The sequence below is a fragment of the Stieleria varia genome, assembly GCF_038443385.1.
Taxonomy (GTDB): Bacteria; Planctomycetota; Planctomycetia; order Pirellulales; family Pirellulaceae; genus Stieleria; species Stieleria varia.
Window position 1 is genome coordinate 5,939,855 of sequence record NZ_CP151726.1, and the last position, 115,343, is coordinate 6,055,197.

Genomic DNA, 115,343 nt, shown 5'->3' on the forward strand with positions numbered 1-115,343 from the left:
CAACCTGTTAGGGATTGGCTACACCCAGTACAGACTGCAAGTCGATGGGCTGACCATCGACGAGCAAATTGGTGACGCCGGAAACCTGAAATAGCTCCGTTGCAACACCGGATTTGACCTCTCCGGAAATGGCATCTTGATAGGTCACCGACTTTCCAAGCAAGCTCGTACCCTGAGTCATCTCTTGCAGTTTCAGGATGTCGGCAAAAGAAGTGTTGAGATCTTCGATACCCTCAAGAATCGAAAACTGTGTCAAGTCATTGACCAATCCCTGTTGATCAACAGGGTCAATCGGATCCTGATTCTTGAGTTGTACGGTCAGCAACTGCAGGTAATCGACTGTTGCGACTTGTGATGAGATTCCGTTCATGCTTTTCTCCTACGCGATGATGTTGAGTCCAGCGGACACTGGAAGTGAGTCGGGCGGCGGAGTGCCGACCGTTCTTTTTGTGGCTCTGTGTGTGGAGCCATTGGATTGGGGCCTGCCGTCCTGGCCTGCTCGCTCTCCCTGGCCATGTGAAATGTCGACGTTTACGTCCTCGAAACCCAGTCCCGACAACGTCTCCAACAACAAATCACGCTGGCTCATCAATAGCTCACTTGACGCTATTTCACTGGCAATGATGTGTGTCGAGATCACGTCTCCGTGCTGTTCGACTCGGATTGTTAAATGACCGAGTTCCTCAGGGTTCAATTCCAGCGATACGCTCTGTGGTCCGTCTTGCTGGGCACTCTCGGCGAGTCCTCCCACGACAGCAATCACCTGATTGGTCAAGTGAGTCGAATGCGCCGGCGAGGGTGAGTCCTGGACGGCATAGTAAGTGTTGGGGCGAGCAATGACATCGACCTTTGTTGCCAATGACTGCCCATCACCCAAACGGACATCCAAATCAGCCTTCGACCAAGAGTCCTCGGTAGGAACGATGTCTAGCTCACCTTGCGCGCCCCGAATGTTCTGAGATTCTCCCGAGGGATGATGAATCTGGGCGGAGGCAGAACCGTTCTGATTGCTGACGACGGTCTCGTCCCCTGGCTGAACGTCGCCTGCTTCACGGTCCTTTACGTCGAAACGGGTTCGCTCCGACTCCACACTTTCCGCATCGGCATTCTCTGATTCATCCTCGTTCGTGCTGCTCGGGTTTGAATTATCTGCCTCGAACTCGGTCGAACTTTGGACAACCAAGTTTGCGTCATACGAACTTAACTCATGTGAAATCGGTTCATGCAAACTCGAGTCACTCGAGTTCGCATCATTTCCGCTTGCGTCATTCGCCTCGCCGATGTTCAACTCGGACTCTGCGTTTTGAATTTCAGTCGATTCCAGATCGATCGTTGAACCATCGCGATGACTACCATTGGAAGCGGTCGCCGTGATGTTTTCCGTACCGACAACTGCGTCTGCCGTGAGAGCGGAGGAACCCGTAGTCATTGTTGTTGCATGCAGTTCGTTGGCGACCAAGAAATCGGACTGCCCCGTGACTGCCGGGCTTGAAATTGCCGGCCCAGTGGCTGCCGCGACACTTTGATCGTCATTTGACTGACGCTCACTATGCAGCGATTGGGTTTTCAGAGGCTGAGGTTGAAACGACTCTCGAATCAACGGCTGGGACGGTGACTTAGCTGATACTTCAGTTGATTGAGAGCGTGGTTTTGTAACCGATGAATCGTTTGCCAGAACGTTCTCTCGCTCTGTCATCGGCTGGATCGATTCGCCAGTTCCTTGCTCTTCCGGCAACGTGATTTGATTCTGCTGCTGAGCAACTTGAGGTATCAAGTGACTCTCAATGCCTTTGTCTTCAAGGCCTCTGTCTCTTGGCGGTCCAGGGCTGCTAGGAGAAACAACCTCTGTTGCGATCTCTGGATTCACAGAGGTGTCGGTCCCCGCTGTCTGCTGACCAACCCGAGGCGGTCCTGTTTCAGAAGATTCCTGTGAGTTCGATCCTTGGACAACGTCTATTGATGTTCCAGCGTAGTTCAGTGATTCCGTCCAACCCACATCTGGTGATGACTTAAGCAGGTCAGCAGTTCCAACGCTAGGCGACGTGAGAGTTGCATCAACCAACCCCACCGCTTCATACACGTCCGTCTCTGCATCTGTTGCAATCTCGCCCTCCTGTGTCGAAACGATCTGGTTCGAAACACTTGCCAATAAATCCGCAAACGAAGTGAGCGTTTCCTCCTCACTCTTTGCAGTGGGAGTTGCGTCAGTGGTTGAGCGAAGCAGCGACAGTAGGGATGAAACGTTCGGCACAATTTTCCTCGGAGATCGGATGATCTCATAAGAGGCAAAGCCCATGCCAAACCAAGGGCCGCGACTTCGAATGAACGCTGTCCCTCATCACACGGCATGTATAGTCTTTGGTACCGATACGATCGTTACAACTTCCAACCGAGCGAGCAGCAACCTAGGTGTCGGTCACAAACAGGCGTGAAAGAAATTCCGCTATCAAAAGGCACGGAAGAAGAAACTGCGCCACGATACAGAGCACCGCGTAGGCCATTCCAGCATGCCCATGTCGCTCAAGCAGCGTCGGTCGTCTGTTGACCGAGCAGTCGGTACTGCCGCACTTTATTGGACAATGTGCGTGGGGAGACCCCCAGCTTTTTTGCGACGACGTTACGGTTTCCGTATTTGTCGATGGCTGCAAGGATGATTTCGCGTTCGACTTCTGCGAGCTCGGATTCGAGCCAGTGCTCAGGCAGCTCCCTCCCAGTCGCAGAGTGATGTCGAGACGAACTTGCATGATTCGATGGTTCGTTTGTAGACAGATCGTCGCCTGTGATCTGCAGATCGGACACATCGATGAGCTCGGAGTCGCAAAGAATGCAAGCGCGATGAACGAGGTTCCGCAATTCCCGAACGTTTCCAGGCCATTGGTGTCTTGCCAGTCGCCGCATAGCATCTTTGGTAAATCCCTTGACCGAGGCTTCGCCTTCATGCTTATAGCGGGCAACAAAATGCATGGCTAATGCCGGAATATCTTCGGGACGTTGCCGGAGGGGAGGAATGTTGATGGGAATGACATTCAACCGATGAAACAGGTCCAGTCGGAACATCCCGTTATCGACTTCTTGGGCAAGATCTTTATTCGTCGAAGCGATGATGCGGACGTCATGCCGAACCGAGTCACTGCTGCCCACAGATTCGTATTCCTGACTTTCCAGCACTCTCAGTAGCTTTGCTTGCGTGGCGGTGGGAACCTCGGTCACTTCGTCCAGCAGCAGTGTTCCCCGATGTGCCAGCTCAAATCGCCCCACTCGGTCCGAAACCGCATCCGTGAACGCACCGCGTTTGTGGCCAAAGAGTTCACTTTCAATCAATTGGCTCGACAATGCCGCACAGTTGACACGGACAAAATTCGCTTCGCATCGTGGACTCGATTGGTGGATCAACTGAGCGAACAATTCTTTCCCCGTACCGCTTTCCCCAATCAGCAATACAGGTGCGGAAGACCTCGCCGCACGTTTGGCGAGGCGAATCAGATCTCTTATCTTGATGGATTGACTTATGATCACTATTTTTCAGACCTGTAACGGCCAAGAAACCTTGAGAACGATGAACGGTGACGAAGTCGCGAACCGACCAAATCGCAATCGGTGCACCATCATGTGAGACGCCGATTTCAGCGAGAGCTGCTCCTGGAGCCATACGCACGTTGCATTTGCACGGCTCTGACGCTTTCTTGAATTTTGGGAAACAGTCGGTTCGCTGCCTCCACGGTCGACTTCTCAAGCTGCGCTAGTTTTGGCAGCAGGTTCTTAACCAGTTCAATCGTTTCATCAGTTGGGTCTCGTATCACGCTCGGCGCAACACTGTTGCTTGCTCGAAAATCGTCTCGAAGTGGAGCCAGTCTCGATTCAAGTTCTTTGATTCCCTTAATTCTTTCACTCAACTGATCCACCGTGAAGTGAGATTCCTGGAGCATTTGATCGACGATCTCATTCAGCTCTTGGTACTGATTTCTGAGTTGGCAAGTTAATTCAATCAAAGCATCATCGATTTGCGTTGACATATTTGTTTGTCCTTTCGATCAAGGGTTCAATCGTCTCTGCGAGATCGTTGGCAAGCTGTCGACTGCCATCGGTCCTCTCACCCTGAGAGAGCCACCATCGAGCGACGGGAATCGGATAGTCGTTCGAGTTCGCATTGGAAATCTCACGCAGAGTCGCGTTTGCCGTGTCTAGGTTCCCGAGTCTTCGATGGCACAACGCCGTTAGCAACTCTAGCCAAGTCTGATCGGCCTGTGTTAGCTTTGTAACGTCGACTGACTGGAAGGCTTTGAGTGCGGCCGCGTAGTTTTTCGTTTGATACAAGCTCTGCCCCAAGTCCAACGCGTTGATCGCACTGGGCAAGACCTGAGTTGCTTGAATGGGAGGAGCAGGATCCGTTTGAACCTCCGGAGTCTCTGCTTGAACATCGATGCTTTGATCGATCTTTCTGAGAGTAGGTTCCGTGGTCGCCGGAGAAAGCGTCCCCTGTGCGGAAGGCATCTCTGTTGAGGGTTCTGCGCGGTATGGGGGTCGAGATTCAGTTGGCGTAACCCGGAGATCAGGCGCGGATGGCGTCGATTTCATTCTGCGAATCAATCGAATCCTCTGGCGTATGTCGTCTGCTTGACTCTTCGCGCTGCTGGCGATGTCAGCATCATTCCGGCTAGCAGTGTCAGGGATGATGGGCTCTAACTTTGGCAGACTTGTGGCCGGGCTTCGGAGGCGATCTCGCACTCGATCAGCCGTTTCCATCAGCTCCTCAATGGTTGCGTCAATGTCTTGCTGGCTCGAAAGCGACTGTGCCTCAGATTCGCCTGACAAACATCCCAGCACCAAAACGGTCGCAATCAGCGCATGCGATTGTAAAAAGCAGAATCGCGAGATGATTCGCACGAATGAATCCTTGAAAGCGTTTATGTTCATGGTTGGTCCGATGGGGCGGAGGCAGCTGTTTGTTCTTTCGATTCCGGCATCAGTCCGGCAAAGCACAATGCCGCGGAATAGTGTTGATCCGTTTGGCGGTAGCATCGCCCCATCAGATTCAACGCAAATTTTTTGGTTTCATCATCGATTGGCAAGTTCAGCAATGACTTGCACACCTGGATACATCCGTCCCAGTGATGCAACTCGTTCTCAACGGTAGCGGTCATTTTCAACTTTTTGATTTGCAGCTGTTCATCGGCATCGGAAGATACTGTCGCAAGGGTGGTCTGCGCTGATTCGTACTCGCCGTTGGAGATCAACATCTCTGCCAACTCCAGCGGAATGCGATTGGACCAGAACGGTCCTTTGACCAACTGGGACGCGACACTCAGATGCTCGATCGCCTTGCTCGTAAATCCAACCGAGTGAAACGCTCTCGAAACAACCAAATGGTCGATGAAGGACTTCGCGTCCGAAGATTTCAGAGTTGCCAAGGCCAATACCAATCGCTCACCTTCATTCTGAAGTCCCCGTGTCGGCTTTGTAATTTGAAAACGAGCGAAGGCGGACAGCACACTAGACAGACGCTTCGTGGCATCATCCGTGATCAACGCTTCGTGTGTGTGCAAAACGCGATTTGCTGAGAGTGGATCCGATTGCAACAGGTACGCTTTGACCAGCGTCAGAAAGCTATTGCGTGTGACTTCTGGATCATTTCCGATGCGCAGCCCCCGCGACGCTGCGATCACGGCGTTCTCCGGCTGGCCGAGTTGCAGTTCCAGATCGGCGATCATTCCATATGACAGGGTCTGCATCCGCGGAACGAGGGTCTGATCGAGTGACTGATAAAAACGGTCCAGCGCGGCAGAGAGATCGTTTTGCTGAACAAGCAGATTCGCTTGATTGTAGTAGAGCTTGGCACTGAGTTCTCCACTGGGTGTCAATTCCCGAGCAGCATCGTATTTGATTCTGGCTTGATCCAAGTCGGACTGCAACAAAGCGTTATTCCCTTCACTCATCAGCAGGATGGATCGATCGCGATCGGTCCCAAGGCCAAACTGCAACTGCTGGCTTGCCCGTCGAATTCGATCAAACTCGAACGCATCACGCTGTTTCGCCGTCAACTCGTCCATGCTGGCAATCTCGACCAGTTTGTCAGACTGCAGCCAGGCCAGTTCCAGCGGTCCGATCAACTGATCCAGCAGTGCCGCTGCTGAAATCGCGTTTGCGTTGATGCGAAAGGAACGGCCTGCGAGTCGCGATCTGGCTTTGGAGCTGACGGAAAATTCAATGCCGGTCGACTGCTGTAGTTCAGAAATCAACGTCAGATTGGATAAGGAAAAATACTTAGCGTTAAGCAGAATAAGAGACAGATCGCCGACTGGATTCTGAATCACGTTGATCGCAGAGTCGCCTTGAGCCATGAAGACTGTTTCATCGATGCTGATGTTCTCGACCAACATCGGCTCAATCGGAGTCATGGACCATTCGTACTCCAAGTCAGAGACTCGCGATGGAGGCAGATTGCGAAGCTTCCGTTTTTGCAGACATTCGGCGAGCCGCTGTGAGATCCCGACACGAATATCCTCTGGGAGTTCCGAGAACGCATAGATGAGGAACAGCTCACTAAGCAAACAGATACTGTCCTCGTATCGTTCTTGACGTTCCCAAACGCGAGCGATGCCCATCAAGCCACGGAGTTTGTGGACAGCGGTTGACGACTCCGATTGGATCGCCGACAGAAAATGATCCTGAGCGGAGTCGAGAAATCCCGCGTGTTCGGCAGCCAGGCCCAGTCGAATCAAGAGCGATCCACCTATCGCATCGTCCAGGCGAGCCAGTTGCTGATACTGCTGGTAGGCACCGACATAGTTGCCACCGACCAGATATCGGTCGCCGGTCTGCAACGCATCCAAATCCAGGTTCTTGTCCGTACGATTCTCGTTGAGCTTGTCGGCGATGAGGGACAACCCTCGCGACGGAAGTTCTCGTTCGGTCTGCTCTGACGTTTGATTGAGCTCACCCACATGCAACGGAGAATCGACTCGGCTAGGCCAATTGTATGCCAGCGCACCGACCACCCCGGCGGTTAATAGTGCGGCGATCCACAATGCCTCAGGTCGAAACACGACGCAATTCCTAATCTTCGCTTACTGTGGATCACCCGATGTCGGTGATCCCTCAGCTCAATTGTTCGATACGTTAGATCAGGCACGGACAGCCTAATCGGTACAAGGTTTTCGACGGAAAAAGCTTACGCTCTCCAAGTTTTCTAGCAAGTTGCCCGCTGACCCTTCGACAACGTTCTTTGTCCAAACATTCTTTGGAGTACGAACCATGCGAATAGAAAACAGCGGCAGCCCGATTGCACCTCAGCAAAATGCTGGGAAAGCGAGTCAAGCCGCATCAACAAATCAATCCGCTGCCAGTGTAGGCAGTTCATTAACGTCCATTGATGTGAAGTCGATCGAGAGCATCTTGGCTCTTGTCGCAGACACATCCAGCATTCGAGACACGGTCGTCGCGGACGTTAAAGCAAGAATACAAACGGGAGAATACTTAACCAAGCAGTCTGCGGTTGAGACTGCCAACGCGATTCTCAATTTGTAGCCCGGCGTGAGGCTTGTCTCATTCCGAACCCGACGGACGACTTCCTGACGCATGATGCCCTTCACTTTCTGATAACCCTCCCAAAGGTACTGATCCATGAGTTTCAAAATTGCCAATAACGTCGGTGCTCTGAACGCCCGCAACAACCTGACACGCTCGTCGAGCGCGTTGAACAAGTCGATCGAGCGACTGTCGTCCGGTTTCAAGATCAATCGTGGTGCAGACGGCCCTGCGGCTTTGGTCATTTCGGAGAAACAGCGGGCACAGGTTGCTGGTCTACGAACCGCCATCGACAACACCGAGAAAGCCGTTTCCGTTGTTCAAACGGCCGAAGGTGCACTGAACGAAATCAACAGCATCTTGGTCAAGGTCCGCTCGCTCGCGTTGGACAGCGCCAATGCCGGTGTCAATGACAACGATGCGTTTGCAGCCAACCAAGCTGAAATCGAGAACGCCCTCGACACGATCAATCGAATCTCCAAGAACACGCAATTCGGCGAGAAACGATTATTGGACGGTTCCGCCGGAATCACCGGCACACCAGACGACGATGACGTAACGTTCTTGCGTGCCAGTGGTGCAACCAGTGCTGGTTCCTACACGGTCGAAGTCACCACGGAAGCCGAGCGTGCGAACATTACCGCTGGTGCCTCCCAGACCGGAAACCTCGCGGCAGACGAAGTTCTGACGGTTAATGGAACGAGCATCCAGCTCAATGCCGGTTTGAGCCAAGCCGGTGTGATTTCGCGAATCAACGAGTTCACCAGTCAAACGGGTGTTGTGGCCGAAGACGATCCCAACAACGCTGGCCAGACTCGATTGCGATCCATCGAGTTCGGTGCAAGCGCTAAGATTTCCGTCATCTCCGACACGGCTGCGGGTGCGGCTGGCACCACGTCAGGATTCGGCAATTCACAACTCTCAGACATTGGTCGAAACATCGAAGGCGAAATCGACGGGGTTGCTGCCAACGGTAGCGGCAACACATTGACCAGTGTTTCCGGTGCGTCAACAGGCCTGACTGTTCGACTCGCTGCGGATGCGACCGACGAAGCGTTGAGCGTCACAGGTGCTCAAGGAAACGTGTCTGTTCAAAACAACTCGCTCGTTTTCCAAATTGGTGCCAACCAAAACCAAACGGCTTCCATCGCCATCAACTCCGTTGCCGCAGACGGGCTTGGATTGGCAGTCACCGGCAGCCGCTTCTCGAGCTTGAATGAAATCGACATCACCTCGGCTGAAAAGGCTCAGGAGGCCCTCGCTGTCATCGACGCGTCGATCGACAACATCTCGAACATTCGAGGAGAATTGGGAGCTTTCCAAGCCAACACGCTGGAGTCAATCGCAAACAACATGCGAGCCACTTTGGAGAACACTGTGAATGCCGAGTCGGTCATCCGTGACACTGACTTTGCAGAAGAAATCTCGCGATTCACGAACAACCAAGTCTTGGTTCAGGCCGGCACCTCGGTGCTTTCCAACGCGAACCAAACGACTCAGTCGATTCTGTCGCTGCTGCAGTAATCTCAGAGATCAACACTCGCTTGATTTCATCAGGCGGGTGGTCCGGACGATTGGCGAGGGGTGAACAGCCCCTCGCCAATTCCCTTTTTTAACTCCATCAGCCTGTTAGCTGACAAAGCCTCCCAAAAAAACAATCCATCATGTTCTCCATTGACGGCATCGTATCGGGTTTCGATTCCACTGGAATCATCGACAGCCTGCTCGGCTTTCAGCAAAGCCAGATCGATACCTTCAATACACGCAAGGCGGATATCGCGACCGAGCAAAGTGCTTTCAAAGGAATCGAAGCGCAGCTGTTGACGCTTCGTTCGTCGCTGTCACAACTGAACCGAACCCAGTCGTCCGTCTTTGATGTCAAGTCAGCAATCTCCAGCCACGAAGACATCCTCAACGTCGTCGCCGATAGCGGGGCCAATGAGGGCGTTTATCAACTGACGGTGGAATCTCTGGCGACCGCGCATCAAATCGGCTCACAGGGATTCTCCGCCAGCACCGAACAAATCGCACAGGGAACAGTGACCTTTAAAGTCGGTGACCGAGCAGCCACGACCATCACGATCGACCAAGGAAACAACTCACTGCAGTCGTTCGTTGCTGCCGTCAATGATCAAGTCAGCGATGTGAATGCCGGAATCATCTACGACCAAGGCACTGATTCGTACCGTGTCTTGTTGACGAGTAAAGAGACAGGAGCGTCCAATGAGATTGTCGTCACGTCAGATCAGAACGGTGCAACCGGAGCGATCGTCGACTTCTCAGGTCCTGCGGTTCAAGAAGCGACCGATGCTGTTGTTCGACTTGGCTCAGGTCCCGGCGCAATCTCCGCCAGCTTTGCGTCCAATCAGATCGACAATCTGATCGAAGACGTCACGATCGACTTACTGTCCGCAAAGCCAGATACGACCGTTACGATTCGATTGGAAGCCGACACGAGTAAATCTCAAGAGGCGATCGAGTCCTTCGTCGCCGACTACAACTCCGTCATTGACTTCATCGAGTCTCAGACGAGATTCGTTCCAGAGACCAATCAGTCAAGTCCTCTGCTGGGTAATCGCTCGGTCAGCACCATCAAGAATCAATTGTTTGCTGCCGTTACCGATACGATCACATCCAATGCGAGTGTCCGACGTCTCAGCCAAATCGGAATCGATGTCAACACCAAAGGTCGATTGGTCGTCGATTCCGGAAAACTCTCGCAAGCACTGCGAGGGGATATCGATGGTGTGGAGCCGAAAGACATCCGAAAGCTTTTTGGACTCAATGCTGAGTCCACTAACTCCGGAATTGAGTTTCTCGCCGGCGGAAACAGAACCGTCGATTCCAAGACTCCCTATCAAGTCGACATCACGCAAGCTGCCGAACAGGCGACCGTCACGGCCACGAACTCGCTTGCATCGAGTGTTGTGATCGATGAAACCAACAATGAGTTCACGGTGACGCTGGACGGAATTGTCAGCGAAACACTCACGCTAGCCAGTGGCACTTACACCCAAAGCGAGATCGCGGCGCACTTTCAGAATACCATCAACGGATCGGAAACGCTGGGCGTCCATCAAGTCGCCGTCAGCGTCGACACGGGCGGAAACCTTGTTGTGACGTCAGAAGCCTATGGGTCAGCATCGAAACTCTCCAGCGTTTCCGGTTCAGCAGCCTCCGTACTCGGATTCACTGGTTCGGAGAGCGATGTCGGACAGGATGTTGCTGGAAAATTCATTATCAACGGTGTGGAAGAAATCGCGAAGGGTTCCGGTCGACTGTTGATTGGAGATTCCGAAAACGAGAACACAGCCGATTTGCAGCTCTTGATCACCATGACGAGCGATCAGGTTGTTGCAGGAGTCGATGCGGACATTCAGGTATCCAGAGGTGTCTCCGGTCGTTTGGATCAATTCATCGGCAAGCTGCTTGATCCCGACACGGGATTACTCAAGACCGTTGAAGACGACTTTGACGCGAGAATCGAGTCCATCGACAAATCGATTGAACGTGTCGAAGAAATCACTGCCGCAAAGAGAGAATCACTGCTCGCTGAGTTCACCGCTTTGGAAAGCATCATCAGTGAGCTTCAAAACACCGGTTCGTTCATTACCAATCAACTGGCGTCCATCGGACCGATCGGCTCCAACAAGAAATAGTCGATGTAGAACACCCCGTCGAATCAGCATCACTCCTCCATCTAAGTGAAAATTCAGGGATCGAAAATGAGTCAGCTAGGGATTTATCGAAAACAAAGTTTGAGCGGCGGCTGGACACGCATCGAGATGCTCGTCCAAATCTACGATCGCGCCATCGCGTCTCTGGACATCTGTTGCGACGCATTGGCCAACGGCGACAACAGCTTGTTTTCTCGGCACTTGATCATTAGCCAAAAGGCGATTGTCGCCTTGCACGCCGGACTGAAACCGGAGGAAGACGAGGTTGCCTACAACGTCGCGAGACTTCTGCATTTTGTGGTCGTATCGATCGGCGAAGGTCGCTTTGCAGACGCCAGCAGGATCCTGAAGCAATTGCGATCTGGATTTGCCGCCATCATCGAAGAGGCGAACCAACTGGAGCGAGAGGGAAAGATTCCAGCCATGGCGTCACACGACTCCTACCAGTCGACCGCATGAGGGAAAACCGCCGCGGCATTCCGGGTCAAATCGTCTGTGACGGTTAACTCGATCGCACTTCTTTTCTGAGCCTTGCCGATACTCCACATTGCCCAGACAGAACCCTGCGTCTTGGGCCTCCCCTAATGTCTGTTCGCCCTCACCGTTTCAAGACACTCGCTCAGGATGTGGCATCGCCGCTATGCTCGACCACTTTGCCAACTCACATCGTTCCAGCCAAGCCAGATCGCTGAAGCAAAGAATCATGGCTCGGCGAGCCGCTTGGTGTGTTCTGATTCTCGGCGTTGCAGTATCCGCAGTTGCTTGGACAGTTTGGCAAACGCACAGACCTGTCGGGTCACTCGATGGGGATCAGCTCTTTGCCTTGCGTGCTCCCATCGGCGGGCAATTGCAGACGATTTGTCGGGTCAGCGACGTGAAAAAGGGAGACATCCTGGCAAAATTCTCTGTCCCCCGAGTCGACGATGCGATCGAGAGCTACAAGGAGAAATCCCGACGGCTACAGAGCAGCAAGCAGATCCTCGGACTAAAACCCTTGGAACTCGATACTGGCCTCTTGGCGGCGCAACGCGTTGTTCAATCAGATCTGCGCGTGCTGCGTAACAGCTTGCAAGAATGGTTGTCCGAGCGTGAGGAACTCAGTGGAATGATTGTGATGGAACCCATGCGAGCGTCCATTCAAAAGCAAGTCCAGGCATTAGAAATGACAATCGCAGAGGTTCGTCGCGAAATCGCGGCGGCAGAAATCGAGTCCGCCAGGCTCAGTCGAGAAGTTGAGCGGGATCATGAGCGTGCCGAACATCTGCGGGCTGCGGAGTTGGATGATTTAGATCAACAACTGACAGAACTCCGTCAGCGGATCGAGCGTGCCGAGAGTTCTGTGGCGGTCCGAGCTCCTCGTGATGGGCGCATCATTTACCAGAGTTCTTCTCCAGAATTTTTAGGCAACGACCAACCACTGCTTGTCCTTGGTCCCAAGTCCGGCTTTCGATTTCGATTGCGGCTGCCGGAATCACAGACCAACTCGCTTTCGCCAGATGAGTCGATGGTGATTATGCTGGATCGTTCACATCAAGTCCGGCGAGTGCGTGCTCGTTTCCACGGCAGTGACCCATTGCCGCTGGAACCGGGCGTCGCATTGGCTGAGTTCGAATGCTTGCTGCCCTACGAAACGGCTAGCCGCTTGGTACGTGGCGAAACGGTGTCTGCGTCACTGGACTTAAAAACACCCTGGGCAACCTTTTGGCCGATTCAGTCCGGCGCCGCATTGATCGCCTTGGGTGCCTGTGGGCTACTCTTCTTGCCAACCGCCCAGAAACGCGTCGCAGACAAGAGCAAAGCGTATCCTCCAGCGGTACAAGCAAAACCAATGATGGTCGATCGACGGATTCACAACGCCGCTACACCTCCGCACTTGCGGCGTCTGGCCGATCGGTTCCAGGCTGCAATCCAGGCCAGGAAGGTGGATTCCGCGTTGATCAGCGACGTGGAGTCCGCCATCGTTCAGGATCAACAACAAGCCGTGGAAGTATTTTGCGATGCAGTGGGTGGTGCGATGGGTGGTGCGATGGGTGATGAACAGTCGATTGTGCATCGAATGGAGTCCAATCTCAGTTCCATCCAATCACTGCTGTCGGAGGGGTCGACGGCGGAGGATCAGCAACGACTGGAGAGACTGTTGCAATCGATCACCGAGAGTTCACCGAGTTCTGCACGACGAGAAAAACCTGCGATGGCCGCCAAGGTTTGAGTTGAATGAACGTCAGTCATGGCTGACTCAGGACGTCACTCAATCGATCAAACCGAACTCTCTGAGAACGTCACATGCCGGATGGCCACCGATGCATTGCACGGCGTGCCAGCCGCGTTGAAGCGCCGCGAGAACGTTCTCCTCGCGGTCATCTAAGAACAGAATTTCGCCCGGTGACACTCGGGCGACTCGATGAGCTTGTGATTCCGCTGCGATGTAGATGCCTGGATCGGGTTTCATCGATCCGACATCGCAACTGAGTATCATCGGGTGAAACCTGCGATCGGTCACAGCCCACCTCTGTCTCGTGATCCAATCCCAGTGGGCGACGCAGGTGTTGGAAAGCAGTCCGAACGGGATATAGCGTGCGAGTAGTCCATCGAATGCATCGCACATTCCGTCGATTGGGACAAACATGTCGCTGATGGCGTCCAGCCAATCGCTGACCGGCCAGCGATTGGGATCCATGGACAATGATTCGGCGAGTCGTTTCGCGTACGACGGGCCGTCGATCCTGCCGTGCTCGAATTCATCCTGCAATCCGCTCGTATAGATCGCTTGCTCGGCTGCCTCGATCGTTACATCAAAACGCTCGGCGACGTTTCGACAGGCGACCTTGGGATCAAACGAAACCAGCACGTTGCCGAGGTCAAAATAGACAAACCTGACATCCGCCATGATGAGCCTACAGTTCCCGGATTCGGATGTTTCGGTACCACGCTTCCAGCGGTTTTCCACTGTGAACTTGGACTGCGATCACACCGTCTTTGGGGATCTTGGGTTCCGTTTCGGTGTAGTCGACGGTCTGCTGTCCGTTCAGAAAGATCTGGATCTTGGGTCCTTTGGCCACGACACGGATCTCATTCCAGTCACCTGGTTTCAACGCAGCGTTTGAAACATCTGGGTTTTCGGCCAAGAATTTACGGCGACGAGATTCGTCGTACAGCGAACCCCAGATCGAGCGGTCTCCCATCATCCCAATATCGGCTTGATAGCCGATGACTTCGTGATGATCGGGAATCCGCTCGGTGCGGAATTGGACACCCGCATTGTTGCCTTGCCCGACCAGCTTGACCTCGACACGCAACTCAAAATCGCCGTATCGCTTTTGGGTCGACAAAAACCAGTTATTGGGGATGTCTTGGTCAAGTTTGCCGGCCACGATCGCCCCGTCCTCGACGCGAAACCACTCGCGGTCTCCTTGCCAACCGGCTAGCGATTTTCCGTCAAAGATCGTCACAAAGGGCGCGTCGGCGGATTTCCCGGCGGTTTGCCCAGTCGATGCCCCGTTCGATGCCCCGTCCGTCTGGGGAGTGTCCTGTGTGTTTGCGTCCTGTGCGTTTGCGTCCTGTGCGATCACGAGGGTGGAGGCAGCAAGCATGACGACGCCGAGCACCGCGACGGAACGAGAAACAGGGGCAAATGTACGTGAATTCTTGGGTAACGGGGCTGAGAAAATCGAAAACATCGCGATACCTCCGAATGGCCCTACGGGGCGTCCTATGGATTTGTGTCTTCGAAGATCATAATCTGTGTCTCAAGATTGGTCTGTGCCTTGACTCGACGATTTGATTTTCGTCCGGTCGGCGACCGCATTTTCTACTGACTCCATCCACACCGACGATTCTGACCGAACATGACCCAGCTGAACAAATATTCCAGCAAAATCACTCAACCGAAAAGCCAGGGAGCATCTCAGGCGATGCTCTACGCGACCGGAATGAGCCGCGAAGACATGGACAAGCCGCAAGTCGGAATCGGCAGTGTTTGGTACGAAGGCAACAGTTGCAACATGCACTTGCTGGACTTGGCCGCGGAAGTCAAAAAAGGAGTGACGGACGCTGGCATGGTCGGAATGCGATTCAATACCATCGGAGTCAGTGACGGAATTTCGATGGGGACCGACGGGATGAGCTTTTCCCTGCAGAGCCGCGACCTGATCGCCGATTCGATCGAAACCATCATGGGCGCGCAGTGGTACGACGCATTGATCGCGTTGCCCGGGTGTGACAAAAACATGCCCGGATGCTTGATCGCCATGGGACGGTTGAACCGACCCGCCATCATGATCTACGGCGGAACGATCAAACCCGGTTTTCGGAACGGCGAGAAACTGGATATCGTCAGCGCGTTTCAGTGCTACGGCCAGTACATCGCCGGCCAAATCAGCGACGATGAACGACAAGAGATCGTTCAAACCAGTTGCCCGGGAGCCGGAGCCTGTGGCGGGATGTACACCGCCAACACAATGGCCACTGCGATCGAAGCTTTGGGAATGTCGTTACCGTACTCGGCCAGCATCCCAGCCGAGAATCAGGAAAAGAAGGACGAATGCCACAAAGCCGGCGCTGCCATCCTGAACCTGCTGGAAAAGGACATCAAACCAAAGGACATCATGACTCGCGCCGCATTTGAGAATGCGATGGTGACTGTGATGGCGTTGGGTGGCAGCACAAACGCTGTGCTACACCTGCTGGCGATGGCTCGTGCCGTTGACGTGCCGTTGACCATTGATGATTTCCAGTCCGTCAGTGACCGCGTTCCCTATCTCGCTGACCTTAAACCCAGCGGACGTTTCGTCCAAGAAGACTTGCATTCGATCGGCGGCACGCCCGCGGTGATGAAGTACTTGTTGGAAAAAGGTTTCATGGACGGGTCATGCATGACCGTCACCGGCAAGACGCTTGCGGAAAACCTGGAGTCATTGCCGGGACTGAAGGAAGGGCAAAAGATTGTCGCACCGGTGGAAAAGCCCATCAAGTCGAGCGGTCATATCCGGATCTTGAGAGGATCACTGGCCCCCGATGGTGCGGTGGCCAAGATCACGGGCAAGGAAGGCCTGCAGTTCACCGGCCCGGCAAAATGTTTTGACAGCGAAGAAGAAATGTTGGCCGCGTTGGAGCAAAAGAAGATCGCCAAAGGTGACGTCGTTGTCATTCGCTACGAAGGTCCACAAGGTGGCCCGGGCATGCCCGAGATGCTGACTCCCACCAGCGCAATCATGGGCGCGGGGCTCGGCTCCGATGTGGCGATGTTGACTGACGGGCGTTTTAGCGGTGGAAGCCACGGGTTCATCGTCGGACACATCACTCCAGAAGCTCAACTGGGCGGCCCGCTGGGACTGTTGCAAGATGGAGATCAGGTCACCATCGACGCCGAAACCAATCGTCTGGACGTAGATGTCTCAGAAGAAGAAATGCAGCGTCGTCGCGATGCATGGGTCGCCCCGCCACTGAAAGCAACCCGAGGGACGTTGTTCAAATACATCAAGTGCGTGAAAACGGCCAGCGAAGGTTGCGTCACTGACGAGTGACGCTCCGCGGCTGTCAACGTGCTTCAGAATCCATTTCATCTACCATTCCAGGAGGACCGCCGTGGCATACCTTTCCCCCGGTGGCGCCAATCGCTCGGCTGCCGATGCACACCGTCTCGCTGAACGCGGAATGCGTCACATCGAAACGGCGTTGAAACGTCAAGACGACTCCTTTACGGGGGAATTGGAAAAGGCGATTGATGCGTTCAAACGATCACTGGCGATTCAACCGGATAACCCAACGGTTTTTTATCACTACGGCTTCGCTTGCTTCATGATGCTGGACGTCGTCGAAGAAACGGGGCAACGCATCGAAATGGCCGATGAAGCGATCCGGCGCTTCAAACAACTGATGGTGATCGAGGAAGACCAGCATCTGATGGATTTGCTCGGGGGCGTGCTGTTTCGACGAGGAACGCTCGCCGATTCGCCAGAAGAACGCCTGAAGTATTTTGAGGACTCGATCGATCACTTGCAGCGGTTGTTAGCTTGTGAGCCAGAGGACGAAGAACTGCGCGGAAAGACGTGGGTTTCCCTGGCGTTGTGCCACGCTCATCGTGCCGTCAACTCGTCACCAGATGCAAAGCGAGCCGGTTTTCTCACCGCGGTGGATTGCTTTGAGAAAGGCATCGAGCTTGATGGCTTGGATCTCTCGATGCGTTACAACTACGCCAACGCCCTGATGGATGTGGGCAAGTGGACGGACGATCCCGGTGAGAAAATGCAGTGGTTTGAGCGGTCCCTCGAGGTGCACCGCGACTCCGTTACGCAACTCGATGTGATCAATGACCCGATGATCGAAGTGGTCTCCGACGAAGTCATGACGGCGATTCAGACGGGGACGGCAGAGGACTTTCGCTACAACTACGCGTGCCTATTGTCCCTGATGGGCCAGCCCGATCGAGCGATCGGGGTGTTGAGAGAAATCATCGCTGAGAATCCGCAGCGTGTAGCCGACGTCATCAACGATCCGGATTTCGAATCGTTGCACGAATCCTCAGACTATCAAGAACTGATAGCTGACGGGACTACATGATCCCGCCGTGCGTCCGAATGGGCGTTAAGTGGCTGGGCTGATCGATCAGCCAAAAACGCTCCCACTCGTCGACAAGCGACCGCATGTCTTCGGAGGTATACAGCAACTGCTGAACACGACGTTCCGGCCGAGGTGAGTAGATCGGAACAAAGCATCCGACCGTGGTGCTCAGGCAAAGGGCCAAGAATGAAAGTTGCATCAGGCGACGCATCGGGCGTTCCTCCGTGAACGATATCGACTCTGGATAGGTTGGGTTTCAGTCCGTGTCCCAACGACCACTGTGATTTGGAGGGGCCGATGAGTCGGGATTATTGGTGCCGCTTGGCTTCGACGGTTTGCTGTCAATGGAGTCAAACGTCTCCAAATCCAGATTCTGGACAATCGATTCCATATACTTTCCTGGCTTGAAAGTCACAACATGCTTTTTCGGCACCGTGACTTCTTCGCCCGTCCGCGGATTGCGTGCCCGTCGGGCAGCCCGCGTCTTTACTTCAAAAACGCCAAAATTCCTCAGCTCGATGCGGCCGTCACGCAAAAGCGTGTCGATAATCGCATCAAAAGTCTTCTGGACAATTTCTTTCGTCTGTTGCTGAGTCAGCCCGACCTCTTCCGAAATCGTTCGTACGATGTCTTTTTTGGTCACCGATGACTCCTCGCCACACGCGATTCTCCACGGTTTCCCGCGTCAAACCCTCGCGTTGCAATCGCTGTAAACCCTTGTGAAATTACGACTTAACGAATTTCAGTCTAGGGCAGCGGTTGAGTGGCGTCAAGCCTCCGGAAGCAACCTGGGGACCCCAGGAGGAACCGATCGAACTGTCTCACAACTTGCTATCGGCACAAACCACCGGGACGCTTGATCTAATCGGCAAAATCCGTCCAAAAGGTACAACCGGGCTGATAAAGCCTTCTTAAACCGATTTTTGCCTGCGGCTGATCTCGATTTCCTCGAGCGTGTACAGGCGACCGTGCCCTGCCCCCGGACAGACCTCGCAGGTTTCCTTCCAATCCTTTTTTTTCTCCAACGTCGAATCCCAAAATGGCCAAGTCCGACATTGGATCGGACGCGACTGGTAGACGAGGCACTTGCGAGTCTTGGGATCCAACAGGATGCAATCCCCATCGGGATACTCGATCAGACTGCGATCACGCCCGACTTGTCGCACGAATTTTCGCTCGAACGCCTCTTCCGTGATTCCGATCTCGGCTGCCATCGCCGCAATTTCAGCGTCGTCGACCCAGACAAATCCGGGTTCGCCGCTGCAGCATGCTCCACACTGCGTGCACTCAAATCGCAATCCGTCTCGATACCAAGGCCCTTTTTCTGCCTTCTTGGCGTCCTTGGCTTTCTCCTTTGCCTTCTTGCCACCGGACTTCTTGCCGCCGGACTTGTTCTCTTTGGATGGCTTAGAATCAGACATGCCTGCAGGTGCGGTAAGGTGCTGTAGTGGACGGCTTGTTCAACGCAGGGGATTGTACTGACCACAGGCCCGGTTGCGAAAGTCGCCCCCATGAAACCATGCACTCGCAGAAGACTCTTGTCGAACGAAACGTCAGCCTTTCCAGGCTGACATACACAGGGGCATGTCAGCCTTTCTAGGCTGACATACACAGGGGCATGTCAGGCTAGAAAGCCTGACGTACGCGGGGCGCGTCAGGCTGGGGAGCCTGACGTACAGGGGGCGATCCAATCTTCGCTGCATCGCAGGATCTTTCGGACCACTTGCACAAGCACTGCTTCCTGAGGGCTGATCACGTGGTCTCCCGATACCGTGTTGGCAATTGCAACGAGCAATTTGTGCTGAAAAGGGGCTGGTGCTGAGGAGACCCCATTCAATGCTTCTTCAAATGCCGCCCAACTCAATTCCTCAGGTGGCAAGCGTTCGGCATCGCCCACTTCCAGCTGGCCCCAACCACGCATGTATTCAAAATCAGTGAGCGCTCCGTCGCCATCGCAACAACACAGCACAGAAAGGATAACTTGCGCGTGATGCACAAGATCACCCTGAACTTTGCGAGGGTCAGCGGGCACAGCAGCTTGCAGTGAGTGCCGGATCATCCACGCCCAGCCCAAACGCTGCCAGTCGGACGAATCGATCAATTGCATGCAGCGATCGACAATCGCCAACGCCGACTGACGCTGCTGGGCGGTGGCGTTGACCGAACTGTCGCAGATCGCGGCCAGCAACGCGTACTTGGCCTGTGGCTCCAGCGATTCAAATACCGGCCACAGTTTGTCGATGTCATCCTGATGGGAATGGTCATCCAAAGTGATCCCCAGCAGAAGCGGCAAGGCGATCGGCAAGGATGCGGGGACGCAGGCGAATTCAATCAATGGCTGAGGAATCGAATCGTAAAAGCCATCGAGCCCCGATGAGAGCTGAGAGACTTGCTCCGTACCTGTTGCCAGAGGCTCTCGAAACGACAAGGGCTGACCACTATCGACGGGGTCGATCTGTTCGCCGAAAAGTTTGCTCATCACTGCCATCGTCTGGGGTGACTCGTGGCGAATTGTTTTGGAAGCCACAGGCGCATAGATAGGTGAGTGCTCACCGTTGGGATCGATCGCCTGCAATCGACTGGCGATCGACGGATGCGTTGAAAGCATTCCTCGTCGAATGAATCGATCCACGAACAACATCGGGGCAACAATGGCAGCTTGTGGATGTCGAATGCGACCATGTTCGCGGTGCCCATCGATTCGTCGCAAAGCGGAGGCGAGCGCGAGCGGGTCGCGAGTCTTGGCAACGGCATTGGCATCGGCGAATCGTTCGCGAGATCGGCCAAACGCCATCGCCAGCAGTTGCGCCGAGATCGCACCCACCAACCCGAAAGGATAAACTGCGGCGCCCGCGATCATGAACAGAATTGCCAGCCCCGTGTGCGAGACCTCGTCGTCCAACAACCGCTTGCCTTCGATGAACAGATTCATGGACACGGATTCGATCCCCGCCAGTCCGTACAGGATCGCAGTCAGCTTGGTTCCATAGTGCGTGTCGCCTGAGGAAAGATGGCTGTATTCGTGAGCGATCACGGCTTGCAGTTCATCTCGCTGCAGATGCTCCAATGCTCCAGCAGTCACACAGAGGATGCTAGAGCGGGGATCAAGTCCTGCTGCGAACACGTTGATCCCCGGTTCGGCTTCCATCACCAAGACAGCGGGCGGCACGCAGTGATAGGCAATCGCCAATTCCTCGACAATGTTGATCAGCCGACGTTGCTCTGCATTGGAGGGCTGGTCGACATGATGACCACCCACGGCCAACCCGATCGCCCAGCCTCCTTCGCGTTCGATCCGGCGCCGCTCGAAACGCGTCGCCAAACCGATTGCCATCCATGTGCCCAAGATCGACAGCAGTGATGTGCACCAAAGCATCTTCGTCGGGTCCACGCATTTTTCGGAGACCGGCACCTCCTGATCAAACGCGTGGACAAACTCGAGGTATGCATCGCGATACTGTCCGGCCGAGTGGACACGATTTGATTGTGACCAGGATTGTGGTTCTTCGGTGCTGTAAACAGCATCCACATTTTCGCTGCGGCGCCGGGCTTCGTCATTTTGAACGACCGCAAACGCGATCGCAGCCACCGTCAAGAACATGAGGATGTATCCCAGAACGATCCCGGTCGTCGTCGCCGTGATCGCTTGGGCGACCAGCACCATCGAATACCAACGAGCCGAGACGCGCGTCTCACGCGTCTTGCGTTTCCAGAAATCAAGCATCACGCTGTCTCATGCTTTGCGACGGTGCCGGAATAGAAATCAAGTCAGAGGCTGTGCCCCGACCCGCCTGAGTCGCCGGGCTCAGACTCCTGCGGCTACCAATTCGACTTTGGGTGCGTGCTGAAGCTCCGCCGAATCATCGAATTGCAACATCGACAGATCTTGGCCGAAACCAACCGACGACGCGACGACGACTGTTGGGAAGCAGCGACGCTGAATGTTAAAATTCGTGGCCAAGTCGTTGTACAACTGACGGGCAAATGAAATGCGGTTTTCGGTGCTGGTCAACTCTTCCATCAAGTTGGCGACCGTTTCATTGGCCTTCAAATCCGGGTACGACTCGATGACCATCGACAAACGTCCCATCGCACCCATCAACGCTCCTTCGCTCGTCGCCAAGCCTTTCATTGCCGTCGCGTCGGTCAAGTTGCCCGATGCGTTGGCCAAATTGCTCGACGCCTGTTGACGTGCTTTGATGACAGCCTCCAGTGTTTCACGCTCATGCCCCAGGAAAGCGCGGGTTGCTTCGACCAGCGAAGGGATCAAGTCGTGGCGTCGCTTTAATTGGACTTCAATCTGGGCAAAGCCGTTGGTGGCTTGTTGGCTGGAGGAGACCAGCAGGTTGTAAATTTTGACGACAAATCCAGCGAGACCGAGTGCAACTCCGGCAACGCAAGCGAGGACGATTCCAGGAACCATGGCGGGATTCTCTTTTCTATTCGAGCAAGAGCAGTTGCGATCGACGTCGCGTGCCTGCTCATCAGGGAGAGGGTTGACAGCACAAGCCTAGGATCGGATCGATGGTTTTCCGGGCGCCGAGGGCAGCAGAAATCCGGCCGGGGGGACGTAAGAGGCATGGAATTCCACGTTTGTGACGTTTGTATCAACCGCAACGGCGATCCAACCGCTGCCAGGTGCTGGTCATCGGTTCGGGAACGTGTACCCTAAAGGCCTACCTTCGCAACTGCGTCGGTATTTCCACCCTCCCGCCTGCCATCCCCCATTCTCTGCTGACGATGAATTCCTCCGCCATTTTTGAACAATTGCTGTCCGCTGGCGACGATCCAGAACGAGTCCTTGATCAAACAGTCGAGTATTTTCGTTCACAGGCACTGCCGATGGAATTGTTCGAGGCGTTGAAGATGCAGATTCGAGCCCGGCTCGGACTGGCTTTGAATCCAACAGACAACGAACCAAGTCGCAGCGAGGACATCGACCGTGCATTGGAGTCAGGGTTGCTCAACGCGTGCCGCGAATCCGGACGCATGCTGATCGATCAAGGACGCGTATTGGAAGGCTGGACCTACCTGCGTCCCATCGGAGACATGGACGAAGCGCGTGAGATGTTCAGCAAGATCGAAATCACAGATGAAAACTACGAGGAGATGATCCAGGTCCTGTTGCATGAAGGTGTCGATATCGGCCGCGGTTTTCAAGCCATCTTGGATCACCAGGGAACCTGCAACAGCATCACCATGTTTGACCAAGCCGTTGGACAAAGGGGGAAAACTGATCAACAGGCCGCCGCTGAGCGACTGCTGCTTCATTTCTACAACGAACTGATCGAACTGGTCCGAGCAGACATCACCGAACGGGACAAAGCACCCGGCCCCGACGAATCCTTGTACGACATGATCTCGACGCGCAAGTGGGTTCTGGAGGAAGGCGGCTACCACTTGGATACAACCCACCTCTCAGCCACCGTCCGCATCGCGTCCGTGTTGAACCAGAGGGAACTGATCGACAAAGCGTGGGAGTTGACGCAGTACGGTAAACGATTGAATCACCAGTTCCAATATCCCGGCGAAGAACCGTTTGTCGATTTCTATCCCGCCTACGCCGCGTTCTACGGAATCCTACGTGGCGAAAACGTTGAGCCGGGCCTGAAACTGTTCCATCGCAAGGCGACTTCGGTCAACGCCGAGCAACACGGCACGGGCGCCATTGAAACCTACGTCGACCTGCTGGATCGGGTCGGACGGCATCAGGAAGCCATCGATGCAGCGATCGAAATGGTGCCGGACGACGTTCCCAGCGCACGAATCGTTCCCCTGTTGCTGGACATCGCGGGACGAGCCAAAAAAGCCGGTGTGGAGAACCCATACGATGCTGTCCTGGCGTACTGCCAAGACCACAACGATGTGTTGGGATACGCCGCCGCCCTGCACGCAAGCAAGTGAGCCGCTAAGAAGTCCCGCTAGGTCATGCTCTGCATGACCTACGAGTCCTGCTTCTGCAACAACAGCTTGTGTTCATCCCGCAAGACGTTTTCCAGTGGCGTGGTGTGTTCTGCCAGGATCTCCTGGTCCGTGACACGACTGTAAAAGTCCAGCGTGATGTCTTTGCAAAGCTGTTGCCAGTGGTGAATCAAATCTGATGCCGGTCGATTGATGGTGACGATACCATTCTGATTCAATTGTGCCGCTGCCGCATTTCGCTCACGCGTCGGCGGGTGTGTGTCGTGCAACTCCTGTTTGCGTTGTTCCGTTTCAGCAGCAATTTGCTGGATCGTTGTTGCAGGTAGTGTCCTGCCGATGTGCAGCATGAATCGCGGAATGTTGTCGACCAACACCCCCGCGTGGAAGAGCTGTTTGAGATTCTCGATCGTGATTTGATAGGCCGCGCCGTAGCGTTCGAAATTGGCAGAGGACTCAATGAAAGCCCTGGTGCCCGCCAAATGGATCGCGTGCCGATCCGCATCGTACTCCATCTCCCTGGAGAGTGACCCAGCCACGGCATGCCCCGCCAGTCCAAAGTACCACATCATGCGGCGTCCTACCCAACCGATCACGTACATGATTCCCAACAAGAAGTTGTTGCTGTGCTCGGAATTTGCGATCAGGTACGAGTTGATTTCAGCACGAACCATGCCCACGTAAGCCGAATGCATGAACCATCCGGTCAGGCTGCGGATTAGGTAACTCGCCTTCATTTCGCGTCCTTGGCGAAAATGCCCGAATTCATGTGCAATATCGACCGCCAATTGCTGGGTCGATTGCACAGCGATCAGAGGAACTCCCAATGTCAACACCAGATCGGGCTTGCCAAAACTCATCCACCCGCGACGAAGTGATGCTGAAGCATTGAATTCACAATCCAGATTGATTCGCGACGGTTTCGGCGCACCGACCTTGTCGCAGATCTGGTCCACGAACTCATACATCACAGGTTGATTTTCCCGGGTGAGCGTCATGGATTGCTCGTCACCGCCGGCTCCATGCAGCATCAGGCGAATCACCGCGATGAACATGTTGAACACCGGCAGCCATGAGGCGAGCACCAAAAAGCAGGCGGCTACGAAGAGCATTCCCAGAGCGGGATGCGGCAGCATGAAGGGTTCGCTGCCCAGCCAGCGAAAGAAAAGCCAGAACAGAATGACGCTCGATGCGATCACGAACAGGGTGAACAAGGCAGGAACAATCAACATCGCCATCGAAACCGTGACGAGCTTGGACCCCATCTCCTTGGTCCTTTCCACCGGCGGCATCTCAGCGGCAAAGGACTGTTGAATCTGGACAACGGTCAACTTTGGAGCGACGGCAGCTCGATTGCGCATCTGTTGAACAGCGACCGCTGACGCAACGGTTTGGTCCAAGCTGCCGAGCACATCGGCAATGTCTCCCGACATGGGGGCTGCAGAGGCAGGTACTGAGATCATTTCTGCTGCAGCATCCTGCACATGAACCGGCACGCGATGAGGGGCGGAGACACCGGGAACCTCCAAGTGCGCGGTCGCATCCAGCGCCGCCGCAGAAAGTGCTTGATCAAAAATCGGATCCGCCGACCGAGGCGCCGCAACCGGCGCAGACAGTTGTTCAAACGCCGGCAGGTTGTCAAACAAACTGCCCTCAAGCTTTGGCGTTGAGGGCGTCCCGCTGTCTTGATTCAACCACGCGTCTTCCTGAGGCTGACTCGCTTGGGATGGCGGTGACTCACCGACAAATCGCTCGGGCTGTTGTGCCGATGGATTTTGCCCCGACGACTGCGTGCGGCCTTGCGCCGATGCGGGCACACCGGGAATCACCAAGATCGTTTGGCATTGCGTACATTTGGTTTTGCGACCCGCGTTCTTTGCGTCAACCTTAAAGACTTTCTCGCATTGACCGCATTTGAACCGAATGAACATCGACGCATCGCTCCGGAAATCTCTTGTACTTCGCTCGACTCGTTCCAAGTCAATTTGTTGGCCGTAAGGTTAGTTTATCAGGTTTGGCAGCAGCACGAGCCAAGTTCAGGTAGGTCATGCTCTGCATGACAAAAAACGTCCATCGCAACCTGACGGCACTGGATGCCACTCGTTTTTCTCGTTCAATTCAGGCTGCCGAACGTGACGAAGGGCGTGCCGTATTTCGTCATGCAGGGGACGTGAAAAGAATTGTTGCTGTCTATGACCGTGAAGCTGTCTCAGACGGTAGCCGGTGATAGAGCGCAGCGATCATCGCCGGTTCATTTTCACGTTCCCAGCAATCCCCTCAGTCGCGGATGCGACGACAGCATACAGCCTGGGGCGCGAGCCCCAGGTGAACACCGCCCGACGCCGCCAACAAGCCGCGGAGCGGCGGCTTCGCCGCGACCCCAGGCTATGTTGTTTAACCACTTCGTGGTCGGTTTGGAGAATAAGTGTCCTCTCTCGTTGCCAAAATCACGCGGAGCGATGATTGCTACGTGGATTTCGCGACACTTATTTTCCGCACGTCCCGAGCATGACCTACGAGTTCTAATCACTGACGTGATGCAGTTGGACTGTCACCGAACGATGGTCCGATCCCATGCGTGGACCGACGCGGTGAGAGGTGCAATGCCAGTCCTCCGTGGTCAGCACGTGGTCCAGGACCAAGCCGAACGGGAAACCGCGAGCTTGATACCACGTCGGCGTGATGTCAAATCCATCGATGGCACGGTGCAAATGATTGGCCTTCGCAAAGTCCCAAAAGACGGGAGACCAGGGAGTCAAATTCAGATCACCCATCAGAATCTTGGAGTTTTTATCCATCGAGTTCTCGTCGGTCTGGCGAACCAGTTTCGTGACTTCCTCCAGATGCCGGTTGCGAGCAGCAAACAAGGACGATCCCATCGGCGGCAACGGATGCGTGGCGATGACAACGCACCCGTGATTCGGTAACTCGGCAACGATCGTTTCGATCTCCGTGTTCTCGTGCAGATAGACTCGTGAGTTGTTCATCGGAATCGATGAGTACAGGCCGATTCCAAAGTTGCCCGTGTTGCTGGGGCGTACTAAGCGATGGGGGTAGTCGGTATGGAACTCACTCTCGAGCCTGCGGGCGAGAGGACCGCTTAATTCCAAGATCGCAAACACAGTGGGATCGGCGTCACGGATGTCGGCGACGATGGCATCATGATTCTGGTTTCGGGTCAACACATTCATGGTCATGACCCGCAGCGGTGGACCGTCTGACAATTCACTGTCGCCGCGTTTGGGAAACGCGAACTGAAACGCTGGCAGGTGGAGGATGCCGATCATTATCGCCAACGCGACGCCACGCCAACGACGCAAGATCAAGCACAGCAAGCCAATCCCGATCGCAGCGATGAGTTGCTGCGTTCTTAAGTTGGCCAGCAGATCAAACAACCAAAAGCTGCGGGCAAAAAACGTGAAGATGCAACTCAGAGCAAGTCCCAACAGCGACACCACAATGAACGCGTCGAGGGTGCCCCTGAAGCCTACTCTGGCTGGTGTCTTTACGTCGTCTACATTTTCCGCGAGGTCGGTCGTGGATTTGCTCACGGTTACCGGCCCAACAGCACTCGATGCATCTCCGAGTCACCCACCAAGAAGGCTTCGGCACCGAAAGGAGCGATTCCGTGCGGACGTTTCATGTTGGATTTTGACGATGTCCCGACCGTTTCAATGGTGTTGGCGGTTAAGTCGATGCGTCGGACCACGTGGTTTTCGGTGTCCACTACCAACACATGTCCTTGGCCGTCGATTGCGATTCCCTTGGGACCGCGAAAGGTCGCGTGCAGCGGTGGGCCGCCATCTCCGGTGTGTCCTTTCTGCCCGGTCCCAGCAACGTGTTCGATTTTCGATGTCTCGCGATCAATTCTCCAAACACTGTTTCCTTCCCGGAGCACGACCCAGATGTATTGATCGTCAACAGCGAGCGAACGGGGGCCGAACAACGGTGTCTCCGAAGCGACGGCACCGTTGGTAGGCAAGGCTGGTTTTCCGGTTCCGGCAAAGGTGGTGACGATTCCGGTTGCCAAGTCGATGCGTCTGACTCGATGATTAATCGTGTCGGCAACCAGCGCACCGCCCGTCCCGTCGAGCACGACGCTGTGCGGCTGACTGAATCTCACGGCGTCACCGGATTTCCCGTCCCCCTGAAAACCCGGTTGTCCGTCGCCCGCAATCGTGCGAATGATTCCGGTCTCTGCATCAATAACCCGAATCACGTGATTGCGTGTATCAGCGATGTAGAGATCGCCGTTCTTGTCCAAGCGGACTTCGTGGGGCCAATTGAACGTCGCCATCGTGGCCGGCCCCCCGTCGCCCGAATATCCTTGCTTGCCATTGCCGGCAACTCGGTGCAGAACGTTGTCTGATTCCTGCCAACGCCAAACGGAGTGATCGTCGATTGTGGTCAAGTAAACCGTGTCCGGGCTCAAGCACTCAATGCCGAACGGGTTACCAAGGGGCGTCGACGTCGGCGGCAAGGCCTCGTGAACTGGATCTTTTTCGGGCAACGCCAGCGGTGACTCTCCGGTGCCGGCCCAGACGCGGTAGCCATCCTGGGCAGTCGCTGAATCTTGAGCGATCCCAGGATGAATCCCTGCGATGACGAATGGAATGCACAGCGAGATTGCGGCAATGAAGCGAATTCTATTCACGCAAGAGACTCCCAAGAATTGAATCGAAAAAGTGACGGTGGTGCAGTTGGCATGATAACCCCATTCTAGGCGAAGGCGAGATCCGATTGGCGAAACAGCACCAGGTGTGACCAGACACGTTGACGATTCTGGTATAACCTCCTGCGTCTCTGGTAGCTCTGTCGATAACAAACACATTGAAAGTCGTCTTGTGAAAATCGCTGTGTTCAGCACCAAGCCGTACGACGAGTCGTTTCTGCGTGCCGCATCAGAAAACCACTCCCATACGCTGACGTTCCTGGAACCGCGTCTCACCGCCAAGACGGCCGCATTGGCCAATGGCTTTGATGCCGTCTGTGCGTTTGTCAACGATCAGTTGGACAGCGACGTGATCCACACTCTGTCCGATCATGGCGTACGAGCGATCGCATTGCGTTGCGCCGGATTCAACAATGTCGATCTCGCTGCGGCGTCTGAGTGTGGCGTCACCGTGGTCCGAGTACCGGCCTACTCACCTCATGCCGTTGCCGAGCACACCGCGGCACTGGTATTGGCCCTGAACCGCAAGATCCATCGAGCGTACACTCGTGTGCGTGACGGCAATTTTGCGTTGGGGGGACTGCTGGGGTTTGATCTCAATGGCCGCCGCGTCGGCGTCGTGGGTACCGGCAAGATCGGGGAGATCTTTGCCAAAATCATGTCAGGATTTGGCTGCAAGCTGCTGGGATTCGATGTCCAGCAGAACCCGGAATGCGAGCGGTTAGGAATGCAATACGTTTCGCTCGACGAGCTGTTCGCCGAGTCCGACGTCATTTCGCTGCACTGCCCTCTGACCCCACAAACTCATCATTTGATCGACGCTGCGGCGATCCAGAAGATGAAACCAGGGGTCATGATTGTGAACACGAGTCGCGGCGCGGTCATCGATACCGGCGCAGTCATCAACGGGCTCAAGAGCGGCAAGATCGGGCACCTGGGAATTGACGTTTACGAAGAAGAAGCCGATTTGTTTTTCGAGGATCTCTCCAGTCAAGTCATTCCCGATGACATGCTGTCGCGACTGCTGACCTTTCCCAACGTCATTGTCACCGGCCACCAAGGATTCTTTACCGAAGAAGCCTTGAGCTGCATTGCCGAAACGACTCTGCAAAACTTGACCGACCTGGAAAGTACCGGCAATTGTCCCAACGCGGTCACGACGACTGGATAGCCGTAGCAGATATTTCGTCGATGGGGATTTGATGACGGTAGAGCCGAGCACTGTTTGCCCGTCAAAGTAATCAATGTCGGCCAAGTGTGACCGACCTACAACCAGATTCGCTTGTTGCCGCTCACTCAGGCCATTGTGAGGGAATCAAAGTGGTGGCAGGTCGGCCTGGTTCTTTCGCCACGCGGACGGAGTCACGTACATGGTCGTGACACGTGATGCACAGCGAGGTCAGTTGCAAATACGTGAACGCTGCCGCTTGGTGATTTTGTTTCTCCGCGAGCTCCTCCAATTGGCGACATTGGCGACGAAATTCGGCGCTGAAATGCTCATAGATGGTGTCACGTGGGCGTGGCCACTCTGCCGCTTCGCTGATGTGTCGCATCTCAACGGCGCCACGTTGGATGGCTCGATAGTCCCTACGCAAGAGGCCCTCCAGGACGCTCTGGGAATACGTGAGCTTTGAACGCATCAACAGACCTTCGGACTCGTTGATGCGAGCCACGGGAGGAGGATCCGCTTGGGTGGCGTTGGTGAGTAAGAAAGCCGAGCCGATCAGTGCGACCGCCGACACAAGAATCAAAAATAGTCTCATTTCATAGCCTCATGCATTGAGATGGGAACGGGGGAGCGTCATTGAAGCAGAAACCACAGGCATCTTTCGAGCCAGATCATGGCTTGGATGACGAAATACGCGATATTTCAGCGAGAGGCATTCGTCAAAAACTGTATGTGTGCGAGGTTGCACAGGATGAGGCAAGGAGAGCTGTGCGAAGACGCTCGCTTTCGGTTTTCGAAGCGTAATAATTCTGGCGAAGCCCATTACGAAGTGCGCCAACAAAGGCATCCTCCTTACCAGACCAGAGGTAGCAATCGATAGGTGCTCTGCTGATAGGAGGAGTACGCCTCGAAATGCTTTCTCAGCATGGCCTCTTCGTGAAGTAGCTTGGCGATCAGCACGCCCAGCAGCACTAACCAAAGCACTGTTCGCCAGACGGAGAGGGGGCTCAACAGCAGTGCTGCGGTGAACAGCAGCAGACCTGTGTACATGGGATGGCGAATCCATCGATAGGGTCCGTGTGTTGTCAGGACGGTTCGCTGGGTGGGCGAAGGCTGGATACGGATTCGACTCCAGCCGATCGCCCACCATGCCGCGATGGCGATCAACGCACCGGGCAGGCTGAGTCCGAGTGCGATCGGGTCAGGATGCCGCCAGTCTGCGGACAACACGATCACCGCAGAAAGAACGAACTGCGCCAGAACGAGCATTCAGCCACCCACGTTCGTATCGCCGGTGACCCGATCCTTGTAGATTGCCAGTCGAGCCAACGCGTCATCCAGGTCCTTTTGGTTCACATCATGAGATTGCATGGCGTCGGCAAAGTGCTCACAGAACCGGGCAAAGTGCCGAGCGGTGATCCCGCGACCGGCGTGCACCTGAGTCAGTTCTGCGCCGGAGTACGCGACGGGGCCGTCGAACGCGGCCGCCAAGAACTGATACTGCATGTGTTTGAGTCGCTCCATCGACGTATCGGCAAAAAACGGCGACAACATGGGGTCGTCCATGATGCGGTCGTAGGCTTCCTGAACGATTTTTGCGACGGCTGCGGTTCCCCCCAGGCGGTCGAAAAGTACTCTCGCGTCGTCGGTCATGTCGATGGATCCCGAATAGCAGTGTTAATTGACTCCCAGCAATAGAGCCATTGATAGCGACCTCAACGTGGGCGTCAATCAGACACACGATTTTTGACGTTCCATGCGATAGGCTTATTGCTCTCTACGGAGCTCTTTTTCGATTTCCAGGACATGAATGGTTGTTGGCAGGACCGCGTCGGGCGTCAAAGAGATGCTGTCGATTCCTTGCCGGACGAGGAATTCAGCAAACTCTGGATAGTCGCTCGGGGCCTGACCGCAGATCCCGATCTTCACCCCTTTTTCCTTCGCAACCTGGATCACTGCGGCGATCGTTCGTTTGACCGCTTCGTTTCGTTCATCGAACACATGGGCGACGATTTCGGACTCGCGATCCACCCCGAGGGTCAGTTGCGTCAGGTCATTGGATCCGATCGAGAAACCATCAAAGATTTCTGCGAACTGATCGGCGAGGATCACGTTGCTGGGAATTTCGCACATGACATAGATCTCCAATCCGTCCACGCCACGAATCAGCCCGTGCTGGGTCATTTCCTCTTGAACCTTTCGTCCCTCCTCGACGGTTCGGCAGAATGGAATCATCACTTTGACGTTCTTGAGTCCCATTTCGTCGCGAACACGTTTCATCGCTCGACACTCTAGGGCAAAAGCCTCGCGATAGCTGGGGTGATAGTAACGCGAGGCGCCACGAAAACCGAGCATCGGGTTTTCTTCTTTGGGTTCAAAATCTTTGCCGCCCAGCAGGTTGGCGTACTCGTTCGTTTTGAAATCACTCAGCCGTACGATGACGTCCTTGGGATAAAACGCCGCGGCAATCATCGCGATACCTTCGGACAGACGATCGACGAAGTATTCCGGTTTGTCATCGTACCCTCGCGTGGCTTCTTCCACCGCAGCCCATGTCGCATCGTCCAGTGAGTCGAATTCCAGCAGCGCTTTGGGATGCACTTTGACGTAATTGGTGATGATGAACTCTTCGCGTGCCAGGCCGACGCCATCGTTGGGGATGAATGAGAGTGCGAGAGCTTCGTCAGGCGTCGCGACATTCATCATGATCTTTGTCTTGGGCCGAGAGAGAGCCCCCAAATCAATCGTCTCCACGTTAAATGACAAAGCACCGTCGTAGACGAACCCGGTTTCTCCTTCTGCGCAACTGACTGTCACCATCTGTCCTGGCGAGAGCATCTGCGTCGCCCGTGACGTTCCAATGATGGCGGGCAACCCTAGTTCACGACTGATGATGGCAGCGTGGCAGGTGCGACCGCCGCGGTTGGTGATGATCGCCGATGCCCGTTTCATCACGGGCTCCCAATCTGGATCCGTGATGTCGGCCACCAAGACCTCACCGTCGCAGAAATCGCTCAATTGGGTAACATCCCGAATCAATCGAACACGCCCCTGAGCGATTTTTGATCCGACGGCTCTGCCGGACAAGATTTTCGTGCCCGATTGGGTCAAGTGGAAACGTTCCAGCGAATTGGTCAATCGGTGCGACTGAACCGTCTCCGGCCGTGCTTGAACAATGAACAGTTCGCCCGTCCTGCCGTCCTTTGCCCATTCGATGTCCATCGGACGAGACTCGCCAGTGAGTTGACTGTAGTGATCTTCGATATCGCACGCCCACCGGGCCAACTGCAAGATGTCATCGTCTTTCAACGCAAAACGTTGTTGATCTGTCTGGCTGACCGGCACACTCTTGGTCATCTTGCTGCCCCCATCGTCGTACACCAGTTTGACCGCCTTTGTTCCCAACGTACGTTTCAGGATCGGGCGGAAACCCTCACGCAGTGTCGGTTTGAAAACGTAGTACTCGTCTGGATTCACGCTGCCTTGGACCACGGTTTCACCCAAGCCGTAGGCCGCATTGATCAAAACGGTGTCGCGGAACCCTGTTTCGGTATCGATAGAAAACATCACGCCGGCGGCGGAAAGATCCGAGCGCACCATTTGCTGAATGCCGATCGAAAGCGCGACCTGCATCTGGCCGTAACCGCGTTTGGCACGATAGGACATCGCTCGATCAGTGAATAACGATGCAAAGCAACGCCGACATGCGTCCAGCAGTGAGGCTTGACCACGGACGTTGAGATAGGTCTCTTGTTGGCCCGCAAAACTGGCATCCGGCAAATCTTCCGCCGTCGCGCTGCTGCGAACCGCCACATCGGCCAGCTCACCTCCGCCCCTGCTCAATTGGTGATAGGCCTCCACGATGGCGTGCGACAACGCATCGGGCAGCGGCGTCTCTAAGATCATGTGCCGGATCATCAGCCCATGATGCTGCAGACTGCCGACATCGCCGATGTTCATTCCGCTGAGCAACTGTTCAATCTTTTCATCTAAGCCGCTCTCGGACAAAAACAAGCGATACGCATCCGCCGTGGTGGCAAAGCCGTTTGGAACGCGGATGCCTCGTGGTGCCAACTGTTGGTACATTTCTCCCAACGATGCATTCTTGCCCCCGACGCTGGGGATATCGTTGATTCCGATGTCAGAGAACCAGCGAATGTATTTGGTGGCCGATACAACAGCGGTGCTCATGGCAGGACTCACATGAGAGAGTGAGAGGAACGAGCAGCGTCTACAACAGGCTGCTGGGCCATTTCGAACGTGCAATCGGTGTGCCAGAGACTTACGCGGAGCGCTCAAGTGGTTCGCCAATCGGAGCGCCAATCGTTTACTCGGATCGCCTGGGTTTTGAAGAATCTTTGCGACCGTCGCTGTCGTACTTTCACGTCGATTGGCACGATATCTGCTACTAACAGCCTATTGATTGAGTGAAGCGCGAGGCGTACGCAGTCGGGCCTAACGCTGGACTGCTCAAAGTTTGGTGTTGTTTCTTTTTGGGTTTGCGAAAGTTTATGTCCTACTGCCGGCGCAGCTGGTGGTCCCCAGTGAGCCTCAGGCGCTAGCCGTGGGCCTGAAGCTGCCGGCGCAGCTGGTGGTCCCCAGTGAGCCTCAGGCGCTAGCCGTGGGCCTGAAGCTGCCGGCGCAGCTGGTGGTCCCCAGTGAGCCTCAGGCGCTAGCCGTGGGCCTGAAGCGGATTGTGGTGCCGGCCCACGGCTAGCGCCTGAGGCTCACTTTGGATTGCGATGCATGGAACAAAAACATGGACTGAAAAAACAATGTCAACACCAAACTTTGAGCAGTCAGGCCTACCGCACTGCCCGGTGCCTTACGGCCCACGGCTCACTTTTTCGTTCCCAAGTTCAGCTAAATCATCAGCCCGCTAGGCGCGGATGATTCATCAGCCGGCACGCGATAGCGTCCGGTTCCCGATTACAGGCGTGAGAACCGGACGCTATCGCGTGGCGGCTGAAATGCGCAGACTGTTTTCGTGCCAATCCGCGTAAACCGTTTCGTGCAAACGTATTGCGAAGACTGTAGCGAGCCAGCGTGAATTATCCGCGCCTCGGGTCGCGATCTTTACATGTTTCAACGGGAGTACGCAAATGTCCGACGAAAGATCCTCCGAGCACCTCCGGGAACCGGTATTCTGGACACTTATCTTTGCGCTCGCCGTCGGGCTGATGTTGCTCATAACGGGAAAGATTGCCGGATTTTATTGAGCCAATCGTTCCCGCTATTCGGTTCTCACCCCGTGACCGAATCGCTCACATGCGCGACGTTGTGGCGCATCGCGTTGCTCCAATTCGCCAATCATCCGACCAGCACAAGAGAGCTACCATGCGAAAAATCATCTTAGCGAGCGATGGATCCAATCATGCAGACGAAGCCGCTTGGTTTCTGTCGCATTTGGTGCACGACGAGCCGCTTGAGATCATTGTGTGCACCGTCCTGACTCGAAATCCGAACCTGAGAGACGACACGACGAGCGATGCGATCAACGATTTGAATCGACAGACCGAGCACGCAAGTCGGGCCTTTGATCGAGTCTCCGGCATGTTCACGGGGGCCAACGTCACGGTCCGTCAGCTTGTACGGGTCGGACGTCCGCAAGACGTGCTGATCGAAGTCGCCCGAAACCTACGCGCAGATCTCATCGTCGCCGGAGCCGTGGGACACTCACGTATCACCAGAATGCTGCTGGGCAGTACCAGTGACTATCTCGCCACGCATGCGGACTGCAGTGTTCTGATCGTGCGTCCGACCGGATTACGATCGGGTGATCGTCCATTACGCATTGCCGTGGGATACGACGAGACCGGCCCTGCGCAAGCCGCTGTGGAAGAACTGGCTGATTTTCGTTGGGGAGCAAACACCACCGTGAATCTGTTGACAGCGGTACCACTTCATGCCGATGCGAGCTTCCTGCCGGTCGATGGACAAACGCATACCGAACGGGTGAAGGAGGCAATCGAATCGGTCAGGGAACAGATTCGTTGTGTGGCACCGAACACCAATGGATACCTGCTAGAGAACAATCACGTCGGCGATGCCCTGGTAAACTTCGCCGAAGTCCATCAGTGCGACCTCGTCGTCGTCGGTGAAACACAGCGGAGCACCCTGGGACGATTCCTGATGGGCAGTGTTTCACGATTCGTTCTTCGACATGCCCCGTGCAGCGTCTGGATCACCAGGAATCGAATGTTGCACGGTATCAAAAAAACGGAGTCGCACAGTGAATCAACACACCGATAGCCAACACGCCGATAGCCAACACACCGACAGCCAGCGAAACAATGCGTTGGTCAGAGATCTACAGGATCCAAACGCCTATCCCGGAATCGATGTGCAGACGGTGGACTTGCATGAGACGCACATCTCGTGGGTCTTTTTGGCTGGCCCCTACGCGTTCAAAATCAAGAAACCGCTGAAGAACAGTTTCTTGGATTACTCCACACTGGCTCAACGCAAGTATTTTTGCGAAGAAGAACTGCGGCTGGATCAACGCTTTGCTCGCGAATTGTACCTGGATGTTGTTCCGATCACTCAAGAAAACGGGCGGTGGAAGGTCGGTGGTCAAGGAGAACCGCTCGAGTACGCGGTTCGAATGAAACGCTTTCCTGAGGATGCATTGCTGAGTGTGAAAGCCCAGTCTGGCGAGTTGTCACACGAAGACATCAACCGATTGGCAACACGCATCGCGGATTTCCATCAAGCCGCCCGGCGACTGGGTGATAACGACCAAAACACGGACCTTAGCACCGACTTGGGGACTGCCGAAAGCATTCAGCGTGCCGCGTCGGATAACTTGGATGAACTGTCCGAAGTCGCAGGCGGACCCGCCGAGTTCGCGTTTGAGTTTGTGCGTGACTGGACCGGGAAAAAAGCTCAGACGCTTCGGCAAGAGTTTATCAAACGTCGCGAGAACGGATTTGTCCGAGAGTGTCACGGCGATTTGCATCTTGCCAACATCATCGGGTGGCATGGCGAACTGATTCCCTTTGACGGAATCGAGTTCAATGACGAGTTTCGCTGGATTGATGTGGTCAGCGATGCCGCCTTCACGGCGATGGACCTAAAATCGATGGGGCTGAAACATCTCTCCAGAAGCTTTATCAACACGTATCTTGAGCGCACCGGCGACTATTCATCACTCTCGGTGATGCAGTGGTACCTTGTTTATCGGGCAATGGTTCGAGCCAAGGTCGCCTTGTTGCGATCCCATCAATCGGGTCTGACACAGGCGGAACGTGATGAAATCGACGTCGATGTACGCAAACACGTCCGCTTGGCGCATTTATATGCCGTCGGCTCACTACCTGGCATCTTCATCACGCATGGCGTCAGCGGCAGCGGTAAGACGACCGTGAGTGAACAACTTGTCCAGCGTTTTGGCGTGATTCGCATTCGCAGTGATGTCGAACGTAAACGGGAGTTTGACATCGACAGTTCTCAGCATCCTGATGATACGGTCAAGAATGAACTCTACTCGGCTGCCGCGACCGAAAGCACCTATCGTCGACTGCGTCGTTTAGCGCGTGGTATCGTACGAGACGGATATACGGTGGTGGTCGACGCCACTTTTTTGAAGCGCCGGCAACGCGACCGATTTCGATCCCTGGCGTCGCGTGAGGGAGTACCATTTGGCATACTCGACTGCAAAGCCGCCCCCGAGACGCTTCGTCAGCGTATCATTGATCGTGCAAAGGCCAACACCGACGCGTCAGATGCTGATCTTGCGGTCCTGGAGCGACAGTTGAGCACGCGAGAGCCGTTGGATCGACGAGAGCTGCCTGAGGTGGTTGACCAAGTAAAATTTGGCCTGCAAAGAGATGAGAGTGAGGATCTGTCAGTTCACTCGATCAAGGAAATGGCTGAACGAACGACAAAGTAGAGACACCATGATGACCAAGGATTCCAGCGTTGAGGGCCAGAGGGAAAGCGGCGAGCGATCATCGGATCGACGCTGTTTTTTGGCTGACAATGCGACCGCGTTGGGATCAATCGCGTTGGCGAGTTTGCTCGGCGGCGATGGATTGCATGCGGAGGAAACGGGACCGGTCATCGATCCTGCGCAGCCGTACGCGCCGCGGCAACCGCATTTCCAGGCCAAGGCAAAGAACGTCATCGTGATCTTTTGCGCCGGTGCGGTCAGCCAATTGGAGACTTGGGACTACAAGCCGGAATTGATCAAGTGGGACGACAAGCCGCTTCCCGGCGGCCCGGCGGTGACCTTTCAAGGCCCAGCGGGCAATCTCGCTCGCCCCCAATACGCGTTCCGACAACGCGGTCAGACGGGCAAATGGGTCAGTGACATGATTCCGCACTTGGCGGAATTGACGGACGACATCGCCTTTGTGCACTCGCTGACAAGCAAATCGAACACGCACGGTCCGGCAGAGAATTTCTTGTCGACGGGATTTGTGTTGGATGGATTTCCGAGTCTCGGTTCGTGGGTCACATACGCGTTGGGCAGTGAAAGCCAGGAGTTGCCAGCGTACGTAGCGATTCCCGATCCCCGCGGTGTACCACAAAACGGTGCGAACAATTGGGGGGCAGGTTTTCTGCCAGCGGCTTTTCAGGGAACAACGATGAGCTCTAAGTCGCCGGTACGACATTTGGTCGCACAGGGCGTGACGTCGGGAGAGAACCGAGCGGCGCGGTTGTTGTTGGACAAAATGAACGCGAGACACTTGGCCGCGAATCCAGGCAACAGCAACTTGGCGGCTCGAATTGCGAGCTATGAACTTGCCGCGCGGATGCAACTGAGCATGCCGGAACTCAACGACATCGACAGCGAACCGGCACACGTCTTGCGGATGTACGGTGCGGACGATCCACAGAATGCCGACAAAGCAGCTTTCGCACGGAACTGCATTCTGGCTCGTCGGTTGGTCGAACGAGGTGTCCGTTTTGTGCAGTTGTTCAACGGTGCCTACGCGAGCGGTGGGAAACTCAATTGGGACGGGCACAATGCGTTGAAGGAACAATACGACGTTCACGCAGAGATCATGGATCAACCTGCAGCGGCGCTGATTCGGGATCTGAAGCAGCGTGGGTTGATGGATGAAACGCTGGTGGTTTGGTGCACCGAGTTTGGCCGCATGCCGTTTTTTCAAAAGGGTGCCAAGGGACGTGACCATAATCCGGACGGCTTTACGTGCTGGCTGACCGGGGCGGGAGTGAAGCCGGGAGTGAGTCACGGCATGACGGACGAGTTGGGACAGAAAGCGGTCGAAAATGTTCATCCGCTGTACCACTTCAACGCCACCATCTTGCACCTACTGGGGCTTGACTATGATCGCTTGAGTTTTCAGCACAACGGAATTCAACGTCGACTGACGAACGTGGAGGGCAAGATCATCCCCGACGTGCTGGCGTAGTGGATTTCGCCAGAAATCCTGTTTGACAGAAATTCTGGCGAATCCCATTTCCTGCGCCAGTAGGTCAGTCACTATTATCGATCGCGAGCATCGATTTCGATGATACGATCAGTGGCACAGCCGTTTTCAATGATGGTCGCTTTGCCATATAAGGCGACGCTCGGACAGATGTGCTTGGGCAAGGAAACGAGAGTTTGGCCGATCGACAGCGGTCTCTCCGTTTCGATCACCATGTGTTCTTCGCTGTGCCCGCAAAACATTGCATCCGGCACCGATGGCAACATCACGCGTTGCGGCAAGGGCATCTCGCTTGCGACCGCTTTGTATCCCAGATCCAAACACCATGTGTTAGCGGTCGGATGACTGATCACCCGAGTGACCAAGGCCGCTGCGATCTGGTGAGGCATCTCAGCATACGAGTTTGCGTAGCCAATGTCCCAGAGCACATTTGTACCGGGGCTGCACTGGTAGTCGGTTTGTGCCGCATACAAGCCAAAGGTTGGTGAACCGCCGCATACGATTGCAGGGCAAGCGTGACTGCTGGTGTAGTCGCGTATCGAATCTAAGATCGTGTCGACTTGACGCTGCCTGGCATCGATATCGGCGTCATGAATGTGGCCGTCATAGACGTGCAAGCCGGCGAATTTCAACACCGGCGAGCGTTCGATTCGCGACTGCAGTTCGGCGGCTCCATCACCCAACTCAATGCCCGTGCGATGCATCCCGCAGTCGACATCAATCCAAACGGGAAAAGGCTTGGAGTGCGTCGCGACGGCTTGTTCGATTTCCGTCAGCGTCGCCGCGTTGTCCACGACGGTCGAAAACAAGGTTCGCGGATTCGATTGTGCAAGTTGCAACAACCTGGTGAACTTTACTCCCGGCAATTGATGTGCGAGCATCACGTCGTCCGCTCCTGCCATCGCAGCGGCGCGAGCTTCAGAGACCGTTGCCGCCTTGAATTGCCGGATCCCGGCGTCGACTTGCATTCGAATGATCGTCGATGACTTGACCGTTTTGACGTGGGGACGCAGGCGGCCGACGTGATCGGGGCCACCAACCGTCTGAATCATCGTTCGGATGTTGTGTCCGATACGATCCAAGTCGAACAACAGTCCAGGCGTACCGAGGTGTTGGAGACCTGAGATATCGCTCCAGTAGGAATCCGCTGCCGCGCTCATTTGGTCTCCGCGAAATCGGCATACTTCGCAGCAATGTTGGCGGATTGCACGTCACCGGTGTGGAACAAGAATCGATAGCGGAATGTCAAGGATTCGCCAGCGGGGATGGTCACGTCGCCCGTGCCTTTCGGCTTGCCTTCGAAATCGTGCACGCCAAAGGGATTCGCGGCGACCAACCCGTAATTGCGTGCGTGCCACCATGTCGGGTGCTTGGGGTTGGACGGATGATCAAAGATCGCAACGCCGACGACGTGGTCGTTTACCGGAGCCCAGTAGTCGACCCACTTGGCGCGTTTGCCCCAGATGTCTTTGCCCTCGACGCCTTCGCTGTTGATCGCTTTTCCCTTGGCTGTGTGATTTCCGCGTTTGGGGTCATTGGACAGACGCAGCAAAGGATTCGTGCGGATGCCCATGGTGCCTTCCTTGGTGTCGCCGATATGGACTTCGCCATTGGTAGCGCGCCATTGCACGGTGACGTCGATGTGTCGATCGTTGTCATCTCCGCCGAAGGTCAACGTGCGTGTGTCACTGCAAACGACTTTGCCATCCGGACCGACCCAGTCATCCGTCGTCGTAATGGTGTTGCCCTCGATCTTCATCGACGTTTGGACAATTTTTCCGACCGCGATGTTTTCCTTGGTGCTTTCGCCTTCCATCCAAAACCGAACCCCGTTGACTTCGTCATGCGTGTACCACAGTGATTTGTGGTGGGGGTGATCGCTCGCTTCATTGTCGACACCCTTTTCCATCGGATAACTGCGTGTCATCGGGATGCCGTGTGGCCCAATGATCGGATAGACGATCGGTTTTGCGTAGCCGTCACTGCGGTACTCGGCAAACGGTTTTCCGTCGAGGGTGACGACGGCTTTGCCTTCGGTTTCCGTGATCGCGACTTCGCCAGCATGACTGAGCGTCGCAATGACGGTCACACACAAAAAAATCGGAACGAGTGAAAAGCAAGTGAGTGCGGGGGCGATCAAGGGGCAACGCATCGAGAAATCTCCGGAGAATGATCGTTGGGGGGAATCCAAATCACGGATTCGGCAGGTGGACGTTATGATAACCCGCAATGCCGTGGAGTGCTGCTACGCGCAGAGAAAACAATACGAACGTGATAGAAATCGGGAGTCTGAGGACGATGGGCGAAATTCAGAGCACGGACGGCGGGTCAAGCGATCGTGAAACCACGGTGTCTCAGTTGCGCGATGTTGTGCAACAATTCGTGGATGAGCGGAACTGGCGTTCGTTTCACAACCCCAAGAATCTGGCGATGTCGCTGGCGATCGAGACGGCGGAGCTGATGGAGCACTTTCAGTGGTTGTCGCTCGAACAGTCCGATGAACTGTTGGATGATCCGCAGAGGATGGCAGCGGTCGGCGAAGAATTAGCGGACTGTTTATCCTACGTGCTTGCGTTGGCCAACACGATGCAAATCGATTTGAGCACCACGCTGAGGCGAAAGATGGTGCTGAACCGAAAGAAGTATCCCGTCGACCCGGCGTGATGAATCAGCTCCAGATTCCGGCATCACAAAGCTGCTTTTCAGCTTGTTCGGCCCACCCGCGATTGGCCGCAGGCGATGCCGGACTGGGGTGCAGGACGCGGCTGATTTGGATCGGCGACTTGCGTTCTTGGTTTCCGATTTGTTCGAGCGCTCGGGCCAAACATTGTTCGGCATAGGCGCCGACACCAACGACATGCTTGGGCTCCAATATTTGCAACACCGTTTGCAAATGTTGATCACAAACGTCATCCAGCGGTTTGCGTTCGTCCACGGGCAGTTTATCGGGCGTCCGGTTTCGCGCGGACGATTCCATGAACACCAGCGGACAGTAGTTCAAAATGAAGTGTTGTTTGAGAAATGCGTTGGGTTTGCCGAATCGGGATTGCATCAGTCCCCAAAGTCGACGTCCACTGACTTCGCTGCGTGTGCACTGAAACCCTTCGATCGGTCGCTTGGGATGTTCGTTGTCGGGTTTACTGACCGGAACGTCGATCCCCAACCAGTTTTTGACCGCATCGATTTCACCGAAGGGAACGCCGGTCTGTGCCATGCCCCACGGACCAGGGTTCATGCCCAAGAAGACCACTTCGGTACTCGCAGACGCCATCGAAAGGTAGGCTCGGTGAGCCTTCCAGGCGTAGTTGAGTGGGTTGTAAACATGGGTGACGGGGTCGGCAAAGCAGAGTTGATCGCATTGACGCGAGAGTTTCTTGGCGGCTTTGATCAACCGCTCGCACGGAGCGGATGCGGGTCTATCCATCGGTTGAGACCTCGGCAAGCGCCGTTGAATCATCCGACGGGGGCTCAATGGGTGCAGGGTTCGATTCAAACGCCGTCGGTGCGGGGGCGGACTTTCCGGCGACGGACAGATCACTCAGGATCACGATCTTTTGCCAGATCTTTCGAGACAGCCCCGTGGTCAACTGCTCGACATCGCTGACCGCAGCGACGGCCGCCGGGTCGTCGAAACGTTGGATGTACAACGCAGCGATCTTACCTATCAGAGACAGCATCTCCGAGCAGTAGTCCAGGTATCGCGACAGCTCCTCGGGAGTCATGGAGCGTTGTGGAGAATGGCTGGTGGTGCGATAGCGTGGGAATGCTCGCTCGGGATCTTTCGTCAATTGGTGCATGTCGACGACGTGCGCGATCGCTCGCAGTTCGTGAACGGCTTGCAACGCCCGTCGGCGTTTGATTCGCATTTCCAAGCTGATCAAGAAGTACAGGATCGCACTGATCACGATGGCGCCGCTGGTGGCTGCATCAAAGTTGGTGATCAGATCGGTCCAACTCATTTCTTCGTCACGTAATCGCACGGAGCTGGCGATGTAGTAGATCGTTCCCAACAGCAAGGCGATCAAACTGGCCGCCATGCAGTAGCCGGCCAAACGAATCCAGAGCACGGGGCGACCGATATTGGTCGAGCGAACGGAAGCTTTCCTGGCAACCTCCAGCAGTTGTTCACAGAGTCGACTGAGACCACATGCGGGAAAGCGATCATCGATTCGCTTGCACAAAGTCGCAATCGTTTCAATGATCCGTTCGTCTTTGAGATAGATCTCGTTGGACATTTTTCGCGGTGCTGTTCTTGAGGGAGCCGATTCAGACGGCCAAGTATTCTTCGATGGCTTCTTGGATAATATCGATCGGAGGACGAGTCCCGGTCCAACGCGTCAGACACTGGCTCAAAGCGGCGGCGCGGCGTTCTTCTACACTGATGAAGGTGTAGCCGAGTTTTGAAAGTGCGGCGTGGTTTCCACCGTCGGGATTTTCCTGACTGTCAGAAAGGTCGATCACCAAGGTGGACTGGTCATTGGCGGGCCATTTGCTGACGTTGACCGGTTCGCTGAGTACGATCAGCTTGGAATGCTCGATGGACTCGGAATCGGCCCATGCGATCGGTGATTGCGTGTCGATGTCGACCATGGTTTTTGGAAAACGGACGTCGGTGTCGCCGATCCACAGGACCGGCCCCATCGCATCGCCGTCAGCCACACTCTCAGGAGAGCGAAAATGGCTGCGAATCAATTCTTCCAGCCAACTCGATTCGGCATTCTCCGACCGATAGGCTTGCTTGTCAGTGGAGTCCCAAAAGAAGCACGTCGGGGGCGCGCCCTCGGAAACCTTTTCTGTTTGTTGGCTCTGCTCGATCTGCTGGGAAGACTCGGCCTCTGCAGTGGTGTCGGTCGGAGTGACCCTCTGACGAAGGTGGCCAGCTGCTGCCGCGTTGACATCGTCCAGTAACAGGCCACGGAACCCCATCACCTTTGCACCCGTGATCGCGGCATCAATGTTTTCCGGATGAACGTCCAGAGAGAGAACACGCCAGTCCAACCGCATCGCCTTGAATGCTCTTTCTAGAGCAAACTGCGACGGATTGCCAGCGATCGGATGTCCCAGCACGGCGATGATCGGTTCGGTTGCACCATCCATGATCGGAAACACAGGAAATGGAGGAATCTGGCGGCCGCGTTCGGCAGCCGAGTTGAAAGGATCTGGGTCTGCGGAACGAGCTTTGGAATCAGCGTGGCGAGGAATGCCCCCTCGGTCAACTCCCGGTGGTCGCCCCCCCGAAGCCAACTCTCGGTGGTCAACTCATCGGCCAACGACGTAGTGGAAAATCCCGTAAAAGTGAATCGAGGCAGCGAAGATCACCAAAACATGCCAAACAGCATGCAGATACTTGCTGCGATAATCATTGACGAGGACCGCAACCCCCAAAGTGTAGACAATCCCGCCGCTGAGCATAGCGAGCCCCAGTTCACGCGGAACGCTCCCGTATAGGGGGATCGATGGCAACCAACCCAACAGCAAGTAGCTGACGGTGGTCACCGAGTTGATCCGGTGCCGAAAAGCCAGCTTTGCCGCGATCCCGACTGCAGCGGCAAGCCAAATCGCTACCTGAAGGGAAACCTGGGCGCTGCCGTTGAGGTAGCGGAAAACGATCGGGGAATACGTCCCCGAGATCATCGCGTAAATCATGGCTTGGTCCCAAGCCCTCATCGTGTCCCGCAACGGTTGACGTTTGACGTGATGGGAAAGCGTCGAACAGAGAAACGTTGCCGATACGGCGGTGATGTAGGCCGTGCATGCATAAGCCAGTCCGTGTTCGGCTTTCCAAGCGGCACCAATCAATGGCACCGCTGCCACCAGTGTGAGGGCGACTGCAAAGCCATGAGTCAGCGTGTTGAGCCATTCTTGACCATCGCGCTGCAGTGGCGAAGATTCCAGAGTGTCCGGTGAATTCACAGTTCCGCTTTGCCAATTTGGGAAAAATACGCTGTTGAGTTGATTTAGGTCTTCGCCGAATTGCGAGTCGGGTTTCTTGGTCCAAGGGTACCGCATTGCCGTCGACAGTGGCCAATGCAGTGTCGTGGGATTTCGGGTTTCCCGCCAATTGCTCTTTTCTCTTCAAGTCAAAAAGTGCTAGTTCGATTCTATGGAACCGAATTCGCATACCACCGCCCCCCCTGGGACTCCTCCGCCCGATAGCCTGCAAGGCAAATCGCTGCGAGAGATGCATATCGCTATTGTGGGCGGCGGAACAGCGGGCTGGATGTCGGCCGCCACGCTCCGACGGCGTCTTGGGTGCCGCGTGACGCTGGTGGAATCAAGCGACGTTGCATCGATTGGTGTCGGCGAAGCGACCATTCCTGCGATGGTCGACTGGATCGAGAACATGGGCATCGACGAAGACGAATTCTTACGTCGTTGCGGTGGAACCTACAAGCTGGCGATTCGTTTCGACGACTGGGTCACCCCGGAACATCAATATTGGCATCCGTTCGGCAGCTGCGGCCGAATCAAGGGTCACGACCTGATTCACCAATGGCGAAGAGGAATTGCCGAAGGTTGGATCGATTCCAACTGCCAATACACCGACTTCTGCTTGCAAAAACAGCTTTGCCAGTCTCGACGATCATTGCGTCCGGCCCGTCCAAGCAACAATCCAGCGGCAATGAGCACCAACTGGAGTGATCACGATTACGGCGCGGTCGGAATGCCACGTTTTGACTCGCCGATCGTGGAGAACTACGCGTTTCACTTGGACGCAGGCCTGTTGGCAAAGTTCATCCAATCCATCGCTGTTACTGATGGCGTCACCCATCGTGTAGGACATGTTTGCGGCGTGCAACGATCGGAGAACGGCGACATCACATGTGTCGAAGTTCGAGATCAACCAGCAATCCATGCCGACTTGTATATCGACTGCAGTGGCTTCGCCAGCGTCTTGATCGAAAAGAGTCTGCAAAGTGATTGGACCGATTGGTCAGACCAGTTGCTCTGCGACAGGGCAGTGACCGCACGTCAACCGGTAGATCATCAAGACGACAACGTCACCGAAAACTCACCAAGTTCTGCTCGGAATTCGGGCGACTCGCTCGATTCATTTCAGCAGCCATCGGACGCGCCGTTCACAATCTGCACAGGGCGTACCGCCGGTTGGACTTGGCGGATTCCGTTGATGCATGCAACGGGCAACGGCTACGTTTATTCGTCAAACCATCTCAGCCGAGACGAGGCAGAGAGCGAGTTCCTGCGATATCTGAGTGACGACGTTGAGTTGAACTCTGTTCGTTTTCGTGTTGGACATCGTAGACAGAGTTGGCAAAACAACTGCGTCGCGATCGGTCTCTCGTCCGGTTTCATCGAGCCGCTGGAGTCCACCGGGATCTTTCTGATTCAGCGAGCCTTGGACGAGCTGGTGAATTGCTTGCCGGGCTCTGGTTCGATCACATCAAGACCTGACCTATTCAACCGCCGCATGACGGATGTCTACGAAGAAATCCGTGACTTTGTGCTGCTTCACTACGTTCTCTCAGATCGCGATGACACGCCGTTTTGGCGTGATGCACGTTCGGTCCGACTGCCTGATTCGCTTGACGCCACGATCCAGCTCTATGAGCAACGTGGCCATGTCGAGTTGCCCGAGCATGATCCAGTTTTTGCCGAAGCCAACCATCATTTCATCTTCCAAGGCGCCGAGCGTCTGCCCCCTGTCAACGATTCTGCATCGAGTTCATTGCTCGATCGCCCCCACGCCGTCGCGCTGATGAGTTCGATTCTTCAGCGTCATAACGAAATCAATACATCGCTTCCTTCCAATCGACAGTTGCTGCAAAGCATCCACATCCAATGCCCCACCGTTTATTGCTGAGATCACGGATGATAACACCAAGAGTCCTCCAGGCATTCTGTGCCAACATCGTTTCGACGCGATTGACCCTAACGTTTGCCGTGCTGGCCAGCTTAGCTGTCGCATCCCACGCGACAGCTCAGGACGCCTCGCCGGGAACATTCAACACCAACATGTTGGACATCGTGGGCGTCACCAACAGTGATGTCCGGTACGAGCCGGTCGACATCAGCGAACAATCCGCAGTCGAACAAGCGTCTGTGACCAGCATTTCCGATGGAATCGATCCCAAGGCAAGTAAAGAACTGGTGGAACTGGAGTCGCGGGTGGCAGAACTGAATCACGAAATCAACGTGCTGCGAAGCAAAATTCGCCGGCCCGTCAGCCGCCAACAAGTCAACGCCCCACGATTGTTCGCATCATTTGAAAGCATGTTGTTGCAACCCGCGCACACGAACAACACGGGTTTGATCGTGGAAGTCCCGGATGGGTATTCCCACGTCATGTTCCCTTGGCAAATCGAGCACAGTCCTCGCGTTTCGTTCGGCTACGACCCCGGAGATGAAAGTCTTGGATGGCGTGTTCGTTTTTGGCAATTCCGCCACGGTGAAAGGTTTGTCGCGAACGCGGACAACGGGTTGCTACCCACTGGATTTGAAGGCACCGTCGGATTCTTGAGCGAAGACGGCGATATCACCACCGGTTTGGCGTTCATCGAAGAAGGCGAGTTTCACTCACACATCCGGACCGATGTGATCGATTGGGAAGTGCAGCGTCGACTCAACGACGCCATCAACCTGTACGCGGGTCTGCGTTACGCCAAGGTGTTGAGCGAGTATGCCGCATTGACCGATCGAGGAACCGCTCACTCGCACGCACAGTTCCGCGGATTCGGACCGACGATCGCGTTGCAGTTCGAACACCGCTTGCCCCTGGATCGCTTGATGCTGTTCTCAGGACTGCGTGGATCGATTCTGTTTGGTCAGCAAGAGTTTCGGGCTGTTGACGACGTCAACAATCTGACGCAGTCGATCAACGCGATTGATTTACGAAGCGGTGATGAGGGTGCCGATTCGGTCGCCACCAATGCGGAGGTGCAATTCGGAATTCAGTACGATATCGCCGACTGGATCGCATTCCGCGTGGCTTTGGAAGCACAAACGTACGGCAATGTGGGCAGTGCCAATCCCACCGGCGTGTTCACCGGTCCCGACAGCGGCCTCTCCGGGGATTCGCCACTGGATGATAGCCTCAGCTTGTTCGGGCTGTCGGTTGCTACCGAGATTCGCTTGTAAGACGCTAGGCGCGGTTGGTGGATGAAATGAAAACGAAAAACGCCAGGTTTTGTGCCTGGCGTTTTTTTTAGCAATGAAGTTGCTTGCGGATGCGGTGCGATTTTGGGGTGGGATCTTCTTGATAATCCTCGGAAAAAAGTTTGGAGTATGTCAGCCTGGAAAGGCTGACGTACGAGTTCGGGGTAAGTCAGCCTGGAAAGGCTGACGTACGGTTAGGCTTCGTCGAGCAGGTCGACGGCGGCAAAGGCTTGGCCTTCCAACATCGCCAAGCTTGCTCCGCCGCCAGTGCTGACATGGCTGACTTGGTCGGCAAATCCGAGTTGGTCAACGGCGGCGGCGCTGTCACCACCACCGATGATGCTGATCGAATCGCTGTCCGCGACGGCTTGCGCGACCGCCTTGGTGCCTTCGTCCATCGGTGGCTTTTCAAAAACGCCCATCGGTCCGTTCCAGACAATCGTCTTGGCGCTCTTGATCACTTCGGCATAGGTCTTGGCGGTTTCGGGACCGATGTCGAATCCTTCCCAACCGTCTGGGATTTCACCCGCGGTGACGATTTGTTTGTTGCACCCGGGAATGTCTTTGAAATTGTCGCCACAGTGGGTGTCCGATGGTAGGTGCAGTTTATCACCGCCCGCTTCGATCAATTCTTTTGCCAAGTCCACCTTGTCTTCCTCGACCAAACTGCCGCCGACCTTGCCGCCCTTGGCGAGAGAGAAGGTGTAGGCCATGGCGCCACCGATCAAAACAGCGTCGCAGATTCCCAACAAGTTCTTGATCACGTTGATTTTGTCGCTGACCTTTGCTCCGCCCAGGATGGCGACGAAGGGGCGTTGCGGATTGCTGATCGCGTCGCTGAGGTACTGGATTTCCTTGGAAACAAGATGTCCGACGACGCGTGGTTTGCCTGCCATGGCTTTGGGGACGGCGACCATGGAGGCATCTTTCCGATGGCAGGTTCCGAATGCATCGTTGCAGTAAACGTCGGCCATTGCGGCCAGTTTGCCAGCAAATTCGGCATCGCCTTTCTTTTCACCCGGATTGAATCGCAGATTTTCCAGCACCAAGACGTCGCCGTCGGACAACGCTGCGGCCTTGGCGGTTGCGTCGGGGCCGACCGTATCGGTAGCAAACTGAACGTCTTTGTCCAAAAGCTCGCCGAGTCGCTTTGCCGTCGGAGCCATGCTGAATTCTTTCACGTCGCTGGGTTCGCCGGTCGGACGCCCCAGGTGGCTCATCAGGATCACGCGGCCGCCGCGGTCCAGAACACTTTGGATGCTGGGCAGTGCCATGCGAATTCGGCGGTCGTCGGTGATTTGCTGGTTTTCGTCGAGCGGGACATTGAAATCGACTCGCATCAAGACGGTTTTGTTGGCGACGTCGGTTTGGTCGATGGTTTTCTTGGCCATTATTTTGCTTTCGTGAACGGATATGTTTCGGGTCGATGTTTGGCCGCGATTATCGACATCAGGGGCCGGGTGTCGAGTCCCGAAGAAAATCCGGCATTCTGGGGCCGCCTTGGAATTTTCTCTGCAGTCGGCTCAGTCGGTACCAGCGTCAGTTTTTGACTCAACTCCGTGGCAGAGGATCGCCGAACTCAATGGGGTCTGAGAATCGCAGTCGTGTTCGTCACACCGCGATTCGGGCAGCGGTGAATCAAATGCCGACAGGGGGGAATCTGTGGCGCTGGAACCTGCAAAATCATTTGCTCTCGGTCTATTGGCCGTGGCGATGCTGATGGTCCAGACCGGCCCAGGCATCGCCGCGGAACCGATCGCAGACAGCTCCAGTGGACCTTGGTCGGTTTTCGGAGGCAAAGCGTCCCGCCAGCGTAGCGAATTGATCGAAGTGTTGCCGCTGGGACGTTTGACGCCATCGGCCCGCGACCAGATCACTCGGATCACGGACTCACCGACCCTCTATCGCCGATTGCCCAAACAAGCCATTGCGGCAGATCGCGATCTGTTTTTGTACATGACTCGAAATCCCGAGATCATTGTCGGTATGTGGGAGCTGATGGGGATCACCCAAGTGCAGACGCAGCGTGTGGGACCCTATCAACTGGACGCCGAAGACGGCGCGGGGACCAAGTGCCGCATCGATTTGCTCTACGGCGATCAGAACTTGCACATCTACTATGCCGACGGCAGTTACGACGGACGCTACGTCAGCAAGCCCATTCAAGGGCAAGGCATTTTTGTGCTTCGTAGCGAGTACGCCGAAGCAGCCGATGGCAGCACGACCGTGATGGGGACCCTGGACTGCTTTGTCAAGTTCGACAGTCTGGGCGCGGATCTGGTGGCGCGAACCATGAGTGGTCTGATCGGCAGATCGGCGGATCACAATTTTAATGAAACGGCCAAGTTCATCAGTCAAGTCTCTCAGGCCTGCGAAACCAAACCGACGTCGATGCTCGATATGGCTGAACAATTGCCACAAGTCAGCCAGCCGGTGCAAACACAATTCGCACGACTGATCGTCCAGGCGGCACGCAAAGCCGATGCACGCGCAGCATCGACGATGCCGCCGAAGATCTCGTCAACCGAGTCTCGCCAGTCGGTTCACCCCGCGATGACGTCGCAACGCTAAGCCGGGGCTGTTCAACAGTTTGGGCTTGTGTCTTTTCGGGTTTGCGCAAGTTATGTCCCTACTGCCGGCGCAACTGGTCACCCCAGTGAGCCTCAGGCGCTAGCCGTGAGCCTGAGGCGGATTGTGGTGCCGGCCCACGGCTAGCGTCTGAGGCTCACTTTGATTGCGATGCATGGAACAAAAACATGGACTGAAAAAACAATGCCAACTCCAAATTTTGAGCAGTCCAGCTAAGTCCCTACTGCCGGCGCAACTGGTCACCCCAGTGAGCCTCAGGCGCTAGCCGTGGGCCTGAGGCGGATTGTGGTGCCGGCCCACGGCTAGCGCCTGAGGCTCACTTTGATTGCGATGCATGGAACAAAAACATGGACTGAAAAAAACAATGCCAACTCCAAATTTTGAGCAGCCCAGCTAAGTCCCTACTGCCGGCGCAACTGGTCACCCCAGTGAGCCTCAGGCGCTAGCCGTGGGCCTGTGGCGGATTGTGGTGCCGGCCCACGGCTAGCGCCTGAGGCTCACTTTGATTGCGATGCATAGAACAAAAACATGGACTGAAAAAACAATGTCAACTCCAAATTTTGAACAGTCCAGCTAAGTCCCTACTGCCGGCGCAACTGGTCACCCCAGTGAGCCTCAGGCGCTAGCCGTGGGCCTGAGGCGGATTGTGGTGCCGGCCCACGGCTAGCGCCTGAGGCTCACTTTGATTGCGATGCATGGAACAAAAACATGGACTGAAAAAACAATGCCAACTCCAAATTTTGAGCAGTCCAGCTAAGTCCCTACTGCCGGCGCAACTGGTCACCCCAGTGAGCCTCAGGCGCTAGCCGTGGGCCTGAGGCGGATCGTGGTGCCGGCCCACGGCTAGCGCCTGAGGCTCACTTTGATTGCGATGCATGGAAAAAAACATGGACTGAAAAAACAATGCCAACTCCAAATTTTGAACAGTCCAGCTAAGTCCCTACTGCCGGCGCAACTGGTCACCCCAGTGAGCCTCAGGCGCTAGCCGTGAGCCTAAGGCGGATTGTGGTGCCGGCCCACGGCTAGCGCCTGAGGCTCACTTTGATTGCGATGCATGGAAAAAAACATGGACTGAAAAAACAATGCCAACTCCAAATTTTGAGCAGTCCAGCTAAGTCCCTACTGCCGGCGCAACTGGTCACCCCAGTGAGCCTCAGGCGCTAGCCGTGGGCCTGAGGCGGATTGTGGTGCCGGCCCACGGCTAGCGTCTGAGGCTCACTTTGGATTGCGATGCATGGAACAAAAACATGGACTGAAAAAACAATGCCAACTCCAAATTTTGAGCAGCCCAGCTAAGTCTAGCCGCCTCGGTTCGGCCCCAAGTGAAACATCACGAGCTGCAGGACAGCATCGAGCATCCGGCGCGATGACGCGCCCACTCGGGGCGTTTTTCGGCAAAGGACTCCCGGCCCGGCTGCTCATCGTAGGGATTCCTCAACACATCCAGCAACTCTGCGATCAACGAATCGTCGCCTTGCTCGCTGCGATCAATCGCCATCTGCGCCAAGTAGTTTCGCAACACGTACTTCGGATTGACTCGGTTCATTCGAGTCCGACGCGTGATGTCGTCCACGCCGTCCAGTGCGACCCGCTGGCGGTATCGCGTAATCCATTCGCTCGTCTTCTGGCGAACTTCGTCCGTCAATTGTTCCGTGCGATAGTACGCTGCGGAAAGTACCTCCAATGCGTCGGCCGTGTCACTTCCATCAACTCGCGCGCCAACAAGCGACAGTTGCCGAAAGAAAATCGTCATGTCCGTCTCCGCCAGTTGTAGCAATCCCAGCAGGTCTTCGATCAACGGCTCGTCGGTCTCCTTGTCAAAGGATTCCAAACCGAGTTTCGATGCCATCATGGCATGCCACTGTTGGTTGAACGTTTCCACGTAAGCTCGTAAACCGGCCTGCAACGGCGAAAGATCGTCGCCTAAGAAAGAAGCCAGTGCACCGGCAAGTTGCGCTAGGTTCCACTGTGCGATCTGCGGCTGATTGCCAAAGCAGTACCGGCGTCCTTGTGCGTCCGTTGTGTTGGGAGTCCAGTGAGGATCGTAGTCCTCCAGCCATCCGTAGGGTCCGTAGTCGATCGTCAAACCGAGGATCGACATGTTGTCCGTATTCATCACACCGTGAACAAATCCGACTCGCATCCAGTGCACAATCATCTCCGCCGTGCTCCGGCAGACTTCGCCAAACCATTCCGCGTAGACTTCGGGTTCGAATCGGTCTCCGCCGAATGAATCGGTTGGCGAACCAGGCGCAAGTTCAGGGAAGTCGTTGCGGATCGTATAGGCAAGCAGCTTGGTCAGGTTTTCTGTGTCGTCACGTGATGCAAAGATTTGAAAGTTGCCGAAACGCAAAAACGATGGGGCGACCCGGCACACCACCGCGCCGGGTTCGTATCGCGGATTGCCGTCGTAAAACATGTCACGCATCACCGACTCGCCGGTGGCGACCAGGCTCAAGGCACGCGTGGTGGGGACCCCCAAGTGATGCATCGCTTCGCTGCACAGAAACTCCCTGACCGACGAACGCAGAACGGCCAGGCCATCGGCGGATCGTGAATACGGCGTGGGACCGGCGCCTTTGAGTTGCAACGTTTGACGCCGTCCGTTGACATCGACGACTTCGCACATATTGATGGCCCGACCGTCGCCGAGTTGCCCCGCCCAGTTGCCGAATTGGTGGCCGCCGTAGCACATTGCAAACGGATCCATGGGTTCCAGCACGCGATTGCCGCCGAATACATGGGCAAAATCCTCAGATTGCACCAGCTCGCTGCTCATGCCGAGCATTTCGGCGACTTCCCGCGAATGGGCCAGCAATCGCGGCGCGGAGACCGGTTTGGGGTGGACGCGGGAAAAGCACGCTCCGGTGACTTGGCGGCAGCGATTCTCCGTATTCGGGTCCGCCGGCAAGCTTCGCGAGAACAAGTTGTCAAAGCGGAGGTCTTGCCAGAGCGGTGATGGTAGTTGGGGCTGAGTCAAAACGTGGGGGGCTCGTGCTGAATGCGGGGTTTGGCTGCGTTGTTTCGCAGCAGGATTTGGCACAGATGCCAATGTTTTTCATTGTAGCGACTTGCCCAATTCGCTGATCGGGTCGATGCTGAGCATCAGGATGACCATCCTGAGAGTGCATCCGCACGGCCCAATGATTGTGCATCCGCACGGCCCAAATTGAAATCATGAACGCACCAGCCAGACCAACCATCGAATTGCTTGCCCCCGCCGGAGACTGGGACTGCGCCCGCGCCGCCGTCGAAAACGGTGCCGACGCGATCTACTTTGGGTTGGATTGCGGATTCAACGCGCGGTATCGCGCGAAAAATTTTGGCCTCGATGACTTGCCCGATCTGATGCGATTCTTGCGTCAGCGAGGCGTCCGCGGCTACACGACCATGAATACGCTGGTGTTCGATTCGGAGTTGCCACGGTTTGCGGAAGTCATCGAGCAGGTCGCCGCCGCAGGTGTGGACGCCGTCCTGGTGCAGGACTTGGGAGTCGCCACGTTGGCTCACGAGATTTGCCCGGATCTGGAGATTCACGCCAGCACGCAGATGAGCATGACCAGCGCCGAAACGATCGCCGTCGCTCGACAGCTTGGGCTCTCCAGAGTCGTGCTTGCGCGAGAACTGTCGGTCAAAGAGATCACTCAGATTGCCGCCAAGACCGATATGCCGCTGGAGGTGTTCATCCACGGAGCTCTCTGTGTGGCGTACTCCGGTCAATGTTTGACCAGCGAGTCGCTGGGCGGTCGAAGCGCGAATCGAGGACAGTGCGCACAAGCCTGCCGACTGCCGTATGACCTGATTTGCGACGGCGAGCCGCGTGATCTCGGTGATGTGAAGTACCTACTCAGCCCGCAGGACTTGGCCGGATACGCGATGATCCCAGAATTGATCGACGCGGGCGTTGCGTCGATCAAGATCGAAGGGCGTTTGAAAACGCCTGAATACGTCGCCAACATTTCGCGACATTATCGAGCAGCGATCGACGAAGCCCTGGCGACGCGGATGGTTTCCATGTCCGACGTTGCTCGTCAAGAAATGGAGCTTTCGTTCTCACGCGGTTTTTCACCCGGTTGGCTTGAGGGCAACGATCACAAACGCTTGGTCCCTGGCAAGCAGTCGGCCAAACGGGGCATCCACCTGGGCAAGGTGCGGTCCATTCGCAAAGAGCGAATCCAAGTCGAGTTGTCGGCGCCGATCGCTTTGGGCGACGGGCTGGCGATCCAGTCTCAACGCGTCGACACGTCCGAACAAGCGTTGCAGGGCGGACGAATCTATTCCCTCAACACCGCTTGGGGAAACAAGCAAAGCAGCGCCGAGGCGGGAGACGTCGTTTGGATCGGGTTCGGTGAAGACAGCATTGATTGGGAGTTGATCGACATCGACGCGGACGTTTTCAAGAACGACGATCCCAAACTCAATCGACGTTTGCGTCAAAGTTTCTCCGGTGCTGATGCCGTTCGACGACAACCGGTCGACGTGACGGTCCAGGCATGCGTAGGCCAACCACTTTCGTTGACCGCAACGCTGCCCAGCGGCCTGACGGCGACGGCTGTCAGCGAATTGCCCCTGGAGGCCGCGCGTAAACATGCTGCAACGCAGTCGCACCTGCGTGAACAATTGGACCGATTTGGTGCAACACCCTTTGAACTCGGCTCGGTCACCATGACCATCGATGGCGGCCCGATGGTTCCCGCCAGTGTGTTGAATCAAACACGTCGTGAACTCGCCGATCGTTTGATGGATATGATCGCCAATCCACAACCACGAGCCATCCACCGCGACGCGGGTGCCGCGATGTTGGCACATCAGGTCGAAACCGATTGCACCAATTGCAACCCGCAGCTCGCCGTTTTGTGTCGCAATGAGGAACAGCTCAGAGCCGCTGTTGGTTCCGGCGTCGAGATGGTCTACGTCGACTTTCACGATGTCCGCAAGTACGGCGACGCCGTCGCGATTGCCAGATCAAGTGGTGTGCCGATTGCGATTGCAACGGTACGGATGCAAAAGCCGTCGGAGATGGGGCTGATGCGAGTGCTGTTGCGTCATCAGCCCGAGTGGATCTTGGCTCGAAATCTGGCTGCGATTCAGTTTTTCATCGACGCAGGCGTCGGAGTGATCTCTGATTTCTCATTGAACGTCGCCAATCGACTTTCCGCACGCTGGCTCCGCGACCTTGGCGTCCAACGTGTGACCGCATCATACGATTTGAATCGTGACCAGCTACAAGCGTTGTGTGACAGCGGGGACGGGCCGTCCACGGAAGTCGTCATTCATCAGCACATGCCGATGTTTCATATGGAGCATTGTGTGTTTTGCAGCGTCTTGTCGCCGGGAACCAATAAAACCAACTGCGGTCGACCGTGCGACGATCACGTCGTCCAACTGCAAGACCGAGTCGGGGCAGCGCACACGTTGCAAGCCGACGTGGCTTGTCGAAACACCCTGTACAACGCCCAACCACAGAGCGGTGCCGAGTTGGTCAGTTCGCTGCAGCAACGCGGCGTTCAGTGGTTCCGCTTGGAAATGCTGGATCAGTCGGCCGACGAAGTTCGCCAGACGATTCGCTTGTACCGAGGCTTACTCAGTGGTGAGTCCACGCCGTCGGAGGTTTGGCAACGGCTCAACGCTGTCAACCGAGTCGGCGTGACCCGAGGAACGTTGGAATCAGAACGAAATCCGCTGGCGATTTTGTAATGTCATTTGTTGTAGCGTCATAAGTGACAGAACAAGACAGCCCGGGGCATAGCGAAGCGGCGCCCCGGGATGATGAATAGCGTGATTGTCTCACCCTTTCAGGGTGAAATGGGGACTGCTACTGCTTAACCCTTAACCCAGGGCGTCGCTTCGCTTTGCCCTGGGCTGTCATGTCCCGGCCCTTTCAGGGCGCAGGCGGAATCGGAGTTTGACTCTGCGGTGCAATCTGGCTGGTAGTGTTTCCTGCGCCTTCGGCTGCGGGTCAAACGAAAGTGTTGCGAATGCCATGGTAGACAAGAAGTGGCACAGAAGAAAAGCCAAAACATGAAGTTAGCCTTAGGATTGAACCGCTAACCTCTGTCGGTCTCAAATCGATTAAACTGCTCGCTTTCATTTCTTGAGAGATCTTGCAGGCCCCCGACCATGACTGCTGATTTGGAACTTCCCGTTGCCCTTGGGTTGGATTTCGGAACCGAGTCCGTGCGTGCTCTGCTGATCGACTCACAGGGACGAGAACTTGGATGCGTCTCACGCAACTACGAGCACGGACAGATCACTCAAACGCTGCCAGGGACCGGCCTGACGATACCGCCCGATCACGCGTTTCAATCGCCCAGCGATTGGCTCGACGGCGCAGCCGAGGCGACACGACAGGCGATCGCCGATGCTGGGATCGATCCCAGGCGCATCGTCGGCATCGGTGTTGATTTCACCAGTTGCACGATGCTGCCGACCAAGCGAGACGGAACGCCCTTGTGTCAATTGGATGCGTTTACAGATGTCATGATGGCGTGGCCAAAACTTTGGAAACATCATGGCGCGATCGAGCAAACGCAGCGTATGAACGCAATCGCGGAGGAACGTGGCGAAGCGTTCATGGATCGCTACGGCGGCACCATCGGATTGGAGTGGTTTTTCCCAAAACTGCTGGAGACAATCGACAAGTCGCCCGAGGTGTACGATGCGGCAGAGGTTTGGCTGGAAGCCGGTGATTGGTTTGTTTGGCAATTGGTCGGAGGCGAAGCAGAGCGGTTGCCCAGGTCGACTTGCCAGGCAGGGTACAAGGCGCTGTGGTCGGCCGAGGAAGGTTACGCCAATGACGCGTACTTGTCCGCCGTCGAGCCGCGACTTGCCGAAGCGGTCCGGCGCAAGATGCCCGGCAGGATGCTTTCGCCGGGAGAGAAAGCTGGTGAGTTGACCGAGAAGATGGCCGAGCGATTCGGTTTGCCAGCGGGGATCGCTGTCTCCGCCGCAACAATCGATGCACACTCGGCGGTCCCGGGTGTCGGAGCGGCCGAGCCGGGCACCTTGGTAATGGTGATGGGGACCAGCAGTTGTCACATGCTCAACGCGACGATCGGCAAGCCCGTCAATGGCGTCGCGGGTATCGTCGATGGAGGAATCTTGCCGGGCATGTTCGGTTACGAAACGGGACAAGCCGCTGTCGGTGACGCGTTTGCTTGGCTATTGAAACTGCTGAATCTCCAATCGTTTGATGAACTGGGGCGTGCAGCGATCGCTTTACCACCAGGATCGGAGGGTGTGGTGTGCTTGGATTGGATGAACGGCTGTCGTACTCCGTTGATGGACGGTTCGCTGAAAGGCGTTTTCGCTGGTTTGACTTTGGCGACAACGCCAGCTCATCTGTACCGCGCCTTGTTAGAAGCGTCCGCGATGGGTGTTCGGTGGATCGTCGACTTGCTCACCGAAGGCGGCGTGCCGGTGGAGCGTTTTATCGCGACCGGCGGATTACCGCACCACAATCCTGCCGTCACACAGATTTATGCGGATGTCTTGGGCTGCGAGATCGAAGTGCATCCGTCGGAGCAAGGTCCCGCTGTGGGGGCCGCCGTGTTGGGAATGTTGGCGGCAGGGTCTGAAAAAAGTGGCTTTGAAAACGTCGTCGATGCCGCCAGTGCCATGGCGGCCGTTCCGGTAGAGAAAAAGAAAATCGTCAAGCCGCAGCAAGACCACCGTGCCGCATACGACGTGCTGTATGCTCGATACGGTCGTCTGGCCGTCACCTTTTCAACACCCGATTTGCTAAACTAGACGTTTTGTTAGTGTCCGCTTCGCGGGCTTCTTACTGCAGGCTCCTCAACGCCATCCCCATCCCACCATCACTGCTCGAATGAACCAACCGATCACTCTCATCGCCTCAGGCGATTTGCGTCTGTCCGCCAACCAAGTCTGCTGGCCTGCACAGCAACAAATGGAGATGGCGTTGACTTCTGCGATCGAGCAGCACGGCCATCGCGTCGTTCGTGGTCATGCACCAGATGGGGCGTTGGGACATGGTTTCATCTCGTCGCAACGTCAGGGGATGGACGTCTTTCGTGGCATCGATCCTGATTCGCCGCTGATCGTCGCCGAAGCGGTTTGGCAATACTCGCATCACGTATTGGCGGGACTGACGACGCATCAGGGACCGATCCTGACGGTCGCCAACTGGTCCGGGCAGTGGCCTGGTTTGGTGGGGCTGTTGAACTTGAACGGATCGTTGACCAAAGCGGGCGTTCCCTACAGTTCATTGTGGAGCCAGGATTTCAATGACTCCTGGTTTCAAGAAAGGCTGGGACAATGGCTGAGAAGCGGCCGGGTCGAGCATGATACCTCGCACGTCTCTCACTTTGACCCATCGACGGTGGAGATAGCGACTCGCAACATCGGTTCTGAAATCGCTAGGGAACTGAAGCGTGATAAAGCGATCATGGGAGTGTTCGACGAAGGGTGCATGGGGATGTTCAACGCGATCATCCCAGACCATTTGCTCAATCCCGTCGGCGTATTCAAAGAACGACTCAGTCAGTCTGCGTTATATCACGAAGTCCAACAGGTCAGTGATTCAGAGGCACAAGCGGTGCGTCGTTGGCTTGACGATGCGGGCATGCGATTCCACACCGGTCCGAGTCACGAATCGGATTTGACCGATGCTCAGATCTTGGACCAATGCCGGACGTACATTGCCGCGGTTCGAATCGCCGATGACTTTGGATGCGACTGCATCGGAATCCAGTATCAGCAGGGCTTGAAAGATCTGCTGCCGGCAAGCGATTTGGTCGAAGGAATGCTGAACGATTCGGTGCGCCCTCCCGTCATGTCGCGCGACGGTTCACGTGAGTTGTACGCCGGCGTGCCGCTCACGCATTTTAATGAAGTCGACGAGTGCGCGGGACTGGACGGGCTGCTGACCCAGCGAGTTCACTCGACGATGGGGCAACCGGTCGAAAACACCTTGCATGATCTGCGATGGTCCGATCGAGACGAGTCGGGAACCACCGATGATGAGGTTTGGGTACTGGAAATCAGTGGCGCCGTCCCCGCGTCACACTTCGCCGGCGGCTGGTCGGCGGCGGAGGGTTTTCGTCAGCCCGCGATGTATTTCCCAAGCGGCGGCAGCACGATTCGAGGAATCAGCAAACCGGGTGACGTCGTTTGGTCTCGCATTTTTGTTGAAGGAGACCGCCTGAAAATGGACCTGGGTCGAGCCTCCGCCATTGAATTGCCCATCGAGGAGACGCAGCGACGCTGGGACAGCACCACGCCGCAGTGGCCGATCATGCACGCGGTTTTGCACGGTGTTACTCGAAATCAAATGATGGCTCGGCACAAAGCCAACCATATCCAAGTCGCGTACGCGAACTCGGCGGAGGAAGCAGATCGGGCGATGAAGGCAAAGGCGGTTGCGGCCGCCGAACTGGGGATGGAAGTTGCCCTGTGTGGGGTCTCGTGACGGCCGATCTCACGAAGACCGTGGAGATTTCGCAGCAGCTCATGCAAAGGAGCCGATTGGACATTTACGACCTGTGCAACTGTCCAAGTAAGGCGGCTTGGTAGTTTTTTGCGATTTTTTCTAAAGTTGCCCAGATAGTGCCATGGCCTACGAATTTGAACGTTTTTTTTCTTCGGCGAGTTCCAGCAGCCGATCTGCATCCGAATTTGAAACGCCCAAACCCTGGCCGCTCGTGACTCGCCCGGCCAAAAAATGAAAAAAAGCCAGAATTTTTGGCCACTATTGGAGTGACGCTGTGTCTGTCAAGGCAGAGGAAACGGTTCCCGGGCAGCATCTCCAGGGCCGCTATTTTCATCACAAGCGTCTCAACGGGAACCGGTTTTGGTCGCAATGTCCACCGCCTTTCGGGTTTCAGGGTCAGAAAACGGGTCCTGTCAAGTCGTATTTGCTTGACCGCCACTAATTTTGACCTAGAGTTACGGTGGCAGGAGCATGCAGACTCCTCTTCTAGGGGAATTCTCGCACTCAAGCCGGTCGATAGCGTGGTTGGTTCGCGAACGAGGTTTGAGAGCGACTTACTGCGATAGGCGGCGAATCGAAGATACAAGGCCGGTTTGGAAAGGAATGAACAATGTTGGTTTTATCAAGAAAGAAGAACGAGAGTATCGTCATCAACAACGACATCAAAATCGTGGTCGTTGAAATTCGAGGCGATAAAGTCCGTCTGGGCGTTGAGGCTCCCCGTGAGGTGCCGGTGCATCGTCGCGAAGTCTACGATGCGATCCAGCGCAGCCTGGAATCGGGCGACGCAACGGTCGAATCCTGAGAAGTCAGTGGATTCACGGCGTTTCGAGCGAGTTAGCCTTTTTTTGCTGGCACAGGAATCCTCGTGATCACATTTTTTTCGTGTGATCACGGGGCTTGCACCTGAGGCAATTTCGTTTTGCGATTGAGGCGGCATTCAATTTCGGTCGCATAATAGGCCTTTCGACGCCACGGTGAGCATCTTTGGTACCAATTGTCGCACGGTGGCTAACGAACCCTTGACGCTAGGGCCGTGTCTCCGGTACAACCTCGCTCGTTGGAGAAAAGCTCGCTTTTCAAAAAACGAAGGCCCCTTCGTCTAGCGGTCTAGGACACCGCCCTTTCACGGCGGCGACACGGGTTCGAGTCCCGTAGGGGTCACTGAGTGACACAATCGACGAGAAGTCGAATTTTTACCCCGGTTCATCATCCGGGGTATTTTTATGCGCCTTCTGCAGAATGTTGCCTTCGTCGTCCTCGCTGGGACCGTTACAGGACAATCGATGATTCACTTAATCGCCTTGGCGATTTCCCGGCCCAGTTGAGCGGATGACTTTGGGCCGTAGTGGCCATAGGCAATCCAATCGAATTCCTGCCGGTCGACCGAACGCAGGTCGATGATTTTTATTTTTTTGGATGTTGAGGGGGGCAATGTCACCGGGCCGACGTGCTGGGATTGGTGCGGCAAGGCGATGACCAACACCCTGCCGATTCCCAGTTCTGTGAGTCGCACAGCCGCTTTGTAGATGGACAATACGTCATCGGGTTGCTCGTTGGGCTGGTCATGCGATTCGGATTGGCCAGATGCCTGACCCTGATTGAATCGCGAGATCATGCGGAGCGGTGTTTGTGCGACGCGACAGATCCCAGCAGCGACATAGCTTTTGTAGTAAAGCTCGCCGGCAAGATCGGCGGCCGGGTCCGCAGGCATGACCACCGAGTCGATCATTCGAAAATCATCGACCGGTTCGAACCGATCCCAATTGGAATTCACCCGATAGTCTTCCGCCCCATGAGCGAAAACGATCGCTAAATCGAACTCACTGGGACTGGTAAACCGCTGGAGTTTTCGAAGGTCTTGACCCAGCGTGAATCCAGGCCATGAAATCAAATCGATTTGGATCGATTCATCCAATCGTTGGGCCACTTGCTGGTGCAAACACTCCGCATCGGAGAGGCCGTAGCAAAACGTCATCGACGCACCGCCCAACATGATGACTCGCAATGGATCACTATCACCGGTTTCGTTGCGGATCGCCGGTTGTCGAAATCCGCTGGCATCCAGTTGCAGTGGTTCCATCCAGACGTGATCCGCGTTTCTCATCGCGCCTCGGAATTTGGGACGATAGACAAATCCGAATTCAGCATCCCGCTCGTGAACGCCTTCGGTGAACCATGTCGAATAAAACAGCTCCTGCGGCACCAGCATACGCAAAACGCTTTCGCACATGCCCCAACCAATCACTAACGCCACCAACATGGACAAGCCCGTTCGAAACGGACGTCTGACCACGAATGTATCTCTTGCGCTGGGCTGCCGGCGGATGTCAGACATTTTGGGTGACGCCTAGAACTGAAAATAGAGAAACGTAGTGGGGCGAAAACCGACCGAGATCACCGACAGGATCATGAACACGTAAAGACTCCATCGCACGATCACCGGAGCACGCAAAAACACCAACTCGCTTTGCGTTGCTTCACGCCAAATATCGATCGACAGCATGATCGAAAGTGCCGTAAGAGTCGGAATTGCGAACGAAATCCATCGTGGATCCCAAAACCGCGATGCAAAAAGGACGCTGAACGTCTCCCGGATCTGCATGAAGCTTTCACAGCGAAACAGCGTCCAGCCGATCAGCGTCAGAACGAACATCAATGCGATTTGGAATACTCTGGCAACCGCTCGAATTGACCTGGAATGAGTGGGGCTCCTGCTGGTCGATCGGCAGGCATTCCAAGCGTGCACCCCGATCAGCAATGCTCCGTGATAGACGCCCCAAAGCACAAAGTTCCAGGAGGCACCATGCCACAACCCGCCCAGCAACATGGTGATCATCAAATTGCGACATGTTTTGGCTAACCCAAAACGATTTCCTCCCAGCTCAAAGTACAAATAGCGTCGCAACCACATCGAGAGGGAGCGATGCCAGCGATTCCAAAAGTCTCGTGGACTGGTGGCGAGGTACGGTTGCCGAAAGTTCGACATCAGTCGAAACCCCATCCATCGCGAGATCCCGCGAGCAATCAGACTGTATCCGGCAAAGTCACCGTAGATCTGAACGGCGAATGCGATGTTGGCCAGCCAAGCGACCGATGCGCCATACCGGCTGGGCGAAACATAGAATTGATCGACCATGGGCGCGACGGAGTCTGCCAGCACGACTTTGTAGAAACAACCCAGGACGACAAACTGTGTTCCGATCGCGAGATCCACGCGACGTATCCGCCGTTTGTGAAGCACTTGCGGTAGAAAATGCGTCGCCCGCTCGATCGGCCCGGCGACCAATTGGGGAAAGAAAGCGACGTACACGGAGAAGCCCAACAGGTCCCTACAGGCCGGCACTCGACCCCGGTAGACGTCGATCGTGTAGCTGAGTGTTTGGAAGGTGTAGAAACTGATCCCGACCGGCAATACGATCTCTGCCAATGTGGGAGATAGCGGCAATCCAAAGAATCCTGTCAATTGGCAAAACGACTCGATCGCGAACCCCAAGTACTTGAAGGTCGCAAGGACACCCAGATTGACGGCAAGACTCAGCATCAGCCAAGTCTTTCGGGAGGTAAAACTCTGAGAATCGTCGATACGTCGTGCGGCGAAATAGTCCACGCCGGTGGACAACAGGATCAGGCCAAGAAAACGATAATCCCAGGCGGCGTAGAAGACATAGCTCGCTACCAACAACAACACGTTCTGCGTGCCGACACGTTTGCCTGATGCCAAATAGGCAAGGTAGACAATCGCGTAGAAGCCTAAGAATGTGTAGCTATTGAAGAGCAAGCGGCAGGACTCTAGCGTTCAATTGGATGACTCGGGTTTTCTCTCAGGCGATGCAAATTCTAACTCAGCAACCACCAACGAGTGGTCCGATCCTTCTCGATGGATGATTTTTGAATCGATCGATCTAAAGTGCCGCGAGTGAAAGATGTAGTCAATTCGCAATAGCAAAGGCAAAGGCTGTGTCGGCCAGCTCCAAGTTGGATGTGTATCGGCTTCGTCATGGTTGGCGGCGTAGGCATCAACCAAGCCTTTTTCGGCGAGAAGCTTCGGTGCCTCGAAGGTGGAGATGCTGTTGAAATCACCGAGTACGATGGTTGGTTGATCGGAATCAATGGTCTCGACGATTCTCTCGATCTCAAGGACATGTTTTTTCTCGGTCGTAGAAAGAGCTTTCATCGCATCACGAAGTCCCGAACCACGATTGATTTGAAACGGTGTCAAATGAACATTCACAAGGTGGACCGCCTTGCCGGAGCGATTCAGTTGCGCAGAATAGAAACCGAACAGTCCGGCAGACGGTGGTGTGAATTTTAGATCACTGAGTTCTGTCTTCGATGCAAACGCAAATCGCTCCCCCGCGTAGCGTCCATCGTGTCCGACCGAATGAAAATGTGGGTATGTCGCGACGAGGTGCTCACGAAGGAAACGTTCGGACTGCACTGTGGTTTCCTGAAAGCAGACCAGGTCGGGATCGGCTGTGCGAATCGCATCGAGCACCTGATCTCCACGTCGATTGCCCCAATTGAGGTTGTAGGTTGCTACGCGAATGGATTCGGCGCTGGCGTCAGTCGCCAATGTCAAAACGATGAAGAGTAGAGCGGAGGGCGTTCTCATGACAACCGTTCGTCCAAGATTGTTGATACAACTCCGCGTTACCAGGAAGCGAATCAGGCCCCGCGAAGGGTAGCAGAAGTCATAGAGGCGAGCATCCACTACTACAAATTCTAACGAACGAAGTCGTTGATATCGATCGCGAGCGATTTGATTTTGCTGCGTAGGGTGACGCGGGAGATGCCCAAGATGTTTGCCGCCTTGAGTTGATTTCCAGAGGTGTGCGTCAAAACCTGTCGAATCAATTGCCGTTCCGCGATCGTGATCGCTTCGTGGTAGAGATTGGTGCTACCAGCGTTCAAGCGATCAGCGACGAAACGTTCGGACACAAGATCGGTCGTCTCGGGCTGCGCGTCACCGAGAAATAGTTCCCCGGCCATCGGCGGCAAAAAGTCAGGCAGCAGCACATTCCCCCTGGCTGTGAGCAGGGATTGTTTCATCGCATTTTCCAGCTCTCGCACATTTCCCGGCCAATGATACTGGTTCAAAACTTCCAGAGTTTCGGGGGCGATGGTCCGGATGTCTTTTCCAAACTCGCTGCTGTAGCGTCTCAGGAAATACTCGGCAAGAATCTTGATGTCGTCTTCACGTTCACGCAGCGGCGGCAAGAGGATGGTGACCACGCTGAGGCGAAAATACAGGTCGGCTCGAAAGAGTCCTTCGGAGACCAACTGTTTGAGATCGTGATTGGTTGCCGCAATGATTCGCGTGTCGACCGTGATGGGTGTGTTGCCGCCGACACGTTCAAAGGTCTGATCTTGCAGGACACGCAAGAGTTTGGCTTGGGTCATCGGTGACATATCGCCAACTTCGTCCAGAAAAAGCGTGCCGCCGTCGGCCTGCTCTAGTTTTCCGATCCGCTGTCGGTGGGCGTCGGTGAACGCGCCTTTTTCGTGGCCGAAGATTTCACTTTCCAGCAACGCGTCGGGGATCGCGGCGCAATTGATCGCTTGAAAGGGTCCATTGGCGCGAGCGCTGTGATGATAGATGGCTTGCGCAACGACTTCTTTACCTGTGCCGCTTTCTCCTTGCAGCAACACGGTCAGGTTCTGCGGCGCGACTCGGCCGATGGACTTGTAGACTTCCTTCATCGCCCTGCATCGACCGACAATCGCGTCGCTGAGCGCATCATGCGATTGCCCGTCATCCGACAGCACCGGTTGAACCCTCACCATACGGCTCAGGTTGAATGCCTTCTCCAGCAAGCTACGGATTTCATCCAGTTCCAGCGGCTTGAACAGATAGTCATACGCTCCCAACTTGGTGGCTTCGATCGCCGATTGGACCGTCCCATGCCCGGTGATAAAAATGAAGGGAACGCGTGGATCGATTTCACGCAAGCGAGTAAACAGCTCGATGCCGTTGGTGTCTGGCAGACTCAAGTCGAGGACAACGACGTCGGGTTTGGATTGAACAAAGAGAGCCTGCCCCTCAGCACCACTGCTTGCCGTCAAAACCGTCGTCGTATCACTTCCAAAGGCGCGTTCGAACGCCTTCAATATGGACGCTTCATCGTCGATGACTAACAGGCTTTGCATGATTCCTCGCCGGATGATTTGTCACTGTCTGCGGAACTCGACGGCGACGACTGTCCATCGCCGCTGCCTTCGGACGCGATCGGCAGTGTCAGTTGAAACACAGCTCCCTGGGTGGAACCGTTGGCTCCCGTCAAGGTTCCGCGATGTGATTCCGCGATCTGACGACAGATTCCCAAACCGAGACCGACGCCATTGGGTTTGCTGGTGGCAAAGGGAGTAAAAAGCTTTGGCAGCATCGAGTCGCTGATTCCGGTTCCGGTGTCGGCAACGTGGACGCAAACTTCTTGTTCGCTTGCCGAGACCTTGATCTCCAGGTCTCCTCCCTCGGGCATGGCGTCGAGCGAATTGAGGGTCAGATTCAACATCAGTTGCTGGATTTGCGAGGCGTCTCCCCAAATCAGGATCGGATCGCTGGGGCAGTGGAGCCGAAGTGTGACACTCTGCGACTTGCACCGTCCGTCAATCAGTTTAACGGCGTTATGTATGGCGTGCTGAATCGAGAACTTGCTTGTCTCCCCTTTTTCAGGGCGGGCAAAGTCGAGCAAGCTGTTGACGGATCGCTCCATCCGACGAATCTCTTGTTCGACCAATTCCAGATCGTCCGTCGGGAATCCTTCCTCGGCAAATAGGCTGCGGTTGACTTGAATCAGCATCTTGATTGATGTCAACGGATTGCGGATTTCATGTGCGACGCCGGTTGCGAGTTGAGCCAACGTGGTCATCTGCTGAGCACGTAGAGCTTCCGTTTCGCGAGCCATCATCAACCGTTCCTGTTCGGCTTGTTCGGACTGGGTCAAGTCGCGAATGATTGCGATGCGCAATTGCCCCAACTCCGATGGGTACTCACTGATGGAGACTTGGATCGGAAACGACTGGCCACTGGCATCCTGGAACGTTGATCTGAAATCACGAGGCAAGTTCTCCAGGCTTTGCGGAATCCCAGGCATCAAGCGTTTAGTGGAGCTACCAACCACAGCATCCGCGGGGATGCTGAACAATTCCGAGCAGGCTCGATTGCACGACAAAATACGTCCGTTGGAATCAAACGTCAGGATGCCTTCGCTGGCGTTGGCGACGATGGTCTCGCTTCGCAAGTGTTCCTGAACGGCGACGCGTCGCAGCGGGCCGATGATGACCCACCACAGGACGGGTGCGCAAATCAGAGTCAGCATGACCGCATCCAAGAATGCTCTACCCGACTCGCCGAAAAATGACGGCATGATGTAGGGCAGTACAAACATCACCCCGACTTCCGCGACGAAAACCACCAGCAGCACGACCGCCAAAATCCGCGTTGGGGAACGCAGGATCGAGGAGAGGGCCGTCGCTGAGTAGGGCATCGGAAAGTCGCGTATGAGTCGCGGTGTGCTGGTGGTGTGTCGAACGGAAGCGGTGATCAACTAACCTAATCGACGAACGTCAGGCCGGGAAACCATTGGCATCCTTATTTGACCACGAAATTCACCAAGCGACCGGGCACCGCGATTTGTTTTACAATCTGCTTGCCCTCCAGCAGTGACTGGACACGCTGGTCCGCCAAGGCAGCTTCCATCATTGCGTCTTTTCCGGCCTCTGGCGGGACATGGATCTTGGCCTTCACCTTGCCGTTGACCTGCACCGGAACTTCGATCGTCTCCTGGACCAATGCGGCTTCGTCCCATTGCGGCCAAGCCTCCAAGGAGATCGACTCGGTTCCTCCCAAAGCACGCCAAAGCTCCTCCGCCAAGTGTGGTGCGTAGGGCGACAACAGGATCAGGAAAGTTCGCATCGCCGACTTGGGTCGCTGTTCGCAGCGTGTGAAATGGTTGGTGAACTCCATCATCCGAGCGATCGCGGTGTTAAAGCTCATCGCGTCGGTGTCTTCGGTGACCTTCTTGATGGTCAAGTTCAACACGCGATTCTGTTCATCGTCGCAAGGCTCATCGGTCAACGCTGATTGCAGCGTGAACTCATCTTCGCGATCGTCGACGACCATTCGCCAAACGCGATCCAGAAAACTGCGTACTCCCCCGACACCGGCCATCGCCCACGGCTTGGTGGCTTCCAGTGGTCCCATGAACATTTCATACAGTCGCAGCGCGTCGGCACCGTAGTCGCGGACGACCACGTCTGGATTGACAACATTGCCACGACTCTTGGACATCTTGTGCGCGCGGCTCTCGATTTTGATCGACGGGTCTGACTTCAACACGAACCCTTCGCCCTTCTTTTCCACGTCGTCTTCGCTGACTCGTTTGAGCTCCACGATCGATCCATCCGCCGTGACCCGCTCACCCTGTTCGTTCTTTCGCGTTTTCTTGGCCGAGACTGGGTTTCCGCTCTCGTCAAAATATCCGGTGAATTCGACTTCCCCGAGAATCATTCCTTGATTGACCAATCGACCAAAGGGTTCCGGTGTGCTGACGTAGCCACGGTCGTACAGGACTTTATGCCAAAACCGCGAGTACAACAGGTGCAACACGGCGTGTTCGGCTCCACCAACGTACAAGTCGACCGGCATCCACGCTTTTTCTTTCTCCGGGTCCACTAATGCGTCGGAGTTCTTGGGATCGATGTATCGCAAGTAGTACCAGCAGGAGCCGGCCCACTGTGGCATCGTATTGGTTTCGCGGCGGTAACGCTTACCGTCGATGGTGACGTACAACCAGTCATCGTCGGCCTTAGCCAACGGCGGTTCCGGTCGACCGTGCGGTTTGAAATCCTCCAGGTCGGGCAGACGCACGGGCAAATCACTGTCGGGCACGCCACGCATTTGACCGGTCGGATTTCCGTCGGCGTCCAACTCATGCAAGATCGGAAAGGGCTCGCCCCAGAAACGCTGGCGGCTGAACAACCAGTCACGCAGTTTGTAATTGACCGCTTCGCTGCCTTGCCCGCATTCGCTCAACCAACTCGTGATCTCCGTTTTGACTTCGTCGGTCGTCTTGCCGTCGAATCTGCCGCTGTTGATCGCGCGGCCTCGTGCGGCAAAGCACGCTTTGCCCGCCAAGATCGCATCGCGGTTGGGATCATCTGCGTCCGGCTCCACCACGGCGATGACGGGCAAATCAAACTGCACCGCGAATTCAAAGTCGCGTTCGTCGTGCGCCGGGACCGCCATGATGGCTCCCGTGCCGTACCCGGCCAATACGTAATCCGCAACCCAGATCGGGATCGGTGTGCCGTTGACCGGGTTGATCGCGTGCGAGCCGGTGAACACACCCGTTTTGACCTTGTCGCCCTCGGTGCGTTCGCGGTCGCTCTTGAACGATGCTTTTTCGCGATACGCTGCTACCTCCGCTGCTTGTTGCTGGCTGGTCAACGCGTCGACCAGCGGGTGTTCGGGGGAGATCACCATGTAGGTGGCGCCGAACAAGGTGTCCGGCCGGGTCGTGTAGACACGCAACGCGGAGTCGCCGGGTTGTTCGGGAAAGCCCAACTCACTGCGTTGAGCTTTCCAGCGATCAAACTCCGATTCCGGGCCGGTATAAAAGTCGACTTCAGCTCCGGTGCTGCGGCCGATCCAATCCTGCTGCAGTTTCTTGATCCCGGTCGGCCAATCCAAATCATCCAGTCCGCTCAACAGGCGTTCGGCGTAGTGCGTGATCCGCAACATCCACTGTCGCAGCGGGATCCGTTTGACCGGGTATCCGCCACGCTCGCTCTTGCCATCGACGACTTCCTCGTTGGCCAACACCGTGCCCAGCTCTTGACACCAGTTGACCAACGCGTCGTCTTGATAGGCCAAGCGGTGCTGGTTCTTGTACGTTTCGACGGCATCGCTGCCCGCCGCACTGATTTCAGCGGGGATGGGCAATTCATCGATCGGGCGCCCTTTTTGGGATTCGGCGTCGAACCAAGTATCAAAGAGCACCAAAAAGATCTTCTGCGTCCAGCGAAAGTAGTCTTCGTCGGTCGTCGCCAAGACACGGTCCCAGTCATAGCTGAAACCCAGCATCTTCAATTGGCGTGTGAAATTGTCGATGTTCCGTTGCGTCTGAATCCGCGGATGCTCTCCGGTCTTGATCGCATGCTCCTCGGCCGGCAAACCGAACGCGTCAAATCCCATCGGGTGCAGCACGCTTTCGCCTCGCATGCGAGCGAACCGTGAGACGATGTCCGTCGCCGTGTAGCCTTCAGGGTGCCCGACGTGGAGGCCGTCGCCACTGGGATAGGGAAACATGTCCAACACATAGCGTTTCTTGGTACCGGGCATCTCCGGTGTCGCAAAAGTATTGTTCTCGTCCCAGTAGGCTTGCCAACGTGGTTCGATTTCTGCGGGGTTGTAGCGAGGCATCTGAGGGTGTGAATGAAAAGGAAAGGTTGCAAATGAAAGTCAACACAGCGATGGCACGGCATCAACACGATGCATTTATGCGCGTACCGCGGCTCTTATGCGGGAACCGCGTCCGCCGAAACGTACCACTGAGTCGGTTTGATCAATTGAGAGGGATACAAGTGAGGTTGGTGATTCGTTGACAAGACTTGACGCATGGCGGCCTGCTTGGCCGATCCCGTGATCACAAACCAGATGTTCTGTCCGGAATTGATCGCGTCGGCGCACAGCGTGTAACGAAAGGCATCAAATTTCGGAACCCAGTTTTCGACAAACAGCCTGTCGGTGCACTGCAACGCTTGTGTTTCGGGAAACAACGAAGCCGTGTGAGCGTCGTCGCCCATCCCCAACAACACCAAATCCCAAGACGGCAGTTGCCCGGCAAAATGTTCGCGCAGAGTTTGATCGTATTCTAAGGCCGCCGCCGCGGGATCATTCACCTGGACCGGAACCGGATGGACATTTCCAGACGGAACAGGTACGTGATCCAACAAGGCTTGATGGACCATCCGGCAATTGCTGTCCTCGTGGTCATGCGGCACATTTCGTTCATCGCCCCAAAACCAATGGATGCTGGCCCATGGCAAATCCTCGTCCCGAAGTCGCTCATACACGACCTTGGGCGTTGATCCGCCCGAGAGCGAAACGTTGAACGTCCCGTTGGCCTCCACACAGCGGCGAGCCAACGCACAAAAATCGTTGACCAAGGCGGATTGCAGTGTCGGAACGTCGGGAAAGGGCTCAAATGGCGTCATGATTGGGGTTGAATTTTCGTGGGGTCCTGTCCAGATCAGTGCGTCAAGGCGGTACGATACCATGACCGGACAAACTACAAACCTCCCCCTTTTTTTCGCGGCCGCCCACCGTCCGCTCCGAACCATGCAGAACGTACGCGTCAAAGTCCACGAAAACGTCGCCACGGTGGTCTTGGATCGTCCAGAATCGCACAACGCGCTGAACCCGCAACTCGTGGCGGATTTGAAACAAGCGTTCTCGGATGTGCACCAGGAAAAACGTGTGGGTGCGGTCGTGCTGAGCGCCGCCGGGGACCATTTCTGCTCTGGTGTTGATCTCAAGGTTTTTTCAGAAATCTCGCAATTGCCTGGACACGAAGCGATGGCCCAGTGGCACACCATCTGGAAAGAACTGACCGAATTGCTGGAACAGATGCTGCGTTTCCCCAAACCGATCGTCGCAGCGGTCGATGGAAAGGCGATCGGCGCGGGGCTCTCGCTGGTGCTGGCTTGCGACCTATTCGTGATGAGCGACCGCGCGACCTTGAGCTCCAACGCCGTCCAAAGAGGATTGGTCGGCGGCGCGACTGCGGCCCTGATGTCGTTTCGATTCGGCGGAGCGATCGCAGCGCGCATGATGCTCAGCGATGCCGAGATGAGTGCCGCTCAAGCCGATGCGATGGGCTTGACCAGTGAGGTCGTCGACTCATCGCAAGTTTGGGTCGCGGCAAATCGGTGGGCACAGCGATGCGGCCAAGCCCCCCGGGAAGCCCTGCAAGCGACCAAACGTGTGCTCAACGAAAGTGTCGGAGAAGCCTTGTTGACGCAACTCTCGGCCGTCGCCGCCGACAGCGCCGCGGCCTGTACCACCGACGCCGCTAACGAAGGCATCCGTGCATTTGTCGAAGGCCGCTCGGCCAATTGGCCATGACGGCTGTTGTTCACTGAGCATCCCAATCGCAAAGAGTCAACGACCGCAAAGAGTCAACGACACTCTCAGTTCGCCTTGGCTTTCGACTTGCCCTTCGTTTTTGCCGGCGGCTTGCTGCTGATCTTCATGTACTCCTTCATCCGATCGACGTAGCCGCCGTGGCTGTATTGGCACGCCGCCATGGCTTCTTCGTATGGCTGTGTCCCGTTGCCGATCCAGTCGATGATGTTAAAGATCTTGAGCGATGCGTACGAGCTTTCACGCAACATCTCGTTCCAACACGCCTGAGCGGCGTCTTGGTCTCCGCTGCGATACAGAATCCATGCGGCCATCGCGCGGACGTGATCACTCTCGTCGTCAAGTGATTTTCGAATGACCTCCATGTCCAAATCCGCTTTCTGCGGCAACAGAAAGCATCCGACGATCGCCCAGTAGCGAACTCCGGAGTCCGTGTGCTGTAGATCCTGATAAAACTTGGCACGATTCTGCGGATCGATTGCCAACGCGGCGGCTGCGGCTTGCTGGTACGCCTTGACGTCATACAAGCTGGGATCGCGAACGATGTCGTAGATCATCTTGCCGCTTTGTTCTACCCGTTTCAGCATTTCGCTCTCGGGGATCAGCCCAGAGTCAAAGTGTTCGAGTTGCCACGCGTCCAGAGCCTTGCTCAAACGCTCAACTTCTGCGGCATATTTCGGATCGTCGACCAAGTTGTTGACGTTGTCCGGATCGACGGACGTGTCATAAAGTTCTGCGGGTGGTTTGGTGCCGAAGAAGCGTCCCGTGACCGAATCTGTCTTGCCCGCCAAGTAATGCTCTTGCCAAGCCTGCGTCGCGCGCATGTTCCACAGATAGTTGAGGTGTTGTCCCCAAGGGGCATAGGGCATGTAGTTGCGAATGTACAAGAAACGTGTGTCGCGAATCGCGCGAACGTTGTCACATCGCTCGTCCATTCGAGTACGGAAACTGACGTGATAGTCGCGTGACGCTTTGTCTGGTCCCAGGAACACGCGTCCCTGTAAGTAGTCCGGCGTCTGCGCGCCGCATAGATTCAACCACGTCTTGGTCATGTCGATGAAGCTCACCAAATCGTGAACTTTGCTCCCAGGATCGCCCGGCCGCAAGTGCTTGAACTTTTCGGGGATGCGAATGATCAAGGGGCAATGCGTTCCGCTGTTGAACAGAAAACGCTTGCTGCGCGCGATCACACCACCGTGGTCCGAATTGTGAACGACAATCGTGTTCTCAGCCAATCCGGCGGCCTCCAACGCATCCAGTGACGCTCCGATCTCAGCGTCCATCTTTTTCATCTGGTCGTGGTAGTGGGCGTAGTTCTTGCGGATGTCTGGAATGTCCGGATGATATTTTGCCAATCGAACGTCGTCGGGGCTGTGCGTCGTATGATCAACATCGCCGAACGCTTTGGACTCATGAGACAACGTGCTGTTGATGACCATAAAGAACGGTTGCTTTTGTTTCAGCTCTTGCCAATCCGCTTTGTTGGTGTCCCAGGCCTCCGTGTCAGGACGGCCTCCGATGTTGTAGTCCGTCTTCTTTTCATTGCCGACAAAGTATCCGGCTTCTTTGAGCAAGTCCGGATAGTATCGAATGCGATCGTGTGGAATCTCGTTTCGGCTACGCATCGGATGCGTGCCCATCGAGATCGCGTGGACACCGGTGATCCAAGTGCTACGAGAGGGAGCACAAACGGGAGCGTTTGAATAACAGTGCATGTACTGAAATCCCTCGGTCGCCAACGCGTCGATGCGGGGCGTCTCGGCGTATGGGTTGCCGTAACACCCGACCCAATTGACGTTGTTGTCTTCACAGGTCAGCCACAAGATATTGGGGCGTTGTGAGGAGTCAGCCTCTGCGGCGCACAGAAGATCGCGATGGAATGCCGCAGGCGTCAGAATCAAAGTCAAAAAAAGGCACGCAACCAAGAATGCTTTGGATGTATTTCGATGCATGTCAAGATCTTGCTGGGAGGGGAAGCGTTTGGGGAATCCCCCACATCTTAACCCAAATCAAGTCGCCCAACTTGCGATCTCTCCACTCACCTACAGCATCGGTGGCGGCGGTGGTGGCGGCGGTGGTGGCGGCGGAGGCGAGGGCACCGGTGGCGGATCAGGGCTTGGTGGCGGGACGGGACTGGGAGGTGGATCCGGGCTGGGCGGTGGTGGAGGAGGTGGCGGTGGCTCTGGCAAATTTGCCGACATTTGCATCGGAGCCCGCTCGGTCATCATCCGGCTGCGTCCTCGCAATTCGCCTGAGACGAACTGCGGAATGACCAACGAATTGCTGGCTGTCGGTGCTGTCACCGTGACTTCGACCAACTTGGTGTTCTCGTCGATCGTTGCCGGATTGAGCGTGACCACGCCATGATTGACTCCGATGGTCGCCAGATGATTCTCCGCACGTTGCTGCACATCGGACGCTTTCGCCCCAGGGACAATCGCGTCGCGGGCGGCCAAGTAGGCGGCGTGATTCAGGGTGTGCCTCAGCATGCTGATACGAGTGATTTCAATCCCGCCGAAAACCAACATTACCAAGACAACAAGAATGAGTGCGAACTCAACGGCGGTGGCACCCTGGCGACTCGAGTAATCGCGACCGTGCAACGCGTCGTTTGCATCGCGATGACGGGCTGAAGCGGTCCGTATGGATCTTGGGGTCGCCATGGTTGATTCCTCGTAGGCCTACTGGGTCAACAAGGTGGGTAGCCGACGAGCGATTTGCCGAAACGCATCTTGCAATTGGGTTGCATTGATCGCATGGAAATGCTCTCCGCCACATTTTTCTGCCACTTGTTGCATCAACACTTGATCGGCTTCGTTGCTGAATGTGACGGCGAATAGCGTTACCCCGGCGTCAGCGACGCTGTCCGCAGCCCACAACGGATTGGTGCCGTAGTTATGCACTCCGTCGGTCATCAGCAAGATAACTTTGGACGCTTCTGGCCTAGCAAACGCGGGGTCCCTGAGTGAGTTGAGTCCCGATTGCATCCCACCGCCGATATTGGTGCCTCCGGCATCGAACCCTTGTGAGACCAAGCCCAACTGATCAACTACCAATTGATACTCGTCGGTCAAGGGCTGCGCCGTGGCAGCGTTGTGGTTGTACATGGTCAGCGACATCAACTCTTTGGTCGGAGTTGTGTTCAGTTCGCCGATGAAGGTTTGAACGCTGCCCAACAGGTCGAGCCACCTGGCATGATTTGGAACGGTGTCACCGAAATCCCATCCGTAGGGAGCGGAATGGGGTTTGGGTGGGTAGGCGGCTGTCTCCCAAGAACTGTATGCCATCGAGCCGCTGCGATCGACAACCAACGCAATATCAATCACGCCTTGTGTGCTGACAGCAACTCGCTCCGGGCGAATATCAAAAGAGGAACCGAAGAAGGGAAAGACCGGTTTGATTCCAGAGCTGCTCGTTGCCAAAGTTCGCGTGGTCAGACGCACCGCATTGCCCTGAGCTGCCGGAACGAAGGAGTAAGCGTCACCAGAACTTGCTCGATCACTGATGCCGAACTCAAGGTCCGTGCTTGCGATGGGGACCACAAAACCACCGACCGGATTCTTTGCTGCTGCTTCTTGGGCCGCTTGCAGGGCAAGCGATTCATCGCCAGTGATCGCGTAGACCTTGCCCGCCGCTCGGGCTGCAGCGTCCGCCGCAATTTGAACTTCGGTTCCGACGGACTCCATCTGTGATACGTTGATGGCAAATGCCGCCAATGCAAATAGAGCAGGCAACAAGATAACGATCAGCACCATCGTCACGCCATGACGGTTTTGCACGCGTTGCAGTTCAGTCATTGCGAAGAGCTACCGATCGACTGAGAGTCATGCCTTGATAAAACCATCCGCCAATGAGAGCGTTGTCGGCAAAGGCGGCGGATGCGGTCACGGTCAAATAGTCGCCTTCGCCCAACGTGCTCGGGTCGGCCGGATCCATCGTGATCGCGTAGCCGCTGACTCCGTGATCGTCGAGAATGTTGCCACATTGGAATTCAACGTTCGTCGATGTGGCTCCGGGGACGGTACCGACACGCGCGCCTTCATACGCCGTGATCTTCAGCGTCTGTTGCACGTGATACATCGTGCACGCTTCGATCGTCGCCAGCATCAACGTGACCAGGACGGGCAAGCAAATCGCCAGCTCAACCGCTGCAACGCCGTTGCGTCGCGGTGATGATTGCCGGTTGGAGTTCTGACGGGACGCGGAACGCATTTGCGAGTGCCGATAAACAAGGACGTTGTTTCTGGAACAAAGGCTGTTCCATCGATCCGTCCTTGAAATCAGTTCGAGACTCAATCCTAGATCACGGTTTGGAGAATCTCTCCGATGTGCTTTCTCGTCCGAGAAACGCTAGGTTGCCACAACCTCAGTGAGGGATAACAGACGTGGATTGCCCCGCACCATGTCCGTACAAGGTCACGAAATGACGAATGCGAGGGTTCTGATGCCGCCCAAGACGAATCCAAGGATGAGAGACATCGCGTCCAGTGCTAGCATTTCTGATGGCAAGTCTCATCGAGGCGGACGATCAGGGATCTCTCTTTCGGGCTGTGAAAGGTTTTTCTATAAGCCAGGACTCTACAAATGAGAAACAAACCTCTCACCATCCAGGCCTCCGACGTGACCACGACGCAAGATTCTGAATCGGCGATTCGGCGAATCGCAATCTTGCTCCATTCGCTGCCCGAGCACACGCACGAATCGCTTCTGGAACGACTTTCAGACGCGATCCGTGATCGCATTTTGTCGATGCTGGCAACACTGGACGATGTCGACCCGATGGAGCAGTTCCGGGTCCTGAATCAGTTGCGTGAAGATTTCGGTGACGAAGCAGACGGATTCGGCGACGTCGAGTCTGAAATCCAAGACGAGATCTCCTTGGGAGCGTCGCGTTACCGCAAAGTCAATCGAAAAAGCTACGACCCACTCCGCGCTTACCAGTTCGAGCCAACTGCCGAATCAAACGACGGCATCTCAAACCAGAACGACGGCCAAGCGGATGATTCCCCACTGGCTTTTCTCGCCGGTTACGCGAACAACCAACTCGCCAAACTGCTCCTGGACGAGCATCCGCAAACCATCTCTGTCGTGTTGGCATCGATTTCACCCCAACAAGCCGCAGGTGTCTTGTCGGAATTGCCTGGATCTCTGCAAACGGAAACGCTCAGTCGCATCGGCCGACTCAGCGAAGTTGCCAAAGAGACGCTGGATGAGATTTCTCAACAACTTCGATTGCGTTTGGGCGTCGATGCAGAAACTCCCTTCGCGATCGGACGCCAAACGTTGCAAGCCATCATGGATGCGTTGCCCTCCGACGCCTTGGCATCCAATTCGTTGCGCACCAATACATTGCCTCTTGGTGAAGAGGCCAGCTCCACAGTGCGTGCTGCAAGGATGGCCCCCGATCATTCGCTTGCCTCCCAAAATCCCGTATTGAGCGTTTACCGAGGCACAGCCGATTCTGAAACCGCAACACGACGACATCCAGCCTCAGGGTACGGCGCCGAGTCATTCCAGGAACGCTCCAGCCAATACCGCTCACCGGCGTCAGACGCTGACGACTACGACGATCCAGCCCGTACAAGCGACACTAGGGCGAACAATTCTGGCAACGAAATCGACTCCATGCCGATCGAGCGGATTGATGCCATGCTGCTGCACTTGCCAGTGAGCCACCTTTGCAAGTCGCTCGGGCTGGTTTCCACACGGCACGCGTTTTTGACTTTGTGTGGACTCCCGAATGAGGCCGCCGAACGAGCTCTGGCGCAGTTGCCTCGGCGGCAGGCCAAAAAAGTTCGCCAGGGGATGCGGCACTTGGGCGACCTGCGGTTGAACGAGATCGACGAAGCCAAACGCGCGGTCGCTTTGGTGGCCCGTCGGTCGCAGGGACAAGTATTGCCCGAGCAAGCGTCCCAACAGCGAGCCCCACGCGACGCCGACAAAACCGCCGCTTCGCACTCATTTCAGCGTGCCGCATGATCGAGCGTGGCATCCGCTCTTTTCGACCAGGGCTTGGCAACTCCGTCGCGTCCCCCACAATCTGCGGATGCCCGCTGCACGTCTCTCGTCGGCGATTGAACGGCAACCGGAATCAACTTGGGGTCTGAACGGCCATTCCCGTCACTACCCCTCACTCCAATTACCCCCACTCTGAATCCTCACATGGCCAAAGCACCTCAGAACGCCATTTCCCCGACCCGCGCCGAAGATTACCCGGAGTGGTACCAGCAAGTTATCCGTGCCGCTGACATGGCCGAGAATTCGCCGGTTCGCGGATGCATGGTGATTAAACCTTGGGGTTATCGTCTGTGGGAAAACATGCAGCGTGCCTTGGACGACATGTTCAAAGCCACCGGTCACCAAAATGCCTATTTCCCGCTGTTGATCCCGATGAGCTTTCTGGAAAAGGAAGCCGAGCACGTGGAAGGTTTTGCCAAAGAATGCGCGGTCGTGACCCATCACCGCTTGGAACCCGATCCCAACGGCGGTCTACGTCCTGCCGGCAAACTCGACGAACCACTGATCATCCGACCGACCAGCGAAACGATCATCGGCGCGACTTATGCCAAATGGGTTCAGAGCTATCGCGACTTGCCGATCCTGATCAATCAATGGGCCAACGTGATGCGTTGGGAACTCAGGACTCGCATGTTCCTGCGCACCGCCGAGTTCCTTTGGCAAGAAGGACACACGGTTCACGCGACCGAAGCCGAGGCGATCGAAGAGACACAGCGGATGATCGATGTCTACGCGGACTTTGCCGAAAACTGGATGGCCATGCCCGTGACGATCGGTAGCAAGACCCCCGGAGAACGCTTCCCGGGCGCTGTCGACACGATGACAATCGAAGCCATGATGCAGGATCGCAAAGCCCTGCAAGCGGGAACCAGTCACTTCCTGGGCCAGAACTTTTCCCGCGCCCAAGAAATCGTCTTTCAAAGTGAATCCGGCGATCGCGAGTATGCCTGGACAACCAGTTGGGGCGTTTCAACACGTTTGATCGGCGCGTTGATCATGACCCATGCGGACGATGACGGATTGGTGCTGCCACCCAAACTCGCTCCCTGTCATGTGATCATCCTGCCGATCTACAAAGACGAGCAACGCGCCGAAGTGATGGAGTACATCCATTCGCTACGCGACGAACTGGCTAACCAACGGTTCAACGACGCTCCGGTCCGCGTCGAAATCGACGACCGTGACTTGCGTGGCGGTGAAAAGAAGTGGCACCATGTCAAACGCGGCGTCCCGATCCGCCTGGAAATCGGTCCCAAAGACATCGAGAAACGATCCGCATTCATGGGACGTCGCGATCAACCTAAAAGCTCGCCGATCGGTCGCGACGAATTGGTCGCCACCATCGGCACCATCCTGGGTGACATCCAAAACCAACTCTACAACAAGGCCGCCCAACTGCGTGCGGATCACTCGGTATCGATCGACAACGAAGCCGATTTTCGAGCCTTCTTTGCGACCGACGACCCCGAATCACACGAGATTCACGGTGGCTTTGCCCACTGCCACTTTGCCGACGAAGACTCCCTGCAGCCGTTGCTCAAGGAATTGAAGGTGACGATCCGTTGCATCCCACGCGAGGGCAACGACGAACCGGGCACCTGTTTCGCGACCGGCAAACCCGCAGCAAAGAAGGCGATCTTTGCAAAAGCGTATTAGACGCGGATTTTTCATCAACCGCGCTCTATCGAGAGCGTCCCGCTTAGCATGGATATTGCATCAGCCGGAGTGCGCTAGCCCGGATTATTCATCAGCCGCTATCGCGTAGCGTCCCGCTTAGAACGCATGGTTTCACGTTGAATTTCAAGCAAAATACCAGCACGACGCGCAAGCGAGTGAATAGAAGCACAAAAAGACGATTCACTCGCTTGCGCTTCGTGCTAGTAAAGACGAGAAAAATGGCTGATGCGATCAACTTTCTAAGCTGGACGCTCTCTATCGCGTGGCGGCTGATCTGCGCAGGCGTGTTCGCAATGCACGCCGCCCAACAGCAATCAGTTGGGCTTCAATCCCGCGATCGGCATGGCGACGCGATAGAGTCCCGTGCGGGCCGTGACGTACATGGTTTTTCGATCGGCTCCGCCGAAAGTCACGTTGGCTGGCTGCTCCGGAAACTCGACCAATCCAACCGCATCTCCGCCGGGTGAAAAGATCTGCACGCCGATGTGAGTCGTGATGTAAACGTTGCCTTGCTCGTCCAAAACAATCCCGTCAGCACCGGTGTCTTTCATCCCCACCGGTTGTTTCACGGCGCAAAACGTTCGCGGCTGGGATAACTTGCCCGGGCCGCTGACGTCATACACCAACATCTCTGCTTGCTGACTCGGGCAGACGTACAAATGTTTGCCATCAGGCGACAGTCCGATTCCATTGGGCGCGGCGATGTCCTGAGTCACTCGACTGACCGTGCCGTCCGCCGCAATGTAGTAGACGGCTTGGATGGTTTGAGGCAGCGGGGTGGGAGCACGAAAGAGAGGGTCGGTGAAGTAAATCCCGCCCGATGCGTCGAGTACCAAATCATTGGGCGCATTGAATCGCTTGCCATCGTACTCCTTGGCCAGTACCGTCGCTTTGCCACTCTCGGTGTCATACGCAACGACCTGCCCATCCATCTGACAAGCCAACAAGCGACCGTCGGCGGTCAGCAGCATGCCGTTGGTGTGCGCCGACTGTTTTGTGAAAACAGACAGCGTGTCGTCGGCAGCCAGACGGTGAATCGTCGTGTTGGGAATGTCGCTGAAGTAGAGCGTGCCGGAGGGTTCCCACGCCGGGCCTTCGGTAAAGGCAAATCCGTCGTGAACTTTCTCAACATTGCCGATCGGCTGAATCGTCTCGGCTGCGGCTTTCCCCTCATCCGACTTCGCATTAGGCGGATCGGCCGCGCTGGTTTGCAAGCCGCCCAGATTCACACTGCACAAACAAACCAACGTCAGCAAAAACAGGGTCCGTTTCATATGATTTTTCATCTTATCTCTCACACCAGGAAATCACGTCTCAGACGAACAAGATACTCCAAAAGCGGGCGAGGAGTTCCCCGGGAATCAATCAATCCGGAATGACTTTGCGTGTGTGGCACCGCGTCTGACCAGCCATCCCAAACGATTCCGTGCACAATATGCTTTGCCAGCAACGTCCGAATCAGTGGTGCGACAACGCGGAGCTGATCGGACCCCAGATCCGGCGAATCAAACCGGGTACGCAACGTTTCCTGGGGAGCGGCGGCCCCCGGATCTGGGCCGTGCTCGCCCGGTGAGGAAAGCTGTACCAGCAGCGGCATGCCCAATGTCGACCAGCGATCGATCATGTGCCCAAAATCGACTGCGGATCTGGGCAGCGTCGCATCGGTTCGATAGTTCAGTCGAATATCCAGCCCCAAACCGACCATCCCCAATCCACTTCGCGCCAACGCGTCGGCAAAATGCATCGGAGAGATCCCGTCACGATGCTTGGCCAAGTATTCACCGAACGGCTGGTCGAACGACACAATCGCAGGCGTCTTGGGATCATTGCGGCGGACGGTCTGCAAAATCGTCACCGCCAATCGCATGACTTGTTCGTCATCCAAGTCCAATGGCCCCGGCGTATTCAAACCGGCGGCGCAATTCCACAGCTGAACCGAACCACGAAACCGTGAAACGACTCGCTGAACAAACTGAGCAACCGCGTTGAGAAACCCATTGAAATCATCTTCCAACAGATACAACCAATGCGGCATCAGCTTGCTGCGAAAATCAATCAGTGGACCGGCCAGTACTCGCAATCCATTGCTCGCGCACCACTGAAAGGTCGTCTCAACGTTATCAAAGTCAAACCGCCCCGAGTCGGTTTCAATGTCCGACCAGTTGATGCGGATCGCGGCAGAGTTAAAGGCCGCACAAAACTGCGACGCGTGCGTTGACGATGCGGGCGATGGAGGAACGACGGAACTGGCCAAAAGCGTTCCGATCTGTGGCTCGTGTTGCTTGCGGTAAGAGATCGACTGCACCGCATAGGACTCGCCCAAGTCGATGATGGCTTGCTCCAGCATCTCAATCGCTTTCACCGCCAATTCGGCAGAGCCTTCCGGGTCGGCACGTTTTTGTGCGGCGTCCAAGAACAATGACGAACCCGCCGACAAACACTCTTTGAATCGGTCGCTCAGCGTCAGCCCCGATCGCTCCCAGATGTCCGACTGCGATCTCGCACGGTAACAACTGCCTCGAGCCAATTCCAACGGCAGGTTGTGCGGCGTATCCAGCGGTTGCAGACTGCAGGTGTTCAAGGTGCGGTAACCAAGACCGGGCATCGGACACGCCAGATACAGTTTGCCAGAAGACGCGATTGCTCGCGAGACGGTCAAACGTGAACCGTCGAACTTGCTGTGCGATTGCCATGGCACACCTTCAATGCCACATATGTACGCGTCACCCCATAGGGATTGCCCGAACCATTCGCCCACGCTTTGAGGGACATCAAAATGAAACTGCCCCATAGCGTCGGGCCGCAAGCTTTGGTGTGAGGATTGAAGGAAAACAGAGGTCCATTTGACCTCGAATCTTGTGCATCTTTTCCCCCAGCTTATCCGTTTCCACTCCGATTTGCGACCGGGACGCGGAGAAAACACTCAGCTACACCGCCGCAACGACCGATAATTACACGCTAGCTGCTCACGTCTACCGGTGCCATCACAGCGGCTCGTGTGAAACCGTGAAGAAAACGTCTCCATGCCCAATCAGGGGCCGATCGTTGACCACCCTTTCCCGACCCTCACCCACAGCTCGGCCGGCAACGCGAGCTGCCGTTCCGGTATCGACATGCTCCCGAGACGATATCCGAATCCTTGCCGAGACCCTCGTTGACGAGCCACCGAATCTCATCGCCGCGGCATTGTCCTTGGCTCCCGCGACAATCACCAACGCAGTCCTGCGGGAATGGAGCATTCCCAAGCGAATCCAGGTGATTCGTGAACTCAGCCAGCTGAAACGTCTAGACCGGCAAACGTCACTCTGCTTGCTCGCCGGACTCTCCGAAAAAATTCAGTCTGCAAAACGCCAGCGTGAGCTGGACCGGTCCAATTCCGCACACTTGGCCAACATTCTTGGCTATTGCGACGAACCGACCAAACAACGGATGCTGCGTCGGCTTTCCGTCGACGATCCCGAACTGCTGCCGAGGGTCGCTCCGCAAGTGTTCTTGTTCTCAGAGATTGTTCACCTCAACGACAAGCAACTGGCTACCTTGCTGCGTCACATCGACATCGGCACGCTCGCCATTGCTATGCAACGCACCTCGACGGAAACATTCTCACGCGTGATTGCCTTGCTGACTCCCCATGGAGCTTGGAAATTGAGCGAAGAAATGGAGTACCAACACGCCTCGACGGCCAAGGAAATCGCGGACGCTCGCGGAACCATCGGCAAGATCGCACGTGACCTGGGGCTCCATTCGATCAGTGATCACGTCACAGCGTGACGGGATCGAACAAGTGTTCAATTGTCCCCGTGCTGTCAGCAAACGTCTCCAACGGCACGCCGACTTTGTTCAACAGCGTCAGATGCAGATTCGATAGCGGCATCGGCTGGTCAAAACGAATGTGACGACCGCCTGCCAAGTTGCCGGCGGCACCGCCGGCAACCAGGATCGGCAGATTGGTGTGATCGTGAGCGTCTGGATTGCCCATGCCGCTACCGTACAAGAACACCGAATGATCCAATAGCGTTTCGTTACCCTCGGACACCTTACTGAGCTTCTCCAAGAATTCGGCAAACAGCGAGACGTGGAACTGGTTGATCTTGGCAACCTTGGCCAGCTTTTCAGGATTGTTCCCGTGGTGGGTCACCGGATGGTGTGGATCGGGCACGCCGATCTCGGGATACGTCCGTGTGCTGGCTTCGCGTGCCAACTGAAATGTGACCACGCGTGTGATGTCTCCTTGGAAAGCCAACAGTTGCAAGTCAAACATCAGCCGCGCATGATCCGCGTACTTGGCTGGCACACCAACTGGACGATCCAAATCCGGCAAATCATGATCGGCCGCTGAACCTTGAGCTAAATCAATCCGACGCTCCACTTCGCGGATATTCGTCAGATACTCGTCGATCTGGTTGCGATCGCTTGCCCCCAACTCACTCCGCAGCCGTTTCATCTCCAAGGTCACGCTGTCGAGCAGACTGCTGCGACGAATCAATGCCTGACGTCGTTGCTCAGCGGTTCCGCCTTCGCCAAAGAGTGTTTCAAATACCAATCGCGGGTGTGCTTCCGATGGCAGCGGTGTCGTCGGCGACGACCACGAGAGGTTGTTTTGATAGACACAAGCGTACCCATTGTCGCATTGCCCGACCGTGTTCGCCGTGTCCATCGCCAATTCCAACGAGGGTAATTGGGTCTGCTGGCCGAGTTGCTTTGCGGCGACTTGATCGACGGTGGTCCCGAGGTAATAGTCGGTGCTCTCGGTCAGCTTTGCACGCGCCGCACTGAGGAATGCCGAGTTCGAGGTGGCATGTGAACCGGGATACGCATTCTGAAGGTCCATGCCCGTCAAGACATTCACGTGCTGCTTGACGGCATCCAGTGGCTGAAGACTCGACGGCAACTCGTCCAGGCTGTCACCCTGCGGAGTCCACGCCGCTGAATGAAATCCCATCGGAACATAGATGTAGCCGATCCGCTTGATGGCCTCCGTGCCCGTCGTCAATCCGGCGGATGCAGACGACGGAACCATCGCATCGAGCAGCGGCAGAGCAACCGCGGCGCCAACGCCACGCAGCAATGTTCGTCGAGACAGGGGTTTGCGTCGAATGATCACTGTGTGCTCCTCATCAAAAACGGTTGGCTGCTGACGATCGCTGAGACGATCGACGAAAAGCGAAAGTCATCCTTGGCAGCAGCGTCGACGATCTGCCGAACGGCTGGCCCGTCCTGGTGACGGATCGGTCGCCCCAGACCAAACGTCATCAGCTTTCTCACCATCGTACCGACAAACATCTCCGGCCGCCGCAGAATTCCTGCTTCCAATTCATCAATTCCGTCGACCGCCAGACCATCCGGCAATCGTCCCAAACTGTCGACCTTCACGTCGCCCTCCAAGTACCTCCATCGGCCGATGGCATCATACTGATCCAACGCAAAGCCGACCGGGTCGATCAAATCATGACAACTCGCACAAGCCGGATCGGCCCGATGCTGCTGCAATCGCTCTCGCACCGACAGAGCGACACCGGCAGTCTTTTCCTTCAGGGCCGGCACGTTCGGTGGTGGCGGTGGTGGCGGCGTGCCCAGTATGTTTTCCAGGACCCAATTGCCGCGGATCGTGGGCGACGTTCGCGTGGCATAAGACGTCGCCATCAAGATGCTGCCATGCCGCAAGAGCCCTCCACGATGAGAGTCCGGCGGCAAATCAACACGACGAAAATGGCTGCCGGTCACACCCGAAATCCCATAGTGCTTGGCAAGCCGTTGATTGAGAAACGTGTGATCGCAGTGAATCAATTCCAATACACTGGCGTCTCGACGAACCACGTCAGCAAACAACTGCCGCGTTTCTTCGCCAAACGCATCACGCAAATTGTTGTCGAAATCAGGAAACAACCGCAAATCGGGCGTGATCGTCGGCAAGTTTCGTAGATACAGCCACTGATCGGCGAAGTCATGGATCAACGCATCGCTGCGTGAGTCGGTCAACATTCGCATGACTTGCTGATTCAATCTCTCCGGTCGATGCAGCTCTCCCTGCTCGGCCAAGTCCAACAACTCATCGTCGGGCAAACTGCTCCACAAAAAGAACGAAAGTCGCGAGGCCAACTCAAAATTGCTGATGGGATGGGCAAGCTGACTGCCGTCTTCTTCGTTGTCCCGCTCATGTTCCCGCTCGATACGAAACAGAAAGTGCGGGTTGACCAAGATGCTCGACAAAGCGACTTGGATGCCCGATTCGAATCGGGCACGCCAATCGGTATTCGCTGAACTGGCACTGGCTGAACTGGCACTGGCTGAACTGGCGTTGGCTGAATTAGCACGGAATGTTTCATCAAAAAACTGCATCGGGACCACCAAGTCATCCTGTGTGACCGCACGCCGGTACGCTCGCCGAGTCAGGTGACGAACGATGTCTTCGGCACACGCCCGGGCATCCGATGCAACAGCGGGATAGCGGGTGAAGATCGCGGCGCGACTGGGAGAACTTCGCTGCTCAGCCTCTTTTACTAACTCAGTGTCGTTCTCTTCGAACGGACCGACGATGGAAATCTCGCTGATCGCTGGCGAGCGTCGTGGATGTCGATGCTGGTTGTAACTCGCATCGAAAGGCTGACGCTTGATTTCCAACAACGAAGAATGCTGTTGCGGAAACGTCACGCCGACCCAATGAGGACCTTCCGAGACGGTAAATCGGGCGTTCAGCGCGGTATCAACGTGTGTGTGATCATTGCCTCGCGGTGGTTTCAGCGTGAATCGATGCACGCGTTTGCGATCGATCAGGATGTCCAGATCGTGCGACTCCGAGAGCCCTTCGACTTTTTCATCACGATCACGCATCAAGCGAACTTGAATTTCGTATTCTCCCGGATTGGGAAAGTGATGCTGCACCAACGTTCCGCCACGTGTCCCCAACGGCAAACCGTCCACATGATGTTCTTGCGTCTGATCAGCAGGCAGTCGAATGATGACACCATCAGGAGCGTCCAAACGTGTCCCCACCGCAAGCCGACTGATCTTTTGCGCCGCCACGATGTAGCGTTCCAACAAGGTCGGCGAAAGTTCGCCGACGGTGATGTTGTCGAAACCATCACTGGACGGATCCGCAGGCAGCAGTTGCGAGGCGTCGATCGGCAACGATAACAAGTCGCGGATCGCGTTCTGATACTCGCGACGGGTCAACCGCCGTATCGCATCGGGATTGCCCGGATCCGGAAACGCGTCCGCTTGGCGTTGCAGATGACGCTCCATCACGGTGATGACGTCTTCATATTCCGCCTGACTGGGTCGGTCCGAGTCCGGTGGCGGCATTTGACCACTCGCGATACGACTGAGAATCTTTTCCCACGCGAGAGTATCCCAATCTCGCCGCGGTGTTTCTGCTGTCAATGATGCAAAGGAATCCAGCGCAAACCCTCGTTCCGCATCCGCGCCGCTGTGACAATCGACACAGTGCGATTGGATAAAATCCGCAATGCTCTGAACGTCATCCTTCGGCGTTTGAGCGGCCACTGTCGCTGGAATGCCAAGAACGACAGCCATGACGTAGACGCCCAAGACCTGGGCCGATCGCGAGAAACGCAAGGCATCAACGGGCATAGGGTTGAGCAGTGGGTTGGTGGGGGGAAAGGGACTCGGAGTGTTAATTGGTATAGCGGGTTCACGAGATCGAAGCCTGGACGTGACTTTCACGCGATCCAATGCAATGAATTGTAACACCGCGAGCCGACTCCCGCGAATTCGGCCCCATCTCGTTCAACCAGCCATTTCAGAACGTGTAGAATCTGGTGTTGCTCGACTGAATCCGCGATGGCTCTCCCACCTCAGGCCGAAATGACATGCATCGACTGATTTTCTCCCTGGTATTCACCGTTGCCCTTTCGCTTGCCGTGAACCCGGCCAACGCCCAAGACAGCCGTCCGAACTTGGTCATGATCATGGCGGACGACATCGGGATAGAATGTCTGTCGTGCTACGGCAGCAAGCAATACCAGACTCCCCATCTGGATCGATTGGCGTCCCAGGGGATGCGATTTCGCCACGCACACTCCCAGCCCATTTGTACTCCTTCACGAGTGCAACTGATGACCGGGCAATACAACAATCGCAACTACATCCGCTTCGGACTTCTGGATCCCGCTGCCATCACCTTTGGTAACTCACTCCGTGACGCGGGATACAAGACGTGCATCGCCGGCAAATGGCAGCTTCAGGGAGGTTTCGAGGGACCCGTTAAATTTGGATTCGACCGCTACTGCTTGTGGCAGTTGACGCGGCGCCCAAGTCGGTACCCGAATCCTGGTTTGGAGATCGATGGCGTTGAACGGGATTTCAAGAACGGTGAGTTCGGCCCTGATGTCGTGACCGATTACATCAATGACTTCATCACGGAGAACAAAGACGAAACGTTCTTCGTTTACTACCCGATGATCGCTCCCCACTGGCCCTTCGTCCCCACACCGGACCATCCCGACTGGGATCCGACCATGTGGCGCGATAAAGAGAAAGAACCGGGCGGTTACAAAGACCAAAAGTATTGGGACGCCATGGTGCGGCACACCGACAAGATGGTGGGCAAAGTCATCAACCATCTCGATGAACTGGGACTGGGCGACAACACGCTCGTGATGTGGACGGGTGATAACGGGACCTACACCGGCGTGACTTCGCAGTACATGGGGCGTGACTACAAAGGTGGCAAAGGGTCAACCAAAGACAACGGAACGCATGTCGGATTCATCGCCCGCTGGCCAGGCACGATCGAGCCCGCGTCGATCTCGGATGAATTGGTGGATTTCACCGACGTGTACCCCACGCTGTTGGATGCCGCAGGGGCAAAAACATCCAAAGGTCAAATCCTCGACGGCGTCAGCTTGGTTCCCGCGTTCACCGGCCAGCCGCGATCAAAATCCAGCATCTATTGTTGGTACCATCGCGATGGCAATCGCGAAGAAGCATCGGAACACACGCGAGACCAACGCTACAAGCTGTACCGAGACGGTCGCATGTACGACACAATCAACGACATGCTGGAAACAAAGGACTTGATCGCAGCGGGAGTGCCCGATTCACTGTCGGATGTCCATCAAAAACTTGCCGACGATCTTGCCAAACATACCGCCGTCACGGATGAGTCCGACCCGTTGATCAATCAAAAGCGAAAACGGCTGAAGTGATTCCCCCGTAATGGGATTCGCCAGAATTCCCTCCCCTTTCAAACCTTCGCCGTGCCGTAGTTTCGTTGTGAACTCCACCGCTGGCCGGTTTTCGGGATGATCTGCACGTCAATCAGTTCCCGGCTGTCATCATTGAATCGGCAGATCATTTTGTCGATCAACTGACGGACGACTTCCCCCTGGGCTGTTCAAAATCTGGGGTTGTGGCACTGCGGCGCTCCGTAAGTTTCTGTCACGTCCCTCGGGCGCAGCTGGGAGGTAACCGTTGCGAAGCACGGCACAAGGCGTATGGCTTGTGTTTGGGCGGATGGTGGTGTTCGTTTTCGACTTGGAAAGTCGAACGACAATCGTCGCTCGACTTTCCAAGTCGATAGCGTGCCCCGCCAAGCGTTTTGCCATTCCCAATCATTGACTTGCGAAGACAGGCCCCCTACGTCGCATTCGCCTGAAGGGCTCTGCTCGACCTCCCCTCAGTTCCTTGGGGGATGTGACAGTGGACAAGAAATGGCTCAAAGACCAATGCCGAAACATCAAATCAACCCCAGATTTTGAACAGCCCAGGTCCAGCCCATCACGCAGGCTGACCAGTCGCACATTCAATTCCGTCAGTTCATCGAACAGGGCGGTCAGTCCCTTGGCGGTTCGCCCCAGCCGATCCAGCCGTCACACGGCGATCTGCTGAACCTCGCCGGATCGAACATGCCGCAACAGCCGGGTGAAGGCGGGTCGCTCCATTGTCTTGCCGGTGAAGCGATCCCGATACCAGCGAACCTCTCCTTCCTGCTGAGCCGCCCATCGCCGCAGTTCCGGCTCTTGACTGGCCACGTCCTGCGACTTGCTGGACACCCGCAGGGAAACGGCGATGGTCTGGCTCATGCGTGGCCTCGGGGCTAATCCCCTGATTCACTGAACGACGGCATGGGGATAGCGAATGTGGCCGACGTCGAGAGTGGTCTACACACGACACTCGACGATCTGCAAGCTTTCAAAGAGGACAAGAACGTGAGTGAGCTGGGGTTTTTGTCCACAAAAACTGAGACTTTACATTACTCGGTCCTGTCGGATCGCTTTTGCTAGGCGAGAAAATCTTTCGGATTTTCCGATCTTGCTCATTGCCCCCCCCACATCGAGTAGTATCGTATCCGCGTAGCAGTGAACGCTGCCGGATTCGGAGCGGGCCAGATTCCTAGACCTACAACAAGGAGAAGCAATATGATGCGGACGATTCAATTGGCAGTGGCGTGCTTGACGGTGCTGGTCGCTTCGGCGTGGCAGGTGCAAGCGGGACTGATTTTTGATGACTCAGTTTCTGGTCAGATCACAGTCACTTGGGATGAAACATTCCAGATGACTGCCGGTACACCTTTTAGTGCCAACTATCTGTTCCTTGTTGTTGATGACACTTACAGCACAAATGACGGACCCGGTTTCTTTGGTAGCTCGCAAGTCCAGTCAGCGAGCCAAACCGTGAGTATAAACGGCGGGTCCGCAAATCCAGTCGGCAATTGGGGTGGTTGGCAATACCGAGGCGGACCAGAGCTTACATACACTCCCTTAGATTCGGTTTTTGGTCTTACTACGTCATCCCTTCCAGCGTTCAGTGCTGGTGATTCCCTGCGATGGGTTGGTTCGATGACAGTTCTAGACTCTGGGCCAGTCTTTCGGATGCCGGACATTCCCTCGGGAACCACGACTACTGCGTATTTGGCAAATTTTCAGGGTCAGTTCTCGGATACGATTAGTACTACAGTCACAACTTCACCCGTCAACGCTGTCCCTGAACCCTCCTCACTTGCCCTGTTCGGCATCGGTGCCTGTGTCTCTGTTGTCGGGGCCGCTCGTCGCCGACGACGTGAAAAGCAGTAGCAACTCTGACAGACCTTCCACGGCTTTGTCGTCGTTCAGCCACAACCGTTCCCGAATCGCCAGCCATTCTTGAAACGTCATTATCTTCATGCCTGTATTTACGTCGGTCGGTCATAAAAACGGACTAGGCCAGCCCCTCGAATCATGCCAACACCATGCCTGCAACCGCCTCTAAATGGTTGCCAGTGCTGGCGTTTGTGGGGGAACGGTTTCGGGGCGGTCCACGGGGAAAAGTCGGCTCACAGACCCTGCTAATAACGGGCAGTGCCAACGCCATCACGCTCTGGCGGTGGTGACGTGCGAGCGGCCACGACGACGTCGGCTCCCGTTGGTTGTCTGTTTGTGGTTCATCTGCCTGTTGGACTTCATCCTGCCGCCTTTCTGCATCGGCGGCCAACTGTTCCTCGCTGGGAGGCCACCTTCGCCGCTGGGGCGGCTCAGGCGGCCTCCACTCCTCGACGTATCTTTCGCCAAACCATTCCTGCCGACATTCCTTCAACAACTCCACCTTTGGTCTTCACAAAGTAACCGCCGAACTGCCCCGACAGATTCAACCCAGCCCCTTCTTGAACAACAGAACTTCCCGCTCCCCGTCCTGCACGTCAGCCATGTCTTTGACCTTGTAGCGGGTGATGGCGGCCACCGACCGGATGTTCTCACAGTGAGCCAGTTCCGCCGTGCTTCCGCTGGCCTTTTGCACGATCTTCCCCAACACGTCTGCCAGATCGTCCGTGCTGGTCCTGATGAGCAGATGCAGATGGATCAGGTTGTTTCGTTCGATCTCCCGCACAAAGTAGACGGCCAGTTCCATCGCTCTTGTCTTGGCGAAGTAGCCTGCTTGCCGTCGTAGTTTTTCATGGAAGTCCCGAAACTCTGAAACCGTGCGGACTTCGCTGAACTTGACTACCGCCTCGTGCGTCGGCTGGGCACACCGATGGTTCATGTAGAGTGTCGTGACGCTGATTTTTTCGGTTGGTCTGAAGAAGATTTCTTTCGAGAAGTCGGTTTTCGTCGTGATGTGTGTTTCTTTGTAGGCCCGTTTCCACGCCTATGCCGACCATCAGGCTTGCTCCCACGGGGCAGGGTCAGGCAAAGAAGTTCATAAAGAACCTTCGCCGTAGCATTCGCCAGAATTTCAACACTGCCGGATTTCTCGGGCAACCCACGACATCAATCCTTCGTCACACGCACGAAACGCCCGCGTCCTTCTTTCATGCGTTGCTGCAGGTCTCGTGTCAGTTGCTCGCTGTCCGACTCCCAGCGTTCTCGTTTCTGCTCGTCCGTCATCTTCTGCAACGGACTGATGATACGAAATCCGACTTCAACCGCATCGGTGGACGCCAACCACCAGGGGCTCAATGGCAGATTGGGATCTTCGGCCCAATACCGTGCCGTGCAATGCTTGATCGAGTCCCAGCGGCAGTCTTTCAGATCATCTTGGAAACTGCCGCCACACATCGGATGAGTCTGATAGTGTTGCTTTCCGGACACGTCGTCGATCACCCACTCGGCCAAACTGCCGTGCATGTCGCACAAACCGTAGGGATTGGGCAGTGTCCGGCCGACCCGAAGGGTGATGCCTGTCGTCGATGGATCGGCGTACACACAGAATTTCCTCGCGATCGCCGCGCGGTCATCGAACGACCACGGTGTCTCGGTGCCGCCACGACATGCATCTTGCCATTGCGTCAGCGTTGGCAAGCAGTAGTCGACTCCCGTCACCGCGCTGAGCCACTTGGTGTATTGTCGAGCCGCGAACTGCGTCATGGACGGAACCGGAGAATCCGGCTTGCTGGAGTACTCGAAACGAAACGAGGGATCGTAGACCTCCGTGGGCGCCGTGACGGCATCGACACTCACCACAACAGCGCCTGCTCCCTTGTGTCGCTCCTCCCATCGCACATCGCGATCCCTGCCGACAGTTTCGTAAAGCTCGGTGTACGGAGCAAACTGTTCGACAGTGATTTCGTACCTGCCCATCCAATAAGGTTCAATCATTGCGCCATTTGCGTCCGTTGATCCGGGTACCGGGATCATCAGGATCGACGTGTCCGTCCCTGGAACACGCTGTTGATAGGGCACCATGTATCCCAGATCTGTCCGAACGAACGGGCGAGCATCGGGTTGATGATCGACAATGCGGTTGAGCGCCGACGCCGGATCGCCGGCTTTGCAGATCAATGCGGAGGACAAGAATATCACGAGCAACCACGGTCTCATCAGTTGAATACCTTGCAGCAATGTTCTCTCAGCTAGAATCAACTGGTTTGATCCAATTGGAACGGTCTCATAGCATAGACGGTTTAGACTTACAGTTGCAGCGGAGCGTTCGAGAGATCATGAAGAGAGCATCAGCCGCCGTCGTATCGATCGTTCGTTTCCTGCGTTCTCGCGAGCCGATCGTGCTCGTCGGGCTTCTGCTCATCGTCGCAGGAACGTGGGGTTTTGTTGAATTGGCCGACGAAGTCATTGAGGGTGACACTGGGAGTTTTGACCGCTGGGCGGTACGTCAGTTTCGTTCCGCGGATGACGCGGCACTCCCCATTGGGCCGACTTGGATGGCGGAGATGGGACGCGACATCACTGGACTGGGCGGCGTTGCGGTGTTGACGCTCTTCATCATTGCTGCCACGGGATTCCTTGCCATTCACCGTGCCTACCGGACCATGGTGGTTTTGGTGGCCTCCACGGTCGGTGGAATCACCGTCAGCATGCTGTTAAAGCAATTTTTTGACAGACCCCGTCCCGATGTCGTTCCCCATCTTTCACAAATCTATTCCAGCAGCTTCCCGAGTGGACATTCGATGATGTCTGCCGTGGTGTATCTGACACTCGCGGCGATCGTCGCGCCGGTACTGAAACATTTCTGGGTTCGATTCTATGTCATGGCCTGCGCGGTGTTGTTGACCGGCTTGATCGGTATTAGCCGCGTCTACATGGGTGTTCATTATCCGACCGATGTGCTGGCTGGTTGGACAGCAGGACTGGTGTGGGCCATCGCGTGCTCGCTGATCGCGAAGTCCATTCCCGAGAAAAGGCTCGATCCCGTCATGCTCGATGACGAAGCGGACGCGGATCAGCCCTAGCTTGGCACGCGGAATGCACAACTGTCTCTCGTAGAAGCAACCAATGCGTTGCACCGGGTGATATACGGGAAATCATTTCCGACTCTCGCATCTCCCGAGAAAGTATTCCCCCCTATCGAAAGGCAATGAAATGAATTGGGATCAAATTCAAGGAAAATGGAAGCAGGTCAAGGGTCAAGCGCAACAAAAATGGGGTGACCTCACCGATGATGACCTGAATAAAGTTGACGGCAAACGTGAAGAACTCGTGGGCCGCGTCCAAGAACGCTACGGCATCGCGAAAGACGAAGCCGAGAAGCAGGTCAAGGAGTTCGAGACCAGTTGCAACTGCTGATCTCGTGGGCACAAGGTTTGCACGGTGATTGAGGAATATCTCAACTCGAAGACTCCCGAAAGGATACTCAAATGGATATTCCGCAAATCACCTCCAAGGACGCCGCCAACATTGGTGAAATGGGGCAGACCTATCTCACCACTGGAAAACACGTCGCGTTACGCCGCTGGGAGGAACCCGCCGGCGATTTTGGCGAGCCTCGGAGCCGAGAATACGAGATCGTTGGTTACGTCCTCAGCGGTGCGTTCGAACTCGATCTGGATGGCGGAACAGTGCAAATTTACAGCGGTGATTCTTGGCTCATCCCTGCAGGTGCAACTCACCGATACCGAATCATCGAATCTCTCGTTGCCATCGAGGCGACCAGTCCCCCAGCCCGGTTCAATGATCGTGACGAACCGGCGTGAGCTGCGCGAGTTTGCTGCACCGAATCGGCATCAAGATTGACCGCTGAGCCAATTTCAATGGGCATGGTTTGTTAAAGGGTCATGTGAGCGAATGACCTCACGTGTCCACGGCAAGGTTCACAATTATCCGCGTTACTTGTTGCGCTCGCTTTCGCGGAACGGTCAAGAAAGATTCATTGACGGTTTGATGACCGTCACGAAAGTAACGACGTGGTTGATGGTGGAGAACCGCACGGTCACAGATGAACGTTCAAGAAAAACTTGCGATCTTGGCTGACGCAGCAAAATACGATGCTTCATGCGCCAGTAGCGGATCAAAATCCACCCGATCGGGCAGTAAGATCGGCAGCACCGAAGGCATGGGAATTTGCCATAGCTACACCCCCGACGGCCGGTGTGTCTCGCTGTTGAAAATCTTGTTAACGAACTACTGCATCTACGATTGCCAGTACTGTGTAAACAGGATTTCCAGCGACACGCCTCGCGCCAGATTCACGGTTGACGAGGTGGTTTCGTTGACGATGGAGTTCTACAAACGAAATTACATCGAAGGTCTATTCCTGAGTTCAGGAATCATCCAAAACTCCGATTACACAATGGAACAGCTCATTGCTGTCGCCAAGCAACTCCGAGTAAACGAACACTATGGCGGATACATCCACTTAAAGACGATTCCCAACGCGGCACAGGCGTTGATCGAAGAAGCAGGCCGTTGGGCAGATCGATTGAGCGTCAACATCGAACTGCCGACCGAACACGATTTGCAGAGACTGGCGCCCGAAAAGAAGAAGCCGCAAATTGTCGACGCGATGCAGGGTATCCGGAGCAAGATCGACGAGACGAAATCAGAGCGAAAGGCGGGATTCAAGGCACCTCGCTTTGCTCCGGCCGGACAAAGCACTCAAATGATCGTTGGAGCGACCGAAACTCCCGACTTGGAAATCCTTAAAACCGCCTCGGAACTCTACATCGGTCAAAAACTTCGTCGCGTTTACTACTCCGCCTACAGTCCCATCCCCCATGCCGATGCCAGACTACCAGGGCAATCTCCTCCGCTCGTTCGTGAGCATCGTTTGTATCAAGCCGATTGGTTGATGCGTTTCTACGGGTTTGATGCCAACGAGATCGTTGCCGATTCGGACCAGAATCTTTCGCTCGACATGGACCCCAAATTCGCTTGGGCGTTGGCGAACCGGCACTTCTTTCCTGTCGACATCAACAAAGCTTCTCGCGAAGAATTGTTACGGATTCCTGGAATTGGGGCTAGGAACGTGGGGCGAATCCTTAGCATCCGCCGCTACAAGGCTTTGCGGAGCAGCGATCTAAGAAAGCTGAGAGTGGCGTGGAATCGAGCCAAGTGCTTTGTCATCACCGCCGACTCCAACCCGAATCTCGAGAATCTGGACAAAACGGATTTGAAATCAAAAGCGAGTCCCAAGTCGCGACAACTGATGTTGTTCGACACTGCAAGCTCAGCTCTCAGCGGCGAAGTCTAGCGTCATGCACTCTGAAAACGTTGACTCTTTTGATGCTTGGCGTACCGCTGCTCGCAGGTTACTTGTCGCCAATGTTTCGCCCAGCGACGTCCAATGGACAGATGATGCCGTTCAACCCACGTTGTTCGATTCCGATGCCACTCCGAATGTTAAGGCTGCTCCCTTCAGCGTTCCGAAGACTTTCTTGGAACTGGCTCAGGAAGTCGCCTGCCATCGAGACTCCAAGCGTTGGTCGCTCTTGTATCGAACCCTTTGGCGTCTAAAAAATGGCGAACCGGACCTCTTGAAAATCACCACCGATGATGACGTCTACATACTGCACCGAATGCAAAAGGCTGTCTCTCGTGACGTGCACAAGATGAAAGCGTTCGTCCGATTTCGAAAGGTAAGCCAGATTGGCGAAGCGGAAAACTACGTCGCGTGGCACCGCCCCGACCATCGCATCGTGCATCTCACCGCTCCCTTCTTCGCTCGCCGTTTCAAGGGCATGAATTGGTCGATCTTGACCCCCGACGAGTCCGTTACCTGGGATCAAGATTCTCTGCGGTACGGGCCAGGGGTTTCGGCGAGTGAGGCACCGGATGATGACGCGTTGGAAGAGCTCTGGAAGACTTACTATGCCTCCATCTTTAACCCGGCCAGAGTGAAAGTCGCGATGATGAAACGTGAGATGCCGGTTCGTCACTGGCCCACTTTGCCAGAAGCCTCTTTGATCCCCGATTTGCTTCATCAAGCGTCTGCTCGTGTCGCCACGATGATTGACAAGTACGAAGGGTTTGCCGAGACGGCCACGAACTACATGCCCGAAACGATTGACTTGGAATCGCTACGTCATGCGGCACAGAGATGCAGAGCCTGTGATCTTTGTCATCATGCGACGCAAACAGTATTTGGGGACGGTCCTGCAAACGCACGCATTGTGTTGGTAGGCGAACAACCGGGAGATCGCGAAGACATCGAGGGTCATCCGTTTGTGGGACCGGCGGGTCAATTGCTCAACGACGCCCTTTCGCAGGCCGGAATCGACCGTAGCCAGATTTACATCACGAACATCGTCAAACACTTTAAATTCACGGAGCAGGAGACAACGCAAACGGACGTGAGAGGCAAAAGGCGGATTCACCAAAAGCCCAACTCGCGTGAAATCTATGCATGTCGGCCTTGGTTAGAAGCAGAACTGAGCGTGATCAAACCGGATAGTCTCGTTTGCTTGGGTTCGACCCCGGCCCAAGCGTTGTTCGGACGCGATTTCCGAATTTCCAAGGACCGCGGTACCTTCATCGCAACCGATTGGTGCGAGCGGACGATGGCCACTTGGCATCCCGCAGCGATTCTGCGAATGCCCGATGAGCACCGTCAGGCTCAAATGCGAGACCAACTTGTCGCCGACCTATCCTCCTTGTAATGGGATTCGTCAGAATTCCCCTCGCCACACACGCAATCGACCCAAGAGTTGCGGCCAGTCCCACGCTGATAGACGGATGAACGAACTGCTGCAAACAACCAAGCGTGGACTCTACTGCGCGGCAGGCGACTTCTATGTCGATCCACGCATGCCGGTCGATCGCGCCGTGGTCACGCACGCGCACACGGATCACGCTCGCTGGGGATGCCGTCGCTATCTGGCGGCCAAGCCCAGCGAACACTTGCTCAGGATGCGAATGAACGATGACGCCGAGTTCGAGTTTCTCGAGTATGGAAGTTCTGTCACCATCAACGGCGTTGGAGTAAGCTTTCATCCTGCCGGTCACATGCTCGGCTCGGCGCAAGTCCGATTGGAGTACCGCGGCCGCGTCGCAGTCATCAGTGGTGACTACAAACTCGGTGCGGACCCGACCTGCGAAAGCTGGCAGCCTGTCAAATGCGATCTGTTCGTCACGGAATCAACCTTCGGATTACCTGTCTATCGCTGGCAGCCCGATCAAGAAATCACAGACTCGATCAACGCGTGGTGGCGTGAGAGTCGCGATGCGGGGAAATGTTGCGTGCTGTATGGATACGCGGTGGGCAAGAGTCAACGCTTGCTCGCATGTCTCGATCCCAGTATCGGTCCGATCTACACCCACGGCGCGGTCGAAAAAGGCACTCAAGCCTATCGCGACACCGGTGTTTCAATGCCTCAAACCACCCATGTCGGCTCCATCGCCGGCAAACAGGACTGGAAAGGTGCAATGGTTGTCGCAGTACCAAGCGCACACGGGACTCCTTGGATGCGAAAGTTTGGCCGCGTCAGCACGGCGATGGCAAGTGGTTGGATGGCGGTGCGGGGCGCACGTCGCAGACGCAGCGTCGATCGTGGGTTTGTGATGAGCGACCATGTGGACTGGCCGTCGCTACTCGCTGCGATCCAGGAGTGCGACCCAGAAACGGTTTGGGTGACTCATGGATACTCAGCCGCCGTCGCGAGATACCTCATGGAAAACGGACGTGATGCCAAGGTGATCGATTCGAATCTTCGCACGGAAGAAGACACGTAGTCGGATTCGCCAGAATTTCTTTCTAATCTTCAGACTCTCTTCAACTCGCCGTTCGTTCTGCACCAAGAACGGCGCGTTCGAATCCCAGACTTCAATGCTTCGATTCACACAACTCTACGACGCAATCGACTCGACGACAAAGACCAATGAAAAGGTCGCCGCACTAGAACGCTACTTCGCTGCCTCACCGGCGGACGATGCGGCTTGGGCAACGTATTTCCTTTCAGGAAACAAGTTGCGACAGCTCGTCCCAACGAAACTCCTCAGGATCTGGGCAGCCGAAGAAGCTGGCATACCGGACTGGCTGCTCGACGAGTCGTACCACGCGGTCGGCGATCTGGCAGAAACACTGTCGTTGGTCGTTCCTCCCGGACACACAAACGACGACGCATCACTCACGCATTGGATCGAACAGCGTTTGATGCCGCTGCGCTCGCTGGATGAAGTCGCTCAACGCGCAGCCGTTACTTTGATCTGGAAACAAACGCCGGCACGTATGCGTTTGGTGGTGATGAAACTCATCACGGGTGCCTTCCGCGTCGGAGTCAGCAAACGATTGGTGACACGTGCGATCGCAGCACAGTCAGGCATCTCGGCGGACGTCGTTTCTCACCGATTGATGGGCAATTGGAAACCAACGCCTGATTTTTACCAACGACTAGTCGACCCCGATGTGCAAGACACCGTCGCCAGCCAACCGTATCCGTTTTGCTTGGCCCATCCCATCGATATTCAGCAAGGTCCTCAGACCCTGGGTAGCTGTCATGACTATTTCGCTGAGTGGAAATGGGACGGTATTCGTGGACAATTGATTCGCCGCAGCAAGCAAACTTTCATTTGGTCGCGTGGCGAAGAACTGATGGAAAATCGCTGGCCAGAGATCGAATCGGCGGCCGAAGCATTGTCTGATGGTACCGTTCTCGACGGAGAGATCTTGGCGGCGTTGCCGGATGGCGAAGTCTTGCCGTTCGCGCAACTGCAGCGCCGTATCAATCGAAAAACGGTCGGCAAGAAACTGCTTAGTGAAGTCCCCGTCGTATTTCACGCATTCGATTTGCTGGAGCACAACGGTGAAAACACTCGTGCGTTGCCACTGCTGGAGAGGCGAGCACGATTGGAGAGCCTCCTGTCAGCTATCGAACATCCTCACTTGAGGATCACGCAGTTGATCAAGGGTGATAGCTGGGACGACTGGGCGGCGATACGCGAGACCAGCCGTGAGATGAACACGGAAGGCCTGATGCTGAAACGCAAGGATTCCGTCTACGACGTCGGGCGAGTTCGCGGAACGTGGTGGAAATGGAAGGTCGCACCGTACTGCATCGACGCGGTTCTGATCTACGCACAAAAAGGACATGGTAAACGAGCGAGTTTGTATACCGATTACACGTTCGCCTTATGGGATGGCGACCTGCTGGTTCCGGTGGCCAAAGCTTACAGCGGACTGGATGACAAGGAGATCCAACAAGTCGATCGATTCATTCGCCAAAATACAAAAGAGTCCTTTGGTCCCGTCCGCAGCGTGACACCCCAATTGGTCATGGAGATTGCCTTTGAAGGGTTACAAAAATCAACGCGACACAAAAGCGGAATCGCGACGCGTTTTCCCCGTATCGCCCGCTGGAGACACGACAAAAAGCCCGCCGACGCCAACACGCTACAAGACCTCCTCGCGCTCCTCCCGTAATGCGAATCCCATTGCGAATGCCTACAGAAACCAAACCGCCGACGCCTGTTCAGATCGTGGATCGATACTTCGAATCCACCGGGCGTAAGCCATTTCGCTTTCAGCGTGATGCCTGGCGTGCTTATCAAAACGGTCACAGTGGTTTGGTTCATTCGGCAACCGGCACCGGCAAAACACTCGCCGTTTGGATCGGCCCACTGCTGAAATGGATTCGTGAAAACCCCGATCGTTCCCAATGGAACCCCAAACACCCGCCGCCGCTGAAGGTCTTGTGGGTGACACCTCTACGTGCTCTTGCTGGAGACACGGAGAACTCATTGCGTCAACCTTTGGACGCGTTGGAAATCCCATGGCGATTGGAATCGAGAACGGGCGACAGCAAGGCAAGCGTGAAAGCTCGCCAGTTGAAGCGGCTGCCGACGGCGATGATCACAACGCCGGAGAGTTTGTCCCTGATGTTGACTCACGAAAAACTACTGAGTCAACTGTCGGGGTTGGAGGCCGTGGTCGTCGATGAATGGCATGAACTGCTGGGAACCAAACGCGGCGTCCAGACCGAACTGGCACTCGCACGGCTGCGACGACTCAATCCTCTGCTACGCACCTGGGGAGTCTCTGCAACACTCGGCAATCTGGATCAAGCCCTGGAGTCTCTCGTCGGTCTCAATCCTCCCACTGAGAGTCAGATCGTCCGTGGCTACACAAAGAAGAAACTGAAACTGGAATCTGTGATTCCCAAACGTGTGGATCGGTTTCCTTGGTCAGGGCACATCGGCACCAAAATGGTTCCTCAAGTCGCTGAGCTGATCGAGAGTGTCAACAGCACATTGGTTTTTGCTAACACACGTTCGCAGACGGAAATCTGGTATCAACAAATCTTGCAGCAACGTCCAGAGTGGGCTGGTCAGATTGCCATCCACCATGGTTCGCTTGACACGTCTGTACGACGTTGGGTGGAAGACGGACTGCGCAATGGCTCGCTGCGTGCGGTCGTCTGCACCAGCAGCCTGGACCTCGGTGTGGATTTCACCGCGGTGGACTTGGTGGTCCAGATCGGCAGCCCCAAAGGCGCGGCGAGATTGCTGCAACGTGCGGGCCGCAGCGGCCATCAACCCGATGCCATCAGCCGGCTCGCGTTCGTGCCCACCAATGCCATCGAGTTGATCGAGCTGGCGGCGGCTCAGGATGCGATCAAAGCAGGACATTTGGAAGCACGTCCGATGCTGAATCAACCGCTCGATGTGCTTGCTCAACATGCAATCACCGTCGCCATCGGTGGTGGATTCGAGTCTCGCGAGCTGCTGGACGAGATTCGAACCACCGTGGCCTATCAAACGGTAACCGATCAAGAATGGCAATGGGTGTTGGATTTTGTTGTTCGTGGCGGCAATTCGTTGACTGCGTATCCTGACTTCCACTGCGTGAAGATCGTCGACGGTCGCTACCAACTGACGGACCGCCGTATGATCACCAATCACCGAATGAACATTGGAACGATCGTCTCCGACGCCGCCATGCAGGTCAAATTTCAAAAGGGAAAAACGCTCGGCACCGCCGAAGAAAGCTTCTTGTCGAAACTAAATGCTGGCGATCGCTTTCTTTTCGCAGGTCGGCTCGTCTCGATGCTCCGAATCCGAGACAATGTTGCATATGTAAAACTTGCCAAAGGAAAACCAGATACGGTTCCGCGGTGGATGGGCGGACGGATGCCGCTATCGACGGAATTGAGCGCCGCGCTGCGAGAAAAAATCTCTGAGGCCGCCGAAGGAAAGCTGATCGGTCGTGAGATGAAATCTCTGAGGGGACTGCTGGAGTTGCAACAACGCTGGAGTAGTATTCCCAAATCCGACGAGCTGTTGATTGAAAAAATCAAGACTCGAGACGGTTACCAGATCTTCGTTTTCCCGTTTGAAGGTCGCCTCGTTCACGAAGGCCTCGCTGCGTTATTGGCCTATCGAATTTCTCGCTTCAAAGCGACCTCGTTTTCGATGGCCTGCAACGATCACGGTTTTGTCCTCCAGTCTCCGCACGATATCGACATTGCGACTGCAATCAGCCGAGGCGTGTTGCGAACCAAGGACTTGATCGACGACATCTTGCAGTGCATGAATTCGACGGAAATGGCAAAGCGACAGTTTCGTCAAATTGCTCGCGTCGCTGGACTGATTCAGCCCGGCTACCCCGGACAACGAAAAACAGCCAGCCATCTGCAAGCCAGCAGCAATTTGTTCTTTGACGTTTTTACGCAATACGATCCAGAGAACCTTCTGTTGGTGCAAAGCCGGAGGGAGGTCTTGGATTTTCAACTGGAAGCGAACCGGATGCGATCCGCTCTGCAGCGAATTTCCGACAGCCGTATCGTGATTGAAATGCCTGAGAGAGTGACGCCACTGGCGTTTCCACTGTTGGTCGATAAGCTGAGAGAGCGAGTCAGCAGTGAGACGCTCGCTGATCGCATTGCACGAATGCAAGCGGAGCTCGAACAAGCCGCGTCGGCATGAGCCCCATCAAACTCAAATTCACTCCGTTGAATTGACTCTTGGCAATACATCGATTGTGCCCGACTCCATTGATATCCAACTCGCGGACAACACGTTCACGCTCTACGCAGATCGCGGGCTTTTCTGGCCTGCCCAGTCGATTCTGTTCGTTGCGGATACTCATTTCGGCAAAGAGGCCACGTTTCGTCGTGGTGGCATTCCGGTTCCCGTGGGCACGACCGATGCAACGCTAGCAACGATCGCTCGGATGCTGCATCGGACCAACGCGAATCGGCTCTGTGTTCTCGGAGACATGTTTCATGCAAAATCATCCATTGCTGCACACGTTTGCGAATCATTGCTGCGTTTTTTTGAGCAGTTCCACAACGTCGAGGTGATGCTCGTTCGTGGTAATCATGATCTTCGAGTGGGAGCGTTGCCAATCTCGTGGCCGATCACGGTCATTGACCCCGGAATCAGGATCCGGAACGTGGCCCTGGGACATCACCCCGCCGACCGCGAAGCTGAATTTCCCTCTGCCTGCGAGCTCTACCTTTGCGGGCACATCCATCCGGCGATCCAAGTCTCATCGCGAATAGATCGATTGGGAAAACGGCCATGCTTCTGGCACTCACGCGGTCAAGTCGTACTGCCTGCTATTGGCGATTTCACCGGCACCCACGTCATCAAACCATCCGCTGGCGATACAACATGGGTGGTCGCGGAAAACGAAATATTCCGACATCCCTGTCATCGACGATGACGATGCTGGCCGTCAGGCCACGAGTTTGACGCAATGAAATGGATGCTCGAGAGGGGGTACCATTATCGTCCCGAAGGGACCTGACATAACAGCCCAGGGCAGAGCGCAGCGTCGCCCTGGGTTACTGTGCATCGTTTCCCCACCGAGCCCCGAAGTGGGCGTTACCGCGTTTGGGAGTAGATGAGTGCTGTGTACGGTGGCAACTCGATACGCCCTCGACACGCTTGACCATCATGGGGTTCATCAATCGCATCGATGTCGCCACTCGCGTTTCCACCAAAATCAACACTGTAGATCTTTCGATCGCTGCTGAAGCGGCGGATCCATTTGCCAGCGGCGGGCAAACCAAAATCGTATTGCTCGTAGTGTTGGTTAGCGAAGTTAATGATGACGACGCAATCGTCTCCCGCACCTCCGTCACACCAACGTCGAAAGGCAACCACTTTGTCGTGGTGATTGAGGTGAAAGACATCGATGTGCCGCCCTATCATCCCCCTTGTATTGCCATCCCGATTGAGACGCAGTTGGATCAATTTTGAGGTGAGCTTGATGATCCCTGAATGCTCGTCTGCCTTTTCCCAATCAAGTTCATCGACATCTTGAAACCAACCGTCTTCTAGGAATTCCTGACCTTGAAAGAGCATCGGAATTCCTGGTGCAGTCATGGTCAATGCCAGTCCCAGCGTGGCTCGCTTTTGAGCGTACCAGTTGTCTGGAGCGGCCTCGTCGACTTCACTCGGCACGCGAGACTTCCCATTGGCAACTTCGTCGTGTGACTCCGTATAGATAACGCGTTGGAAGGGGTCTCCGTTGTAGCAGTGATAGAGAGCGTCTCGGATCTTGTTCATGTCACGGCCGGCATCATCCGACTGAATGATCACGTCACGAACCGGATGAACAAAGCTGGCATCCCATTGCGTGGCAAAACCTGCACCTCCCTCGATGTCAGACTTGGTGAGGTAGGCGTTGTTCTGCAAGTCCTCCGCGATCGTGATCGCGGACGGTTTGAAGTTGCTGATCTCACGATTGATCCACTGGGTCAATCCCCAGCCTTCTGGGATCTCATGCTCGCCGCTGGCGTCGATGCTGCGAATGTAGAGCGTCATGTCATAACGCAAACCATCGACGTGATAGTCCTGCAGCCACATCATTGCGTTGTCGCGAAGATAGGACCGTACTTCACCCCGGCCATAGTCCGGTCGTGTTTCGCCCCACGGGGTTGTACTACGGTAATCGTTGTAGAAGTAAATGCCGCCCTTGCCATTTTCGCTCCACCCGTCGAACTGCCAGATATCGAGATCGGACGGTCCGAAGTGGTTGTAAACAACATCAAGGATGACCGCAAATCCCGCCGCATGTGCGTCTTTGACAAATTGCTTGAACGCGGCGGGACCACCGTACGCACTTTCGACGGCGTAGATGTGCGCCGGGTTGTATCCCCACGAATAATCGCCCGCGAACTCCGCGACCGGCATGATTTGAATGGCATTGATTCCTAGCTTTTTCAGATGATCGAAACGCTGAGAAAAAGTCGCAAATCCACCCGGCTGATCCTCTTCCGAGCGATTGAACGTCCCCAGGTGCGCTTCGTAAATGACCAGTTCGTTCCAGTGCGGCATCTGAAAGTCATCACCATCCCAATCAAATTCAGGATCATGGACCAGGCCGACACCGACGGAGTTGGTGACTGCGCGAACCCGAGGATCGATTCGATCAAAGGTGTTCTCGCCATTGCGGATTCGATACTTGTACTCAGCACCCATTTCGGCATTCTCGACCCATGCGAACCAGTGGCCGTTGTCCTCCCGCTCCATCGGATTCACGTCCCCGTCCCAATCATTAAACGATCCGACGACGCTCACTGCGTCGGCATTGGGAGCCCAAACACGAAAGGCAATTCCCTGATCGAGATGAATCGGCCCGACGCCTGCGGGCCGCGTCTGGATTCCAAGTTGGTCGAGAGCATTCATGTTTTGATTCTGCGGCGGTTGTGAAAGAAAGGATCCCTCAAAGAGATGTCGCCCTTTCAGCATTTGTCGTACCCAATTCAACGAATTTTTATCGCTTGCTTTGAATTTGGAAGGAAGGTCTCGCGATTCGACGAGCGTGAGCGAAAATTAACCGCATTGACCGATTGCCGAGCGGTTTTCCAGTGATTGCTCGGATCCGATTCAAGTTTTCGAGGATGGCACTGCGTTTGCGAAGGGGAATGGTTCACACGCCCCTCTGACAGGAATCGTCTCTTGACCAAAACGTCCTCCTATCGCATTCCGGTCGATTTGACCCGAGCGATTTGCATCACCGCCATTCTCGTCGCCTTGAGTGCAGCTTTCGTGCTCGCTCGAGAGATCGTCTTGATCCTCTTCCTTGGCGTTCTGTTTGGAGTCTTTCTCACGAAACTTTCTGGCTGGGTCAGCGGCAAAGCTCCCTTGGGCTACAAAGGATCTCTTGCAAGTGTGGTGATTGCCCTGCTGGTCATGTTTGCGGGCGCCAACGCCTTCTTTTTCGTTCAGATCAATCACCAAGTCGAAAAGGCGAGCGAAAAGATCGATGAGGGGATGATGGAGCTGAGAAGCCTTGTCAAGGAATATCCGGTACTCGATTCGACAGTTGCTTCCACGCCCTTTCTGTCCGAAGCCATGGGAATGAATCAGGAGAAGAACTCGTCTCAGCAAACGTCAGCTAAGGAAAGCGATTCGAAAAGCGATGACGGGAAAAATGATGATGGGAAAAGCGAGAGCACTGACAAAGCGGGCTTGCAGCTTGACAGCGTACCTGAACCGGTTTCGAAGGCCGCCGGAGCCATCGGGCAAATGTTCAAGACGACGTTTGGGTTGGTCGTCAACAGTGTGCTGATCTTCTTTGTCGGTCTTTTCCTCGCGATCTCACCGAGCACCTACCGCGATGGCTTGGTTTGTCTGGTTCCTAAGCCACGACGCCCGCGGATCACCGAGGTCCTCGATCGTACTGGGGTCACTCTTTGGCGATGGCTTATTGGGCGCTTCGGATCAATGCTGGCCACGGGAGGTGGTGCCTTTCTGCTGCTACTGGCCCTCGGGGTACCAATGGCCGGTACGCTCGGGATCATTACCGCTCTGCTGACTTTCATTCCGAACATTGGCGCGGCAGTCGCGTTGTTCCTGGCCGTTTTGTTCGCGCTGCCCCAGGGGACCGGCGTGGTTACCGCCGTGATCGGTGGCTACATGGTCTTGCAACTTTTTGAGAGTTACGTCGTCACGCCATTGATCCAGCAAAAAGCTGTATCGCTGCCACCAGCCCTGCTGATCTCGTTCCAAGCGGTCATGGGCGTGCTTTTTGGGTTTACTGGAGCCGCCGTTGCGTCGCCGCTATTGGCCGGAGGAAAAACGATCGTCGAGATGTTGTACGTCGAAGACTACTTGGAATCGGATTGAGGAATCCCAGTCTTATTCATTCTCTCTTCATACGGCACTCCATGGCACCTGCCGTCGGCCAAAGGGCTGGCAGGTTTTCGACCGCGGTGATCGATCACAAGGCAGTGGCTGAGTTCCATGCGTTGACCGAGCATCACTCGATGTGAACGAGAATTCTTTGGCGCAAGATGTGCTCGCAGTAGCGGTTGTCCCCTCCACGCCGGCCCAAGACTCAAGTGCAACTTATCGATGAAGTGTTTGATTCCCGTCCTTGCGATCGTGGCGCTGGTCGGTTGCACGCCAGAGCGCTCGCCAGATACTGATACGCCCCCACCGCCTCCGGGCGTCCTCGTGGAACCGGCAACGGCCCGCGACATCATCGACTTTCGAGAATTCACGGGCCGAACAGCGGCGGTCGATTCAGTGGAACTACGTGCACGCGTGAGCGGATATCTGCGGCAAACGCCCCGAACAAAAGGCAATGTCGAGTCGGAGCTACAGGTCAAAGTCGACGAGGGGATGCTGGTCAAGGAGAACGACCTGCTCTTTGTCATCGATCGCAAGCCCTATCAGCTCGCATTGCAGCAATCACAGGGGGCATTGGATGCGGCGAAAGCCAAGCTGAAACAGGCCAACAAAGATCTGTCTCGAAGCGAGCAGCTCTTGGATCGCAATGCCACCAGTCGGGCGGAGTACGATCAGTCCATCGCTGCGGTCGCCGATCTGCAAGGTCAGATCGAAACGCTCAAAGCGACTGTAGCCCGCAACGAGTTGGATCTCGACTACACGCAAGTTCGCTCACCCATCGACGGCTTGCTGGGTCGGACGCTGGTGACGGTTGGCAATTTGGTTTCCGCAGATTCAACGATCCTGTCGACCGTGGTCTCGATCAACCCCATCTATGTCGATTTCGATGTGGATGAACAGTCTGTTCTCGACTACCGCACCAGAATGCTCGATGGAAAAGTTGACAACGCTCGTAAGACAAAGATCAAGGCTTGGCTGGGCTTGGGAAACGAATCTGGTTTTCCTCATGAAGGCGTGATCGATTTTGTCAACAATGTTACCGACCCGAATACGGGAAACACGCGAGTTCGTGCGACCTTTGAGAATGAGACCGGGATTCTGTCACCCGGTTTGTTTGCTCGTGTCAGGGTTCCATTCACTGCAAAGTACAAAGCGACTCTTGTGCCGTCCAATTCCATCGCAATGGACCAACAGGGACGTCACGTGATGGTCGTCCGTGACGACAACGAAGTTTCACGACGGTCTGTGACGCTGGGGCCCATCCGAGACGACATGACGGTCGTTCGCGATGGCATTCAAGCCGGTGAGCGAGTCGTCATATCGGGTCTGCAAAAGATTCGTCCTGGAATAAAAGTGCGAGTGGAAAATGAGCCGTCCGGATCGACCAAGAACTCAGACTCAAGTGAAGACGTCGGTGACGGAGCATGATTTCAAACTTCTTTATCAATCGTCCCGTTGCGGCGAATGTAATCGCCGTGATGACCGTGATTCTAGGGCTCGTCGGGCTATGGAATCTGCCAGTGGAGCGGTACCCCAACATCACGCCGCCGACCATTCAGGTGACAGCTACCTATCCGGGCGCCAGTGCCCAGGTGATGTCCGACACCGTCGCGGCGCCTTTGGAGCAGCAAATCAATGGCGTCGAGAACATGCTCTACATGACTTCCACGTCGTCTTCCAATGGCAGCTACTCTTTGACAGTGACGTTCGAGGTCGGCACCGATCTGGAGGAATCCCAGGTATTGGTGCAAAACCGAGTCGCGTTGGCAGAACCTTTCCTGCCGACGGATGTTCGCCAACAAGGCATTTCGGTCAAGAAGCAATCTTCCAACATCCTGTTGGTCGTCTCTCTGACCTCGCCGGACCAAACGTTCGACAGTTTGTACCTTTCGAACTATGCCACCCTGCGTTTGAAGGACGAACTCAGTCGAGTCGATGGCGTGGGCGACGTCACGGTCAGTGGTGCCGGCGCCTACAGCATGCGAGTCTGGGCAGACCCGACGAAGATGGACGCTCGGGGATTAACGTTTCAAGATTTGCTGAATCAACTGCGACAACAGAACGTCCAGGTCGCTGCAGGGCAGATTGCCCAACCACCGCTGGACAATTCTCAGGCCTTTCAGCTCACGATGACAGCACTCGGCCGACTGTCTGAGGTGGAGCAGTTCGAAGAGATCATTGTCAAGGTCGGCGAGGACGGCAGCCTGACGCATTTGCGAGATGTCGCACGCATCGAATTGGGTGCACAGACGTACGATACATTCGCACAGAAAGGCGGGATATCGACTGCGAATCTGCTGATTTACCAATTACCCGGTGCCAACGCGTTGGAGGTAGCACAAGGTGTTCAAGCCAAGGTCGCGACATTGTCCCAGAAGTTTCCCGATGGACTCCAGTACGACGTCCCGTTCGACACAACCATCTTTGTTTCGTCTGCCATCAGCGAAGTCTACAAGACCCTCTTCGAGGCCGGCGTGCTGGTATTGATTGTGATCTTGGTCTTTCTGCAGGATTGGCGTGCCGTATTGATTCCTGCAACGACTGTCCCTGTCACCATCATCGGGGCGTTCGCCGTCATGCCCTTACTTGGTTTTTCGGTCAATCTACTCACACTCTTTGGTCTGGTGTTGGCAATCGGGATCGTCGTCGACGACGCGATTGTGATCGTCGAGAATGCGTCTCATCATATTGAGCGTGGGGAAGCGCCCAAGCAAGCCACCATCCGCGCGATGAGTGAGGTGACCGGTCCCGTGATTGGCATCACCGCGGTGTTGATGGCCGTGTTCATTCCGACGACATTTCTGGGCGGGATCACCGGACAGCTCTATCGTCAGTTCGCGTTGACCATCGCAGCGACCGCGTTGCTCAGCGCGATCAACGCGCTGACACTGAAGCCCGCTCAGTGCGCTCTTTGGCTGCGACCAGTGCGGGAAAACGAAAAAAAGTTTATTTTGTCACGTTGGTTCAACAAGGTCTTTGGCTGGATCGAGTCCGCCTATGTCCTTTGCGTCGCCGGTTTGCTTCGTGCATGGCCCGCGGTTCTAATCCTATTTGTGTTGACGATCGGAGCTACGGCTTGGTGGTACCGACAGGTGCCCACCGGATTCTTGCCGATGGAAGATCAAGGCTATCTGATCACCGCGATTCAATTGCCCGACGCAGCTTCACAAGACCGTACGCGTGATGTTATCGAGCAAATGAATGACATCCTGGCAGAGCAACCAGGTGTGAAGACATGGTTCACACTCGGCGGGTTGTCATTACTGGAAGGCAGCCAGTCGTCCAACGCAGCGACGATGTTCATCGGGCTGAAGGATTGGGATCAGCGTACAACGCCGGACGTCCAGCAAATGCCATTGATCGGACAACTCTCTCAAAAGTTTGGTGCAATCAAAGATGCCTTTATCCTGGTCATCCCACCACCTGCTATCCAGGGATTGGGAACCAGCGGTGGTTTTGAAATGCAAGTCGAGGATCGTGGAGGAGCGGGGCTCCTGCAATTGCAATCGGCCGTCAATGAGTTGCTGGCAGCGGCGGCGGAGGACCCCCAGCTACAAAGAGTCAACTCGACTTTCCGAGCCGGTGTCCCACAGTTGTATGCCGATGTGAATCGCGAAAAAGTAATCAGTATGCAAGTCCCGCTTGGCGATGTTTTCACAACCCTGCAAGCTGCATTGGGCTCTGCTTACGTGAACGATTTCAATAAGTTTGGACGCACCTATCGCGTCACACTGCAGGCGGACGGTCCCTTTCGAGACGAAGTTGATGATGTGCGTCGATTGAACGTCAGGAACGTAGCGGGGAACATGGTATCACTGGGCAGTTTGATGCAGATTGAGGAAATATTCGGCCCTCAAATCATTCGCCGATTCAATCTTTATCCTGCAGCCAACGTGACCGGCTCCGCGGCCAGAGGGGTCAGCTCGGGGGAGGCTTTGAAAAAGATGGCTCAACTGGCAGAAAAGAGCTTTCCCGAGTCGATCGGATTCGACTGGAGTGGTGTTTCTCTGCAGGAGAGTCAAGCCAAGGGGGAAGAACTCTACGTCTTTGGATTGGCAATTCTGATCGTCTATCTCGTACTGGCATTTCTATACGAAAGCTGGGTGCTACCATTTGCCGTGATCTTGGTGGTCCCCCTGGGGCTGCTCGGAACCGTTGCTGCCATCTCCTTGCTGGGCATGGACAACAACACTTATGTTCAAATCGGCGTCGTGTTGATCATTGCGTTGGCAAGCAAGAATGCGATCCTGATTGTGGAGTTCGCGCGAGACTTGCGGCTACAAGGACAATCGATTCGCCAGGCCGCACTCGCAGCAGCGCGAATGCGTTTTCGACCGATCCTGATGACGTCGTTTGCGTTCATTCTTGGTGTGTTACCGCTGGTGTTTGCGACCGGCGCCGCCGCCGCCAGCCGTCGCTCTCTTGGCACGGCTGTTTGTGGCGGCATGATCACATCAACCATACTGGCCGTATTCTTTACCCCTGTGTTCTACGTTGTGTTTCAATGGATCAGCGAGTTACAGCATGGCAGAGGTGACCCGCCGGCCGGCCTTGAGGGCGACCCCGAATGAAAAAACGCAAGCAACACGACTCGGTACCAAAAATAGAAGACTGTTATGTCTCCAGAATCTAAAACGATGGCAAACACTCCGATTGTCGGTATCGGTGCATCTGCCGGCGGTTTGGCGGCACTGGAGATGCTGTTTGAACAATTGCCCATCGACACTGGCGCAGCTTTTGTCGTCATCCAGCATTTGTCGCCTGACTACCAAAGTCATATGCCGGAGTTGCTCGGTCGACGCACAAAGATGGACGCGTTGCAACTCGAGCAAGAGGTCGAACCCAAACCCAATACGGTTTACCTGCTGCCTCCTGGAAAACACGTAGTGTATGAGGAGCAACGTTTGCACCTGATCAACCGTGACGAAACGACTGAACTAAGCCTGCCCATCGATCGCTTCTTTTCATCTCTCGCCGAACAGGAGGAAAGACGTATCGCCACAGTGATCCTTTCAGGAACAGGTAGCGATGGCAGCAGTGGTATTCAAGAAGTATGCCGCGAAGGAGGGCTCGTACTGTGTCAAGATGAAGACTCAGCTCAGTTCAATAGCATGCCACTCAATGCCATGAAAACCGAATGCGTTCACGTGGTCGCGCCCGTTCCGGAATTGGCAGAAGCACTCGTGTCGTTTCTCGGTGGGGCATCGGTTGAGCAAGTGGTGAGTGAGTCAGCGCCCACGATCGGCCGTGGCGACTTGGATCCGGTTTGTCAATTACTCGTGTCCTACAGCGGTGTCGACTTCGCAAACTACAAGTCCGGAACGTTTACTCGCAGATTGTCGCGACGCATGCTGCGACGAGATGTCAGTGACATAGACGACTATGTGAAAATCCTGAGAGAGAATCCCGAGGAACTCTCACAACTGCACGACGATCTATTGATCGGCGTGACGCGATTTTTTCGCGACGAAGACGGGTACGATCGGTTGACCACACGTGTATTGAGACCAGCGGCCCGTACGAAGTCTGCCGGAGATGAATATCGCGTTTGGGTCGCAGGCTGCGCCACAGGACAAGAAGCCTATTCCGTTGCCATGCTCGTTCATGACGAGCGAAAGAAAAGTGGCATTGATTATCGGATCAAGATCTTTGCAACCGATGTGCATCCCGAAGCAATCCGCTTCGCTCAACGAGCCACCTACCCCAAGGAGTCGCTGCGCGAGATCCCGGCAAAGCTCAGGGAACAGTATGTCACGCAGAAGGCCGACTCTTTTGAGATCAACAAGGAGATTCGAGATTCAATCGTTTTTGCCCGTCACGATCTAACGCAAGACGCGCCCTTCACCAATCTTGATTTGGTAACATGTCGCAACATGCTGATCTACTTGCTGGACGAAGCACAAGACCGTGTATTGACCGCATTCACCCATGCGTTGAGAGCACGCGGTGCGCTGTGGTTGGGGCCAAGTGAATCACCGGGAGATTCAGAGCAACAGTACGCAGCTCTGGATAAACAGTGGCGGATCTTTCAGAAAGAACGAGACACTCGGCTACCCTTGGATCTCAAGATCCGCTCTAGACCCTACGCGACACCACGGATCTCAATGCGACCAAGAACGTCTCGTGCTCCATCGCCTGGACTCGTCTTGACCTATGACAAAATGATGGAGCTCTACGCCCCGCCATCCATTTTGGTGAATGACGGCCTACAGCCGGTTCAAGTATTCGGTGATCTGTCCGAATACACATCGGTTCCCGGAGGTCGCTTGTCAGGAACGGTAGAAGACATTTTGAATCCCGTGTTTCGAGTTCCCGTCGCGATTGCTCTCCAACGACTGCGAATGAATTCCAGCAGCGAGGAAACCGAACGGGCATCCGCCAACGGGACGGCGGTGACCATCAAGGTCAAATCGTTTCAACATGGTACAGTAGGTGAGACTTACCTGCTGATCACTTTTAACAAAGAATCGTCTCAGACGGCGGAACCTCCGGTTCCTGCTGAGCCTTCGTCGAAGTCGTTGTCAGAGCCTCCCAATCGCTCGCCACTTGCACCACAGTCCAGTTCACTGCTTAGCGGTGACAGCATTGAACTGCGAGAAGAGCATATTCGCCTCCTCGAAATGGACCTTGAGTTCACGCGTGAAAACCTGCAGGCAACGATCGAGGAATTGGAGACCACGAACGAAGAACTCCAATCCAGCAATGAAGAATTGACCAGCAGCAACGAAGAGCTGCAGAGCACGAATGAAGAGTTGCACAGCGTCAACGAAGAACTTCATACGACCTATGCCGAGAGCGATCGTCGCGTCATTCTGCTGTCAGAACTGACTGCAGACCTAGAAAACGTCTTGCGGGCGAGTGATCTTGGCATCGTCCTGGTCGATTCTGAAATGCAGATTCGTCGCATCACTCCCACGGCGGTCGACATGTTGGCATTGAGAACGAACAATCCCGTCGGCGAATCACTGATCAACTATGCGAAGCGCTTCGAGGATGTCGACTTGATTTCGCTGATCGGCGAAGTTCGAGAGAGTGATCAACCAATTCAGTGTGAGACACGGGATCGTCACGGCGACGCGATCCTGCTGCGTGTCGCTCCTTACAAAGACCGACAAGGTGCCGTCCTCACATTCACCAATATCAGTGGCGTGAAGGAAACGGCCGACAATCTACGGAAATTGACGTCAATCGTTTCGGACAGCACCGATGCGATCATCGGCGTCGAGCTTGACGGAACCGTCACGAGCTGGAATCGCGGCGCCCGCTGCCATTTCGGCGATCTATGGGAAGATGAGGGCACCTATCACTTGGCAGACGTGCTGCCAGCGGAACTGGATGGAGCTGCCCAACAACAACTACGAGCACTGCGACGAAACGGCAGAACGGATGCCGCAGAAGTGAGCTTTGAGTGGAACGGTAGCGAAGTGACGTTCCTGCTTCGGGTGACTCCCGTGCTGGATGATGACGACAAGCTCACCGCTGCAGCGATCACCATCTACGATGTCACCAAGTTGCGTGTCGCGGAAAAAGAGTTGAGGTTACGAACACGAGCGATCGACGCTTCGAGCAACGGCATCATCATTGTTGATGCCTTGGCCGACGACATGCCGATCGTGTACTGCAACCGCGGTTTCGAGCAGATCACGGGTTTCAGTAGCGAAGAGACACTGCATCGCAACTGTCGCTTTCTGCAGGGACGAGATACGGACAAAGATACCATCGACAAGATTCGTGCTGCCATCCGAAACCGCGCCACATGCCGAGTGACCGTCCTCAATTACCGGAGGGACGGATCACCTTTCTACAATGACTTGATCATCACGCCGGTCACAAACGCGGATGGGCTCGTCACTCACTTTGTCGGAATCCAAAACGATGTCACGGAGTCGATGCAGTCAAGTCTAAAACTGAAACAGAGCGAAGAAGAATACCGCGGCACCTTTGAGAACGCCGCTATCGGAATCGCTCACGTCAGTTTGGACGGACATTGGCTACGCGTGAACGAGAAACTCTGTGAAATCGTCGGATACACACGCGATGAACTGATGCAGAAAACCTTTCAAGACATCACGCACGAAGCGGACATAGACAAGGATCTGATTCAGTTTGCAAAATTGAGACGTGGTGAAATCCCGGGCTATGCGATGGAAAAAAGGTACGTTCACAAGAACGGTCATTGCGTCTGGATTCGATTGACCGTCTCCATGAGGCACGAGTTTGACGGAACTCCACCCTGCGCGATCTCGCT

General features: G+C 55.5%; 87 protein-coding genes, 1 tRNA gene and 1 pseudogene (1 of these 89 cut by a window edge). 41 read left to right on the plus strand and 48 right to left on the minus strand.

Features of this window, described 5'->3' with window-relative positions; translation table 11 throughout:
* Window positions 1–7: 7 nt before the first annotated feature.
* The 6 genes from Pla52nx_RS20075 to Pla52nx_RS20100 all read right to left on the minus strand — a co-directional run bounded on the left by Pla52nx_RS20075 (window position 8) and on the right by Pla52nx_RS20100 (window position 7,043).
* Window positions 8–370: a flagellar hook assembly protein FlgD gene (locus Pla52nx_RS20075; RefSeq protein WP_146520540.1), complete on the minus strand. Its 363-nt coding sequence runs from the start codon at window positions 368–370 to the stop codon at window positions 8–10.
* A 9-nt stretch (window positions 371–379) separates the two neighbouring features.
* Entirely contained in the window at window positions 380–2,251 is a 1,872-nt protein-coding gene (locus Pla52nx_RS20080; protein ID WP_197454654.1) for a flagellar hook-length control protein FliK, read from the minus strand.
* Window positions 2,252–2,520: 269 nt separating this feature from the next.
* Window positions 2,521–3,516, minus strand: a complete 996-nt coding sequence (locus Pla52nx_RS20085) for a sigma-54 interaction domain-containing protein (protein WP_146520538.1) — start codon at window positions 3,514–3,516, stop codon at window positions 2,521–2,523.
* Window positions 3,517–3,623: 107 nt separating this feature from the next.
* On the minus strand, window positions 3,624–4,013 hold the full coding sequence (locus tag Pla52nx_RS20090; protein WP_146520537.1) for a hypothetical protein: 390 nt from the start codon (window positions 4,011–4,013) through the stop codon (window positions 3,624–3,626).
* A complete protein-coding gene (locus tag Pla52nx_RS20095) occupies window positions 3,994–4,491 on the minus strand; it encodes a hypothetical protein (protein ID WP_146520536.1) in 498 nt (165 codons plus the stop codon). The genes Pla52nx_RS20090 and Pla52nx_RS20095 overlap by 20 nt, the downstream gene beginning before the upstream one ends.
* A gap of 419 nt (window positions 4,492–4,910) precedes the next feature.
* Window positions 4,911–7,043: a hypothetical protein gene (locus Pla52nx_RS20100; protein ID WP_146520535.1), complete on the minus strand. Its 2,133-nt coding sequence runs from the start codon at window positions 7,041–7,043 to the stop codon at window positions 4,911–4,913.
* A gap of 208 nt (window positions 7,044–7,251) precedes the next feature.
* Here Pla52nx_RS20100 and Pla52nx_RS20105 point away from each other — a divergent pair, with 208 nt between their 5' ends.
* The 5 genes from Pla52nx_RS20105 (at window position 7,252) to Pla52nx_RS20125 (ending at window position 13,410) form a co-directional block, all read left to right on the plus strand.
* Window positions 7,252–7,524 carry a hypothetical protein gene (locus tag Pla52nx_RS20105; protein ID WP_146520534.1) on the plus strand — a complete coding sequence of 91 codons (273 nt, stop codon included), beginning with the start codon at window positions 7,252–7,254 and terminating at the stop codon, window positions 7,522–7,524.
* Between the two features lie 96 nt (window positions 7,525–7,620).
* Window positions 7,621–9,048, plus strand: coding sequence for a flagellin (locus Pla52nx_RS20110; RefSeq protein ID WP_146520533.1), 1,428 nt, complete (start codon window positions 7,621–7,623; stop codon window positions 9,046–9,048).
* Window positions 9,049–9,188: 140 nt separating this feature from the next.
* Entirely contained in the window at window positions 9,189–11,183 is a 1,995-nt protein-coding gene (fliD, locus tag Pla52nx_RS20115) for a flagellar filament capping protein FliD (protein WP_146520532.1), read from the plus strand.
* Between the two features lie 66 nt (window positions 11,184–11,249).
* Window positions 11,250–11,660, plus strand: coding sequence for a flagellar protein FliS (locus tag Pla52nx_RS20120; protein ID WP_146520531.1), 411 nt, complete (start codon window positions 11,250–11,252; stop codon window positions 11,658–11,660).
* Between the two features lie 244 nt (window positions 11,661–11,904).
* Complete coding sequence (locus Pla52nx_RS20125; protein ID WP_146520530.1) at window positions 11,905–13,410, plus strand: hypothetical protein; 1,506 nt, start codon at window positions 11,905–11,907, stop codon at window positions 13,408–13,410.
* A gap of 39 nt (window positions 13,411–13,449) precedes the next feature.
* Here the strand turns inward: Pla52nx_RS20125 and Pla52nx_RS20130 are convergent, their stop codons facing one another.
* Together Pla52nx_RS20130 and Pla52nx_RS20135 are read right to left on the minus strand one after the other, a co-directional pair.
* Entirely contained in the window at window positions 13,450–14,088 is a 639-nt protein-coding gene (locus tag Pla52nx_RS20130) for an HAD family hydrolase (RefSeq protein ID WP_146520529.1), read from the minus strand.
* 7 nt (window positions 14,089–14,095) lie between these two features.
* A complete protein-coding gene (locus tag Pla52nx_RS20135; RefSeq protein ID WP_231742028.1) occupies window positions 14,096–14,878 on the minus strand; it encodes a 3-keto-disaccharide hydrolase in 783 nt (260 codons plus the stop codon).
* Between the two features lie 168 nt (window positions 14,879–15,046).
* Here Pla52nx_RS20135 and ilvD point away from each other — a divergent pair, with 168 nt between their 5' ends.
* Both ilvD and Pla52nx_RS20145 read left to right on the plus strand, forming a co-directional pair.
* Window positions 15,047–16,723: a dihydroxy-acid dehydratase gene (gene ilvD / locus Pla52nx_RS20140; protein ID WP_146520528.1), complete on the plus strand. Its 1,677-nt coding sequence runs from the start codon at window positions 15,047–15,049 to the stop codon at window positions 16,721–16,723.
* Between the two features lie 61 nt (window positions 16,724–16,784).
* Window positions 16,785–17,759 (plus strand): tetratricopeptide repeat protein, encoded by a 975-nt coding sequence (locus Pla52nx_RS20145; protein WP_146520527.1) that lies wholly within the window; start codon window positions 16,785–16,787, stop codon window positions 17,757–17,759.
* Here the strand turns inward: Pla52nx_RS20145 and Pla52nx_RS20150 are convergent.
* From Pla52nx_RS20150 to Pla52nx_RS20170, 5 genes are all read right to left on the minus strand, one after another.
* Window positions 17,752–17,970, minus strand: coding sequence for a hypothetical protein (locus tag Pla52nx_RS20150; protein WP_146520526.1), 219 nt, complete (start codon window positions 17,968–17,970; stop codon window positions 17,752–17,754). The genes Pla52nx_RS20145 and Pla52nx_RS20150 overlap by 8 nt on opposite strands.
* A 45-nt stretch (window positions 17,971–18,015) precedes the next feature.
* Window positions 18,016–18,402, minus strand: a complete 387-nt coding sequence (locus Pla52nx_RS20155) for an HU family DNA-binding protein (protein WP_146520525.1) — start codon at window positions 18,400–18,402, stop codon at window positions 18,016–18,018.
* A gap of 268 nt (window positions 18,403–18,670) precedes the next feature.
* Window positions 18,671–19,180: a YkgJ family cysteine cluster protein gene (locus Pla52nx_RS20160; RefSeq protein WP_146520524.1), complete on the minus strand. Its 510-nt coding sequence runs from the start codon at window positions 19,178–19,180 to the stop codon at window positions 18,671–18,673.
* Window positions 19,181–19,413: 233 nt separating this feature from the next.
* Window positions 19,414–21,483, minus strand: a complete 2,070-nt coding sequence (locus Pla52nx_RS20165; protein WP_146520523.1) for a M48 family metalloprotease — start codon at window positions 21,481–21,483, stop codon at window positions 19,414–19,416.
* Between the two features lie 81 nt (window positions 21,484–21,564).
* Complete coding sequence (locus tag Pla52nx_RS20170) at window positions 21,565–22,182, minus strand: LemA family protein (RefSeq protein ID WP_146520522.1); 618 nt, start codon at window positions 22,180–22,182, stop codon at window positions 21,565–21,567.
* A 317-nt stretch (window positions 22,183–22,499) separates the two neighbouring features.
* Here Pla52nx_RS20170 and Pla52nx_RS20175 point away from each other — a divergent pair, with 317 nt between their 5' ends.
* Entirely contained in the window at window positions 22,500–23,663 is a 1,164-nt protein-coding gene (locus Pla52nx_RS20175; RefSeq protein ID WP_146520521.1) for a hypothetical protein, read from the plus strand.
* Between the two features lie 38 nt (window positions 23,664–23,701).
* Here Pla52nx_RS20175 and Pla52nx_RS20180 read toward each other — a convergent pair whose 3' ends face one another.
* From Pla52nx_RS20180 to Pla52nx_RS20190, 3 genes are all read right to left on the minus strand, one after another.
* Entirely contained in the window at window positions 23,702–25,609 is a 1,908-nt protein-coding gene (locus tag Pla52nx_RS20180) for a M48 family metallopeptidase (protein WP_146520520.1), read from the minus strand.
* Window positions 25,610–26,200: 591 nt separating this feature from the next.
* On the minus strand, window positions 26,201–27,229 hold the full coding sequence (locus Pla52nx_RS20185; RefSeq protein WP_146520519.1) for an endonuclease/exonuclease/phosphatase family protein: 1,029 nt from the start codon (window positions 27,227–27,229) through the stop codon (window positions 26,201–26,203).
* 2 nt (window positions 27,230–27,231) lie between these two features.
* Window positions 27,232–28,332 carry a hypothetical protein gene (locus tag Pla52nx_RS20190; protein ID WP_197454652.1) on the minus strand — a complete coding sequence of 367 codons (1,101 nt, stop codon included), beginning with the start codon at window positions 28,330–28,332 and terminating at the stop codon, window positions 27,232–27,234.
* A 190-nt stretch (window positions 28,333–28,522) separates the two neighbouring features.
* Between Pla52nx_RS20190 and Pla52nx_RS20195 the strand changes: the two genes are divergently transcribed.
* Entirely contained in the window at window positions 28,523–29,521 is a 999-nt protein-coding gene (locus tag Pla52nx_RS20195; RefSeq protein WP_146520517.1) for a 2-hydroxyacid dehydrogenase, read from the plus strand.
* 121 nt (window positions 29,522–29,642) lie between these two features.
* On the opposite strand, the gene Pla52nx_RS20200 is transcribed toward Pla52nx_RS20195, so the two are convergent.
* The 4 genes from Pla52nx_RS20200 to ppsA form a co-directional block, all read right to left on the minus strand.
* Entirely contained in the window at window positions 29,643–30,113 is a 471-nt protein-coding gene (locus tag Pla52nx_RS20200; RefSeq protein WP_146520516.1) for a hypothetical protein, read from the minus strand.
* Window positions 30,114–30,370: 257 nt separating this feature from the next.
* On the minus strand, window positions 30,371–30,787 hold the full coding sequence (locus tag Pla52nx_RS20205; RefSeq protein WP_146520515.1) for a methyltransferase family protein: 417 nt from the start codon (window positions 30,785–30,787) through the stop codon (window positions 30,371–30,373).
* Window positions 30,788–31,171 carry a group I truncated hemoglobin gene (locus Pla52nx_RS20210; protein ID WP_146520514.1) on the minus strand — a complete coding sequence of 128 codons (384 nt, stop codon included), beginning with the start codon at window positions 31,169–31,171 and terminating at the stop codon, window positions 30,788–30,790. It lies immediately after the preceding gene.
* 114 nt (window positions 31,172–31,285) lie between these two features.
* A complete protein-coding gene (ppsA, locus tag Pla52nx_RS20215) occupies window positions 31,286–33,709 on the minus strand; it encodes a phosphoenolpyruvate synthase (RefSeq protein ID WP_146520513.1) in 2,424 nt (807 codons plus the stop codon).
* A gap of 1,146 nt (window positions 33,710–34,855) precedes the next feature.
* Between ppsA and Pla52nx_RS20220 the strand changes: the two genes are divergently transcribed.
* From Pla52nx_RS20220 to Pla52nx_RS20230, 3 genes are read left to right on the plus strand one after another with little or no spacing between them, the layout of a single operon-like run.
* Complete coding sequence (locus tag Pla52nx_RS20220) at window positions 34,856–35,770, plus strand: universal stress protein (protein ID WP_146520512.1); 915 nt, start codon at window positions 34,856–34,858, stop codon at window positions 35,768–35,770.
* A complete protein-coding gene (locus Pla52nx_RS20225; RefSeq protein WP_231742026.1) occupies window positions 35,751–37,409 on the plus strand; it encodes an AAA family ATPase in 1,659 nt (552 codons plus the stop codon). The genes Pla52nx_RS20220 and Pla52nx_RS20225 overlap by 20 nt, the downstream gene beginning before the upstream one ends.
* Before the next feature lie 7 nt (window positions 37,410–37,416).
* Window positions 37,417–38,898, plus strand: coding sequence for a DUF1501 domain-containing protein (locus Pla52nx_RS20230; protein WP_342190209.1), 1,482 nt, complete (start codon window positions 37,417–37,419; stop codon window positions 38,896–38,898).
* 74 nt (window positions 38,899–38,972) lie between these two features.
* Here Pla52nx_RS20230 and Pla52nx_RS20235 read toward each other — a convergent pair whose 3' ends face one another.
* Complete coding sequence (locus Pla52nx_RS20235) at window positions 38,973–40,076, minus strand: alanine racemase (RefSeq protein WP_146520509.1); 1,104 nt, start codon at window positions 40,074–40,076, stop codon at window positions 38,973–38,975.
* Window positions 40,073–41,068, minus strand: coding sequence for a PmoA family protein (locus Pla52nx_RS20240; protein ID WP_146520508.1), 996 nt, complete (start codon window positions 41,066–41,068; stop codon window positions 40,073–40,075). The genes Pla52nx_RS20235 and Pla52nx_RS20240 overlap by 4 nt, the downstream gene beginning before the upstream one ends.
* A gap of 146 nt (window positions 41,069–41,214) precedes the next feature.
* Between Pla52nx_RS20240 and Pla52nx_RS20245 the strand changes: the two genes are divergently transcribed.
* On the plus strand, window positions 41,215–41,580 hold the full coding sequence (locus Pla52nx_RS20245) for a nucleotide pyrophosphohydrolase (protein ID WP_146520507.1): 366 nt from the start codon (window positions 41,215–41,217) through the stop codon (window positions 41,578–41,580).
* Window positions 41,581–41,584: 4 nt separating this feature from the next.
* On the opposite strand, the gene Pla52nx_RS20250 is transcribed toward Pla52nx_RS20245, so the two are convergent.
* From Pla52nx_RS20250 to trhA, 4 genes are all read right to left on the minus strand, one after another.
* Window positions 41,585–42,340 (minus strand): uracil-DNA glycosylase family protein, encoded by a 756-nt coding sequence (locus tag Pla52nx_RS20250; protein WP_146520506.1) that lies wholly within the window; start codon window positions 42,338–42,340, stop codon window positions 41,585–41,587.
* On the minus strand, window positions 42,333–43,151 hold the full coding sequence (locus tag Pla52nx_RS20255; protein WP_231742025.1) for a hypothetical protein: 819 nt from the start codon (window positions 43,149–43,151) through the stop codon (window positions 42,333–42,335). The genes Pla52nx_RS20250 and Pla52nx_RS20255 overlap by 8 nt, the downstream gene beginning before the upstream one ends.
* A 31-nt stretch (window positions 43,152–43,182) precedes the next feature.
* Window positions 43,183–44,013, minus strand: coding sequence for a hypothetical protein (locus tag Pla52nx_RS20260; RefSeq protein WP_146520505.1), 831 nt, complete (start codon window positions 44,011–44,013; stop codon window positions 43,183–43,185).
* 162 nt (window positions 44,014–44,175) lie between these two features.
* Window positions 44,176–44,829 (minus strand): PAQR family membrane homeostasis protein TrhA, encoded by a 654-nt coding sequence (trhA, locus tag Pla52nx_RS20265; RefSeq protein ID WP_197454651.1) that lies wholly within the window; start codon window positions 44,827–44,829, stop codon window positions 44,176–44,178.
* Between the two features lie 190 nt (window positions 44,830–45,019).
* On the opposite strand from trhA, the gene Pla52nx_RS20270 reads away from it, so the two are divergent.
* Both Pla52nx_RS20270 and Pla52nx_RS20275 read left to right on the plus strand, forming a co-directional pair.
* Window positions 45,020–46,738: a tryptophan halogenase family protein gene (locus tag Pla52nx_RS20270; protein WP_146520503.1), complete on the plus strand. Its 1,719-nt coding sequence runs from the start codon at window positions 45,020–45,022 to the stop codon at window positions 46,736–46,738.
* A gap of 8 nt (window positions 46,739–46,746) precedes the next feature.
* Window positions 46,747–48,012 carry an Lpg1974 family pore-forming outer membrane protein gene (locus Pla52nx_RS20275; protein ID WP_146520502.1) on the plus strand — a complete coding sequence of 422 codons (1,266 nt, stop codon included), beginning with the start codon at window positions 46,747–46,749 and terminating at the stop codon, window positions 48,010–48,012.
* 212 nt (window positions 48,013–48,224) lie between these two features.
* Here Pla52nx_RS20275 and Pla52nx_RS20280 read toward each other — a convergent pair whose 3' ends face one another.
* Window positions 48,225–49,421 (minus strand): phosphoglycerate kinase, encoded by a 1,197-nt coding sequence (locus Pla52nx_RS20280; RefSeq protein ID WP_146520501.1) that lies wholly within the window; start codon window positions 49,419–49,421, stop codon window positions 48,225–48,227.
* A 271-nt stretch (window positions 49,422–49,692) separates the two neighbouring features.
* On the opposite strand from Pla52nx_RS20280, the gene Pla52nx_RS20285 reads away from it, so the two are divergent.
* Window positions 49,693–50,601, plus strand: coding sequence for a hypothetical protein (locus tag Pla52nx_RS20285; RefSeq protein ID WP_146520500.1), 909 nt, complete (start codon window positions 49,693–49,695; stop codon window positions 50,599–50,601).
* Window positions 50,602–51,949: 1,348 nt separating this feature from the next.
* Here the strand turns inward: Pla52nx_RS20285 and Pla52nx_RS20290 are convergent.
* Entirely contained in the window at window positions 51,950–53,599 is a 1,650-nt protein-coding gene (locus tag Pla52nx_RS20290; protein WP_146520932.1) for a protein adenylyltransferase SelO, read from the minus strand.
* Window positions 53,600–53,796: 197 nt separating this feature from the next.
* Between Pla52nx_RS20290 and Pla52nx_RS20295 the strand changes: the two genes are divergently transcribed.
* From Pla52nx_RS20295 to Pla52nx_RS20315, 5 genes are all read left to right on the plus strand, one after another.
* Window positions 53,797–56,316 carry a U32 family peptidase gene (locus Pla52nx_RS20295; protein ID WP_146520931.1) on the plus strand — a complete coding sequence of 840 codons (2,520 nt, stop codon included), beginning with the start codon at window positions 53,797–53,799 and terminating at the stop codon, window positions 56,314–56,316.
* 423 nt (window positions 56,317–56,739) lie between these two features.
* Window positions 56,740–58,368, plus strand: coding sequence for a ribulokinase (locus tag Pla52nx_RS20300; RefSeq protein WP_146520930.1), 1,629 nt, complete (start codon window positions 56,740–56,742; stop codon window positions 58,366–58,368).
* Between the two features lie 79 nt (window positions 58,369–58,447).
* Window positions 58,448–60,049, plus strand: a complete 1,602-nt coding sequence (locus Pla52nx_RS20305; protein ID WP_146520929.1) for an L-fucose/L-arabinose isomerase family protein — start codon at window positions 58,448–58,450, stop codon at window positions 60,047–60,049.
* Between the two features lie 631 nt (window positions 60,050–60,680).
* Complete coding sequence (gene csrA / locus Pla52nx_RS20310) at window positions 60,681–60,875, plus strand: carbon storage regulator CsrA (RefSeq protein ID WP_146520928.1); 195 nt, start codon at window positions 60,681–60,683, stop codon at window positions 60,873–60,875.
* Between the two features lie 286 nt (window positions 60,876–61,161).
* A tRNA-Glu gene (locus Pla52nx_RS20315) sits at window positions 61,162–61,234 on the plus strand.
* 127 nt (window positions 61,235–61,361) lie between these two features.
* Here the strand turns inward: Pla52nx_RS20315 and Pla52nx_RS20320 are convergent.
* The 7 genes from Pla52nx_RS20320 to pgl all read right to left on the minus strand — a co-directional run bounded on the left by Pla52nx_RS20320 (window position 61,362) and on the right by pgl (window position 71,290).
* Window positions 61,362–62,366 (minus strand): hypothetical protein, encoded by a 1,005-nt coding sequence (locus Pla52nx_RS20320; RefSeq protein ID WP_146520927.1) that lies wholly within the window; start codon window positions 62,364–62,366, stop codon window positions 61,362–61,364.
* 54 nt (window positions 62,367–62,420) lie between these two features.
* The gene (locus tag Pla52nx_RS20325; protein ID WP_146520926.1) at window positions 62,421–63,851 is read right to left on the minus strand and encodes an MBOAT family O-acyltransferase; all 1,431 of its coding nucleotides are present in this window, start codon (window positions 63,849–63,851) and stop codon (window positions 62,421–62,423) included.
* 18 nt (window positions 63,852–63,869) lie between these two features.
* On the minus strand, window positions 63,870–64,685 hold the full coding sequence (locus Pla52nx_RS20330; RefSeq protein ID WP_146520925.1) for an endonuclease/exonuclease/phosphatase family protein: 816 nt from the start codon (window positions 64,683–64,685) through the stop codon (window positions 63,870–63,872).
* A gap of 110 nt (window positions 64,686–64,795) precedes the next feature.
* On the minus strand, window positions 64,796–66,220 hold the full coding sequence (locus tag Pla52nx_RS20335; protein WP_146520924.1) for a sigma-54-dependent transcriptional regulator: 1,425 nt from the start codon (window positions 66,218–66,220) through the stop codon (window positions 64,796–64,798).
* On the minus strand, window positions 66,205–67,620 hold the full coding sequence (locus tag Pla52nx_RS20340; protein ID WP_146520923.1) for a sensor histidine kinase: 1,416 nt from the start codon (window positions 67,618–67,620) through the stop codon (window positions 66,205–66,207). Before Pla52nx_RS20340 ends, Pla52nx_RS20335 begins: the two co-directional genes overlap by 16 nt.
* A 44-nt stretch (window positions 67,621–67,664) precedes the next feature.
* Entirely contained in the window at window positions 67,665–70,496 is a 2,832-nt protein-coding gene (gene leuS, locus Pla52nx_RS20345; protein ID WP_146520922.1) for a leucine--tRNA ligase, read from the minus strand.
* Between the two features lie 95 nt (window positions 70,497–70,591).
* The gene (pgl, locus tag Pla52nx_RS20350; RefSeq protein ID WP_146520921.1) at window positions 70,592–71,290 is read right to left on the minus strand and encodes a 6-phosphogluconolactonase; all 699 of its coding nucleotides are present in this window, start codon (window positions 71,288–71,290) and stop codon (window positions 70,592–70,594) included.
* A gap of 124 nt (window positions 71,291–71,414) precedes the next feature.
* On the opposite strand from pgl, the gene Pla52nx_RS20355 reads away from it, so the two are divergent.
* On the plus strand, window positions 71,415–72,200 hold the full coding sequence (locus Pla52nx_RS20355; protein ID WP_146520920.1) for an enoyl-CoA hydratase/isomerase family protein: 786 nt from the start codon (window positions 71,415–71,417) through the stop codon (window positions 72,198–72,200).
* A gap of 65 nt (window positions 72,201–72,265) precedes the next feature.
* Here Pla52nx_RS20355 and Pla52nx_RS20360 read toward each other — a convergent pair whose 3' ends face one another.
* Window positions 72,266–74,170: a sulfatase-like hydrolase/transferase gene (locus Pla52nx_RS20360; RefSeq protein WP_146520919.1), complete on the minus strand. Its 1,905-nt coding sequence runs from the start codon at window positions 74,168–74,170 to the stop codon at window positions 72,266–72,268.
* On the opposite strand from Pla52nx_RS20360, the gene Pla52nx_RS20365 reads away from it, so the two are divergent.
* Window positions 74,169–74,585: a hypothetical protein gene (locus tag Pla52nx_RS20365; RefSeq protein ID WP_231742079.1), complete on the plus strand. Its 417-nt coding sequence runs from the start codon at window positions 74,169–74,171 to the stop codon at window positions 74,583–74,585. The genes Pla52nx_RS20360 and Pla52nx_RS20365 overlap by 2 nt on opposite strands.
* Before the next feature lie 137 nt (window positions 74,586–74,722).
* On the opposite strand, the pseudogene Pla52nx_RS32995 reads toward Pla52nx_RS20365, so the two are convergent.
* The 3 genes and pseudogenes from Pla52nx_RS32995 to Pla52nx_RS20380 all read right to left on the minus strand — a co-directional run.
* Window positions 74,723–74,881: pseudogene (locus tag Pla52nx_RS32995) on the minus strand (TadE/TadG family type IV pilus assembly protein); the annotation flags it as partial.
* 18 nt (window positions 74,882–74,899) lie between these two features.
* Window positions 74,900–76,015 (minus strand): vWA domain-containing protein, encoded by a 1,116-nt coding sequence (locus tag Pla52nx_RS20375; RefSeq protein ID WP_146520917.1) that lies wholly within the window; start codon window positions 76,013–76,015, stop codon window positions 74,900–74,902.
* Complete coding sequence (locus tag Pla52nx_RS20380; protein WP_146520916.1) at window positions 76,008–76,430, minus strand: TadE/TadG family type IV pilus assembly protein; 423 nt, start codon at window positions 76,428–76,430, stop codon at window positions 76,008–76,010. Before Pla52nx_RS20380 ends, Pla52nx_RS20375 begins: the two co-directional genes overlap by 8 nt.
* A gap of 372 nt (window positions 76,431–76,802) precedes the next feature.
* Between Pla52nx_RS20380 and Pla52nx_RS20385 the strand changes: the two genes are divergently transcribed.
* Both Pla52nx_RS20385 and proS read left to right on the plus strand, forming a co-directional pair.
* Window positions 76,803–78,197 carry a FliG C-terminal domain-containing protein gene (locus Pla52nx_RS20385; RefSeq protein ID WP_146520915.1) on the plus strand — a complete coding sequence of 465 codons (1,395 nt, stop codon included), beginning with the start codon at window positions 76,803–76,805 and terminating at the stop codon, window positions 78,195–78,197.
* A gap of 183 nt (window positions 78,198–78,380) precedes the next feature.
* Entirely contained in the window at window positions 78,381–79,892 is a 1,512-nt protein-coding gene (gene proS / locus Pla52nx_RS20390) for a proline--tRNA ligase (protein WP_146520914.1), read from the plus strand.
* Between the two features lie 335 nt (window positions 79,893–80,227).
* Here the strand turns inward: proS and Pla52nx_RS20395 are convergent, their stop codons facing one another.
* Both Pla52nx_RS20395 and Pla52nx_RS20400 read right to left on the minus strand, forming a co-directional pair.
* Window positions 80,228–81,199: an SMP-30/gluconolactonase/LRE family protein gene (locus Pla52nx_RS20395; RefSeq protein ID WP_231742077.1), complete on the minus strand. Its 972-nt coding sequence runs from the start codon at window positions 81,197–81,199 to the stop codon at window positions 80,228–80,230.
* 8 nt (window positions 81,200–81,207) lie between these two features.
* On the minus strand, window positions 81,208–82,704 hold the full coding sequence (locus Pla52nx_RS20400) for an endo-1,4-beta-xylanase (RefSeq protein ID WP_146521280.1): 1,497 nt from the start codon (window positions 82,702–82,704) through the stop codon (window positions 81,208–81,210).
* A 254-nt stretch (window positions 82,705–82,958) separates the two neighbouring features.
* Here Pla52nx_RS20400 and Pla52nx_RS20405 point away from each other — a divergent pair, with 254 nt between their 5' ends.
* Window positions 82,959–83,684: a FliG C-terminal domain-containing protein gene (locus tag Pla52nx_RS20405; RefSeq protein ID WP_146520913.1), complete on the plus strand. Its 726-nt coding sequence runs from the start codon at window positions 82,959–82,961 to the stop codon at window positions 83,682–83,684.
* On the opposite strand, the gene Pla52nx_RS20410 is transcribed toward Pla52nx_RS20405, so the two are convergent.
* Window positions 83,674–85,017, minus strand: a complete 1,344-nt coding sequence (locus Pla52nx_RS20410) for a DUF1552 domain-containing protein (protein ID WP_231742075.1) — start codon at window positions 85,015–85,017, stop codon at window positions 83,674–83,676. The two genes, Pla52nx_RS20405 and Pla52nx_RS20410, sit on opposite strands and share 11 nt — an antisense overlap.
* Entirely contained in the window at window positions 85,014–87,503 is a 2,490-nt protein-coding gene (locus Pla52nx_RS20415) for a DUF1592 domain-containing protein (protein ID WP_146520912.1), read from the minus strand. Before Pla52nx_RS20415 ends, Pla52nx_RS20410 begins: the two co-directional genes overlap by 4 nt.
* Before the next feature lie 239 nt (window positions 87,504–87,742).
* Between Pla52nx_RS20415 and Pla52nx_RS20420 the strand changes: the two genes are divergently transcribed.
* Window positions 87,743–89,080 (plus strand): sulfatase-like hydrolase/transferase, encoded by a 1,338-nt coding sequence (locus Pla52nx_RS20420; RefSeq protein ID WP_146520911.1) that lies wholly within the window; start codon window positions 87,743–87,745, stop codon window positions 89,078–89,080.
* A gap of 663 nt (window positions 89,081–89,743) precedes the next feature.
* Here the strand turns inward: Pla52nx_RS20420 and Pla52nx_RS20425 are convergent.
* Window positions 89,744–89,956, minus strand: coding sequence for a recombinase family protein (locus Pla52nx_RS20425; protein WP_146520910.1), 213 nt, complete (start codon window positions 89,954–89,956; stop codon window positions 89,744–89,746).
* Window positions 89,957–90,745: 789 nt separating this feature from the next.
* Between Pla52nx_RS20425 and Pla52nx_RS33000 the strand changes: the two genes are divergently transcribed.
* Entirely contained in the window at window positions 90,746–90,946 is a 201-nt protein-coding gene (locus Pla52nx_RS33000; RefSeq protein WP_425289854.1) for a PEP-CTERM sorting domain-containing protein, read from the plus strand.
* Here Pla52nx_RS33000 and Pla52nx_RS20430 read toward each other — a convergent pair.
* From Pla52nx_RS20430 to Pla52nx_RS20440, 3 genes are all read right to left on the minus strand, one after another.
* Window positions 90,869–91,027: a hypothetical protein gene (locus Pla52nx_RS20430; RefSeq protein WP_197454769.1), complete on the minus strand. Its 159-nt coding sequence runs from the start codon at window positions 91,025–91,027 to the stop codon at window positions 90,869–90,871. The genes Pla52nx_RS33000 and Pla52nx_RS20430 overlap by 78 nt on opposite strands.
* A gap of 469 nt (window positions 91,028–91,496) precedes the next feature.
* Window positions 91,497–91,889 carry a hypothetical protein gene (locus Pla52nx_RS20435; protein ID WP_146520908.1) on the minus strand — a complete coding sequence of 131 codons (393 nt, stop codon included), beginning with the start codon at window positions 91,887–91,889 and terminating at the stop codon, window positions 91,497–91,499.
* A 227-nt stretch (window positions 91,890–92,116) separates the two neighbouring features.
* Complete coding sequence (locus Pla52nx_RS20440) at window positions 92,117–93,166, minus strand: formylglycine-generating enzyme family protein (protein ID WP_146520907.1); 1,050 nt, start codon at window positions 93,164–93,166, stop codon at window positions 92,117–92,119.
* 119 nt (window positions 93,167–93,285) lie between these two features.
* On the opposite strand from Pla52nx_RS20440, the gene Pla52nx_RS20445 reads away from it, so the two are divergent.
* From Pla52nx_RS20445 to pdeM, 9 genes are all read left to right on the plus strand, one after another.
* Window positions 93,286–94,032 carry a phosphatase PAP2 family protein gene (locus tag Pla52nx_RS20445; RefSeq protein ID WP_146520906.1) on the plus strand — a complete coding sequence of 249 codons (747 nt, stop codon included), beginning with the start codon at window positions 93,286–93,288 and terminating at the stop codon, window positions 94,030–94,032.
* Window positions 94,033–94,162: 130 nt separating this feature from the next.
* Window positions 94,163–94,366 carry a CsbD family protein gene (locus tag Pla52nx_RS20450; RefSeq protein ID WP_146520905.1) on the plus strand — a complete coding sequence of 68 codons (204 nt, stop codon included), beginning with the start codon at window positions 94,163–94,165 and terminating at the stop codon, window positions 94,364–94,366.
* 71 nt (window positions 94,367–94,437) lie between these two features.
* Window positions 94,438–94,773 (plus strand): cupin domain-containing protein, encoded by a 336-nt coding sequence (locus Pla52nx_RS20455; protein ID WP_146520904.1) that lies wholly within the window; start codon window positions 94,438–94,440, stop codon window positions 94,771–94,773.
* 242 nt (window positions 94,774–95,015) lie between these two features.
* Entirely contained in the window at window positions 95,016–96,269 is a 1,254-nt protein-coding gene (locus tag Pla52nx_RS20460) for a putative DNA modification/repair radical SAM protein (RefSeq protein ID WP_146520903.1), read from the plus strand.
* A 4-nt stretch (window positions 96,270–96,273) separates the two neighbouring features.
* Window positions 96,274–97,674 (plus strand): UdgX family uracil-DNA binding protein, encoded by a 1,401-nt coding sequence (locus tag Pla52nx_RS20465; protein WP_146520902.1) that lies wholly within the window; start codon window positions 96,274–96,276, stop codon window positions 97,672–97,674.
* A gap of 76 nt (window positions 97,675–97,750) precedes the next feature.
* Window positions 97,751–98,746 carry a ligase-associated DNA damage response exonuclease gene (locus Pla52nx_RS20470; RefSeq protein ID WP_146520901.1) on the plus strand — a complete coding sequence of 332 codons (996 nt, stop codon included), beginning with the start codon at window positions 97,751–97,753 and terminating at the stop codon, window positions 98,744–98,746.
* A gap of 94 nt (window positions 98,747–98,840) precedes the next feature.
* Window positions 98,841–100,433, plus strand: coding sequence for an ATP-dependent DNA ligase (locus Pla52nx_RS20475; protein WP_146520900.1), 1,593 nt, complete (start codon window positions 98,841–98,843; stop codon window positions 100,431–100,433).
* A gap of 17 nt (window positions 100,434–100,450) precedes the next feature.
* Window positions 100,451–102,934, plus strand: coding sequence for a ligase-associated DNA damage response DEXH box helicase (locus tag Pla52nx_RS20480; protein ID WP_146520899.1), 2,484 nt, complete (start codon window positions 100,451–100,453; stop codon window positions 102,932–102,934).
* Window positions 102,935–102,989: 55 nt separating this feature from the next.
* Window positions 102,990–103,676 carry a ligase-associated DNA damage response endonuclease PdeM gene (gene pdeM, locus Pla52nx_RS20485; RefSeq protein ID WP_146520898.1) on the plus strand — a complete coding sequence of 229 codons (687 nt, stop codon included), beginning with the start codon at window positions 102,990–102,992 and terminating at the stop codon, window positions 103,674–103,676.
* A 161-nt stretch (window positions 103,677–103,837) separates the two neighbouring features.
* Here the strand turns inward: pdeM and Pla52nx_RS20490 are convergent, their stop codons facing one another.
* Window positions 103,838–105,646 carry an alpha-amylase family glycosyl hydrolase gene (locus Pla52nx_RS20490; RefSeq protein WP_197454709.1) on the minus strand — a complete coding sequence of 603 codons (1,809 nt, stop codon included), beginning with the start codon at window positions 105,644–105,646 and terminating at the stop codon, window positions 103,838–103,840.
* 273 nt (window positions 105,647–105,919) lie between these two features.
* Here Pla52nx_RS20490 and Pla52nx_RS20495 point away from each other — a divergent pair, with 273 nt between their 5' ends.
* The 4 genes from Pla52nx_RS20495 to Pla52nx_RS20510 form a co-directional block, all read left to right on the plus strand.
* Window positions 105,920–107,089, plus strand: a complete 1,170-nt coding sequence (locus tag Pla52nx_RS20495; RefSeq protein ID WP_197454708.1) for an AI-2E family transporter — start codon at window positions 105,920–105,922, stop codon at window positions 107,087–107,089.
* A gap of 228 nt (window positions 107,090–107,317) precedes the next feature.
* Complete coding sequence (locus Pla52nx_RS20500; protein ID WP_146520895.1) at window positions 107,318–108,523, plus strand: efflux RND transporter periplasmic adaptor subunit; 1,206 nt, start codon at window positions 107,318–107,320, stop codon at window positions 108,521–108,523.
* Entirely contained in the window at window positions 108,520–111,666 is a 3,147-nt protein-coding gene (locus Pla52nx_RS20505; protein WP_146520894.1) for an efflux RND transporter permease subunit, read from the plus strand. Before Pla52nx_RS20500 ends, Pla52nx_RS20505 begins: the two co-directional genes overlap by 4 nt.
* Before the next feature lie 45 nt (window positions 111,667–111,711).
* A protein-coding gene (locus Pla52nx_RS20510; protein WP_197454707.1) for a PAS domain S-box protein crosses the window boundary here: on the plus strand, window positions 111,712–115,343 show its 5' portion. Its footprint extends 1,594 nt past the window's final position; only the first 3,632 of its 5,226 coding nucleotides appear in the window; the start codon lies at window positions 111,712–111,714; its stop codon lies off the right edge, out of view.

Coding starts and splice junctions, on each gene's coding strand:
- ilvD (WP_146520528.1), top strand. CDS start 15,047: ATGACCCAGCTGAACAAATATTCCAGCAAAATCACTCAACCGAAAAGC.
- Pla52nx_RS20465 (WP_146520902.1), top strand. CDS start 96,274: ATGCACTCTGAAAACGTTGACTCTTTTGATGCTTGGCGTACCGCTGCT.
- Pla52nx_RS20440 (WP_146520907.1), bottom strand. CDS start 93,166: ATGAGACCGTGGTTGCTCGTGATATTCTTGTCCTCCGCATTGATCTGC.
- Pla52nx_RS20445 (WP_146520906.1), top strand. CDS start 93,286: ATGAAGAGAGCATCAGCCGCCGTCGTATCGATCGTTCGTTTCCTGCGT.
- ppsA (WP_146520513.1), bottom strand. CDS start 33,709: ATGAGCACCGCTGTTGTATCGGCCACCAAATACATTCGCTGGTTCTCT.
- Pla52nx_RS20255 (WP_231742025.1), bottom strand. CDS start 43,151: ATGTCCAACGAGATCTATCTCAAAGACGAACGGATCATTGAAACGATT.
- Pla52nx_RS20135 (WP_231742028.1), bottom strand. CDS start 14,878: ATGTTTTCGATTTTCTCAGCCCCGTTACCCAAGAATTCACGTACATTT.
- Pla52nx_RS20240 (WP_146520508.1), bottom strand. CDS start 41,068: ATGCGTTGCCCCTTGATCGCCCCCGCACTCACTTGCTTTTCACTCGTT.
- Pla52nx_RS20165 (WP_146520523.1), bottom strand. CDS start 21,483: ATGCTTGATTTCTGGAAACGCAAGACGCGTGAGACGCGCGTCTCGGCT.
- Pla52nx_RS20425 (WP_146520910.1), bottom strand. CDS start 89,956: ATGAGCCAGACCATCGCCGTTTCCCTGCGGGTGTCCAGCAAGTCGCAG.
- Pla52nx_RS20505 (WP_146520894.1), top strand. CDS start 108,520: ATGATTTCAAACTTCTTTATCAATCGTCCCGTTGCGGCGAATGTAATC.
- Pla52nx_RS20245 (WP_146520507.1), top strand. CDS start 41,215: ATGGGCGAAATTCAGAGCACGGACGGCGGGTCAAGCGATCGTGAAACC.
- Pla52nx_RS20150 (WP_146520526.1), bottom strand. CDS start 17,970: ATGCGTCGCCTGATGCAACTTTCATTCTTGGCCCTTTGCCTGAGCACC.
- Pla52nx_RS20395 (WP_231742077.1), bottom strand. CDS start 81,199: ATGAAAAATCATATGAAACGGACCCTGTTTTTGCTGACGTTGGTTTGT.
- Pla52nx_RS20235 (WP_146520509.1), bottom strand. CDS start 40,076: ATGAGCGCGGCAGCGGATTCCTACTGGAGCGATATCTCAGGTCTCCAA.
- Pla52nx_RS20210 (WP_146520514.1), bottom strand. CDS start 31,171: ATGACCGACGACGCGAGAGTACTTTTCGACCGCCTGGGGGGAACCGCA.
- Pla52nx_RS20280 (WP_146520501.1), bottom strand. CDS start 49,421: ATGGCCAAGAAAACCATCGACCAAACCGACGTCGCCAACAAAACCGTC.
- Pla52nx_RS20335 (WP_146520924.1), bottom strand. CDS start 66,220: ATGCAAAGCCTGTTAGTCATCGACGATGAAGCGTCCATATTGAAGGCG.
- Pla52nx_RS20355 (WP_146520920.1), top strand. CDS start 71,415: ATGCAGAACGTACGCGTCAAAGTCCACGAAAACGTCGCCACGGTGGTC.
- Pla52nx_RS20380 (WP_146520916.1), bottom strand. CDS start 76,430: ATGCGTTCCGCGTCCCGTCAGAACTCCAACCGGCAATCATCACCGCGA.
- Pla52nx_RS20455 (WP_146520904.1), top strand. CDS start 94,438: ATGGATATTCCGCAAATCACCTCCAAGGACGCCGCCAACATTGGTGAA.
- csrA (WP_146520928.1), top strand. CDS start 60,681: ATGTTGGTTTTATCAAGAAAGAAGAACGAGAGTATCGTCATCAACAAC.
- fliD (WP_146520532.1), top strand. CDS start 9,189: ATGTTCTCCATTGACGGCATCGTATCGGGTTTCGATTCCACTGGAATC.
- Pla52nx_RS20250 (WP_146520506.1), bottom strand. CDS start 42,340: ATGGATAGACCCGCATCCGCTCCGTGCGAGCGGTTGATCAAAGCCGCC.
- Pla52nx_RS20305 (WP_146520929.1), top strand. CDS start 58,448: ATGAACCAACCGATCACTCTCATCGCCTCAGGCGATTTGCGTCTGTCC.
- Pla52nx_RS20200 (WP_146520516.1), bottom strand. CDS start 30,113: ATGAGACTATTTTTGATTCTTGTGTCGGCGGTCGCACTGATCGGCTCG.
- Pla52nx_RS20415 (WP_146520912.1), bottom strand. CDS start 87,503: ATGCCCGTTGATGCCTTGCGTTTCTCGCGATCGGCCCAGGTCTTGGGC.
- Pla52nx_RS20460 (WP_146520903.1), top strand. CDS start 95,016: ATGAACGTTCAAGAAAAACTTGCGATCTTGGCTGACGCAGCAAAATAC.
- pgl (WP_146520921.1), bottom strand. CDS start 71,290: ATGACGCCATTTGAGCCCTTTCCCGACGTTCCGACACTGCAATCCGCC.
- proS (WP_146520914.1), top strand. CDS start 78,381: ATGGCCAAAGCACCTCAGAACGCCATTTCCCCGACCCGCGCCGAAGAT.
- Pla52nx_RS20365 (WP_231742079.1), top strand. CDS start 74,169: ATGTCAAGATCTTGCTGGGAGGGGAAGCGTTTGGGGAATCCCCCACAT.
- Pla52nx_RS20180 (WP_146520520.1), bottom strand. CDS start 25,609: ATGTTCATTCGGTTCAAATGCGGTCAATGCGAGAAAGTCTTTAAGGTT.
- Pla52nx_RS20160 (WP_146520524.1), bottom strand. CDS start 19,180: ATGTCTGATTCTAAGCCATCCAAAGAGAACAAGTCCGGCGGCAAGAAG.
- Pla52nx_RS20130 (WP_146520529.1), bottom strand. CDS start 14,088: ATGGCGGATGTCAGGTTTGTCTATTTTGACCTCGGCAACGTGCTGGTT.
- Pla52nx_RS20500 (WP_146520895.1), top strand. CDS start 107,318: ATGAAGTGTTTGATTCCCGTCCTTGCGATCGTGGCGCTGGTCGGTTGC.
- Pla52nx_RS20090 (WP_146520537.1), bottom strand. CDS start 4,013: ATGTCAACGCAAATCGATGATGCTTTGATTGAATTAACTTGCCAACTC.
- Pla52nx_RS20175 (WP_146520521.1), top strand. CDS start 22,500: ATGAATTCCTCCGCCATTTTTGAACAATTGCTGTCCGCTGGCGACGAT.
- Pla52nx_RS20420 (WP_146520911.1), top strand. CDS start 87,743: ATGCATCGACTGATTTTCTCCCTGGTATTCACCGTTGCCCTTTCGCTT.
- leuS (WP_146520922.1), bottom strand. CDS start 70,496: ATGCCTCGCTACAACCCCGCAGAAATCGAACCACGTTGGCAAGCCTAC.
- Pla52nx_RS20450 (WP_146520905.1), top strand. CDS start 94,163: ATGAATTGGGATCAAATTCAAGGAAAATGGAAGCAGGTCAAGGGTCAA.
- Pla52nx_RS20110 (WP_146520533.1), top strand. CDS start 7,621: ATGAGTTTCAAAATTGCCAATAACGTCGGTGCTCTGAACGCCCGCAAC.
- Pla52nx_RS20435 (WP_146520908.1), bottom strand. CDS start 91,889: ATGAACCATCGGTGTGCCCAGCCGACGCACGAGGCGGTAGTCAAGTTC.
- Pla52nx_RS20275 (WP_146520502.1), top strand. CDS start 46,747: ATGATAACACCAAGAGTCCTCCAGGCATTCTGTGCCAACATCGTTTCG.
- Pla52nx_RS20260 (WP_146520505.1), bottom strand. CDS start 44,013: ATGGATGGTGCAACCGAACCGATCATCGCCGTGCTGGGACATCCGATC.
- Pla52nx_RS20385 (WP_146520915.1), top strand. CDS start 76,803: ATGAGAAACAAACCTCTCACCATCCAGGCCTCCGACGTGACCACGACG.
- Pla52nx_RS20475 (WP_146520900.1), top strand. CDS start 98,841: ATGCTTCGATTCACACAACTCTACGACGCAATCGACTCGACGACAAAG.
- Pla52nx_RS20295 (WP_146520931.1), top strand. CDS start 53,797: ATGAACGCACCAGCCAGACCAACCATCGAATTGCTTGCCCCCGCCGGA.
- Pla52nx_RS33000 (WP_425289854.1), top strand. CDS start 90,746: ATGCCGGACATTCCCTCGGGAACCACGACTACTGCGTATTTGGCAAAT.
- Pla52nx_RS20400 (WP_146521280.1), bottom strand. CDS start 82,704: ATGGGGCAGTTTCATTTTGATGTCCCTCAAAGCGTGGGCGAATGGTTC.
- Pla52nx_RS20230 (WP_342190209.1), top strand. CDS start 37,417: ATGATGACCAAGGATTCCAGCGTTGAGGGCCAGAGGGAAAGCGGCGAG.
- Pla52nx_RS20170 (WP_146520522.1), bottom strand. CDS start 22,182: ATGGTTCCTGGAATCGTCCTCGCTTGCGTTGCCGGAGTTGCACTCGGT.
- Pla52nx_RS20470 (WP_146520901.1), top strand. CDS start 97,751: ATGAACGAACTGCTGCAAACAACCAAGCGTGGACTCTACTGCGCGGCA.
- Pla52nx_RS20360 (WP_146520919.1), bottom strand. CDS start 74,170: ATGCATCGAAATACATCCAAAGCATTCTTGGTTGCGTGCCTTTTTTTG.
- Pla52nx_RS20430 (WP_197454769.1), bottom strand. CDS start 91,027: ATGACGTTTCAAGAATGGCTGGCGATTCGGGAACGGTTGTGGCTGAAC.
- Pla52nx_RS20490 (WP_197454709.1), bottom strand. CDS start 105,646: ATGAATGCTCTCGACCAACTTGGAATCCAGACGCGGCCCGCAGGCGTC.
- Pla52nx_RS20330 (WP_146520925.1), bottom strand. CDS start 64,685: ATGAGAACGCCCTCCGCTCTACTCTTCATCGTTTTGACATTGGCGACT.
- Pla52nx_RS20075 (WP_146520540.1), bottom strand. CDS start 370: ATGAACGGAATCTCATCACAAGTCGCAACAGTCGATTACCTGCAGTTG.
- Pla52nx_RS20480 (WP_146520899.1), top strand. CDS start 100,451: ATGCCTACAGAAACCAAACCGCCGACGCCTGTTCAGATCGTGGATCGA.
- Pla52nx_RS20375 (WP_146520917.1), bottom strand. CDS start 76,015: ATGACTGAACTGCAACGCGTGCAAAACCGTCATGGCGTGACGATGGTG.
- Pla52nx_RS20120 (WP_146520531.1), top strand. CDS start 11,250: ATGAGTCAGCTAGGGATTTATCGAAAACAAAGTTTGAGCGGCGGCTGG.
- Pla52nx_RS20220 (WP_146520512.1), top strand. CDS start 34,856: ATGCGAAAAATCATCTTAGCGAGCGATGGATCCAATCATGCAGACGAA.
- Pla52nx_RS20205 (WP_146520515.1), bottom strand. CDS start 30,787: ATGCTCGTTCTGGCGCAGTTCGTTCTTTCTGCGGTGATCGTGTTGTCC.
- Pla52nx_RS20095 (WP_146520536.1), bottom strand. CDS start 4,491: ATGCCTTCCGCACAGGGGACGCTTTCTCCGGCGACCACGGAACCTACT.
- Pla52nx_RS20300 (WP_146520930.1), top strand. CDS start 56,740: ATGACTGCTGATTTGGAACTTCCCGTTGCCCTTGGGTTGGATTTCGGA.
- Pla52nx_RS20105 (WP_146520534.1), top strand. CDS start 7,252: ATGCGAATAGAAAACAGCGGCAGCCCGATTGCACCTCAGCAAAATGCT.
- Pla52nx_RS20270 (WP_146520503.1), top strand. CDS start 45,020: ATGGAACCGAATTCGCATACCACCGCCCCCCCTGGGACTCCTCCGCCC.
- Pla52nx_RS20125 (WP_146520530.1), top strand. CDS start 11,905: ATGGCTCGGCGAGCCGCTTGGTGTGTTCTGATTCTCGGCGTTGCAGTA.